The organism is Lacisediminihabitans sp. H27-G8, from assembly GCF_046156175.1.
In the GTDB taxonomy this organism is placed as follows: Bacteria; Actinomycetota; Actinomycetes; order Actinomycetales; family Microbacteriaceae; genus Lacisediminihabitans.
In genome coordinates, this window is record NZ_JAYLVL010000002.1 from 395,122 (window position 1) to 510,464 (window position 115,343).

A 115,343-nucleotide genomic window follows, 5' to 3' on the forward strand; every position below is an offset into this window, starting at 1 on the left:
GGGCAGGGCAGCGTGCTCGTCGAGGAGTTCCTCGATGGCCAGGAGGTCTCGCTCTTCCTCCTCAGCGACGGCCACAACGTGCTTCCGCTCGAACCGGCCCAGGACTACAAGCGGCTCTCCGATAACGACGAAGGCCCCAACACCGGCGGCATGGGCGCATACTCCCCGCTGCCCTGGCTGCCTGCCGGATTCGTCGATGAGGTCATCGACACCATCGCGCTCCCGACGGTGCGCACTCTCGCTGCGGAGCAGACGCCATTCATCGGGCTGCTCTACTGCGGACTCATCCTCACCGCCGCCGGCACCCGCGTCATCGAGTTCAACGCGCGCTTCGGCGACCCGGAGACCCAGGTCGTGCTCCCGCGCCTCATCACTCCGCTCAGCGGCCTCTTGTTCGCCGCGGCGAGCGGAGAACTCGGGGGGATGCCGCGCCCGCAGTTCTCCGATGACGTCGCCGTGACCGTCGTGCTCGCCAGCGAGGGCTACCCCGAGACCCCGATCACCGGCCGCATCATCACGGGCATCGACACCGCACTGGCGATCCACGGAGTGACGGTGGCACATGCCGCGACTGCCCTCTCCGGCGGCGACCTGGTCGCGACCGGCGGGAGGGTGCTCAGCGTCGTCGCGACCGGCAGCGACTTCGGGGAGGCCCGATCCCGTGCCTATCTCGCGCTCGAGGCCATCGACCTCGAGGGCGGCCAGTACCGCACCGACATCGCGCAGCGCGTCGCGGAATAGCCCGGTCCCCGGCCCCGGCCACCTGTGCCACCCGGCCACCTTTCATCATTCAGGAAGGCCTGGTGCTGGAGTGCACGGAGAAACGGATGAGGTCCCGCACGCCGTCATCCGAACCATCCGCCCCGCCCCTTCCTGAATAATGAGGGGGTGAACGCAATCGATCTGACCGCGGATGGCTGGACGCACGCCTACTCGGGCAAGGTGCGCGACCTCTACATCGAGACGGGCACGGCGGATCTCGCCAGCGCCCAGCGCGTGCTCATGGTCGCCAGCGACCGGGTGAGCGCGTTCGACCACGTGCTGTCCCCCGGCATCCCCGGCAAGGGCGAACTGCTCACCACCCTGAGCCTCTGGTGGTTCGACCGCCTCGTCGGGGCGCCGAATCATCTCGTCGCAGACCACGAACTGCGCGGTGATGCGGTGCGAGACCTGATTCCGGATGCCGTCGCCGGCCGGGCGATGCTCGCCCGCACCCTCGACATGTTCCCGATCGAATGCGTGGTGCGCGGATACCTCGTCGGCTCCGGTTGGCTGGAGTACCAGGAGAGCCAGACGGTGTGCGGCATCGCCCTGCCCGCCGGCCTCGCAAACGGGGATCGGCTGCCCGAGCCGATCTACACTCCGGCGTGGAAGGCTCCGATGGGCGAACACGACGAGAACATCCCCTTCGAGCGCACGGTCGAGCTGGTGGGAGCAGAGGTCGCGACGGCACTCCGTGATCTCAGCCTCGACGTCTTCTCGCGGGCATCCGGCATCGCGGAGTCGCGAGGGGTGATCCTCGCCGACACCAAGTTCGAGTTCGGGGCCAATCGTGACTCCGGCGTGATCACGCTGGCGGACGAAGTGCTCACCAGCGACAGCTCCCGGTACTGGGATGCCGAGGCCTACGCCGCCGGAGGACCGGGTCGGCTCGCAAGCTTCGACAAGCAGATAGTGCGCAACTGGCTGAGCGCGCACTGGGACCAGACCGGCGAGCCGCCGGCGCTGCCGCCCGAGATCGTCACGCAGACCGCCGCACGCTACCGGGAGTTGATCGAGAGGCTCACCGGCTCATGATCGTGCGTCAGGTTCCCTGGTCCGACGTGGGGGCGACGACGCTTCGCGAGGCCCAGCGGGTGGAGGTCGAGGCGCGCTACGGCACGCCCGATTCCGAACCGGGGCCCGCTCCGAGCGCCGAGGACATCACCGTGTTCTTCGTGGCCTATGACGACTCCGGTGCGCCCGTGGGGTGCGGCGGACTGCGCGAACTGCCGGGAAACGAAGCGGAAGTGAAGCGGATGTTCGTGATGCCGGCGCACCGCGGCACCGGAGTTTCGCGGGCGATTCTCCTCGAACTCGAGCTGTTCGGACGTGAACGCGGATGGTCGCGGCTCGTGCTCGAAACGGGCGACCGGCAACCGGACGCCGTGCGGTTCTATGAGCGCGAGGGATTCACCCGCATCCCGAACTTCGCCTACTACGCAGACTCGGAGCATTCGCTCTGTTACGAGAAGTCGCTGTTCGCGGTCGATCCGGCCGGCGAGATCACCTGCGAGGGCTGCCAGTGATTCGCGGCTCGATCGTCGAATCGATCGCTGGCGGCGCCGGCAGTGCTTACATTCAGTCATGACTGTTCACGCGCCCGATCGCCCACACATCGTCCCCCGCCGCCTCCTCGCGGATGGCCGGGACCATCATCCCTCCGTTCTCGCCGAGGCGAGGCGACGGGCCGGCAGCGTGCAGCTGCGGGTGGCGGATGCCATCACCGCCTTCGCCGGGTCGATGCGTTTCGTCTACGTGCACGTGGCGCTGTTCGCCCTCTGGATGCTGTTCTTCGAGAAGAGCCCATGGCCGACGCTGACGCTCGTGGTGTCGCTCGAGGCGATCTTCCTGTCGACCTTCGTGATGATCGGCCAGAACCGCCAGGCCGCGTTCCAGCAGGTGAAGGCCGACCACGACTTTAGCTCGACAGAGCAGGAGCTGCACGACAACACCACGATCACCCGCCAGATCGCGGATCTCACCGCCAAGATCGAGCAGCTGACCAGCGAGATCCACACGGAGGTGGTGGGGAAGAGGACGAGTGGATCGTGAGGCTACTCGACCGGCGGGGCCGTAGCGGAATAGTTGTCGCATCAACTAAGTTGGTATTGACATGAGCGTTACAGACCTTCTCGCCGCCGACACCTCGATGGGCACGGTGACCCTTCTCGTCGCCGACCTCGACGGGATGACCGCCTACTACCGCGACGCCGTGGCACTCAGCGTGCTCGCCTCGACCACCGACACCGTGACCCTCGGTCGCGGCACGACTCCGCTGATCATCCTGCGGGCCGCCCCCGAGCTGGTGCAGGCGAGCCCCCGCGACGCGGGACTGTTCCACACGGCCATCCTCTTCGATTCGGAAGCTGCGCTCGCGGCATCCGTCTACTCCGTCGCCACCAAGGCGCCGGGCACCTTCACCGGCAGTTCCGACCACCTGGTGAGCAAGGCCTTCTACTTCACCGACCCGGAGGGCAACGGTGTGGAGCTGTACTGGGATCGAGACCGCGCCGAATGGAGCTGGGTTCACGGCCAGGTCGAGATGTCCACGCTGTTCCTCGACCCGAACACGTTTCTGCAGGAGCACCTGACCGCCGAGGCTGTGGAGGCGCCGAACTTCGGCGAGGCCGTGGTCGGGCACGTACATCTCGCGGTCGGCGACATCGATTCGGCACGCGAGTTCTATGTGAACCGTCTCGGCTTCGAGCAGACCATCATGTACGGCGACTCCGCGCTCTTCGTGAGCGCGGGCGGCTACCACCACCACATGGCCATGAACACCTGGAACAGTGCCGGGGCCGGACGCCGCGGCCGCACCCTCGGACTCGGACAGGTCGACATCGTCGTGCCCGGCTCAGACGATCTCGGATCCCTCGGAGAGCGGATGTCGCACTACGGCATCGCGACCCGTGACGACGGGAAGACCCTCAGCTTCGACGACCCCTGGGCGAACGTGATCCACGTGACCGCGGCATCCGCGTAACCGCCTAGAGCGTGCCGCGCACGATCGAGTCTCCCGAGTGTGACGGGTTGCCGTCCGGCTTCTCGCTCGAGACATCCACGATCGGATAGTCGGCCAGCTTCACATCGGCGGGGATCGTGAATCTGCCTTCCGTGCCCACGAGAACGCCAACGCTGATCAGCTTGCTGAGGTCGCTGGAGATGAGCCAGACCTCGCGGTAGCCGGGCGCCGTGCGCGGCTCGGAGACGGTGACGACGACCTGCCGTCCGGAGCCCGTCTGCTCGACCACAGCTTCGCCGGAGGCGCCGGTCCAATCGGGAAGGGGCTCGAGACGTGCCTCGGCGAGCACGGTCGGCTTGGGCGCCTCGGACTTCGGAGCAAGCACGGTCGTCGCAACGAGAATCGCCCCGGCCGACACGACCACCGCGAGCGCGCCCGCGAGCACGGGAACGAGCATCCGGTTTCGGCGTCGATGACTGCGGCGAGCGCGCCCGGACGATCGGGAGGCGATGGGCAGAACGGGTTCCGGGTCGGAAGAAGCAGAAGTCTCCAGGGGCGCAGGCTCGGGGACCGCAGCGGTCTCGAAGACCGCGGTGGTCTGGATCGGTGCGGGCATCACGTCGGCAGCGAGGCCGAGCGTGCGGCTGATCGATCCCCAGACCGCCGGTCCCGGCGCATCGAGCGGATGCTCGAGCGGCGAGACGGAACGGGCAAGGGTCGCCACCCGCACAAGACTGTTCAGCTCCTCGAGGCACTCGGGGCACTCCTGCACGTGGAGCTCGTCGGCGAGCGGGATATCGGGCTCTCCCATGGCCATCATGGCCAGGATCTCGGGATCGCCGTGTCCGGCATCCGGAACCGTACTGTCACTCATCATCGCTCACCTCCAATCTTGTTCGTAGCCGGTCGAGACTTCGGCGGATATGACTTTTCACGGTTCCGAGCGGAAGGCCGAGCCGTTCGGCGATCTGCGTGTGGGTGAGCCGATCGTAAAACGCCAGCCTCATGATCTGCCTCGGCGTCTCCGGAAGGTCGGCGAGAGCATCCGCCACCACGAGACGCTCGGCGAGATCGTCGGGCCAGTCCGTGACCTCACGGTCGAGACTCTGGATGAGGGCCTCGCGATCGCGGCGATCGCGCGCCCGCCGTTCGTGCGCATCCGCGATCGTGTTCTTGGTGATGCCGACCAGCCAGGCCGACAGGCGCGCGCGCTCGGGATCGAAACTCGCCCGGCCGAGCCAGGCCGAGACGAATACGCGCTGGGTCACGTCCTCAGCATCGGCGACATTGGCCAGTGATCGCATCGACATCCCGTAGACCAGCCGCGCCCATCTCTCGTAGACGGTGGCGAGGGCCCGCTCATCGCCCGCCTGGAAGCTCGCGACGAGAGACGACTCGTCGTGGTTCTGGAGCAGCTCGGACACGGGCATCCTGACGCCGGCCGGCGAGGGGTGGTCGCCGGGAGGAGGGACTCTGTTGTCGTTCAACCTAGTCTCCCCCGCGCTCGGAGTGAATATCTCGGCTGGCGAACGGTCAATTGCCCGCGGGCGCCGCGGCGAGCGGGGTCGCCGTGACGATGACGTTGTCGAGGTAGTGCCCCGTCTTCGAGTTGAAGACGCCGCCGCAGGTCACCAGGGTGAGACGCGGTGCGCCGGTGGTGTCGAAGACCTCTGCCATCGGGGCGTCGATCTTTCCCACCTGTCGCAGCTCGGTCACCGTGTAGGCGAGGGTCGAACCATCTTCTCCCAGAAGGGTGATGGTGTCTCCCGCTGCCGCGTTCTTGAGCTTGCTGAACGGTCCGATTCCGTCGTGCCAGGAATCGATGTGGGCCGCAATCACGGTCGCGCCCTGGCTCGCGGCGAGTCCTGGGCTGTAGCGATACCATCCCGCATCGGCGGCGTTGGCCGGAAGGGCCATGGCCCCCTTGGCATCGACCCCCTCCGCGGTGACCGTCATGTCGATGCCCAGCCGGTCGAATCGGATGCGCACCGGCGCGACGACCGACGCGACCGAGAGGCTGCCGAGCGAGGCATCGGCCTTAGGGATGACGGGAGCCGTCGGTCGAGGGCTCGGCGTCGTCGTCGCGGTGGGTTTCGCCACGGGTGGGGGTGCTGCCGTGCAACCGGCGAGCACGGGAAGGGCCAGGCAGAGCGCCAGCAGGGCGCCGAGTCCGGCCCTTCCCGTCATTCTCACTGCAGGTTCCTCTTCAGGCGCTGCGCCGTCAGGCGCGCGACCCGACCTTCCTGCGAGCGACCACCAGCACAGCGGCGGCGGCGAGGAGCAACCCGAATGCTCCGAGACCGATCGTCGACAGGGTCTGTGCCGATTCGGCGCGTGCTGCCGCGCCGGTCTCACCGGCGGGAACGCCCGCCGGCGGGGTGTGCAGTCCGGTGATGGTCTGCACTGCGAGGGCGAGTGTGCTGTCCGCAGCACTGCCGTAGGCGTAGACGATCGTGTTCACGCCCTCCTGGATGGCGACATCCGCCGGTCCGATGAGCACGGGAGTGGTCGTGCCGGCCGCGACGACGGAGGCCGAGACCGTGGCCGGTGCGAGGTTGAGGATCTGCTCGTTGGGGTTTGTCAACCCACTGACAACGGGCGATCCGCCCGCGAGCACGTCGACGGCCGGGGCGGCGGCGACGTGGCGCACGGTGAGGCGGCCCTGGCCAGCGGCGGTCTTGGAGATGTCATTCGTGAACAGCGTGGCGGTGGGGGTGCCCGTTGCCGAGAGGTGCGCGACGGCGGTGTAGTTGCCGCCGTCCGCGAGCGGGAGGTCGACCGGGCCGATGACGACGGAGTCCGTGGCGGAGGTCGCCGTGGACGAGGTGATCGCGACCGAATAGGTGCCGGGGGCGAGGCTGAGGGGCCCGGCGAGGGTGCCGGGGGTGAAGTTGTCGAGGGTGAGGGCTCCATTCACCCAGACGTCGACGGTGACACCGGGCACGCCGTGCAACACGGAGAGCTGCGCGTTCGTTGCAGCCGAGGCCGGAAGCGGCGCCGCGAGTGCGACGAGAAGGAATGCACCGGCAGCGCCGCCGGCCATGATTCGAGTTTTCACGTGTCTGCTCCAATTCGCGAGCATGCTGATCATGCTCTTATCGGGTACTACGGGCGCAATGACCCGAACGGATGCACCCGGTCCGAAAAAAAGTCCTGGCAATTCGCCCGGTGCGCGCAGCCTAAAATCACTGGAATGATGAATCTCCGCCCGAACCTGCTGAGCCGGGCCGCCGCCATACCGCTCGCCCCGGTGCTGCTCGTGCAGGCGCGACGGGCGCGTGCGAGCATCCCACGCCTGCCGGATGCGGCGCTTCCCTGGAGTGGATCGCTGCCGGGCGCGGACCTGATCCGTCTTCTCGTGCTCGGCGACTCGACGGCGGCCGGGGTCGGCGCCGACAGCCAGAGCGAGGCGCTGCCGGGCAGTCTCGCCCACGAATTCGGTGACCGCTTCGACCGTGGAACCAGTTGGACGGCCATCGGCGAGAACGGAGCGACCTCCCGCGACATCCTCGAACGCTTCCTGGACGACGCCACGGCAGCGACCTACGACGTGGTCTTTCTCACCATCGGCGCCAATGACGCACTCGGCCTGCGCTCCCGCCGTGCCTTCGCCCGGGATGTGCGCGAGATCGTGCGACGGCTTCGCGCCGTGAACCCGGATGCCCTGCTCCTCGTCTCGCTGATGCCCCGGTTCGACCGCTTCCGCAGCCTCCAGAGCCCGCTGCGCTGGAACCTCGCCCTGCATGCGGCGAGCCTCGACGACGCGGCACGCGCGGCCGTGCGCGGCCTCGACCGGGTATTCGCCCTGCCGAAACCGCCGCCGTACACCCCGACGTTCTGGGCGACGGACCTCTTTCACCCCGGCCCCTCCGGGTACCGGGAGTGGGCGGAGTTCGTGCTCGACTCCGTGCCGCTCAGCCTGCTCGCGCCGCTCCGGCGCAACCACTCACGCCGCGGCTGAGGCCCGCTTGGCCGTGTCGACACCGGGCACCGGAGTGATGGGATCGTTCCAGCGCTTGATGATCGCCCACGCTACCGCGGCCGCGGGCACCGAGATCAGGGTGCCGAAGATTCCGCCGAGGATGGTGCCGGCGGTGAGCGCCAGCAGCACGACAAGGCCATGCAACTTGAGCGATTTTCCCATCACGAAGGGGGAGAGGAAGTTGCCTTCGATCTGCTGCACCGCGATCACGACGATCGCGACCACGATCGCGGCAGTGAGCCCGTTCGTCACGAGGGTGACGAGGGCGGCGATGATGCCCGTTGCCGTCGCACCGACCAGCGGGATGAACGCACCGATGAACACGAGGATCGCCAGCGGGATCGCCAACGGCACCTGCAGGATCAGCATGGCGACCCCGATGAACACCGAGTCGACGAGCGCGATTATCGCGGTCCCCCGCACGTAGCCCCCGAGGGTCTCGACCGCGCTGTCCCCGGCCCGGCGCAGCTTGGCATGCATCACGGGCTGGAATGGCGTGATGAGGAAGGCCCAGATCATCGGCCCATCCTTCATGAAATAGAAGAGCACGATAACCGTGAGTACGGCGCCGGTGACGAGCTCGGCCGCGGTCGAGACCCCGGCGAGCGCACCGGATCCGAACTGCGCACTCGTGACGAAATCGACCAGGGTCTTCTGCACATCGCTGATCTGCTTCGCGTCGATGTTGAGGGGTCCGTTCTGCACGAAATCGGCGACGGTGTTGATGCCGGAACTCACCGACTTCTGCAGCGTGGAGAACTGCGACTGCACTTGGAAGACCGCGATCGTGATCACCCCGCCGAACACGATCACGCCGGCAAGCAGCGAGATGATCGCGGCCAGGACCCGCGGCATGTGCTTCTCGAGCAGTCGCACCACCGGCCGGAACGCGGATGCCACGATCAGGGCGAGAAGCACCGGCACCACCACGAGCTGCAGCTGGGTCGCCGCATAGACGATGACCACCACGATCGACAGCACGAGCAGCGCCTGGCCACAACGCTGGGCGAGGCGCCCGAAGGTGTCACTCCAGACCGCTGACGAGGTGCGCAGGTTGGGCACGGGCACGGTGAGGGGCTTCTTGGTGAACATGGATCGAGCGTACCGATGGCCCGCCGATCCGGCGTGGGGCTTGCGCGGAGGGTCCCGGCATGCACTCCGGTAGACTCGGAACATCCACCCATAGGCGAACTCCTGGAGTGACTTGTGCCCGTAATCGTCGTCGAGGTCATGCCGAAGCCCGAGCTTCTCGACCCTCAGGGCAAGGCCGTCGCCGGTGCTCTTCATCGCCTCGGCACGTCTGGCATCGCTGGCGTGCGCATCGGCAAGCGTTTCGAAGTGACTGTTGATGAGGTCACGGATGAGGTGCTCGCCGAGGTCACGCGACTGGCGAACGACATGTTCTCCAACTCCGTAATCGAAGACGTCGTCTCGATCACTGTCGATTCCACCTCCGCCGCGTCATGACCAGCATCGGCGTCATCACCTTCCCCGGTTCCCTCGACGACCGGGATGCCCAGCGCGCCGTTCGACTGGCCGGAGCCACCCCGGTCGCCCTCTGGCACGGCTCCCACTCGCTCGAGGGCGTCGACGCGATCGTGTTGCCGGGTGGCTTCAGCTATGGCGACTATCTGCGCTGCGGTGCCATCGCCTCCCTCTCGCCGATCATGGCGGAGGTCATCGATGCGGCGGGCAAGGGGATGCCGGTGCTCGGTATCTGCAACGGATTCCAGATGCTCACCGAGGCGCACCTGCTCGAGGGCGGGCTGATCCGCAACGACCACGGCAGCTTCATCTGCCGCGACCAGAAGCTGCGAGTCGAGAACACCTCCACAGCCTGGACCAATGAATTCGAATCCGGCGCCGAGATCACCATCCCGTTGAAGAACGGGGAAGGCGGCTTCATCGCCGACTCCGAGACCATCGCGCGGCTCGAAGGTGAGGGGAGGGTGGTCTTCCGCTACCTTGACGTCAACCCCAACGGCTCACTCGACGACATCGCCGGCATCACTAACGCCCGCGGCAATGTCGTTGGCCTCATGCCGCATCCGGAGCACGCGACCGAAGAAGGATTCGGCCCCGATACCGCTCTCGCGATGCGCAACGGAACCGACGGACTCACCGTGTTCACGAGCGCGATCGCGGCACTCATTTCGGCCTGAGCGGTTCCCGGCGACGTCGATCCCGCCGCAGCGAGCGCCCGGCGGAGCCAGCGCCCCCGCGGCGGGCACCCGGGGCGGCTGGTCGGCCCGTCAGGTGCGATCCGGATCGATGATCGGCATCGTGCCGGTGAACTGGCTCGCCCGCTCCTTGGCCTCCCGGGTTCCGGTGAAGAGTCCGATCGGCTCGGTCGATGGGGACTTCTCCTTCGGGCGGGACGCCGGTTCGACGGACTGGATCCGCGTGCGGGGCAGTGCCGCGACATCCGTCTCGTGCAGCCACTGCACCAGCTGTTCGCGCACGTGGCAGCGGAGATCGAAGAGGGTGGGGGCGTCGACAGCCGAGACCAGGACGCGGAAGCGCACAAAGCCACCGACGGCATCGGTCACCTGAAGCACCCCGGTGCGACCGTCCCACAGTGGCGACTCGGCCAGAATCGCATCGAGCCGTTCGCGCATCTGCGACGGGCTCGCCTGCCAGTCGAGGTCGAACTCGATCGAGCCGAGGAGCTCGCTGGAGTGTCTCGTCCAGTTCTCGAACGGGGTGTTGGTGAAGTAGGTGGAAGGGAGCACGAGGCGCCGATCGTCCCAGATGTGGACGACGACATAGGTGAGCGTGATCTCCTCGATCCGCCCCCATTCGGTCTCAGCTATCACCACGTCATCCACCCTGATGGCATCGCTGAAGGCGAGCTGGATTCCGGCGAACACGTTGGCGAGAGTCGATTGCGCGGCGAGGCCGGCAACGATCGATACGACACCGGCGGAGGCGAGGACGCTCGCCCCGACCGCCTGCACCCCGGGGAAGGTGAGCAGGATCGACGCGATTCCGATGATGACGATGATGACACTCGCCAGGCGGCGCACGATGGCGATCTGGGTCTGGGCGCGACGGGCGCGCTTGTTGTCCGCGACATCCGTGCGGTACCTGCCGGTTGCGAGACCGAGTCCGAAGCTGACCAGGGCCGCCGCGAGCCAGGCCCCCGCGGCGATCGTGCCGATGAGGAATCCATGGTCGACGCTGGCGAGCGGCACCCCCGCCGGCAGGGTGAGGTGGACGGCGATCCAGAGCGCGACCACGAGCAGGAACACGCGATACGGCATCCGGGCCCGCAGGATGAGCGCTCGCGCCCAGCTCTCGCGGCGTGCGGTGAGCCGCGCGGCTAGCGAAGTGACCACCACCACCACGAGCACGGCGACGAGGGCGATGACCACGGCGATGCCGAGTCCGATCCACGATTTCCAGTCCGACATGACGCCAAGAGTAGGCGGTTTTTGCTGCACGGCTGAGGCGAGAATCACCCGCGAGTGGGGGCTGCCGCCGATGAGCCCGTGGCTTTAATGTGAGCGGATGGCAACCAGCCTCACCATCCTCCTGCGCCTCGTCACCGCTCTCAACGACCCGGAGGAGCCCTTCCGCTTCGAAGTGCGGGGCGAAACGATCATCGGAACCTGGGATGCCAGGCGCGCCGCGTTCGAGGATCTCGGCGAGGCGGGTGCTGTGGACCTGGACTATCGCGTCAGCGTCCAGCTCGATGAGAAGAAGAGCACCTACGCGTTCACCGAGCACAGCACCGCTGGCAGGGTCCCGGCGACCAGGGCCGCCGCCGCGCCGGTGTTCACCCACTCGTACCCCACCAGCCGTATCACCGATCCCCTCTTCACCTTCCTCGAGGGCAACGGCTACTCCCGAAAGAAGGCATTCCTCAGCCGGCTGCTCCCGCGCTGAATCACGAGCCTCGGCGCCGGTAGAATTGGGGCTTCCGGCACGCCCTCGATCCAGGAGTCTTAGCGCCCGTGAGCACCCCACCAGTTTCTGTCCCCGACACTGTTTCGAACGCCGCAGCCACCCCCGACAGGGAGCAGCCCTACGCGGCCCTCGGCCTCAAGCCCGACGAATACGCGAGCATTCGCGAGATCCTCGGCCGCCGGCCCACGAGCGGTGAACTCGCGATGTACTCGGTCATGTGGAGCGAGCACTGTTCCTACAAGTCCTCGAAGATGTACCTGCGTCAGTTCGGCGACAAGACGACGCCGAAGATGCGCGAGAACCTCATGGTGGGCATGGGCGAGAACGCGGGCGTCGTGGATGTCGGCCAGGGCTGGGCCGTGACCTTCAAGATCGAGAGCCACAACCATCCGTCGTACATCGAGCCGTTCCAGGGCGCGGCCACCGGCGTCGGGGGAATCGTGCGCGACATCATCTCGATGGGCGCCCGACCGGTCGCGGTGATGGATGCCCTGCGCTTCGGTGCGATCGACGACCCGGATACCGCCCGCGTCGTGCACGGTGTCGTCGCCGGCATCTCGTTCTACGGCAACTGCCTCGGGCTTCCCAACATCGGTGGCGAGACCTGGTTCGACTCCGTCTACCAGGCCAATCCTCTCGTGAACGCCCTGGCCGTCGGCGTACTGCGCCACGAAGACCTGCACCTCGCGAATGCGCGGGGCGTGGGCAACAAGGTCGTGCTGTTCGGCGCTCGCACCGGCGGCGACGGCATCGGCGGAGCATCCATCCTGGCCTCCGATTCGTTTTCTGCGGGCGGTCCGACCAAGCGTCCCGCCGTGCAGGTCGGCGACCCTTTCGCCGAGAAGGTGCTCATCGAGTGCTGCCTCGAGTTGTTCCAGCAGGAACTTGTCGAGGGCATCCAGGACCTCGGGGCCGCCGGCATCAGCTGCGCCACCTCGGAGCTCGCCTCCAACGGTGACGGCGGCATGTTCATCGAGCTCGAGAAGGTGCTGCTTCGGGATCCGACGCTGACCGCCGAGGAGATCCTCATGTCGGAGTCGCAGGAGCGCATGATGGCGATCGTGACGCCCGAGAAACTAAAAGGATTCCTCGCGGTCACCGCGAAGTGGGATGTGGAGACCTCTGTGCTCGGTGAGGTCACCGATACCGGGCGGCTCATCATCAACTGGCACGGCGAGGAGATTGTCAACGTGCTGCCACGCACGGTCGCCGTCGACGGTCCGGTGTACGAACGCCCGGTCGCCTACCCGACCTGGATCGATGCGCTTCAGGCCGATTCCGCATCCTCGCTGCCGCGCGCGGCATCCCCCACCGAGCTTCGCGAACAGGCGATCGCCCTTCTCGGCAGCGGCAACCTCGCCTCGAAGGACTGGATCACCAACCAGTACGACCGTTATGTCATGGGCAACACGGCGCTGTCGTTCCCGGATGACGGCGGCATGGTTCGCGTCGACGAGGAGAGCGGCCTCGGATTCGCCGTCGCGACCGATGCCAACGGTCGCTACGCCTACCTCGACCCCTACCGGGGCGCGCAGCTCGCCCTCGCCGAGGCCTTCCGCAACGTGGCCGTCACCGGTGCGACCCCGGTGGCCGTCTCCGACTGCCTCAACTTCGGTTCCCCCGAGAACCCCGAGGTGATGTGGCAGTTCTCGAAGGCGGTCGAGGGACTGGCCGACGGATGCCTCGAGCTCGAGATCCCCGTCACGGGAGGCAACGTCTCGTTCTACAACCAGACCGGGGACGTGCCGATCCACCCGACTCCGGTCGTGGCGGTGCTCGGCGTGATCGACGACGTCGCCGACCGCATCCCGAGCGGCTGGCAGGACGAGGGCAACAACATCTACCTGCTCGGCACCACGCGTGACGAGCTCGACGGATCGGCGTGGGCGGGAGTCATCCATTCCCACCTCGGCGGTCATCCCCCGATCGTCGATTTCGCCGCGGAGCAGGCGCTGGCCGGGCTCATCAAGTCGGGTTCGGAGCAGAACATCATCGCGTCCGCGCACGACCTCTCCGACGGGGGCCTCATCCAGGCCGTCTCCGAGTCGGTGCTGCGCTTCGGTGTCGGCGCCCGGCTGTGGATCACCGAACTCATGGAGCGCGACGGCGTCGACGCGACGGCCGCATTCTTCAGCGAGTCGGGCGCCCGGGCGATCGTCTCGGTTCCGCGCGAAGACGACGTTCGCTTCATCGGCCTCTGCGAGGGACGCGGCGTGCCCGCATTGCGCGTCGGAGTGACGGATGGCACGGGCCTCGAGGTGCAGGACCAGTTCGCCCTCACACTCGACGAGTTGCGCGCCACACACCGCGGCACCCTCGCGGAGCACTTCGGACCGGTCGTCGGGTACTGAGGTCGGGTGCCACGCTGCGCTGCAGCGGGCAGGTCCGGCCCGTGAGGTGATCTTCACGGGAGACCGGTAGCTGGGCGGCTCCCGGTGCCGCGCTTCGACCACCCGCCACAAACGGCTGAGAAGTCTCGCCCACTGAGCCGTTCGCGACGGGCGGCCGGTTCCGGGGGAACTCCCCTGTCGAACGGCCGCCCCCACCCGGCGCTAACTGCTGGATGACTGCGGCTATAAGACGGTTCGCGACGGGCGGCCGGCGGCCGGCGGCAAGTCTCCTCCTCCACCGGGAGGGGTTCCCGGCGATCGTTCCCGATATCCGTCACGCGGACGCCGGGGGGATGCTGCATGCTGCATCGTGTTCGCATGCGCCGAAACCATCCGCTTCCACCGGTCCTGGCCTCTCGACCGTTCACCGTCGAAGAGGCCGCTCGACTGGGTGTCGGAGCCGGGCGCCTTCGAGGCAGCGACCTCCGCCGCCCATTTCACGGCATCCGGATGCCCCGCAGACTCCCCGACGGCGTCGCTGACCTCGCGGCCGCCTACGCCACCCGCATGCCAGCAGTCCAGTACTTCAGTCACTGGACTGCCGCCGCACTGCTGGCGCTCCGACTGCCGGAGGCCGCCGTGCCGAAATTGCTGGATGTCTCGGTGCCATCGCCTCGCCGAGCCCCGAGAACCCGCGGTGTGCGTGGCCACGAACAGCTGTCGAGCGTGCGGACACGCCTGCTCCCGAACGGTCTCAGGGTGAGCGATCCGGTCGAGACGTGGTGTCACCTTGCCGCCGAACTCTCCGTCGATGAGCTGATCGTCATGGGCGACGGGCTCGTGTGTCGCCAGTCCCCCTTCGCGACTCTCGCGGACCTCGCGGCAGCGGTTGAGGAATGGGGCGCCAGGCGTGGGGCCCACAACCTTCGTCGAGCGTTACCCGAGATCCGCTGCCGCACGGACTCGGCCCGCGAGACCGTCCTCCGGCTCCTGATTGTGCGGGCCGGGCTGCCGGAGCCCGCGGTGAATGTGGTGATCTGCAACAGTTTCGGGGTGGTGATCGGGCTCGGCGATCTTGCGTATCCGAGGTACCGGGTGCTGCTCGAATACGACGGGGGCCAGCACCGCTCGGACGAGGGCCAGTTCCACACCGACATCGCCCGCCTCGACGCCTTCATGGAGGAAAGGTGGCGGGTGATCCGCGTCAACAAGAGCCTGATGCAGCAGCGAGCAACCCTGCTCGGCAAGGTGCGGACCGCGCTGGAAGCCGCGGGTTGGACGGCCTGAGAGGGCCGAGCCACCGGGCACGACCAGCGAACCGTCACCTACCGCTGGCGCCCGCTGGCTTGGGGACAGTTTGTGACGGATCGTGTGGACGCGAGCCTGGCCCGTGCCAGGGGCGCCCGCACGCGAACGGTCACACACTGCTGACAGCCACCCGCCAGGGGACCGTTTTCGACGGATCGCCGAACGAAAGGCGCGACCACCACCAGACCCCTCGCGCGAACCGTCAGAAACTGCCGACATTCGCCTGCCTGGCGACAGTTTGTGGCGGATCGGCCGGGGGCTGACCGACGGCTGGAGACGCTGCCGGCTGGAGACACCGCCGGCTGGAGACACCGCTGGCACCCCCATCGAGGGCACCCCACCGCCGGCACCCCCATCGAGGGCACCCCACCGCCGGCACCCCACCGCCGGCACCCCACCGCTGGCACCCCACCGCTGGCACCCCCCACCGCCTAGACCCCGAACGCCTGCCCGACGAGCTTCTCCGACGCGGACCAGAGGGCCGCCCCGAAGGCCGCGCTGCTACTGGATGCCACGGGCTTCTGGCGCACGGGAGGGCCGCTGAAACCACCACGCGGGCCCCAGTACTGGCCGCCGACGGCATCCGGATCTGTCGCCGCACGAACAGCGGACCAGGCGGCACGGTCCTTTCCGCCGCCGACGAAGGGGAAGACGCGGGCGAACAGGCGGCCGCCCGCCGAGGGATTCGTCACGCCGGCACGGTGCGGGCTGAGGCCGTCGATGCCGCTGCCCGGATGCGCCACGAGCGACGTGACGGAACCGCGCGCGGCGCGCAGCCGGCGGTCGAGCTCGAACCCGAAGGACTGGGTCGCGTGCTTGGACTGGCCATAGGCGGCGAACGGCGCAAAGGAGGAAGAGCTCTGGAGATCGGTGAGGTGCGCCTTGGTCAGACGGGTCGCACCGCTCCCCATCGTGACCACGCGGGCGCCGGGGGTCGCTGCCAGCGTGGGGTAGAGCAGTGCGGTGAGCAGGAAATGCCCGAGGTGGTTGGTGCCGAACATCACCTCGTTGCCATCCACGGTGGTTTCTCGCTTCTTGCTGGGCATGATCGAGCCGGCGTTCTCGATGATCGCGTCGATGCGTCGTCCAGTCAGTGTTGCCGCGGCGGAACGCACCGAGGCGTGGGAGGAGAGGCCGAGCGCCACGTGCTCCAGCTGCGCCTCGGGGGTGCGCGCGTGGATCGCGGCGATGGCGGCATCCGCCTTGGCAGCGCTGCGGCACGCGATGATGACGTGCCCGCCGGCTGCCGCGAGCTGTTCACTGATGAAGTAGCCGATTCCGGCGTTGCCTCCTGTCACGACGAAAGTCTTGCCAGCCTGCGAGGGGATGGACCGCGGATCCCAGCTCATTTGGAGTGGGTGGCGATCGTGCCGGTGCTGGCGATCTGCTCGTGCTGGTGGATGACCTCCGCGATGATGAAGTTGAGGAACTTCTCGCCGAACGCGGGGTCGAGGTGCGACTCGGATGCCAGCGCCTTCAGCTTGGTGATCTGCTCCAGTTCCCGGCTCGGGTCGGCCGCCGGCAGACCGCTGGATGCCTTGAGGCGCCCCACTTGCTGGGTGAACTTGAAACGCTCGGCGAGAAGGTGCACGAGGGCGGCATCGACATTGTCGATGCTCTGACGGAGGCTCAGGAGTTGGGCGGCGGAATCGAGAGAGTCGGGCATGGTTCGAGGCTACCGGGCGTGAGTCTCGATACGCGCGCTCGCGGACGCTACTCGACCAACGTCAGAGTCACCTCGATGTTGCCCCGCGTGGCATTGGAGTACGGGCAGACGCGGTGGGCGGCATCCGTGAGTTCCTGCTGGCGGTCCGCCGGCACGTGCGGGGTGTAGATGTCGAGCTCGACGGCGAGGCCGAATCCGCCTTCCCCGTTGCTGCCGATGCCGACGCTCGCCGAGACTGAGGAGTCAGAGGTGTCGAGCTTCAGCGAACGTCCCACGACGTGGAGGGCGCTGAGGAAGCAGGCGGAGAATCCCGCCGCGAAGAGCTGCTCCGGGTTGGTCCCCTCACCGCTGCCGCCGAGTTCCTTCGGGGGACGGGTGTCGAAATCGAGACGGTCATCCTCTGAACGGACGTGGCCGTCGCGGCCGCCTCCGGTGGCGTGGGCGATGGCGGTGTAAGAGATTTCCATGAGGCAACCCGACCATCCCCGTCTGGGCGTTGGCCGAGTGCGGCCCCTACGTGGTGGAGCGAGTGCGGAAGAGCACTGGCCGGTCGCCGTGGCGCTCCAGGCGCTGCTCGAGCCCGGAGCGCACGCGGGGCCAGTCATCCACGATGATCGAGAAGACCGCGCTGTCGCGCCAGCTGCCATCCGCGCGCGGAAGGTCACGGCGCACGATGCCTTCGAAGGTCGCGCCGATGCCAGCGATCGCGGCGCGGGACCGTTCGTTGAGAGCATCCGCCTGGATCTTGACGCGACCGAAGCCGTGATCGAAGGCCAGGCCGAGCAGCAGCAGCTTCGCCTCCGCGTTCACGGCAGTGCCCCAGACCCGCGGGTCGTAGGCGGTCCAGCCGATATGGGTTGCCTCACGCATGGGCTCGAAGTCGGCGAGGGTCGTGGTGCCGACGAGCTCACCGTCGTGAGGGCCGCCGACGAGGAACACCGCGTAGGGATTGCAGTCGTCCCAGCGGAAGTAGCTCTCCGCCCACTCGGTGAAACCCGCCTCGGTGTCGCGGTATCCGGCCAGACCGCCGCCGTATCCCCCGGCGAAGACAACCGGATGCCCGATCGCCAGGAACAGTGCGGGCAGATGCTCCCGGCGCAGCGGTTCGAGACGAACGAATCGTCCGCTGATCATGCTGGGCACAGGACGGGTTGCAGTCACACCACCCAGTCTGGCAGGAGGCGCCTGCCCGGCGCGGCCGTGACAGCTCCGCGTTAGTGAATAATTGCAGGCGTGACCAACACCGCGCTCTTTTTCAGTTCCGCCGACGCGTTCGTGCGTCTGCTCGGTGAGATGCGGGACGACCAGTGGTCCGCGCCCGGACTCGGAGCATGGACGGTGCGCAGCCTCGCCGGACACACCGCCCGCGCCATCCTCACGGTGGAGAACTACCTGCTCCAGGAGGAGCCGGGCGACGTGACCATTGCCACGGCCGAGGCGTATTACACCTCGGCCTACCTCACCTTCACGGATGACGCGGCCGTCGCCGCCCGGGGCGTCGAGGCCGGAGAGTGGCTGGGTGAGAATCCGGTGGCGCAGGTCTCCGCGGCGTTGGCCCGGGTCGGTGCGGCGATCGAATCCCAGCCGTCGAATCGGATCGTGTCGATCGGGGGGATGGGAATCCGCCTGCCCGAGTACCTGCGAACGCGCGTGTTCGAGCTCGTGGTCCACACGATCGACCTCTCCCGGGCATCCGGTATCCCCCATGGCCTGCCCGAGGCCGCGGTGGAGGATGCCGTGACGCTCGCGGCTGCGGTAGCCACCCGCCGCGGGTCCGGTGAGGACGTGCTCCTCGCGCTCACCGGCCGCAGTGCCCTGCCGGAGGACTTCAGCGTCGTCTGAGCGAGGAACGGAGGCGTCGGGTCGTCAGCGCAGGTGCTGTGAGGCCACGGACGCCAGGAAGCCGCCCCAGCGGCGATAGAGCCCCTGGTAGCTGAAGGCACCGTCGACGAAGTCCGATTTCTCGATCGCGGGCATGGCCACCAGGTGGGTCTTCGGCGAGCGGGCACACGCGGCTTCCGCAATGGCGGAGAACCGCACGGCATCGTCGTCGAGGATGCGGCCCACCAGGCGCCCGACCTGCACGTAGCCCGAAACCCGGGGGATTTCGGTCACCAGCACCAGGGCACGCGGCGAGGTCTTCTCGGTCAGGAAGGCGATCAGGCGCTCGAGCTCGAGACGCCACAGTCGCACCGAGGAGAAGGAGAGCACGTCCATCGTGCCCGGTGAGAGCACAATGACGTCGAAACTCCCCAGCCCGTCGAGCGCGTGGATCGCGGCCGAGGTCGAAGCGAGACGCGGCCGAGGGGTGGCGATGCTCTCCCATTCGACCCCGCGCCCGGTCGCCTTCGCGAGGTTTCTGGCGAACTGGTGCGCAACGCCCAGCTCATAGCTGCGCACGCCGACGGATGACCCGCTGAGGCCTCCGACGACGAGGATATGGAGCACGCGCGGACCTTCGATGAGCCCGTGCGAGTCATCGTCCGGCACGCCAGCGGCCATCCGGGTCGGCGCGCCGGCCACGTAGGTGAAGGCGATGAGCGGGCGAACAACACGGAGGCACGTGCGGAGCACCCGGCGGCCCAGCGGTGGCCGTTCGATCGTCCCCGCCTCGGTCACCGGTCAGCCCAGGAGGTCGTGCCGAACCACGATGGCCTCACGGTCGGGGCCGACTCCGATGGCGGAAATGCGTGCACCACTCATTTTCTCGGCCGCAAGCACATAGTCGCGCGCATTCTTCGGCAGGTCGTCGAATGTGCGGGCGCCGGTGATGTCCTCGGTCCAGCCGGGCAGTTCCTCGTAGATCGGCACCGCGTGGTGGAAGTCCGACTGCGACACCGGCACCTCGTCGACGCGCACGCCGTCGATGTCGTAGGCGACACAGACCGGGATGCGCTCGAGGCCGGTGAGCACGTCGAGCTTGGTGAGCACGAAGTCGGTAACCCCGTTGATGCGTGCCGCATACCGGGCGACGGGGGCGTCGTACCATCCACAGCGCCGCGGGCGCCCCGTGGTAGTTCCCCACTCGAAGCCCTTCGAGCGAAGAAACTCGCCGGATTCGTCATGCAGCTCGGTGGGGAACGGCCCGGAACCCACCCGCGTCGTGTAGGCCTTCACGACGGCGATGACCCGCTCCAGGCGGTTCGGCGCGACGCCGGATCCGGTGGCAGCGCCGCCGCTCGTGGCGTTGGACGAGGTGACGAAGGGGTAGGTGCCGTGATCGACGTCGAGCATGGTGGCCTGGCCGCCCTCGAACAACACGGTCTTTCCGTCATCGAGGGCCTGGTTGAGCACGAGGCTCGTGTCGGCGACCATGGGGCGCAGCCTGTCGACATAGGAGAGCAGGTCGGCGACGACCTCCTCTGCGCCGATCGCGCGCCGGTTATAGATCTTCACCAGCAGGTGGTTCTTCTGCTCGAGTGCACCCTCCACCTTCTGGCGCAGGATGTTCTCGTCGAACAGGTCCTGGATGCGGATGCCCACCCGGTTGATCTTGTCGGCGTAGGCCGGTCCGATGCCGCGCCCGGTAGTCCCGATCATCCGCTTGCCGAGGAAGCGCTCGGTGACCTTGTCGAGCGTGCGGTGGTACTGGGTGATGACGTGAGCGTTCGCCGAGACGAGGAGGCGCGAGACATCCACCCCCCGCGCGGTGAGCGCTTCGAGCTCGTGGAACAGCACCTCGATGTCGACGACGACGCCGTTGGCGATCACCGGGACGACACCGGGGCTCAGGATGCCGGAGGGAAGCAGGTGCAACGCGTACTTCTCGTCACCGACGACTACGGTGTGGCCGGCGTTGTTGCCGCCGTTGAATTTGACGACATAGTCGACACGGGGGCCGAGGAGGTCGGTGGCCTTACCCTTGCCCTCATCGCCCCACTGGGCGCCGATCAAGACAATCGCGGGCATGGCGGATCCTTACGTCAAACGGGGATGAGCCCCAAGTCTACCAATCCGTGCGATTTCAGGGATCCGTGCGGTTGCGTCGCCCGACGATCACGATCATGACACCGAGCATGAGCAACAGCAGGCCGGTGGCGACCATCGACCAGGGGTCCGCCCCGGTGTACGCGAGGCCCGTGTAGGCGAGAGGGATCTTCGCGGAATGGGTCTTGGTCGAGCCGGTGAAGGCGAGCCCGACGGACGGCGTCACCGTGATCGTGATCGCGGCGGTAGCGGTGCTGCCCGCGGCATCCGTTGTGGTGTAGCTCAGCGTTTCGAGGCCCCACCAGCCGGCATCGGGCGTGAAGGTGGCGGTGCCGTCGGCGGTGATCGCCATCGTGCCGTGCGGGGGCTTCGCGAAGGCCGTGACCGTGAGGCCGGTTCCCACGTCGTTGCCGAGCAGCGCGAAGCTCACGGCCTTGCCGGCCGGGGTCTTCGCCGCATCCGGGGCCGCGGTCGGGCGGATGGTGATGGTGGCGAGGTTGGCGGTGGTGAGGCCGGCCCAGTCGGTGGTGGTGTACTCCATGGTCGCGATTCCGGACCATCCGGCCGGTGGCGTGAAGGAGACTGTGCCGTTGCGCTGGATGCTCGCGCGACCGTTGCTCGGAATCCCGATGCTGGTCACGGCAAGGCTCCATCCGATGTCATTGCCGTTCAGGTCGATCACGAGGGGCGCGTTCGCGGATCCCGTGGCGGTGTCCGGCACCGAGATCGGCGAGACGAATACCGTGACCAGGGCGGTGCGCAGCACCCCGGCGCCGTCCTGAGCGGTGTAGCTGAAGGTGTCGGTGCCGGAGAAGCCCGTGAGGGGCACGTACCGGATGCGACCGCCGAGGACACTCGTCGTGCCGTGATCCGGCGTGCCCGGGTCGGTAATCTCGAATCCGGTACCGACGTCGTTGGCGAGCACGTCGATGTCGACCGGCTGGTCGGCGACGGTGGTCCCGACGTCACCGGCGGTGGTCGGCGAGACCGCGATGCGCACCGTGGCAGTGGAGGTGCCGCCGTCGCCGGTCATCACGTAGGTGAACACGTCGGCTCCCGAGTAGCCGTCGTTCGGCAGGTAGCTGATGCCACCGTCGACGATTGTGACCGTGCCGTGTGACGACGGGGAGGCGTTGGTGACGGTGAGGTTGGTCCCGAGGTCGTTGGCGAGAACCGGAACCACCACCGCGATGCCGGTGACTGTGCCGTCCACGTCACCGACGGCGACGGGGCCGACGGTGATCGTGACCGTGGTGGTGGCGGTATTGCCCGCGGCATCCCGCACCGTGTAGTCATAGCTGCCCGTGCCCGAGAAGCCGCCGGTCGGCACGAAGTGCACCACGCCCGAGACCAGGGTCACGGTGCCGCCGACCGGGTTTCCGACCGAGGTGATCACGAGCGTCGAACCGAGGTCGTTGGCGGTGAGAGCGGATGCGACGGTCACGAGTTCGATGCCGGCGGAGGTTGCGCGGGTGTCGGGCGTGGCGCTCGGACGCACGGTGACCGCGACCGTGGCGGTCACCGTCTGGCCGGACGCATCCGTCGCCGTGTAGGAGAAGCTCGCGTTGCCCGAGAACCCTGCGGCCGGGGTGAAGGTCACGACACCGTTCAGCAGCGCGACGGTGCCGTGGGTGGCTGACGTGACCGCCGTGACGGTGAGCGTGCTTCCCACGTCGTTGCCGGTGAGCTCGGCGCCGGAGATGGTCGCCGCGGTGCCGGCCGTCGCGGCGAGCGAGTCACCGGCGGCGATCGGTCGCACCGTGACCGTGACCGTCGCGGAAGCGGTGTTGCCGGCGGCATCCGTCACCGTGTAGTCGAAGGCGGCGGTACCCGAGAAACCGGGCGCCGGCGTGAACACCGGGTTGCCGCCACCGAGCACGACGCTACCGCCCATGGCGTTCTGCACCGCCGTCACGGTGAGGGACGAGCCCGCGTCATTGCCGACCAGGGAAGCGCGGGTCACCGTGACCGGCGCACCGGCCAGGGTCGAGGCCGCGTCCGCGGCGGCGACCGGCAGCACCGTGACGGTGACGGTCGTCGAGGTGGTGTTGCCCGAAGAATCGGTGGCCGTGTACGTGAAGGAGGCCACACCGGAGAATCCGGCGGTCGGGGTGAAGACCGGGTTGCCGGCGTTGAGCGTGACAGCTCCGTGCGAGGCGGATCCGACCGAGGTGACGACGAGCGAGCTGCCGGAGTCGTTGGCCCGCAGCGTCGCACCGGTGATGGTGATCGCCGTGTTGGCGTTGGTGGTGGCGGAGTCTGCGACGGCGAGCGGCAAAACGGTGACCGTGACGGTGGCCGTTGAGCTGTTGCCGGTGGCATCCGTGACCGTGTAGGAGAAGCTCGCGGTGCCCGAGAAGCCGGCTGACGGCGTGAACACCGGGTTGCCCGCGACATCCAGGATGACGGTGCCGTTGACCGGGTTGCCGACCGCGGTGAGCGACAGGCCGGAGCCGAGGTCGTCACCGATGAGGCTGGCGGTGGTGACGGTGAGCGGGGCGCCGCCTCGGGTGGTCACGGTGTCTGGGGTCGCGACCGGAAGCACCGTGACGGAGACGGTGGATGCCACGGTGTTGCCGCTGCCGTCGGTGGCGGTGTACACGAACGAGGCCGGGCCGGAGAAGCCTGCCGCCGGGGTGAAGCGCGGGCTGCCGCCGTTGAGCGTGACGGTGCCACCGACCGCCGCCGAGACCGCGGTGACCGTGAGAACGGTTCCCGCGTCGTTGGCGGTGAGGCCGGTCAGGGTGACCGGGGTCCCCGCGGGGGTGGAGGCCTGGTCCGGGGTGGCGGTCGGAAGCACGGTGACGGTGACGGTCGCAGTGACCTGCTGGCCCGCGGCATCCGTGGCCGTGTAGTCGAAGGTCGCGGTGCCAGAGAAACCGGCGGCCGGGGTGAACTGCGCGGCGGCCGCGGGGCCGGCGAGCAGGGCGACCGTTCCGTGGCTCGGGCTGCTCACGTTGGTGAGCTGGAGCGCCGCACCGGTGTCGTTGGCGAGAAGCGTCGCCGCGTCGAGGGAGACCGGAGCGCCCGCGGTGGTCGAGGCGCTGTCAGCGGCGGCGGTCGGCGTCACCGAGACGTGCACGGTCGCGCTGGTCACGCTGTTCGCGCCATCGGTGACGGTGTAGTCGAAGGAGGCCGCACCGGAGAATCCGGCGGCCGGGGTGAAGCGCGGGTTTCCGCCGTTCAGCGCGACCGAGCCGTTGACCGGGTTGGACACGGCGGTGATCATGAGGCCGGCGCCGGAGTCGTTGGCGAGAAGGCCGGCGGCCGGGAAGGTCACCGGGGTGGCGGCTGTCGTGCTGCCGTTGTCGTCCACGGCGCCCGGGGAGACGACTACCGTCACCATCGAGGTGGTGGTGGCGCCGGCGGCATCCGTCGCCGTGTACTGGAAGGAAGCTACGCCGGAGAAGCCTGCCGCCGGGGTGAAGCGCGGGTTGCCGCCGTTGAGAGCTACGGAGCCGTTGACCGCTGCGCCGACGGCGGTGACGGTGAGGCCGGTACCCGCGTCGTTGGCGGTGAGAGTGGTTCCCGTGATCACGAGCGGTACGTCGACGCCGGTGGCCGCGCTGTCGCCGACCGAGCTCGGAGTCACGGTGATCGATACCGTTGCGGTGGCGGTGCGGCCGGAGGCGTCGGTCACGGTGTACGTGAAGGCGGCGGGTCCCGAGTAGTTGTTGGCCGGGGTGTACACGGCGTTGCCGGCGTTGAGGCCGACGGTGCCGTGGGTCGCTCCGGAGACCGCGGTGACGGTGAGGGCGGATCCGGAGTCATTGCCCGCGAGGGTGGCACCGGGGATCGTGACCGTGGTGTTCGCCGCGGTGCTGGCGGAGTCGGCGGTTGCGGTCGGGCGCACCGTGACGGTGACGGTGGATCCGGTCGTCGAACCGGAGACGTCGGTGACGGTGTAGTCGAAGCTCGCGGTGCCGGAGAAGCCGGCGGCCGGAGTGAAGACGGGGCTGCCGCCGCCGAGGGCGACTGTTCCGTTCGTCGGGTTCGCGACGCCGGTGACGGTGAGACCGGTGCCCGCATCGTTGGCGGTGATGGCGCTGCCTGCCACGATCACGGCGGTGTTCGCAGTCGTGCTGGCAGCATCCGCTGTCGCGGTCGGAGTGACGGTGACCGTGACCGTGGCCGTGGTCGTCGCGCCGCTGGCGTCGGTGACCGTGTAGAGGTACGACGCCGGGCCGGAGAAGCCGGCGGCCGGGGTGAAGACCGGGTTGCCCGCGTTCAGCGCGACGGTGCCGTGGGAGGGGCTGCCGACCGCGGTGACGGTGAGGCCGGAACCCGCGTCGTTGCCGAGTAGGGATGCCCCGGATGCGGTCACTGCCGTGTTGGCGGTCGTGGTGACGGAGTCGGCCGCGGCCGTCGGACGCACCGTGATCGCCACAGTGCTCGAGACTGTTGCGCCACTGGCGTCGATGGCCGTGTAGGAGAAGCCGGCAGCGCCGGAGAAGTTGCTCGCCGGGGTGAAGATCGGGCTGCCCGCGTTCAGCACGACGGTGCCGTTGGTGGCGGAGCCGACGGCGGTGACCGTGAGGACCGAACCGGCGTCGTTGGCCGTGAGGGTCGCCAGGGTGACCGGGATGTTCGCGTTCGTGCTGACCGCATCGGGCGCGGCGACCGGGAGGACGGTGACGGTGACGGTCGCCGATGTGGTCTTGCCCGCGGCATCCGTCGCCGTGTAAGCGTAGGACGCCTGGCCGGAGAAGCCCGCGGCCGGGGTGAAGATCGGGTTGCCCGCGTTCAGCACGACGGTGCCGTTGGTGGCGGAGCCGACGGCGGTGACGGTGAGGCCGGAGCCCGCGTCGTTACCGACCAGTGCGCTGCTCGTCACGGGGGTGTTCGCCGTCGTGGTGGCCGTGTCGGCCGCGGCGACCGGAAGCACCGTGACGGTGACCGTGGCGACCGCCGTGGAGCCGGATGAGTCTGTGGCCGTGTAGGCGAAGCTCGCGCTGCCCGAGAATCCGGCCGCGGGAACGAAGGTGGCGGTTCCCGAGGCGAAGGAGACGGTTCCATGCGTCGGCGCAGACACCGCGGTCACCTGCAGGCCGGACCCGAGGTCGTTGCCGACCAGGTCCGTTGCGGCGATGTCGACGGCGGTGTTCGCGCCGGTCGTGGCCGAGTCGTCGACGGCGACCGGGCGCACGGTGACCGTGACGGTCGCGCTGGCGGTCTTGCCGGAGGCATCCGTGGCCGTGTACTGGTAGCTGGCGGGCCCGGAGTAGCCGGCCGTCGGCGTGAAGCGCGGGTTGCCGGAGTTCAGGGCGACGGTGCCGTGTGTGCCGTTCGCGACGGCGACGACGGTCAATCCAGTGCCGAGGTCGTTGGAGGTGAGATCCGTGCCGAGGGTGGTGACCGACGTGTTCGTCAGAGTCGCGGTCGCATCTGCGGTCGCGGTCGGGAGCACGCTGACGGAGACGGTCGCGGTGGAGGTCGCACCCGCGGCATCCGTCACCGTGTAGCCGAAGGAGGCAGGGCCGGAGTAGCCGGAGGTGGGGGTGAAGACCGGGTTGCCGGCCGTCAGGAAGACGGTGCCGTGGCTGGCGCCGCTGACCGCCGTGACTGTGAGGCCGGTACCACGGTCGTTGGTGGTGAGGGCGGATGCTGCGACGGTGAGCGCGGTGTTGGCGGTGGTGGTCGCGACGTCTCCGGTGGCCTTCGGCAGCACCGTCACGGCGACGGTCGCACGCGTCGTGGAACCGAGGGAGTCGGTGGCGGTGTATTGGAAGGATGCCGCGCCGGAGTAGTTCGCGTTCGGCACGAAGACGGCGTTGCCGCTCGCGTTGAGGGACACCGTGCCGTTGACCGGGGCGCCGACCGCGGTCACCGTGAGCCCGGTTCCGGAATCGTTGGCGAGGAGGTCGGTCGCAGGCACGACGACGGTGATGTCGACGGTCGTGCTGGCGGTGTCATCGACCGCGCCCGGGGTGACTATGACGGTGACCGTCGCCGTTGTGGTCGCGCCCGCGGAGTCGGTGGTGGTGTAGGAGAAGGCGGCGGTGCCGGAGTAGCCGGGGGTCGGGGTGAAGACCGGGTTGCCGGAGTTCAGTGCGATGGTGCCGTTGCTCACGGAGCCGACGGCGGTGACGGTCAGGCCGGTGCCGGCATCATTGCCGACGAGGGAGGCTCCGGAGATGGTGACGGGGGTGTTGGCCGGGGTGGTGGCGGCATCGGGGGTGGCGGTCGGAAGCACGGTGATCGTGACTGTCGCGTTGACAGCCTGGCCGGAAGAATCCTTCGCCGTGTAACCGAAGGTCGCGGTGCCGGAGAAACCCGTCGCGGGGGTGAAGATCGGGCTGCCGCCGTTGAGGACGACGGTGCCGTTGCTGGCCGAGCCGACCGCGGTGACGGTCAGGCCGGTCCCGGCATCGTTGCCGGTGAGAGTCGAGAGGGTGACCGGGGTGTTGGCGGTGGTGGTCTTCGCATCGGCGACCGCGACGGGAAGCACGGTGACCGTGACCGTGGCAGAGCTCGTCTTGCCGCTGCTGTCGGTGGCGGTGTAGCCGTAGCTGGCCGTGCCGGAGAAGCCGGTCGTCGGGGTGAAGATCGGGCTGCCCCCGTTCAGGACGACCGTGCCATTGCTGGCCGCGCCGACCGCGGTGACGGTCAGGGCGGTGCCGGCATCATTCCCGGTGAGGGTCGAGAGCGTCACCGCAGTGTTCGCCGTGGTGGTGGCGGCATCCGCGGTCGCGACCGGGAGAACGGTGATGGTGACGGTGGCGGAGGTGGTCTTGCCGCTCGCATCGGTGGCCGTGTAAACGTAGGAGCCGGTGCCGGAGAAACCGGTCGCCGGGGTGAAGATCGGGCTGCCCCCGTTCAGGACGACAGCGCCATTCACCGGCGAGCCGACCGCAGTGACGGTCAGTCCGGTGCCGGCATCGTTGGCGGTGAGGGTCGAGGAGGTGACCGCAGTGTTCGCCGTGGTGCTGGCGGCATCCGCGGCCGCGACCGGCAGCACGGTGACGGTGACGGTGGCGGAGGTGGCCTTGCCACTGCTGTCAGTGGCCGTGTAGGAGTAGGAGGCGGTGCCGGAGAAACCCGTCGCCGGGGTGAAGATCGGGCTGCCGCCGTTCAGGGCGACGGTGCCGTTGGTGGCCGAACCGACGGCGGTGACGGTGAGGCCGGTGCCGGCGTCGTTCGCGGTGAGGGTCGAGTTGGTGATCGCCGTGTTCGCGTTCGTCGTGGCCGAGTCGCCGGCGGCGACCGGGAACACTGTGACCGTGACCGTCGTGCTGCTGGAAGAACCGTTGCCATCGGTGATCGTGTAGCCGTAGGTAGCCTGGCCCGAGAAGTTCGCGGCCGGGGTGAAGACCGGGTTACCGGAGACCAGGGCGACCGTGCCGTTCGTACCGTTCGCCACGGCGGTCACGGTGAGACCGGTGCCGCGGTCGTTGCCGAGGAGGGCGGATGCCGCGGAGGTGAGAGCCGTGTTCGCCGTTGTGGTGGCCGTGTCCGGGAGCGCCCTCGGCACGACGGTGATGGTCACCGTCGCCGTCGTGGTGTGGCTCGCGGAATCGGTGGCCGAGTACTGGAAACTCGCGATTCCGGAGAAGTTGGGGGTGGGGATGAAGACGGGGTTGCCGCTGGCGTCGAGGGTGATCGTGCCGTTTTCCGGGGTGGAGACACCGGTGAGGGTCAGGCCGGAGCCGGAGTCGTTCGCCAGCAGGGTCGCGGCCGGGATGGTGAGCGTCAGGTCGACGACGGTGCTGGCGGTGTCGTTGACCGCACCCGGGGTGACGGTGACCGTGACCGTCGCTGTGGCGGTCTTCCCGACAGCATCGGTGGCGGTGTAGCCGAAGCTCGCGGTGCCGGAGAAGCCAAGCACCGGGGTGAAGATCGGGTTTCCGCCGTTCAGGGCGACAGTTCCGTTCACCGGGCTACCGACCGCGGTGACCGTGAGGCCGGTGCCGGCATCGTTACCGACCAGGGTCATGCCGAGGATCGTGACCGGCACGTTCACCCCGGTCGCCGCCGCATCCGCCGTCGCCGTCGGTAGCACCGTGACCAGGGCGGTGGCGGTAGTGGTCTTCCCGGCGGTGTCGGTGGCGGTGTAGCCGAAGGATGCGGTGCCGGAGAAGTTGTTCGCCGGGGTGAAGACCGGGCTGCCCGCGTTCAGGGCGACCGTGCCATTCACCGGGCTGCCCACGGCGGTGACGGTGAGGCCGGTGCCGGCATCATTGCCGGTGAGGGTAGAGAAAGTCACCGGGGTGTTTGCGTTCGTCGTCCCGGCATCGCCGGACGCGACCGGCAGAACGGTGATCGTGACCGTCGCGGTGGCCGTCTTACCGGCGGCATCGGTGGCCGTGTAGCCGAAGCTCGCGGTGCCGGAGAAGTTCGCCGTCGGGGTGAAGATCGGGCTGCCACCGTTGAGTGCGACGGTGCCGTTGACCGCGGATCCGACCGCGGTGACGGTGAGGACCGTGCCGGCATCGTTCGCGGTGAGAGTCGAGACGGTGACGGCGGTGTTCGCGTTCGTCGTCTTCGCATCAGCGACCGCGACCGGCAGGACCGTGATCGTGACCGTGGCGGAGCTGGTCTTGCCGTTGCCGTCGGTGGCGGTGTAGCCGTAGCTGGCCGTGCCGGAGAAGTTGCTGGTCGGGGTGAAGACCGGGCTGCCACTATTCAGGGCAACGGTGCCGTTCGCCGGGGTGCCGACAGCGGTGACCGTGAGGCCGGTGCCCGCATCGTTCGCGGTGAGGTCGGAGCTGGTGATCGCGGTATTCGCGTTCATGGTGCGGGCATCGGCGGCGGCCACCGGAAGCACGGTGATGGTGACGGTGGCGGAGGACGCCTGGCCGGAGCCATCCGTCGCGGTGTACAGGTAGCTGGCGGTGCCGGAGAAGTTCGCCGTCGGGGTGAAGATCGGGCTGCCGCCGTTCAGCACGACGGTGCCGTTCACCGGGGTCGAGACGCCGGTGACGGAGAGGTCGGTGCCGGCGTCGTTCGCGGCCAGGTCGGAGCTCATGAGCGCGGTGTTCGCGTTCGTGGTGCGGGCATCCGCGACCGCAACCGGGAGCACGGTGACGGTGACCGTCGTGCTGCTGGAGGAACCGTTGCCATCGGTGATCGTGTAGCGGTAGGTGGCCTGGCCCGAGAAGTTCGCCGTCGGGGTGAAGACCGGGTTGCCGGAGACGATCGCGACGGTGCCGTTCGTGCCGGTGGCCACCGCGGTGATGCTGAGCCCGGTTCCACGGTCGTTGGCGAGCAGGACGGATGCAGCGGTGGTCACCGCCGTGTTCGCGTTCGTGGACGCGACGTCGGCGACGGCCTTCGGCACCACGGTCACGGCGACGGTCGCCGTCGAGAGGGTGCCGGCGGAGTCGGCCGCCGTGTACTGGAAGCTCGCGGCGCCCGAGAAGTCGGGGGTCGGCACGAAGACCGGGTTGCCGCTGGCGTTGAGGGTGACGGTGCCGTTCACGGGGGCGGAGACGGCGGTGATGTGCAGGCCGGATCCGCTGTCATTGGCCAGCAGGTCGGAGGCCAGGAGGGTGGTGGTGACGTCGACCGTGGTGGTCGCGGTGTCGTTGCCGGCACCCGGGGTGACGGTGACCGTGACCGTGGCGGAGCTGGTGGCCCCGGCGGAGTCGGTGGCCGTGTAGACGAAGCTCGCGATACCGGAGAATCCGAGGGCCGGCGTGAACCGGGGGCTGCCGCCGTTGAGCACGACGGTGCCGTTCACCGCAGAGGAGACGGCGGTAACAGCGAGGCTCGAGCCCGCATCGTTGCCAAGCAGGGTGAGCGCCAGGATGGTGACCGGCACGTTCACGCCGGTGGTCGCGGAGTCGGCGCCGGTGACCGGCAGCACCGTGACGGTGACGGTCGCGGTGGTGGTCCTCCCGGCGGTGTCGGTGGCGGTGTAGCCGAAGGATGCGGTGCCGGAGAAGTTGTTCGCCGGGGTGAAGACCGGGCTACCCGCGTTCAGGGCGACCGCGCCATTCACCGGGCTGCTGACCGCGGTGACGGTGAGCGCCGAGCCGGCGTCGTTCGCCGTGAGGGTGGTGAAAGTGACCGGGGTGTTTGCGTTCGTCGTCCCGGAGTCGCCGGTAGCGGTCGGCAGCACGGTGATGGTGACCGTGGCGCTGGTGGACTGGCCGGACGAGTCCTTGGCGGTGTACACGAAGGATGCCGCACCGGAGAAGCCGGCGGTCGGGGTGAAGATCGGGCTGCCACCGTTGAGTGCGACGGTGCCGTTGACCGGGGCGGAGACCGCGGTCACGGTGAGCGACGCGCCGGCATCGTTCGCCGTGAGGGTGGTGAAAGTGACGGGGGTGTTCGCGTTCGTCGTCTTCCCATCCGAGACCGCGACCGGGAGGACCGTGATCGTGACCGTGGCGGAGCTGGTCTTGCCGTTGCCGTCGGTGGCGGTGTAGCCGTAGCTGGCCGTGCCGGAGAAGTTGTTGGCCGGGGTGAAGACCGGGCTGCCACTATTCAGGGCAACGGTGCCGTTCACCGGAGTGCCGACCGCCGTGACCGTGAGACCGGTGCCCGCATCGTTCGCGGTGAGGTCGGAGCTCGTGATCGCGGCGTTCGCGTTCGTGGTGCGGGCATCGGCGGAAGCGACCGGAACCACGGTGATGGTGACGGTGGCCGAGGACGCCTGGCCGGAGCCATCCGTCGCGGTGTACAGGTAGCTGGCCGTGCCGGAGAAGTTCGCCGTCGGGGTGAAGATCGGGCTGCCGCCGTTCAGCACGACCGTGCCGTTCACCGGGGTCGAGACGCCGGTGACGGAGAGGCCGGCACCGAGGTCGTTGGCGGTGAGGTCGGGGATGGTGACGGCGACGTTCGCGTTGGTGGTGCGGGAATCCGCGACGGCGCCCGGACGCACCGTGACCGTGACGGTGGCCGAGCTGGTGCGGTTGTTGCCGTCGGTGGCCGTGTACACGAAGGAGGCGGTGCCGGAGAAGCCGGCTGTCGGGGTGAAGGTCGGGTTGCCGCCGGTCAACGACACGGTGCCGTTGGTGGCGCTCGAGACGGCGGTGACGGTGAGGCCGGTGCCCGCGTCGTTGCCGACCAGGGTCGAGCCGGGCACGGTCACCGCGGTGTTCGCCGTGGTGCTGGCGGAGTCGGCGGCGGCGACCGGCAGCACCGTGACGGTGACAGTGGCGCTGGTAGTGCGGTTGGCGGCATCCGTGGCCGTGTAGGAGTACGAGCCGACACCCGAGAACCCGGCGGCCGGGGTGAAGATCGGCGCGCCACCGTTCAGGGCGACCGTGCCGTTCACCGGCGCGGAAACGGCGGTGACGGTGAGGCCGGTACCCGCGTCGTTCGCGGCGAGAGCGGACGAGGTCACCGGGGTGTTCGCGGTCGTGGTGGCCGTGTCAGCGGCGGCGACCGGAAGCACGGTGACGGTGACGGTGGAGGAGGCGCTCTGGCCCGCGGCATCCGTCACGGTGTAGCCGAACGATGCGGTGCCGGAGAAGTTGTTCGCCGGAGTGAAGACCGGGCTACCGCTCGTGAGCACCACGGTGCCGTTGACCGGGGCCGAGACCGCGGTGACGGAGAGCGAGGTTCCGGCGTCATTGGCGATGACCGTCGAGACGGTGACCGGGGTGTTTGCGTTCGTGGTGGACGTGTCCGGTGCCGCGATCGGGCGCACGGTGACGGTCACGGTCGCGGAGGTGGTGCCGCCGGAGGAGTCGGTGGCGGTGTAGAGGTAGGCGGCGGGGCCGGAGTAGTTGGTGTCCGGGGTGAAGACGGCTTTGCCCGCGGTGAGAACGACGGTGCCGTGGTTCGGCGATGAGACCGCGGTGACGGTGAGGCCGGATCCGGCGTCGTTTGCGACGAGAGCCGAACCGGCGGTCGAGACCGGCGAGTTCGCGTTCGTGGCGACGGCATCGGCCGCGGCGACCGGGACCACGGTGATGCTGACGGTCGCGGAGGTGGACCTGCCGGATCCATCCGTCGCCGTGTAGACGAAGCTGGCCGGGCCAGAGAAGTTGGTCGTCGGGGTGAAGATGGGCGAGCCGGCGTTCAGCGCGACGGAGCCGTTGCTTGCGGTGCCGACCGCGGTGACGGTGAGGCCGGTGCCCGCGTCATTCGCGACGAGGTTCGACAGCGTGATCGCAGTGTTCGCGGTCGTGGAGCGGGCGTCCCCGGCCGCGATCGGGAGGACGGTGATCGTCACCGTGGCTGTGGTCGACGCCCCGGTGCCGTCTTTCGCCGTGTAGGGGAAGGATCCGGTGCCCGAGAAGCCGGGGCTCGGGGTGAAGATCGGGCTGCCGGCGTTCAGGACGACTGTGCCGTTGGTGGCGGCGCCGACCGCGGTGACCGTGAGGCCGCTGCCCGCGTCATTGCCGGTGAGGCCGGAGAGGGTGATCGCGGTGTTCGCATTGGTGGTCGCCGCGTCGTTGACCGCGGTCGGCAGCACGGTGACCGTGACGGTGGATGTCGCGACCTGGCCGGACGCGTCCGTCACCGTGTACCCGAACGAGGCGGCGCCCGAGAAGCCCGCCGCCGGGGTGAAGACGGGGTTGCCGCCGGCGTTCAGGACCACGGAGCCGTTGACCGGGACGCCCACCGCGGTAACGGTGAGGGTGGTGCCGACGTCATTGGTGGTGAGGGATGCCGCGGGGATGGTGACGGCGGTGTTCGCGGTCGTGGTCTTGGCATCCGGCGCGGCGGTCGGGGTCACCGAGACAGTGACGGTGGCGGAGACGATCGCCCCGCTGGCGTCGGTGGTGGTGTAGGAGAAGGCGGCGGTGCCGGAGTAGCCGGGGGTCGGGGTGAAGACCGGGTTGCCGGAGTTCAGTGCGATGGTGCCGTTGCTCACGGAGCCGACGGCGGTGACGGTCAGGCCGGTGCCGGCATCATTGGCGACGAGCGACGCTCCGGGGATAGTGATGGGGGTGTTGGCCGGGGTGGTGGCGGTGTCTCCGGTCGCGGTCGGAAGAACGGTGATCGTGACCGTCGCGTTGGCAGCCTGGCCGGAAGAATCCTTCGCCGTGTAACCGAAGGTCGCGGTGCCGGAGAAACCCGTCGCGGGGGTGAAGATCGGGCTGCCGCCGTTGAGTGCGACGGTGCCGTTGGTGGCCGAGCCGACCGCGGTGACGGTCAGGCCGGTGCCGGCATCGTTGCCGGTGAGAGTCGAGAGGGTGACCGAGGTGTTGGCGGTGGTGGTCTTCGCATCGGCGACCGCGACCGGGAGGACGGTGACCGTGACCGTGGCGGAGCTGGTCTTGCCGCTGCTGTCGGTGGCGGTGTAGCCGTAGCTGGCCGTGCCGGAGAAGCCGGTCGCCGGGGTAAAGATCGGGCTGCCGCCGTTCAGGACGACCGTGCCGTTGGTGGCCGCGCCGACCGTGGTGACGGTCAGGGCGGTGCCGGCATCGTTGCCGGTGAGGGTCGAGAGCGTCACCGCAGTGTTCGCCGTCGTGGTGGCGGCATCCGCGGCCGCGACCGGGAGGACGGTGATGGTGACGGTGGCGGAGGTGGTCTTGCCGCTCGCATCGGTGGCCGTGTAGGAGTAGCTGGCGGTGCCGGAGAAACCGGTCGTCGGGGTGAAGATCGGGCTGCCGCCGTTCAGGACGACCGTGCCATTCACCGGGGAGGCGACCGCGGTGACGGTCAGGCCGGTGCCGGCATCGTTGGCGGTGAGGGTCGAGGAGGTGACCGGAGTGTTCGCTGTGGTGGTGGCGGCATCCGCGCTCGCGACCGGGAGGACGGTGACGGTGACGGTCGCGGAGGTGGTCTTGCCGCTGCTGTCAGTGGCCGTGTAGGAGTAGGAGGCGGTGCCGGAGAAACCCGTCGCCGGGGTGAAGATCGGGCTGCCGCCGTTCAACACGACAGCGCCATTCACCGGGGAGGAGACCGCGGTGACGGCCATTCCGGTGCCGAGGTCGTTGCCGGTGAGGTCGGAGGAGGTCACCGGAGTGTTCGCGTTCGTGGTGCGGGCGTCCGAGACAGCGGTCGGCAGCACGGTCACGGTGACCGTGGTGGTGGAGCTTGCGCCCGCGGCATCCGTGACCGTGTAATCGAAGGTTGCGGTGCCGGAGAAGTTGTTCGCCGGGGAGAAGACCGGGGCGCCGGAGACCAGGGCGATCGTGCCGTGGGTGGCGTTGGAGACAGCGGTGATGCCAAGCCCGGTGCCACGGTCATTGGCCAAAAGAGCGGATGCCGCGATGGTGAGCGGAGTGTTCGCGTTCGTGGTCGCGACGTCGGCAACAGCCCTCGGCACCACAATCACAGCGACCGTCGCCGTGCTGGTGCGGTTGGACGAATCAGTCGCCGTGTAGACGAAGGACGCCGCTCCGGAGAAGTTCGCACTCGGCACGAACACCGGGTTTCCGCTCACGTTGAGGGACACGGTGCCGTTCAGCGGAGAGGAGACCGCAGTGAGGGTGAGACCCGATCCGGAGTCATTCGCCAGCAACGTCGCCGCCGGGATCGTGACGGTCACATCGACGACAGTGCTCGCAGTGTCGTTGACCGCCCCCGGGGTGACCGTCACGGTCACCGTCGCGCTGGTCGCCCGAGCGGCACTGTCGGTCGCGGTATAGCCGTAAGAGGCGGTGCCCGAGAAACCAAGCGCCGGAGTGAAGATCGGGTTGCCACCGTTGAAGGTGACAGAGCCGTTGACCGCGGAACCGACCCCGGTCACCGTCAAACCGGTGCCGGCATCGTTACCCACCAGGGTCATGCCGAGGCTCGTGACCGGGACGTTCACACCGGTCGCAGCAGCATCAGCGGCCGCGACCGGAAGAACCGTCACCGTCACCATCGCGGAACTCGTCTTGCCGCTGCCATCGGTCGCCGTGTAGGAGAAGGATGCGGTGCCGGAGAAGTTGTTCGCCGGAGTGAAGACCGGAGCTCCCCCGTTCAGAGCGACGGTGCCATTCACCGCACCGCCGACCGTGGTGACCGTCAACGCCGTGCCCGCATCGTTACCGGTCAGAGCCGAGAACGTCACCGGGGTGTTCGCGTTCGTCGAGCCCGCATCCGCGGCCGCGATCGGGAGGACCGTGACCGTGACGGTCGCCGTGGTCGTGCGGTTCGAAGAATCGGTGGCCGTGTAACTGAACGATCCGGTGCCGGAGAAATTCGCGGTCGGGGTGAAGACCGGCGAACTGCCGTTGAGGGCGACAGTGCCGTTCGCCGGAGCGGAAACCGCCGTGACCGTGAGGGACGAGCCCGCATCGTTCGCCGCCAGGTTCGCGATCGTGAGCGGGGTGTTCGCGTTCGTGCTGCGAGCATCCGCAACCGCCACCGGCACCACCGTGACGGTGACCGAGGAGGAGGCGGTCCTGCCCGCCGCATCAGTGACCGTGTAGCCATAGGAGGCCGTCCCGGAGAAGCCTGCCGTCGGCGTGAAGATCGGCGCGCCGGAGTTCAGCGCGATGGTGCCGTTGACCGGGGAGGAGACCGCGGTGACCACGAGACCCGTTCCCGCATCGTTGGCGGCGAGCGAGGAGCTGGTCACCGGGGTATTGGCGTTCGTGGTGACAACGTCGGCGACGGTGGTCGGAAGCACCGTGACCGTGACAGAGGCCGGGGTGGTCTTGCCCGAGGCATCCGTCGCGATGTAGCCGTACGAAGCGGTGCCGGAGAAGTTGTTCGCGGGGGTGAAGATCGGCGAGCCGCCGTTCAGGGCGACGGTGCCGTTGACCGGGCTGGAGACCCCGGTCACCGTCAGACCCGAGCCCGCGTCATTGCCGGTGAGGGTCGCCACCGTGACCGCGGTGTTCGCGTTGGTCGTCACCGAGTCGTTCGCCGCGACGGGCAGCACGGTGACGGTCACCGTCGCGGTGGAGTTCTTTCCGGCCCCGTCGATCACCGTGTAGGCGAAGGATGCGGTGCCGGAGAAGTTGTTCGCGGGAGTGAAGGTCGGCGAACCGCCGTTCACCACGACTGTGCCGTTCACCGGGGAAGAGACCGCGGTCACAGTGAGGCCGGTTCCGGCGTCGTTCGCGCGGAGGGTCGAGAGGGTGATCGCGGTGTTCGCGTTCGTGGTCGCGGTGTCGGCGGCCGCGACCGGCAGCACGGTCACCGTCACAGTGGCGGAGGTGGTCTTGCCGCTGCCGTCCGTTGCGGTGTAGCTGTAGGAGGCCTGACCCGAGAAGCCCGCGGAGGGGGTGAAGACGGGGTTGCCGCCGCCCAGGACGACGGTGCCGTTCACCGGCGCGGAGACGGCGGTCACGGTGAGGCCGGTGCCGGCGTCGTTGGCGGTGAGGTTCGACGACGTGACCGCGGTGTTCGCGGTGGTGGTCGCGGTATCGGCCGAAGCGACCGGCAGCACCGTGATGGTGACGATGGCCGACGAGGTCTTGCCCGCCGAGTCCGTGGCGTTGTACTGGTAGCTGCCGGTGCCCGAGAACCCGGTGGCCGGCGTGAAGCTCGGGTTTCCCCCGTTGAAGGCGATGGTGCCGTTGACCGCCGCGCTCACCGAGGTGACCGTGAGGCCGGATCCGCCGTCATTCGCGACGAGGGTGGCGCCGGGGATGGTGATCGCGGTGTTCGCGTTGGTCGTGCCGCTGTCGTCGACCGCCTTCGGCGTGACCGAGATGGTGAGGATGCTCGAGGAGCTGCCGCCCGCCGCGGTGAGGGTGTAGCTCACCGAATCGGGACCGGAGTAGCCGGCCGTCGGGGTGTAGGTGTACGCGCCGGTGGAGGCGGTGAGCGTGAGGGTTCCATGGCTCGGACCGGATGTCACGGCCACGGACTTGCCGGTGCCCAGGTCGTTCGTGAGCAGGTTGCCGGCGGCCGCGGTGTTCACCGGGGTCGCGAGCGTGTCGGCGACGGCCACCGGGGTGACCGTGATCGTGACAGTGGCGACCGCGGTTCCGCCGTCGCCGGTGAGCGTGTACGTGAAGGAGTCGGTGCCGGAGAAGCCGGCGTTCGGGGTGTAGGTGCCCGTGCCATCCGCCGCGAGTACGACGGTGCCGTTGCTCGGGTTGGTGAGCTTCGCGGCGGACTTGTTGGTGCCCTTGTCATTCGCGAGCACGGAGAGCGCGGCCGGGGCGCCGGCGGCCGTCGTGTAGGTGTCGTTGACGGCGAGCGGCGTGACCGTGATGGTCGCGGTCGCGGTGGAGGTGCCCCCGTCGGCCGTGAGCGTGTAGGTGAAGGAGTCGGTGCCGGTGAAGTTCGCGTTCGGCGTGTAGGTGTACGCACCGGTGGCGGAGAGGGTGAGCGTGCCGTTGGTCACGGTGGTGCCGAGCGCGACGGTCTTGTTCGAGCCGTTGTCATTGGAGGTGACGTTGCCAGAGACAGCGGTGTTCACTCCGGTGGTGATGGTGTCGTTGACCGCGGTGGGCTTGACCGCGATCGACACGGTGGCCGTGGCGGTGCCGCCATCGGCGGTGAGCGTGTAGGTGAAGACATCCGCGCCGGAGAAGGTGCCGGTGGGCGTGTAGGTGTAGGCCCCGGTCGTGGGGTCCAGCACGACGGAGCCGTGGGCGGGAGCGGTGGTCACCGCCACCGAACGGTTCGTTCCGTGGTCGTTGCTGAGCACGTTTCCGGAGACGGCCACCGTTGATGTGGTGGTTGCCGAGTCATTCGCTGCCGTCGGCGTGACGAGGATGCTGACCGTGGCGGTGGCCGATCCGCCGGTGCCGCTCAGCGTGTAGGTGAAGGTGTCGGTGCCGGTGAATTCCGCGTTCGGCACATAGGTGCCCGTGCCATTGCTGGCGATCGTTACCGTGCCGTGGGCCGGATCGGTGAGCTTCGTCGCCGTGATGCTCGTGCCCTTGTCGTTGGCCAGCACGCTCACCGGCACGGGGGTATTGACCGTGGCCGTGTACGAGTCGTTAACGGCGAGCGGGGTGACGGTGATGTTTACGGTCGCGGTTGAGGTGCCGCCGGTGGCCGTCTGCGTGTAGGTGAAGGAGTCGGTGCCGGAGTATCCGCTCGCCGGCGTGTAGGTGACCGTGCCGTTGGGCGCGAAGCTGAGCGTGCCGTGGGTCGGGTTCGTGGCGACCGCGGCGGTCTCGCTCGCCCCCGGGTCGTTGGCGAGCACGTTGATGGTCGCGGGGGTGTTGGTGGATGTCGCGATCGTGTCGTTGTACGCCTTCGGGGGCACGGTGACGGTGACCGTTGCCGTGGCGACCTGGCCGTACTGGTCCGTCACGGTGTAGGTGAAGCTGTCGGTGCCGGAGAAGTTGGCCGCCGGGGAGTAGGTCACCGTGTTACCGACACCGCTGCCGGTGATGACCGCGATGCCGTTGGCCGGGGTGGACACCGCGGTCACGCTGAGCCCCGTGCCGGTGTCGTTCGTGAGCACGCCGATGTTCACCGGTGTCGCGGTGGTGGTGACCGCGGCCGGGTAGGTGGTGGAGGCGGTGTCGTTGACGGCTTTGATAGCGGTCGGAGCGACGGTGGTCGTGACGCTCGCGGTGTTGTTCGAGAGGTCGGTGTCGGCTTCGTTGCCGGTGACCTTCGCGGTGTTCTTGAGGGTGGCGAATCCGTTGGGAGCCGTGGCCTTCACGGTGATGACGACGCTCGCTCCTACGGCGAGCGCCCCGCTCGTACAGTCGAGGTTCGATCCCGCGATGGTGCAGTTCGCGTTCGTGGAGGTAGCCGTCACCGCGGAGATGCCGCTCGGCAGGGCGTCCTGCACGACGAAGCCGGAGCTGAGCCCGGGGCCGGCGTTGTTGACGGTGATGGTCCAGGTGACCTGCGTCGCGACGAGCACGGCGGCCGGCCCGGTCTTCGTGATCGAGAGGTTGGCGGGAAGGCTCAGGCAGTTCGTCGCGTCACTCCGCGCGTTCGCCGGGGTGGTGATCGCCGTTCCGACGAGGGCAAGAGTCGGTGCCGCGGAGGTGGAGTTGGTCACCGCGACCTGGTACATCGTCGCGGCCGTCGAGATGAAGGCGAGGTTGCCGTTGTTCATCGCGAACACCGATCCGTACCCGTTCACGGGGATGATCGTCGACGTGATCGTCGTGACGTTTCCAGAGAAGTCGATGCGGTAGAAGTTGCTGTTGGTGTTGTAGTCGTGAGCCCAGAGGTAGCCGTCCTTGACCGCGAGGTCTGCGAAGCGGATGTTCGGGATCGTGATCGTCGTGCGGGTGAGGTTGGCGCCAGTAGCGAGGTTCGCGATCTTGTAGATGGTGGTTGTGCCCGCGTTGCCGTTGGCCACGTAGTAGTTGCCCGCGTTGTCGAAGGTGCCGCTGTCCCACAGCGCGTTCGGCGCGGTGCCGAGCGCCGGGTTGGCGGCGAAGGTGGCGACGATGTTGCCGGTGCTGTCGATCCGCACGATCGAGCCGTTGATCAGGGTGCCGTAGAGGAAGTTGTCCGCAGGGTTGAAGGCGAGGGCGTTGTAGTTGGTGGTGGTGGTGGCCTGGTTCGGGCCGAAGGCGGTGAAGGTGGAGCTGCCATCGGAGTTGTAGGTGCCCTTGTAGAGCTGGGTGCTCGTGCCGGAGCTGGGGCCGTACTGGGCGAAGAAGGTGGGAACGACGCAGTCGAACTTGAGTCCGGCGCCGTCGGCGACCGCAGCCTGCGGCGTGGCGACGACCTCGGAGACGACCGTTATGCCGAAGACGGCGATGCTGAGCGCAAGGGTCGCCGCAAGAAAGCGGGTGAGGAGCGCTGAACTTCGGGTCGCGATAGTCACTTGACTATGCCTTTCGGGTATTCCCCGACGCGGGTGAGGCGTCGAGCAGAATCCACCTCCCTGGGCGGGGAAACGGACAATTCGGGTGTGCTGCAGGCAGAGCGCGGCAGAGAGTCGGCCGACGTCACCGTCGGCCAGATAGCCCCCAACCACCTACGAGCCTATTGACGGCGCCGCGCGGCGACACTCCCCAATGCGGGTGTCGTCAAATAACTTGCACACTGTTGTGCAAGTTATTACACTGGAGCCATGTCCACCCCTTCTCCGCTGCGCGCACCGCGCCGCGATGCCGCCGAGAATCGCGAGTCCCTCCTCGCCGCGGCACGTGTCGTCTTCAACCACGATCCCTCCGCCTCGCTCGAGGCAGTGGCCGCGCAGGCGGGTCTCAGCCGACGGTCGGTCTACGGGCATTTCGCCAATCGCGAGGAGCTGCTGCTGGAGCTCGTGACTACCGGCGCGCGCCGGGTGGCCACCGCGCTGGAGTCGGTGACCCATCCCGATCCCCTCGTGCGCCTCGCCCTGATCGCCTCGAACCTCTGGCGCGAGGTGGAGAGCGTTCGCGCGATGGCGCTGGTCGCCGTTCGTGGCCCACTCGCGGCCCACACCGCCGCGACGCTGGGGGCGATCCGGGCGAACGTGCGCGCCGCGATCGCCGAGGGGCAGGCGGATGACTCGATGCGAACAGACCTTGCGGTCGAGCGCCTCGCCCGGCTGGTGGAAGACACCGCGCTCGTCGTGCTCGAAGACTCGACGGAGCATCCGCTCGGCGCGCAGGAGGGCGACCGCCTCGCCATGCTGATGACCCTTGCCGTCGTCGGCCTCGGCTGGCGCGAAGCCGGCACCTTCATCGACGGGCGGCCGGAGCTCGCCTGGCCCGCAGCCACCGAACTAGAAACCGAATCCGATCGAGAAACAGAGACGGTGCCAGAGTGATGCGCGTAGAACTCCAACAGGCCGCCATCGGGCGCGGTCTCGGTGCTTCGGTGCCCGCTCTCGACGTGATCGTCGACGGACCGGTTCCCATCGTCATTGCCGTCCAGACCGATGAACGCCCGATGCTGGTGTCGATGCTCCTTGCCGGCCGGGTGCGGTGCGACTCCGGGCGAGTGCTCGTCGACGGAAAGGAGGATGCCGACCAGCTTCGTCGCCGGACGGCCCTCGTCGACACTCCGATCGTCGCCGAGCCGAGCGCCGGCATCGCCCTCACGACCATCGTCGCCGAGGATTTCTCCTTCGCCGGTTTGCGCACCTCCGGGCGGGCAGTGCGCAGCTTTCTCACCGACCACGGGATGGCCGACTTCGCCTCTCTCCCGGTGCGCGCGCTGCCCCCGGCCGACCGCATCCGCCTTTTCAGCGAACTGGCCGTGCTGCGTGCGGGAGTCGACGGCATCATCGTCACCTCACCGGAGCGTCACGGCGGCGCACCCGCCGAGTGGTTCGGGCACCTGGTGGCCCTTGCCGAGCGTGGCGTGACCGTGACCATCGTCACCGACTACGCCACGGCCGAGATCCTCATCGGCCTCGGGGCACGGGACGGCGCAGCGCCGGAAGCCCCACCCGAACAAGAAACAGAAGAAGCGGAAGCAGAGCCCTTCCTGCCCTCCCCCACGGATTCCCCGGAAAGCGACCTGTCGTGAAGATCTCCCCTCTCATCCGCGCCGAATTCGCGCGCCTCACCTCGAGCCGCATCGGAATCGCATCCCTGATCGCCCTCATGACGGTGCCGCTCGTCTACGGCGGCCTCTACCTCTGGGGCAACCAGGACCCGTATTCGAGCCTCGACAAGGTGCCCGCCGCGCTCGTCGTGCAGGATATCGGAACCACTGTCGACGGCACGGCGACCAACTACGGCGAGAAGGCCGCGAAGTCCCTGCTGAAAGACGAGAGGTTCGGCTGGGTCGAGGCGACCGCCGCGCAGGCGGCTGCGGGCGTGAAGAACGGCACCTATGACTTCGGCATCACCTTCCCGTCGGACTTCTCCGCCCGGCTCTCCTCCGGATCCGGTGACAGCCCACGGTCCGCCGAATTGAAGGTCACCACCGATGACACGAACAGCTACCTCTCCACGACCATCGCCAAGCAGGCCGCCGAGGCCGTGCGGGTGGAGATCGCCAAGGAGGTCGGCGCAGAGGCTTCCCTCACCCTGCTCGCCGCGGTGGGCGACCTCCGTGACGGGCTGGTGAAAGCCGACGAGGGAGCGAAAACGCTGGCGGATGGCGCGGCCTCGGCCGCGACCGGGGCGGCGTCTCTCAGCTCCGGCAGCTCGACCCTCGCCGGCGGAGCGGCGTCCCTCTCGAGCGGAATCGCCCGGCTCGACGCGAAGGCCTCGAGCCTGCCGTCCTCGGCCACACAGCTCAGCAGCGGCGCGTCGAGCGTGTCGTCAGGGGCGGCGGCGGCATCCTCCGGCAGCACGACGCTCGCCGGCAAGGCGTCCCAGGTGGCTACCCTCGCCGCCGGAACCCGATCCCAGGTGGCCGTCGAGCTCGCCGACGCGGGAGTTGACCCGACCGTCGCCGCGACGGTGGACGCCCAGCTTGCCGCGGTCTCCGGCGCGACCGCCCAGATCGGCGCGGGAACCTCGTCACTCTCCACGAGTCTCGGCACTCTCGCCGCCGGTGCGGCGCAGGTCTCGGCTGGTGCCGCGACCCTGAAGGCCTCAGCCCCGGCCCTCTCTTCCGCGGTGCATTCGGCCGCGACCGGGGCCGCGAGTCTCTCGAGCGGAGCCGCCGAGCTGGCGAGCGGGGCATCCGCTCTCGGCAGTGGCACGGCCGAGCTGGCGAGCGGATCGGCGACGCTCGAGAGCTCGCTCTCCGACGCCGTCACCCAGGTTCCCGTCACCACGGCCGCCGGTCGCCAGGCGACAGCGGATCTCATCGCCAACCCGCTCGCAGTGAAACAGAGCGCGATCACGCAGGCGGCCAACTACGGAGCCGGTCTCGCACCCTTCTTCCTCGCCCTGGCGTCGTGGATCGGCATCTACGCGCTCTTCCTGCTGGTGCGACCGCTCTCGCGCCGGGCCCTGACGGCGGTGCGCCGCCCGATCCGCACCACTCTTGCCGGCTGGCTCACGCCCGCCATGCTCGGGGTCGTGCAGATGGTCGCGCTCTTCGCGTTGGTGACCCTCGCCCTGCACCTGCCCGTGGCGGACCCGGTGGGCCTCATCGCCTTCATGGCCTTCGTCGCGATGACCTTCGCCGCGATCGTGCTCGCCCTCAACGTGCTGCTCGGAAGCGTCGGGCAGTTTCTCGCGTTGGTCTTCATGGTGGTGCAACTGGTGACCGCCGGCGGAACCTTCCCGTGGCAGACCCTTCCCGGTCCGCTCGCCGCGCTGCACCAGGCGCTGCCGATGAGTCATGCGGTGGATGGCATCCGCCAACTCATGTACGGCGGGCTGAGCTCGAGCGTCTGGTCATCCATCCTGCCGCTCGTGCTCTGGCTGGTCGGCTCGCTCGTGGTCTCTGTGCTCGGCGCGATGCGTCAGGGGCGGTTCCGCATCCTGCGGGAGCTTCGACAGTCACCGATCGGGGCGTGAGCCGACACGGGCGGAATTGCCACCCGGGCCGGGCAGCCTGAGGCCGGACAGGCTCAGAATTTGGCGTGCTGCGTGATCCAGGCGTGCATAGCCACGGCGGCCGCAGCGGAGGCGTTGAGGCTGCGGGTGGATCCGAACTGGCTGATCTCCACGATGTGCGACGCGGCGGCGATCGCTTCAGCGCTGAGGCCCGGACCCTCCTGCCCGAACAGCAGGATGCAGGCCGGCGCGAAGGAGAAGGTCTCGATGATTACCGAGCCGGGCACGTTGTCGATGGCGATGATCGGGAGTGCGGCGTCCGCGGCCCAGCCGGCGAAGCCCGCGACATCCGGGTGGTAGAGCACGTGCTGGTAGCGGTCGGTCACCATGGCGCCGCGCTTGTTCCAACGTTTGCGGCCGATGATGTGCACGGTGTCGGCCCCGAACGCGTTCGCGCTGCGCACGATCGAGCCGATGTTCATGTCGTGCTGCCAGTTCTCGATCGCCACATGGAACGGATGCCGCGACTCGTCGAGATCCGCGACGATCGCCTCCATCGTCCAATAGCGGTAGCGATCGACGACGTTGCGTGAGTCGCCCTTCTCGAGCAGCTCGGGATCGTAGCGGGAGTCATCCGGAAGCTCGCCCATCCAGGGACCGACGCCGTTTGTAGTGAGCTCGACGCTGGGGTTGGGCTCTGGGGACGTCACTCCGTCAGGGTAGCCGGGATCCTTCGCCGCGATTGTTGTTGGGGAGGTGTTGGTCGGGGCAATGCGACTCGGCGTGCCACTCGTTGGTGCATGCGCGGTCGATGGTGCCGCACCCGGTTCTCCGCACTCGGTTGTCTGCACCCCCGCGGTCCACCGGCTCGTGCGTGCCGGGTGCTCACCCGGCTCGTTCGCGCCCGGTTCCCCGAGCCCGCGGATCGAGGCGCAGGGCAGGGCGGCACGAAGCCCGGCGGGGGATGTGGTGATCGGCGATATTGCCCGCGAGGCTGTGAGCGAGGTGCTCGAGTTGTTGCGCGCGACCGGCGTGGAGTCGAGTGGCGCGATCGCGCTCGACGAGGTCGCGCTGTCGCTCTCCCCCGACAACGTGCCCTCGGGAGCCGTGCGGAGAGGGCTGCTGCTGACAAGCTGACGAAAGGACTTCGGCCAACGGCCGGGGTCCTTTCTCGCGCTGCAGTCCACAGCAACTCTCCTGACAGACGATGGATGATGGGGGCGATGTTTACTCCCACCCGAGCCGCGGGACTTGAAGTCCTCGCCGATTTCGTCCCCCGTGCCGGGCACGATTATGCGCGCGACCGTAACCACGACAGCGGGCCCTCCCGCACCAACGTTTCTGGTCTCTCCCCCTACCTCCGCCACAGGCTCGTGACCGAGCGCGAGGTGGTGGCGGCCGTGCTCCAGCGGCATCCGCTCGGCTCGTGCGAGAAATTCGTGCAGGAGGTCTTCTGGCGCAGCTACTGGAAGGGATGGCTCGAACAACGTCCCGAGGTGTGGCGGTGGTATCGCCGTGACCTGGCAGAACTCGAGCTCTCCGGCGACTACCCGTCCGCCGACTACGAAGCGGCCATCGCCGGGCGCACCGGCATCGACGCGATGGATGCCTGGGTGCACGAACTCATCGACACCGGGTACCTGCACAACCACACCCGCATGTGGTTCGCGAGCATCTGGATCTTCACCCTTGGCCTGCCCTGGCAGCTCGGCGCGGACTTCTTCTATCGACACCTTCTCGACGGGGATGCCGCGTCGAACACGCTCTCCTGGCGCTGGGTCGCCGGGCTCCAGACCGCGGGCAAGACCTATCTCGCGACGGCGTCGAACATCGCTCGCTACACCGACGGGCGGTTCTCGCCCCTGGGGCTTGCGACATCTGCCCGGGCGCTCGTGGAGGATCCGCTTCCGTCTCCACAGGGCATCGCGCCGGTGGAGTCCGCTGCGGTCGAAGGGCGCGTCGGGCTGCTCCTGCATGAGGAGGATCTTGACGCGGTGAGCCTCCTCGACGAGCACCCGGGACTCGCCCCACAACGGCTCGTAGCGGTCGCCGGATACGCGGATCCGGATGCTCGATCGCCACTGGGCGCATCGCATGCTGTTCGTCGATTCACGGCGTCCGCGCTCGAGGACGGGGTCAGGCGGGCGTCCAGTCTCTTCGGACAACCCGGTCGGGTTCTGCAGGACGCCTTCTCGTCGACGGTGCTCGAGTGGGCGGCATCCGAAGGCCTCGATGCCGTTGTCGTGCCGTACGCTCCGGTGGGCCCGGTGCAGGAACGGATGCTGATGCTGAAGGCCGCGCTCGCGTCAGAGGCCGTGGCGCTCACGTCGGTCCGGCGACGCTGGGATACCCTCGCCTGGCCGCATGCGGCGCGGGGCTTCTTCCCCTTTCGCGAGCAGATTCCCGGGCTGTTGCGCCAGCAGGGTCTGTAGACCCGCGGCTGCGGATGGCGGGCCCCACCGGGAGATTGTTGCCCGTCACCCCAGCAGAGCCGCCACCACCACCAGCACCGGGATCGATCCGATCGTCGTGATGAGCACCGTGTCGCGGGCGATGATCTCCCCCCGGCTGTACCGCGAGGCGTAGTTGAACACGTTCTGGGCGGCGGGAAGCGCGGCGAGCGCCACCACCACGAACAGCGGATGCCCGTGCACGCCGAACACGAAACGCCCGAGTATCCAGGCCGCCACGGGCATCCCGACCAGCTTGATCGCGGATGCCACCAGCACGTCCCGCCGCCCGCTGCCCGCCTGAAGCAACTTCTGCCCGTGCAGCGACATCCCGAACGCGAGAAGCACGACCGGCACCGCAGCGCCGCCGAGTAACTCGAAAGGCTTGAGCACCGCGTCCGGCGGATGCCATCCCGTGACCGCCAGCACCACCCCGAGCACGGATCCGATGATGAGCGGATTGCTGATCGGCTTCAGCAGCACCCGCCAGACCGACACCCGCCCGGTGGTGGTCACATCGAGGATCGTCAGCGCGACGGGCGCGAAGATGAGAAGTTGAAGCAGCACGACCGGGGCGGAATAGGCGGCGCTGCCCAGCACGTACACGGCCACCGGGATGCCGATGTTGTTGGCGTTCACGTACCCGGCACCCAGCGCCCCGACGACCATCTCCGGCACGTCGCGATGCCAGACGAAGCGCGCTATCGCCGTGTACGCGGCAAAAGCAAAGAGTGCCGCGACGAGCGACACCACCAGCAGGGAGGAGAACAAGACCGAGACCTTCGCCGACTCAAGCACCGTGAAGAGCAGGCAGGGCGAGAGTACGAAGAACACGATCCGGTTGAGCACAAAACCGGCGTTCGGGCCGAGGATCCCCAATCGGCCGACCAGGTAGCCGACCGCGATGATGAACCCGATGATGGCGAAACCGACGAGTACTCCGGTCATCATCAACTCCTGTCGGCCGCTCGAGCGGCAGACAGCCGCGCCACGTGAAGGTTATCTGTGCTGGGTACTATGGGCGCATGACAGACCGAGGCGACATCGAGTGCTGGCTCACTGACATGGATGGTGTGCTCGTCCATGAGAATCATCCCGTACCCGGAGCATCCGCTCTGCTCGAGCAGTGGCGCGACCAGGGCAAGCCCTATCTCGTTCTCACCAACAACTCCATCTTCACCCCGCGGGACCTGAGTGCCCGGCTGAAGGCATCCGGCCTCGACGTTCCCGAGGACCGAATCTGGACCTCCGCCCTCGCCACCGCTGATTTCCTCGCGTCGCAGGCGCCCGGCGGTTCGGCCTTCGTCATCGGCGAAGCGGGAATCACCACGGCGCTGCACGAGGCCGGCTTCATCATGACCGAGACCTCACCCGACTACGTGGTGATCGGCGAGACCCGCAACTACTCCTTCGAGGCGATCACCAAAGCCATCCGTCTCATCGTGGCCGGGTCCCGCTTCATCGTGACGAATCCGGATGCCACGGGCCCGAGCGCCGACGGACCCTTGCCTGCCACCGGAGCCGTCGCCGCTCTCATCACCAAGGCCACCGGCAAGGAGCCGTACGTGGTCGGCAAGCCGAACCCGATGATGTTCCGCTCGGCGATGAACAAGATCGGCGCGCATTCCGAGAACACGGGCATGATCGGCGACCGCATGGACACCGATATCGTCGCCGGCATCGAGGCCGGGCTGCACACCATCCTCGTGCTCACCGGCATCAGCGATCAGAACGAGATCGACAAGTACCCGTTCAGGCCCGACGAGATCCTCAACAGCGTGGCGGACCTGCTCGAGCCGGGCCCCATCGAGTCCGACGAGATCTGACTCGCGGCTCGGGCTGCTACTTGGCGGGGGTGCCCGCGACGCTGCCGGTGATGGGCTCTCCGCCGGAACGGTTGACGAAGCAGAAGTAGTCGTGCTGCCCCTTCGTCCACTCCGCCGCGGTCGCCGCATACGAGGCCTGGAACTGGATGTCGCTGTACGCCCCCGCTGTCGCGAGGTCGATCACACCCGGAGCCGTGCAGAGCAGGTTGATCTGCGACTGCAGCGAATCGAGCCCGGGGTAGGCCACCGTCGCTTCCCCGGGGAAGGTACCGCGGAACACCATCTGGGCCGGATGCGGAGCCGCGCAGTCCACGACGGTGAAGCGCAGATCGAAGGGGGTGGAGTAGGGGTCGACGCACTCGCCTCCGCGCAAGTCGCTCCATAGGTGCACTCCCACTGCCGCCGCGCCGCCCGTCGCCGCGATCGCGCCGGGAGATGTCGACGGCGAAGCCTTCGGCGCCGCGCTTCTCGTGGCGGCGACCGGCTCTGGAGCCGGCGCGATCTTCGTGCCGATCACGAAGAGGAGCGCGAGCACGAGAAGGGCGATCACTGCCCCCGCGATCCAGAACAGTAGCTTCTGGTTGCGGGAGAAGGGGGCGCGCGACTCGCGCGACGCGGATCGGCTCGGCAGACCCCCACCCTCGGCGAGCGGACCTTCGGTGGATGCCGAGGACCCGAAGCCGACAAACGGGCCGGCGGCGGAGGGCGATGCTGCGAAGGGCGATGCTGCGGAGGGCGACGCTATGGAGGGCGACGCGGCGAAGGGCGACGCGGCGAAGGGATTGAGCCTCCCCGGTATCGCACCGATGAGAGGCTCCCCCTCGTAGTCCTTGAACTGCGTCTCGCCGAACAGGGAGTCGATCGGCGTTGTCGGGTCGACGTCGTCGTCGGAGTCCGAGCTGAAGTACGGTTCCGCGGGACGGGACGACGCGGATGCCGCCGACACGGGTTCGGCCGGAATCAGTTCGGTGACCGGCTCGGCAGGCGAGAGCACGGGCGGCGCTGCTGGGATTGGCGCGGCGGGCGCGGCCGTGTGAGGCACCGGCCGGATTGGCGCGGCGGGCGCTGGCGAGTCAGGCACCGACGCCGGCCTACCGGGCGTGGCATCCGGCACACTCGCGCTGCCGAGACCCCAATCGAAGGGGGAGGTGATCGGGTGTGGTCCCGTATTCTTCCCGGTGCCCTCTCCGGTGTCGTCGCCAGCGGCCATCGTGCGATTCGCTACTTCGAGAGTCCGAGGTCGGCGAGGCCGATCGCAGCGAAATAGGGATACCCGGCGGCCTCGATGACCTCACGGGCACCCGTGTCGCGGTCGACGACGACGGCTACACCGGCGATCTCCGCTCCCACCTTCTTGAGCGCCTCGATGGCGGCGAGGGGGGATCCGCCGGTCGTCGAGGTGTCTTCGAGCACGATCACGCGCTTACCCGCGAGGTCAGGTCCCTCCACCTGGCGGCCGCGTCCATGATCCTTGGGCTCTTTGCGCACGACGAAGGCGTCGTAGGAGAGCCCGCGGGCAGCTCCCTGGTGCAACACCGCGGCGGCGATCGGGTCCGCCCCCATCGTCATGCCGCCGACGGCGGAGACCTCCGCGACAGCCGCGATCAGGTCGAGCATGACCTGGCCGATCAGGGGCGCGACGCGGTGGTCGAGGCTCACCTTGCGCAGATCCACGTAGTAGGTGGCTTTCTTGCCGCTCGTGAGCGTGAAATCGCCGTGGAACACGGCTCCCTCGGAGATGTAGTCGATGAGCTGCTGTCTGGCGTCGGTCACGGCCCCGATTCTACTGGGCAGTTTCCGATGGGGCCCCTTTCCGGGTCCGAGCGGCACACGTCCCAACGATTAAAGTGGGTCCATGCGTGTTGCCACCTGGAACGTGAACTCCATCCGTACGCGAGCCGCCCGAGTGGTCGACTGGCTGGGGCGTGAAGACATCGACGTGCTCGGTATGCAGGAGATCAAGTGCAAGGAGAGCCAGTTTCCGTTCGAGCTCTTCGAGGAGGCGGGCTACGAGGTACAGCTGCACGGGCTCAACCAGTGGAATGGTGTCGCCTTCGCCAGCCGGCTACCCATGGACGATGTGCAGATCGGATTCCCTTCCGCTCCCGGCTTCAGCAAGACCGAGGTCGAGGGCGCGCCGCCGCTGGAAGCCAGAGCCATGGCCGTGACCGTGGAGGGCGTGCGCCTCTGGAGTCTCTACGTGCCCAACGGACGAAGCCTCGACGACCCCCATCTCGCCTACAAGCTGGACTGGCTGGCGAAACTCGCCTCCGACACGACGGCTTGGCTCGCGGAGCATCCGGACACTCCGCTCGCACTCATGGGTGACTGGAACATCGCCCCGCTCGACTCCGATGTCTGGCCGACCTGGGACTTCGCCACCAGCACCCACACCTCGGCCCCCGAGCGTGCCGCCTTCGCCGAATTCGAGACGATCGGACTCTCGGATGTCGTTCGCCCTCGTGTGCCGGGGGGCTTCACGTACTGGGACTACCAGCAGCTGCGCTTTCCCCGCAACGAGGGAATGCGCATCGACTTCATCATGGGTTCCGCCCCCTTCGCCCAATTGGTGACGGCGGCGAGCATTCATCGCGACGAGCGCAAGGGCGACGGCCCGAGCGACCATGTGCCGGTGGTCGTCGACCTCGACATCGCCGTCGAGGACGACGAGGATCGGCCGATGATCTTCTGAGTCCCGGGTTGTTACCCGATCCGGAACGACGGGGCCGGTAGGGTCGGAGAGTGAGTGACATCCGCACCTCCAAAGCCGCCGACGGCGCAGACAAGTCGTCCTTCGCGACAAGCCCGGTGGTCAACCTCGTGTTCGACCGGGTACTGACGTCGGTGCACGAGGGCCGCCTGTTGCCCGGTCAGCGCATCAGCGATTCGGAGCTCGCTGAGCAGCTCGGGGTGTCGCGAACCCCGGTGCGCGAAGCACTCCAGCGCCTTCGCGATATCGGGATCATCGAGGCCTCCGCCAGCCGGTTCACCCGTGTCGCGCTCGTGACCCCGAAGCAGACCGCGGATGCCATGGTCGTCTGGGTCGCGCTCTACAGCGCCCTGGTCAACGAGGTCATCCCTCTCGTGACGCCAGAGCTGGTGGCCGCCATGCGCGCCGACCACACGCTCTTCCTCGAGCACGTGAGCTGGGCTCTCGACCCGAAGCGGATGGCCGAACTCCGGGCGAATCCGCAACTCGTGCACGAGCACATCGCCGAGCTCGTGCCGCAGAAGATCGCCATGGCCAACGCCAAGTTCTTCAATCACCTGGTGGGACTCTCACAGAATCCCTCACTCGTGCGCGGCATCAACTCCGTGGTGCACCTCATCCAGCTCGGCAGCCTCTATCTGCCCGACTATCTCGACTTCCGAGCTCTCAGCGAGTCCCAGCAACTGCTCATCGCCGCTGCGAGGGACCACGACCGCGCCGCGGCCCAGGGGGCACTGCGGATGCTCGGGCTGATCAGCGTGCCGACAGCGGCGCTCGAGGCCGAAGCCGAAGCCGAGCTCTGACGCGGTCCCCGAACGGGGGGTTCTGTCCTCCTTTCGGAGGACCAATATACTGCTAACGTATACCTACGCATGAAAGTGCGGAATTGGTTTCGGCGCCTGGAATTTCCACTCGATGTATTACCCGAATCGAGTGATGACGCCGAAATTCTAGCCACGTCGCCCCTTACCCAGGCGATCCAGCGGACTGGTCGCCCGAATGACCAGTCCGCTGACGTGCATCCAGGGGCCGCCGTCGCCACGCACGCCTCGTGCGTCACCCCGCCCCCCTTGTGCAACTATTCCGCGCCGATGACAACCAAACGGCGCGATTGTGCAGATACCCTCGAGGGAGGCGCATTCGCGTCATCTTGTCGTTTCTTTCGGGATCGGAGGTCGAACCATGTCATACGCCACTTCAGCAGCACAGAGCGCAATCGTCGGGGAGCCTGAGGTCCTCGAAGACGGCTCCGTCGAAACGAGCGCGGCGTGGCTCGAGCTCAAGGTCGCGGTCTCCGCGCTCCGACCGCTGCAGGTGCAGGACGGCAGTATCCCGAACAGCGCACATCACGCGGATGCCCGCGCCCTGGTCACCACCATCGCCGGCACGCTTCGCGCCTTTGTGCCGGTTTTCCCGCACGACGAGGAATACCTGCGTGCCGCCGCGGTGGACTTCGAACAGTGGGAGGCGCGCGGATTCGGCGTGCCCGACTTCTTCGACTCCCTCGCCGCATTCCAGCCGCAGCTCCACCGGATCGATGGGCTGCGTCACCTCGTCGTCTTCCCCATGTATACCCAGAACGGCAGCACCGACCGCCTGGTCGAAGCCGTGATCGTCGAGGTGATCTGGCCTGAATTCGTGGCCGCCCTCGAGGCCGGGGAGTACTCGAACGCGCTGTTCGTTCCCATTCGTTTCATCGACTTCACCGAGGGCTACGACACGAACTCCGCGGTGCTGTTCCCCGAGACGATCGCCATGCGCACGGTGCCGACCTTCACCTGGGGAGCGATCTTCGCCGACCGGGAGGCCGCGCGATTCCGCAGGGTCGTGCGTGAGGCATCCGCCATCACGAAGCTCGACCTGCCGGCGGATGCGCTGCGGCTGCTCGACGACCAGCACCTGGCCGAAGAGACCTTCGTCATGTGGGACCTCATCCACGACCGCACCCACATGCGTGGAGACCTGCCCTTCGATCCGTTCATGATCAAGCAGCGCATGCCGTACTTCCTCTATTCGCTCGAGGAACTGCGCTGCGACCTCACCGCCTACCGCGAGGCGGTGCGCCTCGAGCGTGCCGAGGACACGGATGACGTGACCCGCGACCACGCGAAACTCGTGCAGTACGCCGTGCTCTTCGACCGGATCTTCCGGTTCGCGATCACCGGCACCCGCGTGCGCAATTACGACGGGGTCGGCGGGCAGCTGCTGTTCGCCTGGCTCCACCAGCACCACGTGCTGCACTGGACCGACACGCGCCTCACCATCGATTGGGCGGACGTACCGGAGGTCGTCATCGCACTCGGGCGGGAGATCGAGGAGCTGTACTGGCGCTCGATCGACCGGCCGAAGACCGCGCACTGGCTGGCGGCCTACGAACTGGTCTCTGGCACACTCACGCCGCATCCGGCATCGAACTGGGCGAAGCGGGAGCTGCCGCTGGATGGACCGCCCAAGGGGTTCACGGATGCCGTGCTGCCCGACGAGTTCCCGCTGTCGATGTTCTACGAGGCCCTCTCCAAGAAGATGGCCGACGTGATCGAGTCGACCGCCGGCCTGACCGGCCGCAGCTAGCGTTTCGCTGGGCGGCGGCTGACCCTGCGCATCGGGGAGGTTCGCCGCCCCACCGTTCGAGCAGGAGCACCGGCGAGGTGTCGGGACCCACTAGTCCAAAGGGTCTCGACCACCTCGCCCTCGCTCGCCGCTCGACCGACCGGGCGCTAAAAGGCCAGGGTGCCGGCGGAGTCGATCAGCGGATCCCAGTTCGACTCCGTGTATTCCTTGCCGGTGGTCACGTCCTGCAGGCTGACCTCGTTGGACGCCGCGACACGCAAACCCTTTTGGGCGCTCGAGAGGTAGTTCACCGTCGACGCGCGATTGCCCGAGATCGTGGTGCGCACCGCGGCAACCGACACGGTGAGCGTCGGGGCATCCGGGAAGTCGCCCCGCACCACGAACATCCCGCCGCCTTTGGCATGCAGCGCCCGAGGGAGCGCGCCCCGACCCGGGCCGAATCCGGCGCCGTTCGCTCCGATGGTGCAACCCGGCCCGATCGTGACCGCCACCGACCGCACAGCGAAGGCTTCGACCAGGATCGAACTCCAGAGGTCGGGGATGCCCGACATCGCGCCCTCGGATGATGCCTCGAACGCCAGGCCGCCTCCCGGGGCATCCCCGGTGAGGTTGGATGCCGTGCCGGGCACGGTCGCACCGACACCGGCCGAGCCGAACGTCGAGGTGGTGATGGCGAGGTCGACGTTGCGCGCGGCGAGACCGCCCCCCTTGTCGAGTGGCCCGGTCGCGCCCGCGCCACCGGTCGAACCGGCGCCTGCGCGATTGCCGGTCACAGTGCATCCGCTCATCGTCGTGCCTGACCCCATGGTCAGGCGGATCCCTCCGCCCATGTTCTCTGCGATGTTGTCGGCCACCGTCACGCCCGACAGCGTCAGTCGGGAGAGCACGGATGCGTACAGCCCTCCGCCGTCGTCGAAGCCGTGGTTGCCGCTGATCGTCGTCTCCGTGATGCGGATCGCGCTCTTCCGGGCGGCATCGAGCTCGGTGCGCTCCCACGCGTCCCCGGCGGCGAGGCTCAGCGCGGAGGTCACGAAGTAGTACAGCAGATGGTCGGTGAGGTGCCCCCAGTTGCGCGTGACGGCATCCAGAATCAGCGTTCGCACACCGCGGAAGACCGGATGGGACGTGCTGGGGCTCACCGTCGCCAGCGCCGCATCGATGACGTCGGAGAGGCTGATCGACGACAGCGGGGAGCCGATCACCGCGCGGGCCGCGGCCAGTTTGCCCACGAGGAAACGCACCATCCCCGTCTCGAAGAGATCGCGCCCGAGCTTGCTCGGTACCGCGACCTCGCATCCGATGCCCCCGCCGTCGCAGCGACCGCCGGCCAGTGTCGTGTTCTTGCGCACCGAGCACCCGGAGATCGTGGGCCAGCCGTAGCCGGTGACCGCGATCCCGCCTCCCCGCCCGTTCGCCGTGTTCGCTTCGAACGCGCAGCGAGAAACGGTGGGGCTGGCCCAGACGGTGGCGAGACCCCCACCGAAGGCCTGCCCGGTAATCGCATGGTTCGGGCGCCCCGCACCGATCTTGCCGTCGAATTCGCGCCCGACCTGGGCGAGGATGACCGTTCGGTCGATCGGAGCGATCACCGTGCCGGGTCTCAGGTAGCCGAGCGCCAGGTTCGCCGCACCGATGAGGGTGTTGAGCGCAGTTTCCACCGTCGTGCTGAAGATGTCGCCCAGCAGGTCGAGGATCGCCTGGCGGAGGGCGACGCGATCCGCTTCCGGCCAGGGAAGCACTGCTGAGGCGCGGGTGCGATTGCCGCGGAAGAAGCAGCGATCGATCGTGACCTGGTCCGCATCGACCACCACGATGCCGCCGCCGCATCCGATCCCTGGCTCCTGCGGAGCATGCACCGCCACTCCTTTGCTGATGCGCACCCCGGACACGACGACCGGGCCGAAGGATGCCCGGGTTGCGGGCGTTCCCTGGATGCGCATCACCCGATGATCGCCGTCCGACGCGATCGTGGGCAGCACCGCCTCCACGAACTTCGCCGCTGTCGGATCGATCGTCGGATGAGCCACGAGGTAGCTGCTAGTGATCGTGATCGCCTTGTCGATCACGAGCTCGGCGCCCGCGTACGTTGCGGCATCCATGATCTCGATGGTGTCGCCGGGCGACGCGGCCTTCAACGCCAGGGCGACGCTCTTTGCCGGGGACGACTTCGACGTGAAGGCCCCGGTCGTGCCCCCGGTGGCCTTCACGTACCTCGTCGTCGCCATGACCCGCTCCGTCGCTCGCCGATCAGACTTGCCGCCCGGTCTTCGGATCGTAGGTGACGCTCACGGCCACCACCTGGTCGGTGGGGAGGATCTCCAGCCACTGGTCGAAGATCTCATAGTCCACCGGGTCGGGGGCTTTGAATCCCGAGGCGAGCGGATCGAACCCGGCCTCGTAGACCTTGTCGAGAGGTGTCGCCCGCACCGTGTTCGAATCGTCGATCGGGTCGGCGAAGTCCTTGGGCTTGTCACCCTCGTCGTGCTTCTGCTTCACCCGGTCGGCGAGCAGGTTGAGCACGTCGAACATCTTCTTGCCAGCCCACTCGGGTTCCGGGCCGAGGTAGGTGTCGTCGGGACCGATGGTGCCCATCCCCTCGACGTGCTGCAGCCAGCTGAGAGCCGCCCGCTCCTTCCCTGGGCGGATCGGGAGCACCGCTTTCACCCAGGGCGCGTTGAGAAAGGCGTTCCGCAGGTCGTCGCCATCGAGTTGCAACAGCCAGCCGAGCGAACTGCCCTCCCTAGCCGGACGCGAATCCTCGGTGATGTAGTAACTGTCGACGCGCGTGTCCGCCTCTCCCCAGGCACCGATGTTCTGGCTCGGGATGATCGGACTCACGCTCACCACCTCGCCGGTCACCGGGTCGGGCGCCGACGGCAGGCCGCCGAGCTGCTGGTGTGATTCGTGCAGGCGCGGACGCCACCACTCTGGGGCCACGAAGTAGAGCATCTTGTCCACGTCGAAGATCGAGTTGAGCAGTTCCGCGACCACGTGCTGGGTCTGGCGATCCGGCTGGGGTACCAGCGCGCTCGGGGTGAGCATGCCCTGGATGAGGTTGCGGTAGACCACGATGCGTTCCTCGTCGCGCAGGTCACCGAACGGACGGCTCGCCACGTTCGAGGCCGCATTGATCCGAGCGCGGGCCGCATCCACGAAGGCCTGGTTGTAGAGCGACTGCTCCTGCGCCGTGAAGTAGTCCTGCCGCTTCTTGTTCTCTGCGTCGATGGCCACCTGGTCGACGATCGGCGACCAGTTGAGGGTCGCCTTCACCGGAAGGGAGTTCTGCGACTGGAAGTTGACGTGGTCGAGGTGCACGGTGAATGAGAAGCTGCCGGTTCCGTCATCCACGATCGTGCTCTTGGCTACCGACATGGACGCATCCGCTCCCTGGGTATCGATGGAGACCCCCGCAAGGGTGAAGCCGGGCTGCGAGCACCGCACTTCGGTCTGGGGGATGTCGGCGACGATGTGATTGGTGGAGTCGAGGAATCCGAGGCTCGTCTCCGACCCGTTGTCGAAGGTGTCGTCGTTGGACGCGTCGTCGGCGTCGATGAACGGGATCGTGAGGGTGAGCGAGTCGGTGAACGGCGCCGGCGGCACCACCTTCTGAGGCTGCGGGATTCTCGACAGGTCCGGCGGAGCGCCGACATGCACGAGCTTCGCGAGTCCGAGCTGACTACCCGGGTCGTCGACGTAGGTCTGCCAGCACAGGTAACTTCCGACATCCTGTACCTGCACCACCAGCTGCCGCATCTTGCGCCGCAACTCGTAGTTGATGAGATCCGGGGAGTTGTTGGTGAGTACGTAGCGCTTCGTCGACGTGTCGGTGGTCTCGGTGACGGTGCGGAACGTGCTCTTGAAGTTCTCGGTGATCTCACTCGTGAGCTTCTTGCTCTGGCTGCGCATCGATTTGCTGACGTTCTCGCGAGCCTTCCCCTCGGAGGTCTCCAAGTTGAAGCTGCCGGTCTCGGTAGCACTTCCCCAGCCCCAGTTCTCGTTCGCGGTCGCCGAGACGCCGAACTTCGAGCCGGTGCGGTTGTCGTCCTTGACTGCCAACGAGAGGTCGTCCTGGGAGGTCGAGGAGTCCTCGCTGCGCTGCATCGTCTGCACCGAGGTCTCGAGCACCTGTTCCTGGTACACGCGGCGCGTGTGGATCTCCGCCATCTCCACTGTGGATCCCGGCGCCACCCAGACGTGGCCGGCGGGGGTGCCGAGGAAGGTGTCGAGCTCGAAGAAGTACTCCCGGAACAGGTGGGCGAGCCCGATCGGCGAGAGACCGACACGATCGAGTTGGCGCGTCGGGTCGATCGAGTCGAAGGGATCTGTCGAGGCGGCGGCCTGTGCGAGAAGCCCGAGGTCGGCGACGGAGGGGTAGAACACCTGCTTGAGCAGATCCGTCATCTTCAGGTTGTGGAGATCAGCGAGGATGCCTGCGATCTTCGACTCCCCGGAGATGAACGATCGCACCCGTGCCTCTGGAGTCGTCCTTTGCGCACTGCGCAGGTAGACCTGCCTGCCGTCGGCCGGGCCGAGGCTGAGGTCGCGGAACAGCTGGGTCGCCCGCTCGGGCACCACCTCATTCAGGATGCCGGTAAGGGAATCCGGGGACAGGATGTCGTCCCAGATCTCCGGGCGATACTTGCTCTCCGGAGGCAGCTTGGCCTTGATCGCGCCGATGATGGCGCTGTCCGGCGACGAAGTGCCGAGCAGACCGGGGGCGAGTCCGGTGACTCGGACCGGCACATCGCCCGGGCCGAACACCGCGGTATAGGCCGGGCGCACCCGGTCAAACAGCGATCCAAGAATGGCCGACTGGCGGGAACGACCACCCTCCTGGATCCTGCCATCCTGCCGCGCGGACTTCCACCCGAGCAGTGGCTGGTACACCCCGAACAACTCGCTGTCATAGGGGAGGACCCCCTTGTAGTTCGTGTAGTCGGTGATCCGTTGCGACATGGTCGCCTCCTCGTCGAGAGCGAGCCGCCACTGGCCGGCTGCCCGGCGGATCTGCTTACTCGTTCAGGAGGCGCGAACGCCCACGGTGATACCTCGGAGCCGCCGCGACTACCGGGTCACCACCGCGAATCCGCCGGCCCGCAGCAGGATCGTCGACGATCCAGAGATCACCCGAGTCTGCAGGAGTCGCCCGCCGGAGTCGTAGGTACGCACCGTCGCACGCTCCCCCGCCGCACCCACCCGGGCGGGCAGCGGCAAAGCGGATGTCGAGTGCACGAGTTCGGTCGAGGCGTTCGCTCCGCCGAGCGCGAGCCGCGAGACGAGCGGCCGCACGATCACGGCATCGAGCTGCACCGTTCCAGAGGTGGCGCGAACGGTGACGGTCGTCGCCCCGGCACCGATCGGCAGCGTGAGAGTCTGCGGCAGCAGCGCCCCGGGCACCGCGGTGATTCCCTGTGCGCCGACGCCGTCTCGGATGATGCCGAGCGGCACCCGGCCCGCCGTCCACACCGAAGATGCCGAACCCGGGTTCGGCTCAAAGGTCACCGGCTCGAGGTGCCGGGCACCCGATCCGGCCGGTATCGCCAGGGTCGCGGTCGACTTCGACGGCAAAGAAAGGTAGGCACCTCCCCCGAACTGCGACTCACCGGTCCAGGCCGAGTCAGGAGTCACCACGGTGCCTGTCGTCTCGGCCGTCGACTCCGCCTGCAAGACCGTGAGGCCGTCGTGCGAGACGGTGACCGGTGTCGCGACGGCACGCGCCGCGACATCCGGATTCGCATCGAGCGCGAGCATGGAGAGCAGTCCATGAATCGTGCTCTCCGCCCCGGAATTGGGGTTCACCGTGCCGTCCGGTTGCACTCCGTCGAAGGTGACTCCCGTGGCGCGATCGTAGGTCGGCTTCCCCGACGGATTCGCACCGAAGAACCACGACCCGGCGATACCCGCCAGCTGCCGGATGCCCGGCCGATTGCCCGCGGCGGCAACGGCGAGCAGGGACTGCAACCGCGAATCGGCCCCGTAGGCGATCTGGGTGGTGTCCACCGGCGTCGGGTACCAGCCGTTGTCGGGACCTGCGGCCGCGAGCAGCTCGGTCGTGAACCCGACCGAATCAGCGACGGCGGGCTCGAGCAGCTCCGGCTTCTTCAGCACGGTGGATGCCACGGCGAGCGCCGCCGGCATCTGCGACGCGTAGGCATGCCACATCGACCGGGACTCCGCCCACGGGAGGATGGCGCCATAGGGCCACTGGGTGGATGATCCGGCGCCCATCTTCGAGATGCCGTCCGCGAGCTGCGCGAGCGCGGTGCGGGAGGCGGTGTCGCCAGGGGCGGCTGCCGAATACGCGCTGAGGCCGAGGACGGCCTCGGCAGAGGCATCCGCCCCATTGATGATCAGCCAGGCCGGTACTCTCACACCGTCCGCGATGGCGTAGGTGCCGTACTTGTTGAGCACCTCCCGGTCGAGCGCGGCGACGCCGAGTTGTAGACGCTGCTGGAGGAAGCTCGCGAAGGCCGGATCGGTGTCTATGAAGTCGGCATACCCCTCTCCGAAGGCCCAGAGGCTGCGGGCGAGCCAGTAGCTCGGACCGCTGTCGGAGGGATCGGGCAGCTCTACCGGCACCGGCGACCTGTTGAAGGTGCCGTCGGACTGCATCCAGAGCACGACGTTTCCCGCGTTCGGTCCACTCGAGGTCTGGAAGTAGGCGACGGATCTCAGCAGCTCGTAGGCCTTTGTGCGGCTCACGGCGGAACCGCTCTGCCTCCAGTCCCGCAGGTACACGACGGCGGCCCGGGTGATGTCATCGGCGTTGTAGGCGCCCTGGCCGTAGTGGCCGGTCGCGGGGTCGAGCGGTCCGCCACCGACGCGCGCGAAGGTGCCGCCCGGTCGGGAGTCCGCGTAGGTCCACGGCATGGTGATGGCCGGCTCCTCCGCGAGGCGATAGGTGCTGTGGCCGTCGACGGCACCGGGCGACGCGGTATCGAGCAGGAAGTCGAGGTGCGCGAGGTTGGTGAGGCGGGGCGCCGCGCCCACACTCGTGGGGCTTGCGACCGCGGGGCTGGCGACCGCGGGGCTTGCGACCGCCGCCACACCGACCAGCGCAGTGGCTGCCAGTGCGGCAAGCCAGCGCCGGGAGAGGGAGTTCGTCATCGAACGTGTCCTTTTCTGTGGGTTGTTTGCTTTCAGAATTCAGGAGGATGTGGTGCTGATGTGGTGGATGGTGCAGGTGTCGACCTCAGGAGGGCTCGGCAGCCCCGTCCGTGCCGCACCTTCCTGAATGATGAGAGCGGCAGGGTGGGGCAGCGCTACTGGCGGTCGATGCGCGCGACCCCGATCTTGGAGTCGGCCATGCCGTAGAAGACGAAGAGCCGGCCGTCGATGCGCTCGATCGCGGTGGGGAAGACCACGTTGGGCACGATGCCGCTGCGCTCGTCCTCGGTCTCGGCCGCCAGCAAGGGCTCCGTCGTGCGGGCGAGGATCTTCGTGGGGTCCGCGGCATCCAGAATCATCCCGCCCGCGGAGTAGTTCACCTTCTGCTGCTGCGTGAACGCGTTGTCGATCTCCCCGGTGACCCCGTGATAGAGAACCAGCCAGCCTTCGTCGACGAGCACCGGCGGCGGGCCGCCCCCGATCTTCAGCTGCTCGAACGGGGATTCGGGGGCGGCGAGCATCCGGTGCCCGCGCCACAGCACGATCGAGCGGATGTCCTCCATCACCTCGGTCACGGGCACGTAGCTGATCCAGATGCTCTGCCGCTCGTCGGCGATGCCGGCCGGGATCGTGAGCCGCTCCCCCGGCTTGACCTCTCCGAGGTCCCACATCGGACGGTGGAGCACCGCGAAACTCTCCACCCCGTCGGGGGCGGTCACTGGCTCGGGGAAGAACACCGTGTCTTTGTTGTGGAAGAGGTTCAGGTCGATGTCGAGGGCGTCATCGAACTCGAAGAGCGCCGGGCCGAGTCGCGTCCATTCGCGCAGGTCGGTGGATGTCGCGATCGCGGTGCGCGGACCCAGCGGCCCGAAGGCCACATAGGTCATCACATGGAGGCCGAGCCGCGGGATGAAGGTGACCCGCGGATCCTCGGTGCCCGAGTTCTTCGCCCCGCGCTCCCATGACCGCTCCGGCTGCAACACGACGCCCTCGCGTTCGACCCCGACCGGCACACCGTCCTCGATCACCACTCGGGCGAGCCCCACCCGGCTCACGTTTCCGGTGGCCACCATGCGAGGGAGGAGGTAGAGCGTGCCGTCATCCGAATGTCCGGTGGCCGGATTCAGCACCCCCTCTGCCTCCAGTTCGTCCCCGGGAAGCGGGGACATGATCACTCCGGCGCGGGTGAGGGAAAAGGGGAAGGGGAACATGGTCAACCTTTCACGCCCGAACCGATGTTGGTCGAGACGAAGTACCTCTGGAACACGATGAACAGCACGACGACGGGCGCCGCAAGAACGACAGCGCCCGCGAGGGTCGCGCCGAACGGATTGGACGCGGATGCCGCGACATTGGAGATGTAGTTGGCGAGGGAGACGGCCAGCGGTTGCAGGCTCGCCTCCTTCGTCACGAGGAACGGCCAGAGGAATTCGTTCCACGGGCCGATGAATGTGAGCAGCACCACCGTGATGATCGCGGGCCGCACGAGCGGGATCGCGATGCGCCAGAGCAGTACGAGCTCACTCGCCCCGTCGATCCTCGCCGCCTCGAACAGCTCTTTGGGCAGCTGCAGGAAGTACTGCCGGAAGATCACCACCGCCGTCGAATTGATGAAGAACGGCAGGATCATGCCGAGGTAGTTGTCGGCGAGCCCGTAGTCGCGCGCGATGAGCACGTACAGGGGGATCATCAGCAACTGGAACGGGATCACCTGCACCAGCAGGGCCAGAGCGAACGTCACTCCCCGGCCGCGCCACTGCAGCACGGCGAGTGCGTAGCCGGCCAAGAGTCCGAACACCATCGTGCCGAGGAGCACGCCGCCGGTGAAGATGCCCGAATTGAGCAGCCCCTGGAAGAGGTTGATGCGGTCGTTGATCTGCACATAGTTCTCCCCCGTGATGTTGGCGACGCTGGGGAAGGCTCCGGAGACCGAGGGATCGGGCTTGGCCTGCAGCGATCCGATCACCATGTAGTAGAACGGGAACAGGAAGACCAGGGCGCCGATGCCGAGCACCACTCCCCGTAGAATGCGCTGGGGGCGTGACATCCGGGTGTGCGCAAAGTGGTCGGTGCGCTGTTTGGTGCCCATCAGTCGTTCCCTCCCGCGAATCGGTTCTGCAACCAGGCGATGACGAGCACCACGAGAACCAGCACGACCCCGATGGCCGCGGCGGTATCCGGATGCCCCTGCTGCAACCCGTCCTGGTACATGATCAGAACCGGTGAAGCGGATGCGCCGTTGGGGCCGCCGCCGCCCGTGAGCAGGTATGGCTCGGTGAACAGGTTCGCTCCGGTGACCGTCGAGACCAGCAGCACGAGCACGGTGGCCGGTCGCACGCCCGGCACGGTCACCGAGAAGAAGCTGCGCACGGCACCCGCGCCATCGGTGGAGGCCGACTCGTAGAGCTCCTTCGGCACCGCCTGGAGGGCCGCAAGGTAGAGCAGGATGTAGAAGCCGAGTTGCTTCCACGTGACGAACAGGGCAATGGTCGGCATCGCCCAATGCGTGTTGACGAGCCAGGATGGGCTCGGCGCGAGCGGGCCGAGCACCTGGTTGACGATGCCGTTTCCGTTGAAGAGAAACAGCCACACGGCCACGACCGCCACGCTCGCTGCGAGGTAGGGCACGTAGAAGCTCACCCGCAGGAAGGCCTTGAACCGGGTCACCTTGTTGAGCGCACTCGCCAGGAGCAGCGACAGCACGACGGTCAGCGGCACGTTGATCAACAGGAAGATGCCGACATTTCCGAAGGAACGGATGACCGCCGGGTCGGAGAACGCCGTGATGTAGTTCTGCAGCCCGACGAATGGACGATCGACCTGCGCGCCCGGGGCCGCGAAGAAGAAGTCGTGAAACGAGATCCAGACCGAATAGATCAGCGGATAGGCGAACACCAGGATCACGAACGCCAGATACGGTGCGCTAAACAGCAGCCCGAGCGGATGCTTGCCGAGGATGCCGCCCCGCTTGCGTTTCCGCGTCGGCGAGGCACCCGGCTCCGGTGGCCGCGAGGCCACCGGAGACGTCAGGGTGGTGGTCATGACTACTTCTGCTTCGCGATCGTGTCGATCTTCGACGCGGCATCCGTGAGGGCGCTCTTCACATCCCCGGTGCCGGTGACCACCGTCTTGGTCCAGGCGTCACGGAAGGTCTGAAGCATCTCGACGGTGTTCGGCCCCGGGGGAACCTCCACGGTGCGGGAGGCCTGGTCACCGAAGGCCTGATACGCCGGGTTCTTGGCGAAGTAGTCGGCGTAGGTGGTCTGCAGGTCGCTGCGGAGCGGCATCTGTCCCGTGATTTCGAGCAGCTTCTTGTCTTGCGCCTTGCTCGTCGAGAACTTGAGGACATCCCATGCTGTGCCCTGGTTCTTGCAGGCGGAGTAGAGGCCGATGTTCTTCGCGTCGCTGAAGGTCCACGTCTTGTCAGCCGCGATGCCGTCCTTGGTCGGAACCGGCACGGAGCCCCAGTTCACGTCCTTGTAGACCGAGACGGCCCACGGGCCGACGATGGCCATGGCCGAGTTGCCTGAGGCGAACGAGTCTCCCGTGTACTGCTCCGGACTCGACAGCTTGTCTGCGTACATCGTCTGCCAGAAGTCGGCCACGTCGACGCCGTCCTGGGTAGCGAAGGTCGCCTTGTTGTCCGCGACGATCTGCTTCCCGCCCGTGGCTGCGGCGTAGAGCGGATAGAAGTCGAACTGGCTCTGGAAGAACTCGCTGGTGGGGGCCGGCTGGATCGCGACCTTGGAGACTCCCGCTGCGACGAGCTTCTTCGAGGTATCGATGAAGTCGGCGTAGGTCGAGAGCTTCGGGTTCTCGGGGTCGAGGCCCGCCTTGGCGAACATGTCCTTGTTGTAGAAGATCACGACGGGGTTCGACTTCCACGGCATCTGGAAGTAGTCACCGGAGCTGTTCTTGTACTGGTCGGCGACTTTGCCGCTACGAGCCTCGATGTAGGACGCGCCATCCGAGATCTTGGAGATGTCGACGAGGCCGCCCTGCTTCTCGAACTGGCCGACGGCGGAGGGGGCAGTGTTGTAGATCAGGCAAGGAGTGTTTCCGGCCGCGATGGCGGCACCGATCACCTCTTCGCTGCTCTTTCCGGCCGGGATCTCCTGGCCCTTGACCTGTTCTTTCGGGTGGTCAGCGTTCCAGGCGACGACCATCTGCTTGCCCCAGGCGACCTCCTGCTCGTTGTTCGAGTACCAGATCGTGATGGGGCCCTTGGCCGTGGTCGAGGTGGTTCCGGCGCCACTGCTGCAGGCCGTGAGGGCGAGCGCGCCGGCGAGCACGGTGGCGGCGATAACTGTTCTTCTTTGCACAGTCTTTCCTTTTCTTCGTGCGGCTAGGGAGCCGCGGTGGGGGGTGGTGTGATCGGAGCGACAGCGCTGGATTCGCGGATGAGGAGGCGCGCCGGCGGAAGTTCTATATCGTCGACCGTCTCGCCGGCGATCACTCGCAGCAGCAGTCCGGCGGCGTGGCGACCCCATTCCTGAACGGCAGTGGTCACCGTGGTGAGTGAGGGGAAGAGGTGTGCGCCGATGTCGCTCCCATCGAATCCGGTGATGGAGAGGTCACGGGGAACGGAGAGACCCGCCCGCGCGGCTATACCGAGCCCGGCGATCGCCATCACATCGTTCGAATAGACAATCGCCGTCGGCCGGTCGGCGAGCGCGACGAGCAGCTGGGTTGCGCGGGCCCCGCCGGCAGCGGTGAAGTCCGTCTCGATGATGAGCCCGCCGTCCAGGCCGTGCGAGTGCATGGTCTCCGTGAACGACAGGCTCCGACGCACCCCATGGAGCATGCGAGAGGGTCCGGCGACATGCGCGATTCGGCGGTGTCCGAGAGCGACGAGATGCTCCACCGCGGCGACGATGCCCGGGGTGTCTTCGACGTTCACCGAGGGGAGATCGGACGGGACGTCCGGACGACCGATAGTGATTGCCGCGAGGCCGAGGCGCGCGACGAGCGCGATGCGCGAGTCGTCACGCCGGAGGTCGGTGAGGATCACGCCATCGACACGGTCGTGATCGGCGAGTTGGCGGTAGCTGGCTTCCTCGTCGGCCTCGCTGCCGACCACGCTCAGAACGAGGGCCTGTCCCGCCGGCGCCAGAGCGGATTCGATGCCCGAGATGAAGGCCGGGAAGAACGGATCGCCCGACATCACCTCCGGGTCACGCGCGATCACCAGTCCGAGCGCGAAGGACCGATCGGTGCTGAGCGAGCGCGCCCGCACGCTCGGGCGCCATCCGAGCTCATCGGCGACCTGGAGGATGCGGTCACGGGTCTCCGGTGAGACTCCGGGACGATCGTTGAGCGCGAAGGAGACCAGCCCTTTGCTCACACCGGCGGCACGGGCGACATCCGTGATCGTCGCGCGCTGTTTCGCCATGATTACTCCACCCTGAGTGTTCGTGTTGCCGGCAGTGTTCTGAACCGGTGTCGTTCCGCGCCAGTCGATGCTGGCCGCGCTGGGGCCGCCGGCAGTCGTCTGAACCGGTGGCGCTTCGATCTGGGTCGTGCGTGTCATGCGTGTTCATGCAGAGGTGCGGATCGAATCCCACCTCCCGGCAGGTTTCTGAACCGGTTTAGTCAACGTAAGCCCGATCGACGGAGAAAGCAACCCCTTCCCCGCGAATCGGGTGGCCCGCGGATCCAGCCGAGTCCGCGCTGCCGAGTGACACGCGTGCCCGAAAGTTCGCGCGCGGGTGTCACTCGGCAGCGCGAGGACTCCCCCTCGCGGGGGATTCCGCTCCGCGCGGCGCGGACTAGCGTTGTGGGGGTGACTGAATCGTCGAGCGCGCGCCGCTGGCGCGAAACCCCCGGCGACACGGACCGGGAGTGGGTGCGACGCGAGCCCGAACGCCGGGAATACGCGCGGGATGTGGTGCTCGCGGCGATCCTGCTAGGAGCCACCGCCCTGAGCGTGCTGCTCTCCCAGAGCGCGGGCTTCTACGAGCATCCGGCCCCGATCTGGATCAGCGCGCTTTACGTCGTCGTGTGCACAGCCCCGTTGGCGTTGCGGCGGCGCTGGCCGGAGGCGGTCGCCGTCGTGGTGGGTGTCGTCTTCGCGCTCGCGCAGATCCTCTCTGTTTCAGAGACGCTCTTCGCCAACATCTCCCTCTTCATCGCCCTGTACTCGGTGGGGGCCTGGGGTCGCCATCGTGCGCGCGCCACGATCGTGCGGGTGGTGATCGTCATCGGGATGTTCGTCTGGCTCTTCGCCGCGCTCGTCGCGCATACCTCCGATCCCGGCTCCTTCGCGAACATCCCCCGCGACGGTGCGATCTCCCCGATCGTCGCCATCGGTCTCCTGCAGATCGTGACCAACCTGCTCTACTTCGGTGGCGCCTTCTACTTCGGTGATCGAGCCTGGGCCGCGGCGCGCGAACGCTCGGCCCTCGTTGCCCGCACAGCGGAGCTCGCCGCCGAAAGGGAGATCAATGCGCAGCGGGCGGTGTCGCTCGAACGCGTGCGGATCGCCAGGGACCTGCACGACATCGTCGCCCACCACGTGTCCGTGATGGGCGTGCAGGCGGGGGCGGCCCGGCGGGTCGTCGATTCCGATCCGGAGGGAGCCGCGGCATCCCTCCGCTCCATCGAATCGAGCGCCCGTACCGCCGTCGCGGAGCTCCATCGGATGCTCACGACGCTGCGGGACGATGAGCACCCGGGCGGAGACGCCCCGAGCACCCGCGGTCTCGAGCAGCTCTCCACCCTCGTCGGCGATACCCGCGAGGCGGGCGTCACGATCCTCTCGCGCACGATCGGCACCGAGCGTCCGGTGCCGCCCACCGTGGGAGCGACGCTCTACCGGATCGCGCAGGAAGCCATCACGAACACCATCAAGCATGCCGGGCCCGGCGCCGAGATCGACCTCCGATTGCGGTATCTCGACGATGCCGTCGAGCTCGAACTCGGGGATACCGGCACCGGCTCGGCCGTCGCCGCGCCTGGCATCGGCACGGGCGAGGGCCACGGCCACCTCGGGATGCGAGAGCGGGTGGATGCCGTCGGCGGCACCATCCAGATCGGCCCGCGCGCCCGGGGCGGCTACCTCGTGCGCGCGCGCATTCCGACCGGGGAGGCGGAGTGATGGCCGACCTTCGCGTGCTCATCGTCGACGACCAGGATCTGGTGCGCGCGGGGTTCTCGGTGATCCTGCAGAGCGAACCGGGCATCACGGTCGTCGGCGAGGCCAGGAACGGTGAAGAAGCCGTCGCACGGGTTCTGGAACTGCGCCCCGACGTGGTCTGCATGGACGTGCAGATGCCCGTCATGGACGGCCTCGAAGCCGCTCGCCGGATCGCCGTTCAGGCCCCGGGCACCGGCGTGCTCATCCTCACCACCTTCGATCGGGACGATTACCTCTTCGATGCGCTCACCGCCGGAGCGAGCGGTTTCCTGCTGAAGAATTCGACGCCGGAGAAGCTCATCGAAGCGGTGCAGATCATCGGCCGCGGCGACGCTCTCCTGGCTCCGGATGTCACGCGGCGGGTGATCGAGCGCTGCGCCGGCCGGTCCGCGATCCCGTCGACGGCGAGCCCGGCCCTTGACGACCTGAGCGGGCGGGAGCGCGAAGTCCTCGGCCTGCTCGCGCGGGGCATGAGTAACTCCGAGATCGCACACACGCTCTACGTCGGAGAGGCGACGGTCAAGTCCCATGTCTCGAAGGTGCTGCAGAAGCTCGGCCTGCGGGATCGGGTGCACGCCGTGGTCTTCGCCTACGAGAACGGCATCGTGGCGCGCAACTGAGCCTCCCCCGTGAGGCGGAGCGGGAATCCCCCCGCGAGGCGGATGCCGCGTGCCGCGCCACCTCCTACGGTTGAGACCAGACATGAGGGAGCACGATGCTACAGGTAGACAGGGTGACCAAAACGTATGGCGGTCGAGCCGCGCTCACCGACGTGAGTTTCACCGTCGGTGACGGCCGCATCACCGGATTCGTCGGGGGAAACGGCGCCGGCAAGACGACGACGATGCGGATCATCCTCGGCGTGCTGTCGGCCGATTCCGGCTCGGTGAGCCTGGGCGGGTCGACGCTCAGCGGCGATGACCGGCGAATCTTCGGGTACATGCCGGAAGAGCGTGGGCTCTACCCGAAGATGAAAGTGGCCGAGCAGATCACCTACTTCGGTCGACTGCACGGCATGACCGCTCGTGATGCAGCGGCAAGCACGACCCGACTGCTCGACCGGCTAGAGCTCGGCGCGAGGGCGAACGACACCGTCGATGCCCTGTCCCTCGGCAACCAGCAGCGGGCACAGATCGCCGCCGCCCTGGTTCATCAGCCGGAAGTGCTCATTCTCGACGAGCCGTTCTCCGGCCTCGACCCCATGGGCGTCGACTCCGTGCTCGGGGTGCTGCGGGATGCCGCCTCCGACGGTGCCCCCGTGCTGTTCTCCAGCCACCAACTCGACCTCGTCGAACGCCTGTGCGACGATCTGGTGATCATCGCCAACGGCGAGATCCGGGCGAGCGGTTCGCGGGAGCAGTTGCAACGCGAGCACGGTCACGACCGCTACGAGCTCGATGTCGACGGGGATCTCGGCTGGCTGCGCGAGGTGCCCGGCATCACCGTCGTCGACTTCGACGGTGGTCATGCCCTCTTCGAGGCAGCGGATGCCGCAGCCGCCCAGTCCGTGCTGAAGCGCGCGGTCGCGGATGACTCAGTGCAGCGATTCGCCCCACAACATCCGTCCCTCGCCCAGATCTTCCGGGAGGTCATCCAGTGAGCACCATCGCCCCCTCATTCCTGCAGAGCACTCTTCTCGTGTCGAACCGCGAGATCACGATGCGACTGCGCAGCAAGGCCTTCCTCATCTCGACGGGCATCCTGCTGCTCGCGGTACTCGCCTCGATCGTGATCGGCAGCATCGTCAGCGCGAACGCCGAGCCGACCAAGATCGCCGTTCAGCGCTCGGTGGTCAACGCGCTGCCCGACCTCCCCCAGTTCGCGGTGACGGATGTCGACACTCGTGCCCAGGCGCAGAAACTGGTGCGCTCGGGGGCCGTCGAGGCGGCGATCGTGTCGAACTCCACGGTCTCCCAGCTCGGCATCACCGTGATCGGGCTCGATTCGCCGCCGACCGCGGTGATCGCGGCCGTTAGTGTGGCGCCGGACGTGAAGATCCTCGACACCTCGAAGAAGAATCCGCTGCTCATCTACTTCGTCGCCCTCGGCTTCGGGCTGGTGTTCTTCATGTCGGCCGTGACCTTCGGATCCACCATCGCGCAGAGCGTCGTGGAGGAGAAGGCGACGCGAGTGGTGGAGATCCTCATGTCGACGATCCCAGTGCGCACCCTGCTCGCCGGCAAGGTGCTCGGCAACAGCATCCTCGCCTTCGGCCAGATCGCGCTCATTGCGATCCTCGCCGGCGTGGGGCTGCTCGTGACCGGGCAATCCACCCTGCTGGGCACACTCGGCCCGTCGATCATCTGGTTCGTGGTGTTCTTCGCCTTCGGGTTCGTCTTGCTCGCGGCGCTCTTCGCCGCCGCCGCATCCCTCGTCTCCCGCCAGGAGGACATGGCTTCGGTCACCACCCCCGTCACGATGCTCGTGATGGTGCCCTACCTGCTCGTGATCGTCTTCAACGACAATCCGATCGTGCTGGGCATCATGTCCTACGTGCCCTTCTCCGCGCCGGTCGGCATGCCCATGCGCATCTTCCTCGGTACTGCCGAGTGGTGGGAGCCGCTGCTGTCCTTGACGATCCTGCTGGTCTCGACCGCATTCGTCATCGCGATCGGCTCGCGCATCTACGAGAACTCGCTGCTGCGCATGGGCGGCCGGGTGAAGCTGCGCGAGGCGCTGGCTCGCTGAGCGCGGTAGGCGGGTGAGCGAATCCGGGCGTATGCGGACACTCCGGGCTGGCCCGCCGGCCCGGGATGTCCGCCGACGCCCGCCTGCGAGCCGGAGCGTCGCCCCGCCCCGCACGCCCAACTCGCAATGGCAGACTGGTCCCATGACCACGCTTCATGACACGAACTACCGCGGATTCGCCTCTGACAACTACGCGGGAGCCCACCCCGAAGTGCTCGCCGCTATCGCCGACGCCAATGGCGGCCACCAGATCGCGTACGGCGAAGACGTCTACACGGCCCGCCTCCAGGAGGTCATCAAGGAACACTTCGGTGACCAGGCCGAAGCCTTCCCGGTCTTCAACGGTACCGGCGCGAATGTCACGGCCCTGACCTCCGTGCTGCCTCGATGGGGAGCCGTGATCGCCACCTCGACCGCGCATATCCACACGGATGAGAATGGCGCCCCGGAACGCATCAGCGGCCTCAAGCTGCTCACGGTTCCGACTCCCGACGGCAAGCTCACCCCGGAGCTCATCGATCGCGAGGCCTGGGGCTGGGGTGACGAGCACCGCGCGCAGCCGCTCGCGGTGAGCATCACCCAGACCACCGAACTCGGCACGCTGTACTCCGTGGCTGAGGTGCGGGCTATCGCCGAGCACGTCCACTCAAAGGGAATGGTGCTGCACATGGACGGTGCGCGCATCTCGAATGCGGCGGCAGCCCTCGAGGTGCCGCTGCGGGAGTTCACGACGGATGCCGGCGTCGACATCCTGAGCTTCGGCGGCACCAAGAACGGGCTGCTCTACGGTGAGGCGATCGTGGTGCTGAACCCGGATGTCTCGGACGGGCTCATCTTCCTCCGAAAGCTCAACATGCAGCTCGCGTCCAAGATGCGTTTCGTCTCCGCGCAACTGATCGCCCTGCTCAGCGACGACCTCTACCGCCGCTCGGCGAGACACGCCAATGTGATGGCCGCCCACCTGCGTCGCTCTCTCGAGGACGCGATCGCCGACGGCCGCGTGAGCAACCTCTCGTTCAGCCAGGAGACGACCGCCAACGCGGTATTCGCGGTGCTTCCGAACGAATCATCCGACCGGCTGAAGCAGAAGTTCCGCTTCTACGACTGGGATCGGGCCGCGAACGAGGTGCGCTGGATGACCGCATTCGACACGACGGAAGCGGATGTCGACGCCTTCGTCGCCGCGATCGTGGAGGAGCTCGGCGCCTAGCCCGCCGGTCGAGTAGCGCCCTCAAGGGCGCGTATCGAGACCACTCGCCGGTCTCGATACCCTCGCTAGCGCTCGCTACTCGACCACCGAGTGCGGACTACGGGCGCAGCAGCACCTTCACCGCGCGACGGTCATCCATGGCGTCGTAGGCCTCGGCGACCTCGCCGAGCGGCAGTTCGAGGTCGAAGACACGTCCGGGGGCGATCGCTCCGGAGAGCACCTCCGGCAGCAGCTCCTCGATGTAGTTGCGCACCGGAGCTACTCCGCCGGCGACGCCGATGTTCGCGCCGAAGAGCGAGCGGATCGGCAGCTCGGATCCGCCGTTCGGCACGCCGACGTAGCCGACCTTGCCTCCGGGGCGGGCAGAGCGGATCGCCTGGTCCATCGATTCCTTGGTGCCGACGCATTCGAGAACGCGGTCGGCCCCGATGCCGCCGAGCAGCTCCTTGACGCGAGCGACCCCCTCGTCGCCACGTTCCTCGACGATGTCGGTGGCGCCGAACTCGGTCGCGAGCGCCTGCCGGTCGGCATGGCGCGACATAGCGATGATGCGGGTTGCGCCGAGTCGCTTGGCCGCGATGATCGCGCAGAGGCCGACCGCGCCGTCTCCCACCACCACGACGGAGTCACCCGCCGCGACACCGGCGGAGAAGGCCGCGTGATGTCCCGTGCCCATGACGTCGGCGAGGGTGAGGAGTCCGGGGATCTGCTCGGGGCTGGGCTGCTCAGGCGTGGCGACGAGCGTGCCGTCCGCGTTCGGCACCCGCACGAACTCGCCCTGGGCTCCATCGACGAAGTCTCCGTTGCGGTCATCCGCGCCCCACCAGCCGCCGGCGAGACAGGAGGTGCTCACCCCGTTGAGGCAGTTCACGCAGGTCATGTCGCAGTGGTAGAACGGGGCGATCACGAAGTCGCCGACACGGATCTTCGACACGCCCTCGCCGATCTCCGTGACGACTCCGACGAACTCGTGTCCGATGCGGTGAGGATGCTTGGTGGGGGTGACCCCCCGGTAGGGCCAGAGGTCGGAGCCGCAGACGCAGGCCGCGACGACCTTGACGATCGCGTCGGTACCGGTGATGAGCTGGGGGTCGGCCACGTCTTCGAGTCGGATGTCCCGCTCGCCGTGGATCAGTGTTGCACGCATGCCTCCAGCTTATTTGGATGGCTGGGTGTTCGATGACGCTCGGGGTCGGACACCCGGCGGGCCGGCTACTCGGCCGGCGCTTCCCCCTTGCGGATACTGAGCGTGTCGTTGTCGGAGTCGAGGTCCACGATCACGATGTCGCCATCGCGGATCTCCCCACTGAGCAGCGCGGTGGCGAGCTTGTCGTCGATCTCGTGCTGCATCAACCGGCGAAGCGGTCGTGCGCCGTAGATCGGGTCGTACCCGCGCTCGGCGAGCCAGCTGCGCGCATCCGGAGTCACCGCGAGGTCGAGTCGGCGATCCTGCAGGCGCCGGGTCAACCGGTCGATGTAGAGCTCCACGATCTGGGCGAGGTCGTCCTTCGACAGCGCGCTGAAGATCACGATGTCGTCGAGACGGTTGAGGAACTCGGGCTTGAAGGCCTGGCGCACCATCGCGTTGACGGCGTCCTCCTTCGCGTCAGCACTGAGCGTGGGGTCGACCAGGTATTGGCTTCCCAGGTTGGAGGTGAGGATGAGGATCACGTTGCGGAAATCCACCGTGCGGCCCTGGCCGTCGGTGAGCCGGCCGTCGTCGAGCACCTGGAGCAGCACATCGAACACTCCGCTGTGCGCCTTCTCCACCTCGTCGAGCAGCACCACCGAGTAGGGGCGCCGGCGCACAGCTTCGGTGAGCTGGCCGCCCTGTTCGTAGCCGATGTACCCGGGAGGGGCACCGAGGAGGCGCGCGACGGAGTGTCGCTCGCTGTACTCGCTCATGTCGATGCGCACCATCGCCTTTTCGTCATCGAAGAGGAACTCTGCGAGCGCCTTGGCGAGCTCGGTCTTGCCGACGCCGGTGGGACCGAGGAACAGGAAAGAGCCGGTCGGCCGATCCGTGTCGGCGATTCCCGCGCGTGATCGTCGCACCGCGTCCGCCACCGCGCGGACCGCGGGCTTCTGGCCGACCAGCCGCTTGCCCAGTTCATTCTCGAGATTGAGCAGTTTGTCCGTCTCGCCCTGCATGAGGCGGCCGACCGGGATGCCGGTCCAGGCTGCGACGACGGCTGCGATGTCTTCCTCGGTCACCTGCTCGTTCACCATGCGCGGCCCGGTGGTCTCCATGGATTCGGCCGCGGCGATGTCGCGCTCGATCTTCTTGATCACTTCGTAGTCGAGGCGTGAGGCGTCTTCGTAGCGGCCCTCGCGCATGGCACGGTCGAGTTCGATACGCGCATCGTTGAGACGCATCCTCAGGTCACCGACGCCCTGGAGCGAAGCCTTCTCCGCGGTCCAGCGCGCGTTGAGCCCGTCGAGCTTCTTCTGCATCTCGGCCATCTCGTCGCGGAGTTTCTGCAGGCGCGCCTTCGAGGCGGCATCCTTCTCCTTCTTGAGAGCGAGTTCTTCGAGCTTCATGCGATCGATGGCCCTCTTGAGTTGATCGATCTCCACCGGGGAGGAGTCGATCTCCATCTTGAGCCGGCTGGCCGCCTCATCCACGAGGTCGATTGCCTTGTCAGGAAGCTGACGTCCGCTGATGTAGCGATTGCTGAGGGATGCCGCGGCCACGAGGGCGGTGTCGGCGATGGCCACCTTGTGGTGCGCCTCATAGCGTTCCTTGAGCCCGCGCAGGATGGCGATGGTGTCTTCGACCGAGGGCTCGCCCACGAACACCTGCTGGAAACGGCGCTCGAGCGCGGCATCCTTCTCGATGTACTCGCGGTATTCGTCGAGGGTGGTGGCACCGATGAGGCGCAGTTCACCGCGCGCGAGCATCGGCTTCAGCATGTTGGAGGCCGCGACGGACCCCTCTCCGCCTCCCGCTCCCATGAGCGTGTGCAGTTCGTCGACGAAGGTGATGATCTCGCCATCGGCGTCGTTGATCTCCTTGAGCACGGCCTTGAGCCGTTCCTCGAACTCGCCGCGGTACTTGGCCCCGGCCACGAGGGCGGCGAGGTCGAGCGAGACGAGCTTCTTGCCCTTGAGCGAATCGGCGACGTCGCCGGCCACAATGCGCTGGGCGAGCCCCTCGACCACCGCGGTCTTGCCCACGCCCGGTTCGCCGATCAGAACCGGGTTGTTCTTGGTGCGGCGGGTGAGTACCTGGCTTACGCGGCGGATCTCGGCATCCCGACCGATCACCGGATCGAGCTTGCCGGTGCGCGCGATCGCCGTGAGGTCGACACCGTACTTCTCGAGAGCGGTCTGCTGCTCTTCGTCGGTGGCGGGAGCGCCCTGGAGGTTGGCCATTCGCGTTACCTTTCTGTGCGCGGGTCGGAGCGACCCGCGCTGTTTTCAGCGGACACGGTCACGCGTCGCCGGGACGACGTGACCGTGAACTTGGTGTTGCGCACCACCTCACGGGTGGAACCGATCACCGACTCGAGGGTCGGCCGGTAGGCGAGGTGCGAGTTGTAGACCGTCCAGAGCTCTCCGCCGGGGCGGAGCACGCGCGCGGCGTCCCGGAACAGGCGGTCGGCGAGGCCGGTATGCACGGTCGCGCCCACATGGAACGGCGGGTTGAGCACGATGAGATCGGCGCTCGCGTCGGGCTGCGATTTCAGGCCGTCATCGCGCAGCACGGTGACACGGTCGGCGAGCTCGTTCGCCTGCACGGTGGCCAGAGAGGATGCCACTGCCGCTGCGGACTGGTCGGTGGCGATCACGGAGAGGGAGGGTCGCGATTTCGCGAGCATCGCCGCAAGGATTCCGGTGCCGCTGCCGAGATCGATGGCGGTGGTCGCATCCGCGAGCGCTCCGTCGAGCACGGAGAGGAGCAACCGCGTGCCGAGGTCGAGTTTCGGGCCGGCGAAGACAGCGCCGTGAGCGCACACCCAGAGGCCGAGCTCGTCGTTGTACTCCCGCACCGGGAATTCGCTCGACGCGGCGAGAGGCTCCCTGGCGATGAGCACCCGTGACTTCTGGCGCGCGAGGGAGACATCCAGCCTGCCGAAGTGTTTCGTGAGCACCGCGTTCATCGTCAGCGAGAGGTGTTTGATGCGACCGCCGGCGAAGACGATGACGGAGGGATCCGCCCAGCGCGCGATCTCTCCGGCGATCTCATCGAGTTCGGCGAGCGAGCGCGGCACCTGCAGCAGCACCACCGTCGCACCCGAGAGCAACTCACGCCCGAGCGGCAGGCTGCTGAGCTCCTCGGTGACCCCCCGCGCATTGGCGGCAAGGGCTGCCTCTCCCACGAGGGCATCCTGGAACACCCGCACCGCGGTGGCTCCCAGGTTCGCTGCGGCGCCGATGGCGAGCGCACCGTAGTGGTCGTTGATCACCACAACGGTGCCGCCGGGTGCCGCGGCGATGGCGTCGGATGCCTCGTCGAGAATCAGCCGGTCGCTGGCGTCCACTGCGAACAGGTTGGGAGCCTCGACGTCCGGCCAGCGGCGCAGGCTCTCCAGGTCGACGTCAGGCATGAGAACCCGTCACAGCGGCACCGGGGATGGCGGCGGCGGGACGCATCGCGTGCGCCATCCACCACCAGCTCAACCAGCCGACCACGGCGTTGAGCGCCACGGAGAGTATGCCCGAGACCGCCAGTACGGTCACCAGCGAGGATCCGGCCGACGACGAGTTCCAGTCGAGACCGCCGAGACCGACCCTCGTGAAGATCCCGCCGATCCCCGAGACGACCCAGGATGCCACGATCCCGACGCCGACGCCGGCCCAGGTGACCGCCCAGGGTCGCCGCACCTGGTGCGCCGAGAGCACGCGACCGCTCACCACGATCGCCACCACCATCAGCACGACACCCAGGATGCCGACGAGAATGAGCGGCACGACGAACGGGCGGAGATCCAGCCCGGCGAGCACTCGGACGAGGCCGGAGTACCACTCGGTCGTCGACGAGCGCGCCGCGCGCACGATCAGCCCGATGAAGACCGCCAACAGGGCGATCCCGAGGCAGAGCGCGACCAGCGCGTAGCCGATGCTGAGCACGACGAAGCCCACGGCTCCCGCGAGGGCGGCGCCGCGTTTCGCGCGGGGGGTCAGGGGCGGTCGCACCGCGCGAGGCGCGGGGGGCTGAGCGGCGTAGCCGGGCGGTGGCGAGACAGTCATCGTCGGATTCTCAATCGTGGTCGAGTGGTCGCCAGACCACGAGTTGGGTGTTGCGCTGCGCGCGGGTTCCCGCCCGCAGCGAGACGACTTCACCGGTTCCCCCACCCGCGAAGACCCGGCTGCCCGGGCGCGAGAGGAGTTCGTCGGCGAGCGCATGCTCGAGTTCGCGAACGCGATCCGAGAGGGCCGCGACCTGGTTCTCGAGCTGCAGGATCCGCTTGATGCCCTCGAGACTCACTCCCTCGGTTCCGAGGCGCGCGATCTCGCGCAGCTGCATGACGTCCCGCATCGAATAACGGCGCGACTGCCCTGAGGTGCGCTGGGGGATCACGAGCTCGAGACGGTCGTACTGGCGCAGCGTCTGCGGGTGCATCCCCGCGAGTTCGGCCGCGATCGCGATCGCGAAGACGGGATCGGTCGCTTCCATTGCTGTGCCTCTCCGCTCAGACCCGCGACTTGGCGATCAGGTCGGCGCGGGGGTTCTCGTCGGGCTGCAGGGAGGCGAATTTCTCGAGAGCCTCGCGGGCATCCGTGGTCAGGTGAGATGGCACGGCCACCTGCACGGTCGCCAGCAGATCGCCGACGCCCTTGTCGGTGGCGACTCCGCGCCCCTTGACGCGAAGCACGCGCCCGGATGGTGTTCCCGCCGCTACCCGTAGTTTGACCGGGTCGCCGCCGAGAGTCGGCACTTCGATGGTCGCACCGAGGGTCGCCTCGGTGAAGGTGACGGGCACATCGACCCGCAGGTTGAGTCCGTCGCGTTCGAAGACGGGATGCCGCCGCACGGTCACCGTCAGGGTCAGGTCACCCGCGGGCCCGCCGTCGTAGCTCGGCTCGCCCTTGCCCTTGAGGCGGATCTTCTGCCCGTCGCTCACGCCGGCCGGGATCTTGACGCTGATCGGCTTGCCCTCTGCGGGCTGAAGCTTCACCGTGTCGCCATTGATGGCGGTGAGGAAGTCGAGAGTGGTGCCCGCGGTCTGGTCGCGGCCCTTCGTCGGACCGCCGGCTCCGCGGAAACCGCCGGAGGACTGGCCGAAGCCACCCTGGCCGAACATGCCGCTGAAGATGTCGTCGAACCCGCCGGAGCCGCCGGACCGCTGGCCGCCGCCCTGGCCGAACATGCCGCCGAAGACGTCCTCGAAGCCCGCACTCTGGCCGGGCGCCCCGGAGGTGAAGCGCGCGCGACCGGGGCCCATGGCCCGCATCTGGTCGTATTCCTTGCGTTGTTCAGCATCGGAGAGCACCGAGTTGGCCTCGCTGATCTCCTTGAACTTCGACTCGGCCGCGGCGTTCCCCGGGTTGGAGTCCGGGTGGTACTTGCGGGCGAGCTTGCGGTAGGCCTTCTTGAGGTCAGCCGCGGTGACATCTTTGGAGACGCCGAGAACGGCGTAGAAGTCCTTGTCGAACCAATCCTGGCTGGCCACAGGCGCCTCCTTTCATACGGGGTTGCTGGTTGAGTAGGCCGCCCGCGGCCGTGTCGAAACCCGGTGGATCTCGACACGGTCGCTGGAGCTCCCTACTCGATCAGCAGGGGTTGTGGTTCTATTCTGCGGGAACCGCGACTGCCACCTTTGCGGGGCGCAGCAGGCGGTCGCCGAGCTTGTAGCCCGGCGCGATCACGTCGGCGACGGTGTTGACCGTCACTCCCGGAGTCGGCAACTGCACGAGCGCCTCGTGCTGGTGAGGATCGAACACGTCGCCCTTCTCGCCGACCACGGTGAGCCCGAACTTCTCGAGGCTCGCCCGCAACTTGGCCACGATCACCACCATCGGCCCCTCGGCGAGGTCGCCGTGCGCTTCCGCGAGCGACAGGTCGTCGAACACGGGGAGCAGCGACTTCACCACTTCGGCGATGTTCGCCTCCCGGTTCGCTTCCCGGTCACGCTCGACGCGCTTGCGGTAGTTGGCGAATTCGGCCTGCACGCGCTTGAGATCGTCCAGGATCTCGGCGGCCGGGTCCTTTTCACTACCCTGCGCCGCGGCACCCTTCGCACCGGCGTCGGTGTCTCCGGACAGGAAGGCGAGATCGTCGTCGGTGAACGAGGTCTCGACATCCGGTCCCTCGAAGCCCTCGGAGGCGCCGCTGTCCGGCTCCTCCGGATCGCCCTTGCCCTTGCCGGGCTTCGGATTCTTGTTGGCTGCCATCAGCGCTACTTCTTGCCCTTGGGCTTGGAGGAGTCCGGCTTGTCGGCGTCGGGCTCGTCTTCGACGACCTCGGCATCCACAATGTCCTCGTCGTCAGCGGCCGGTGCCTGCTCGCCCTCCGCGGCTCCTTCCGCCGAGGCGGCGGCCTGCTCCTGGGAGTAGATCGCCTCGCCCAGCTTCTGCTGGCTCTCGCTGAGCTTGTCGAAGGCGGTCTTCACGGCCGTCTCGTCTTCTCCGGCGAGGGCGCTCTTGAGGGCGTCGACATCGGCCTGCACGTCTGACTTGACGTCATCCGGAAGCTTGTCGGCGTTGTCTTTGATGAGCTTGTCGGTGGAGTACGCGAGCTGCTCGGCGGTGTTACGGGTCTCGGCGGTCGCGCGGCGTTCCTTGTCCTCCGCGGCGTGCTCCTCGGCCTCGCGCACCATGCGCTCGATGTCGTCCTTCGACAGCGAGGAGCCACCGGTGATCGTCATCGACTGCTCCTTGCCGGTGCCCTTGTCCTTTGCGGACACGTGCACGATGCCGTTGGCGTCGATGTCGAAAGTCACCTCGACCTGCGGGATACCGCGGGGCGCCGGTGCGATGCCCTGCAGCTCGAAGGTTCCGAGGTTCTTGTTGTCGCGGGTGAACTCGCGCTCGCCCTGGAACACCTGGATCGCTACGGACGGCTGGTTGTCGTCGGCGGTGGTGAAGGTCTCACTGCGCTTGGTGGGGATGGCCGTGTTGCGCTCGATGAGCTTGGTCATGATGCCACCCTTGGTCTCGATACCGAGGCTCAGGGGGGTGACGTCGATGAGAAGCACGTCCTTGCGCTCACCCTTCAGCACGCCGGCCTGGAGGGCGGCGCCGACGGCGACCACCTCATCCGGGTTGACGCCCTTGTTCGGGTCCTTGCCACCGGTGAGCTTCTTGACGAGCTCGACGACGGCGGGCATGCGGGTCGATCCACCGACGAGCACGACGTGCGCGACATCCGCGACCTTGATCCCGGCCTCTTTGATGACGTCGGTGAAGGGCTTGCGGGTGCGCTCGAGCAGGTCTGCGGTCAGCTCCTCGAACTTGGCGCGGGTGAGCGTCTCGTCGAGGTTGGCCGGGCCGTTCTCGGTGAGGGAGAGGTAGGGCAGCTGGATGCTCGTGCTCATGGAGCTCGAGAGTTCCTTCTTCGCCTGCTCCGAGGCCTCCTTGAGGCGCTGCTTGGCGATCTTGTCGCCGGAGACATCGACACCGGTCGAGTCCTTGAAGCGCTTGATCAGGTAGTCGACGACGCGCTGGTCCCAGTCGTCTCCACCGAGGCGGTTGTCACCGGAGGTGGAGCGCACCTGGATGGTAGAGAAGTCGTCGTCCTTGCCCACTTCGAGCAGCGAGACGTCGAAGGTTCCGCCTCCGAGGTCGAAGACCAGGATGAGCTCGTCTTCCTTGCCCTTGTCGAGGCCGTAGGCGAGGGCGGCCGCGGTGGGCTCGTTGATGATGCGCAGCACGTTGAGTCCGGCGATCTCACCGGCCTCCTTGGTGGCCTGGCGCTCGGCGTCGTTGAAGTAGGCGGGCACGGTCACGACGGCGTCGGTCACGGCCTCTCCCAGGTACTGCTCGGCGTCGCGCTTGAGCTTGGCGAGGATGCGCGCGGAGATCTCCTGCGGGGTGTACTTCTTGCCATCGATGTCGACGGTCCAGTCGGTGCCCATGTGGCGCTTGACCGACGAGATGGTGCGGTCGACGTTGGTGACGTTCTGGCGCTTCGCGGTCTCACCGACGAGCACCTCGCCATCCTTGGTGAATGCGACGACGGACGGCGTCGTACGGAATCCTTCGGCGTTCGTGATGACGGTGGGTTCTCCACCTTCGAGAACCGAGACGACGGAGTTCGTGGTTCCGAGGTCGATACCTACTGCTCGAGCCATATGCTCTTTCTCCTTGTGTGTGCGGTGCTTCTTGAGGTCTACTTCTAGATCTGGGGCGAGACTTGAGTCCCACGTACTCAAGTTTGAAACCTGTGGATAACTTTGTCAAGTCGAATCTGCAAAACTTGAGTCGATCCGGCTCAACTGTCAGTTTCGAGCGATCTGCGCCAAGCTGGCACCCTGCTTTCCGCGCACGAGAGCCGAGAGGAGGAACCGCCATGACCACGGTCACCGTGCCCTGCCCCGTTCCCCCTTCCCTCGAGGCCTCCGCCTAAACAGCCCGGCTGAGTGGCCTCCATCTTCAGGAGTTCTCTCGTGTCATCCGAATCACCGTCTTTTTCTGTCCCGTCTTTCTCCGAACTCGAACCGGGTGAGGGCCAACGTTGGTCCACCTGGTTCTCAACCGTCCCCAGCCAACGCGGCCCCCGGCCGTTTCCGGAGTGGGTCGTCGTCGAGACCGGCGCCTTCGAAACCGAGCTTGGCATCGTCAAGAGCGGCAAGGAGGCCGACGTCTTCCTCATCGAGCGTGCAGTGCCGGGCTCCGACCGCTCGAGCATCCTCGCCGCCAAGCGGTATCGCGGCCCCGAGACGAGCGACTTCCACCGCTCTTCGCAATACCGGGAGGGGAGAGGGATGCGGCGTTCCCGCGACACCCGCGCGGTCGCCCGCGGCTCCACGTATGGGCGGTCGGTCGCTGCGGGAGCTTGGGTGAATGCCGAGTTCGAGGCGCTCTGCACCATGTACGAGCGCGGAGTCGCCGTGCCCTACCCGGTACAGGTGCTCGGCACGGAGCTACTGATGGAGTTCGTGGGCGATGGCACGCAGGCGGCCCCCCGGTTGGCGCAGGTACGGGCATCCGCCGACCATATCGCAGACTATTTCGCGCAGGTGCGGCAGATCCTGCTCGGCTTCGCCCGCGCCGGCAGTGCGCACGGTGACCTGTCGCCGTACAACCTGCTCGTGCACCATGGGCGGGTCATCGCAATCGACCTTCCACAACTCGTGGAGGTGGTGAGCAACCCCAATGGGATGGTCCTGTTGCTGCGAGACTGCGTCAACGTGTGTGACTGGTTCGCACGCCATGGCCTCGATTGCGATGCCGAGGTGTTGTATGCGGAGGCCGTCGCGGAGCTCTACTGAAGCCCCGTGGCGGCCCTCCTCTGGCTCCCCCTCTTCAGGCTTGCCGCCGACGGATGCGCGCGATGGTCAGCGCGAGTGCGCCGCCCAGAAGCAGAAGGAGTGCCAGCACACCCGCCACCACGGGTGCGCCGCCAGTGGCCGCGAGCGATTGGGTGGTGAGGCCGTTGACCACGGTCCGCACACCGAAGGGCGGAAGGTTCACCGACGAGGTCGTGGTGGTGGTCGGGCGGAAGCCCGGCGGGAACGTCGCCGGATCAAGCGTCACGGTGTAGTCGCCCGACGGAAGCGACGGCAGCTGCCAATTGCCGTTCGCGTCCGTGGTCACTCGCACCGTGACGTCCCCTGCAGATCCACTCCAGACGATGACGACGCCGACGCCCGAGATGCCCGGCTCGCCTCCGCTGCGAGTTCCGTTGCCGTTCTGATCGTTGAAGACGGTGCCACCGAGTGTTGCGCTGCCGATCACGACGAAGTCGACGTCGAGGCGCGTCGCCCCGGCTGTGAGGGTGGCCACTGTGCTGAAGGCATCAGCGCCATCGAGGTCGGATGATGGCACGTAGCCGAGCGGGAGTTCCGTTGGGTCATAGGAGACCCGCACATCGCCCGCCGGGAGCCCCGCGACGAGGTAGGTGCCTGCGGCATCCGTTCGCTGCTTGACGACGATGTCGTCGGCGGTGTCGAAGACGCCATCCGCGCCCGCCGAACGCACGGTGATGAGAATGCCCGGGATGCCGGGCTCATTCCCGTCTCGGATCCCGTCATGGTTGACGTCCAGCCACAGCAGGTCGCCGACCCCCGCATCGCCGACGTAGCCGAAGTCCTGCTCGAGGTTGCTCGTGCCGCCGACGAGCGTCAGCTGCGAACTGCTGTCGGCCCCTCCGTCTGGATCAGCGGTGGGGGTGAGTCCGGCAGGCAGGTTCGACAAGGTCACGGTGAAGATTCCACCGGGCAGTCGGTCGAATCGATAGTGCCCGGCCGAGTCCGTCGTGGTGGTCGAGATCACGTCGTCGGCGTTGCCGAGCACGCCGTCCGGTCCCGCCCAGCGAAGCGTGGCGACGACCCCGGCGAGTCCGGGTTCCCCGGCATCCTTCGCGCCGTCGCCGTTCTGGTCGAGCCACACCGTGTCGCCGATCGAAGCGGAGCCGATGAATCCGAAGTCTGCCGTGGAGAAAGCCGTCGCCGCGGGAAGCGTGACCCGGGTTGTCGAGTCCGTGCCCCCATCGAGGTCATAGGTGGGCACGAGTCCCGGGCTGGAAGAGGGTGCGGTCACGGAGACCGCGAACTCTCCGGCCGGCAGACCCGGGAACAGGTAATTGCCGACCGCGTCGGTCGTCGTGGTGAAGGTGACATCATCGCCGCCTCCTCGCACCCCGTCCGGCCCGAACCAGACGAGCGTCGCCGTGAAGCCGGGCAGGCCGGGCTCATTCGCGTCCTGCACGCCATCGCCGTTGAGATCGAGCCACACCGTGTCACCGATGCTGCCGGTGCCGGCATAGCCGAAGTCCTGGTTCAGGTCACTGCCGACGAGGGTGAGTGCCGAGGTCTGGTCGGGCGAGGTTGTGCCGCTGTCCGCGTCGAAGGTCGGCGAGAAGCCCGCCGGGACGCCGCTGATCACCGACACGATGAACTTGCCATCCGGAATCTGAGTGACGCTCCAGGCGCCGGTCGAGTCGGTGGCCGTGGTGAAGACCAGGTCGTCACCGCCGCCCGGCACTCCATCTGGGCCGAGGTAGGTCACGCGGATGCCCACGCCAGGAATGCCCGGTTCTGTCGGGTCCTGCACGCCGTCGCGGTTGACATCCCACCACACCCGATCCCCGATGATGGAGGTCGCGTTGTAGCCGAAATCGACGCCGAGGTCGGCCTGGCCGGCGGCAAGCGTGACGGGAGTGACCGAATTCTTATTGCCGTCACGGTCGTAGGAGTTCGCAGCGGCAAGAGGCAGTCCGCCGGTCACCGCGACCGAGTATTCGCCGGGAAGCAAACCGGTGAAGAGGTACTTGCCTGTGGCATCTGTCGTCGCAGTGAAGGTCGCGTCATCGCCACCGCCCGCAACGCCATCGACGCCGAACCAGGTCAGCGAGACCCCGGCACCGACGATGCCGGGCTCGGAGGCATCCTGCACCCCGTCGTTATTGCGGTCGAGCCAGATGAAGTCACCGATCGACCCCGCGCCATTGAGGCCGAAATCCTGCACCAGGTTGTTATGGCCCGCGGCGAGCGTGAGCGTGCTCGAATTGCTCGCCCCACCCACCGGGTCGGCGTCGACCGCGTAGCCGCTCGGCAGCGTTCCCAGCGTCACCGAGTACGGCCCCGGGGGCAGTTTGGAGACGAGGTAAGAGCCGTTTGCGCCGGTTGTCGTCGGGTAGGAGACATTGTCGGAAGTGGTCGACAGGTCACCGTCCGGGCCGCCCCAGACCACAGTCACCGGGATACCGGGAAGTCCGGGCTCACCCGGGTTCTGTGCCGTGTCGCCATTCTGGTCGAACCAGACGCGGTCGCCGATGGAGCCGGTGCCCGTGAAGCCGAAGTTCACATCGGTCTTCGCGGCATTCTCGGCCAGTGCGCCCTGCCAGACTCCGTTCGGGGTGGCGGTTCCGCCGTCGAGATCGTAGCTCGGGGTCATCCCCACCGGCGTTGCCGCCGTCACCCGGTAGAGGCCCCCGGGCAGTTGGTCCACCAGATAGTCGCCATTGGCGTCGGTGGTGGTGCTGTGCGACTCGTCGTCAGGGGTGCCGAAAACCCCGTCGGCACCGGCGTACAGCACAGTGATGGCCACTGCGGGGAGCGAGGGTTCGCCGGCGTTCTGAGTGCCGTCACCATTGGCGTCGAACCAGACGTGCTTGGCGATCGATGCGAGGTCTAGTTCGACGCTCACGACATCCGCGGTGACGTTGTTGTAGTCGAGGTAGGTGATGCCGGGCTGCTGGAGGGCCGGATCCACACCGGCGTAGGAAGGGATGTCCGCCGTGTTCACGATCTCGGGACCCGCCACGACCTCGTCGGCCGCGGTGAGAGCCGGCATCGTCACGGAATAGGTGATGGTCACGGTCGCATTGACCGCGATCGGCCCGGCGATGGTCCAGCCGAGTGTGCCGTCGGAGGGGTCGGTATCTGTCGCAACCACCCCGGCCGGAGGTGTCGAGGTGAAGCCGGTGACCCGGCTGTCCGGGGTGTCGGTGACCTTCACGGCAAAGGCGGGCGACGTGCCGGTGTTGCGCACGGCTACGGTGTAGGTGAGGGTCTGGCCGGGCTTCGCGCGACGGGTGTCGGTGTCGGCGACCTGGCCGACGACTCGCTTGTCGATAGTCAGTGTCGGCTCGACGACCCCGATGCTCGCGGTCTTTGCGACACCCGAGGCATCGAACGTGACGGCCGCCGGCACGGTGGTGGGCGTGCCGGTGATCTTGTCCGTGCGGTTGTAGAACGGCGCGGCCGAGTTGGTGAGCGTGTTCCCCGATACCGCGCCCGGGGTGACGATGCCGGTGTAGACCAGGCGAACGACGCGCTGGGCGGTGGATGCCGGGCTCAGGTCACCGAGGAAGAATCCGATGGTCCTGTCGCTGGCCGTCGGCGCACCGATCACGGCCGCGGTGATGTCAGGGCTGCAGGTTCCGGCCGGGAGACAGGTCGAGCTCACGAGTTGGCCGAAACGAATTCGATTCGGCAACGTGTCGATGACCGTGGTGTCGAATGCGACGACGGAGGCGGGGATCGTGACGTCGACCGTGTAGGTCACGACCTCGCCGATGGTGCGTGTGGCTGGACTCGCGGACTTGGTGAGGCCGATCGCCGGAGCTGCGAGCGTGACGGAGGAGGAGGCCTGGTAACCCGATCCGGCACCCCCCGCCGCGGAGGTGGAGGTGCGCTCGGTGGGATCCGTGCCCGCCAGCGAGGTCGCGGTCGCGGTCACCGTGTTGACGATCGATGACGCGCTCACCAGGGGGTCATGCACCTTCGCCTGGTAGCTGCGCGGGTCGGTGGCCCCGGGCGCGAGAGAACTGCGGGTGAAGGTGATCGTGCGTGCGGCCGAGTCCCAGACGCCGCCGCCCGGGAGGGTTCCGCTCGCGGCGGGATTGCCTCCGGCATCCAGCGGATCGATGTCCACGGGCACGGTGTCGACGACCACGAGGTCATGGGCGGTCGAGACGTTGGCTGCCCCGCTGTTGGTGAGGGTGAGGGTGTAGGTGACGACCTGCCCCGCGACGACCTGACCGGCCACCGCGTTGCTCGACTTGGGAATCGTAATGAGCGGTTCCACGATGGGGGTCTGGGTGATATTACTGGCCACGGTGCGAGCAGTGCCGACCGCGTTGGCCCATCCGAGGCTGGCGGAGTTCGGAATCTGGTTGCCCCGCACGGGGCCGCCGGAGTCCTTCACGCGTGCCGTGAAGGTGAGCACCACAAGATCGTCGCCGCTGCCGGGCGCGTTGACGTAGGTGGTCGGGATGTCGGCGGTTATGGTGGCGCCGGAGACCGTCGCGTTCTGCGCCGTTCCGCCCGCAATCGTGTAGGTGGGATTGCCGACGATCTGGAGTCGGCTATCTACGACATCCGTGACCGAAGCAGTGCCGTACAGGCTCGTTCCCTGGGGGATCGCGGCCTGCACCGTGTAGGTGATGATCTCACCGATGGTCGCCTGGCTGGCACTGTTGCCGGCCTCGGTGACACCGGCGGTCCCCGACTTGACGATGGTCGGCAGCACGACATTCGCCTGCGCCGTGTCCTTTGCGGGATCGGCGTTGGCCTGGGGCTCGAGCGTCGGGTCGATGTTGCTCGAGGGCACGTAGGTGAAGGGGGTACCCGTATTCGTGATGCCCTCAAAGGTACGCACCCCGGCGGTGTTGGGGTAGGCATCGCCGGGCGCCGCGGTGGACGGCGTGGTGACGACATAGGTGACAGTCGCACTTCCGCCGGCAGGCACCGTGGGGATGGTCCAGTCGATGCGGTTGTTTCCGCTGTCGCAGGTGCCGCCGCCGGAGATCGTCGACACTGCCGCGCACGTGACGAGGGGCGGCAGGATGTCGCGCACCGCTGCGCTTGTAGCATCCTGCTGGCCGCTGTTGGTCACGGTCACCGCGTAGGTGACCGCGTCGCCGCCCTGCACGGTGAGGGTGTGCACGGGCGCTCCGGGCACCGCGGTGCCATTGAGCGCAGTGATGCCCTTGGCCAGCGCGAGAAGCGGCTTGGTGGTCGTGATGTCGGCGAGGTCCCGCAACTGGAACACGGAACCGGCGGTGTTCTTGTAGGTCACCTTCATCAGGTTGGAGGCGATATCGCCGTTCGTGACCGCGGCGGCATCGGTGATCTGGGCCGTGACGATGACCTGGAACTTCGTGGCGGTGCTCGCGTCAGGGAAGGTCCAGGTGACGAGGTTGTCGCCGGCCGCTCCGGCGACCGTCACACTGGCCGGAGGCACGAGGTTTGCGGGTCCGTAGGCGAACGACTCGTAGGTCATGCCGGCGGGCAGCAGATCGCTGATCGAGTTGCCGAGAGTGTTGAGGGTGCCGGAGTAGTCGACGGTCAGCCGGTAACAGACCCGGTCTCCCGGGTGGAACGGACCCTGATTCGTGGTCTGGAACGAATACGCGGATCCGTCGCCGCAGTCCACCGCGACCGCTGCCGGTGCTGCCACATCCTTGGCGATGCTGATGCCCCCGGCCGCTTGATCGGCCGAGCTCGCATCGGTGAGAGCGAGAGCGCTCGTCGAACCGTCGTTTGCTGTGATGACCGTGCCCGTGGTGGTGAGGCTCGCGGTGTTCGTCCACGCGTCGTTGTGGCTCACGGGCCCGCCACCGTTGCGATACGTGCTTCGCGTGGTGGTGGTGAGGGTGAAGCTGTTGGTGCTCGAGGGGGAGGTGAATGCCGGAAGGGTCCAGGTGACCGTGACCGTGCCGTCGGCATGGGTGACCACCGAATCTGTCGGCAGCGAACTCGAGGTGAAGTCCAGGCCGTCGGGCAGCGTGTCCACGACCGTGATCGGTGTTGTCGCCAGGGCGTATTCCGAGGACTTGACTGCGAGGGTCCAGACGCTGGTCGCACCTTGCGAGATCGTGGCGGTATCGACGCTCTTCTGCAGCGCGACATCCTCCGCGGTGACCGTGTCGGTCGTCGACGCCGAGGCGGTGGCACCGTTGGAGGTGCCGGAGCCGACCGCCAGGTTGGTGAGACTCTGTTCGTCGGCCGTCAGACCGCCGGTGTTGTTCTCGAGATTGGCAGTGGATGTTCCGGCGAACGCGACATTCTGGCGCAGGGGCACCGCGGCGGCGTAGTCGAAGCTCAACGAGCCCCCGGCGGCGAGGTCGCCGAGCCCGGTCCAGTCCACGCGGGTGTAGACGGCAGAAGGCAGCGCGCCCGCGCCATCCGGATCCGTCGTCACCGTGGCGACCGTGGCCGGCGTGATGCACGGGTTGGTGAATGGCGGGGCGGGAGTGTCCGAGATCCGCCCGGCGCCGGGGTATTCGACCGCCGTCAGCGGGGCGGTGTTGTCGACGGTGCCACAGCCGAGGAATTCGAGACCGGCCGGCAGGTAGTCCACCATCGACAGGTTCGTCGTCGGCTTGACGAGGTTGTTGCGGATCTTGAGCGTGTAGGCGGTCTTGTGGTCGTGCACGCCCCGCAGCAGCTCACCCTCGGTGCTGGGCTCCGTCTTCTCCACGATGAAGGGAACGAGCGTCGTGGACGACGTGGCCGTGCCCGATCCGGTGAAACTGGTCGCGATCGGCGCCCCGGTCGTTGCCAGGAACCGCGGCACCCGCCGGGGGTTCGTGTTCACGTAGGCGGCGGCCGTGCCCGTGAGCACAGCGCCGATGTCGTAGGTCACAGTGGAGTAGGCGAGAGCGTAATTGAACGAGACGAGCGCGCCGGTCGCCAGGTCGGCGACATCCGACCAGATGACAACCGTCGTGCCGTCGGGCTGGGGGATGAGTTTGCTGGGCGGAAAGTCAGAAGACGCGATGGTGGCGCCCACCGGCAGGATGTCGGTGAACGACAGGTTGTAGGCCTGCGGGCCGGTAGTCTGCTTCGCCGTGAGCGTGACTTTGGCATCCGTCCCGTAGAGGGTCGAGGCAGCGACAGTTCGGGTCACCTGAACATCCGGGGTGCCGGCCGCCGCCGCCGATGTTGCGGGCACGACGAGGCCGAGGGCCACGAGCACTGCGACAGTAAGGGATGCGAAAGCGCGCTTCATTGGGTCTATCTCCGTCGATCGACGCGACGATCCCGACGCGTGGCAACCGTCCGCCTCCCCCGGGAAACGGCCGCAGTCGCGCAACCCGATCGCGCAACCCTGTGAATACGGTACCCGATAGCTTGAGGATTGACCTACTTAAGCATCAGACTACTGAGCGGTGTTTCCTGCGGGCGACTCACCCCGGTGACCTCTGCCCCGCCGCGAAGCGACGCCAGCATCCATTGAATTGGCGCCAGGACGTCGCCCGACGGCTGGTGCGAGCCAGTGTCGAATGGAGGAGATTACGGTGGTCAAGCCGCCGGCCGAGCCGCCGGCCGAGCCGCTGGCAGCGCGACCGGCGGACCCTCCCGATCAGGTCCGGGCGCTGAGAAGCGCTCGCCTCGACACGCTGCCGGCACGATGGGGCTGATTCACGATAGTTCCTATCCTTGGTGCGGTGCGTCGACCGCGCAGGTCACCGACGGCGCCCGGCTGAACTGATCGACCGCACTCCCTCTGATGTTCTCCCTCGACCACTAACCTGTGCACATGACGGACAGCGCTCCTCTCCCTCCGACGGTTCCGAAGCCCGCCCGCACCGGCGCGATCGCCGTGGCCGGCCTCGACCTGCAGGAGGGCAAGCAGATCCCCCGCGGCTGGGTCGTCGCCTGGGCATTCTGGGACTGGGGAGGCGCTGCGTTCAACGCCGTCATCACGACCTTCGTCTTCACGGTCTACCTCACCTCCAGCTACTTCGTGGATCCGGCGATCGTCGCCGCCCGAGACGCCGAGAGCTCGCCCGGCGGCGCCGCCCATCGCGCGTTCACCGCGGCGGAGGCATCCCTCACCTCGAGCCTGGGCTTCGGACTGGCCATCGCGGGCGTCATCGTCGCCCTCATCGCGCCGGTACTCGGGCAGCGGACGGATGTCTCGGGCCGACGCAAGCTCTGGCTCGCCATCAACACCGGGGTGGTCGTGGTGATGACCGCCCTCATGTTCTTCGTCGAGGGAAAGCCCGCGTTCTTCCTGCTCGGGGTGGGTCTCGTCTCGGTGGGAACGATCTTCTACGAGATCGCCACCGTCAACTACAACGCCATGCTCATCCAGGTCTCCACGCCAAGGACCGTCGGCAAGGTCTCGGGCCTCGGCTGGGGCGCGGGCTACCTCGGCGGCATCGTGCTGCTGCTGTTCGTACTCCTCGGTCTGGTGGGGTTGACCGCCGACTCCGGCGGGTTCTTGGGCATCTCGCACGACGACGGCCTCAACATCCGTCTCATCGCAGTGATCGCGGCCCTCTGGACGCTCGCCTTCTCCCTGCCGATCCTCTTCACCGTTCCCGAGATCAGCCGCGAGAATCGTCGCGACAAGGTCGGGTTCTTCGAGTCCTATGTCGTGCTGTTCCGCGACGTCGCGAACCTCTGGCGCGAGAGCCGCAACACTGTGCTGTTCCTCATCTCGAGCGCGCTGTTCCGCGACGGCCTCGTCGGCGTGTTCACTTTCGGCGGCATCCTGGCGCAGGGCACCTTCGGGTTCTCCAGCAGCCAGGTGATCATCTTCGCCATCGCGGCCAATGTCGTCGCCGGGGTGAGCACCTTCATCTCCGGCCTCTTCGACGACAGGTTCGGCGCGAAGCCGGTGATCGTCGTTTCCCTCGTAGGGCTGATCCTCGCCGGGCTCGGTGTCTTCCTGGCCCACGACGGCGGCCAGGGTGCATTCTGGATCGGCGGACTGCTTCTCTGCCTCTTCGTCGGGCCGGCCCAGTCTGCGAGCCGCACCTTCCTCGCCCGGGTCACTCCCGCCGGCCGTGAGGGCGAGGTATTCGGCCTCTATGCAACCACCGGTCGTGCGGTGAGCTTCCTCGCTCCCCTCCTGTTCTCCACCTTCGTCGCTGTCGCCGGGGCACAGTACTGGGGCATCCTCGGCATCGTGATCGTGCTGCTCGTTGGGCTGATCCTGCTGATCCCGGTGAAGGCGCGCTCCAACTAGGTTCCCTGCCGCTCGATCTGCCCCCGCGCGCATGGCAGGGTGGACCCATGACCTCCACTGCCGACAAGGCCGCACTCCTCAGCTCACTCCACCGCCCCGGCGAGCCGCTCATCGTCACCAACATCTGGGATGCCGTCACGGCTCGCACCGTCGCCGGCGCCAAGGGCGTCAAGGCTCTCGCGACCGCCAGCCACGCCGTCAGCTTCGCCCACGGTGTGCCGGATAATGAGGGCCTCACTGTGGAGCAGGCCCTCGAAGCCGCGCGGATCATCGCCGGGGCCGTGACGATCCCGGTCTCGGTGGACTTCGAGAAGGGCTACGCGGCGGATGCGGCGGGCGTTCGCGACAACGTGGCGCGGTTGATCGAGGCAGGGGCCGCGGGCCTCAACATCGAGGACTCGCTGGAGGCGGCATCCGGTCCTCTGCGCGATCTCGAGAACTCGGTCGCCCGGGTCGCCGCGGCCCGGATCGCCGCCGATGAGGCCGGCGTTCCGCTCGCGATAAATGCGCGCGTCGATTCGTTGGTGAGCAATCCGGCCGACTGGGCTGGAGCCATGGAGCGCGCCAACCGCTACCTGGATGCCGGCGCCACCAGCATCTTCATGCTTCGCCTTCCCACCGAGGGACTGGTCGAGCGGGCCGTCCGCGACATCGGCGGTCCGGTCTCGGTAATCTCCAATCCCACCTCGGTGTCGCTCAAGAAGCTCGCCGAACTCGGCGTCGCGCGGGTCAGCTTCGGACCGGGCGTGCTCGGCCTCACCCTCGCGCACCTGCAGAAGGCCGCGTCGACGCTCACCGCGCTCGGCGACTATCCCGAGGAACTCGGCTTCGAGTATTAAGGGACCCGCGCCCGTCGAGAGGGTGCTCGCGCCGGTCGAGTCGGGCGTTCCAGCGCCCGTTTCGAAACCATGCCGACCCCCGGCCGAGCCGCCGAGATTTCACTGCGAGCTGCGCCCCGCATCACCGAGCGCGGCGGGACTCCCATTACCCTGTGCTCATGACCGATCAGCGCCCCCTCGGATTCTGGCTCAAGCTCGTCGACCGCCTGATCGACGATCGTTTCGCGGATACCCTCGAGGAGCACGGCGTCACCCGCCGCCAGTGGCAGCTGCTCAACGTGCTCTCGCGTGGACCGGCCACCGGCGCGGAGTTGGATGCCGCGCTTGCGCCGTTCCTGTCCGCGGTCGATGGCGAGACCGTTGCGGAGCATCTCGCCGAGCTCGTGGACAGCGGATGGGTCGCCCTCTCGCCGTCGGGATACTCCCTCGCCGACCCCGGCCGAATCGCTCTCACGGCGCTCGCCTCGACCGTCGCCAAGACCCGTGCGCTCACTGCCGACGGCATCTCCGAGCAGCGGTACGCCGAGGCTCTCGAGACACTCGAGCGGATGGCGCGAAACCTCGGGTGGACGGATCCGGTCCCCACTCCTCCGGCCGAGTAGCCCCGGCTCAGGAGAGAGTTCAGCGACAGATAGCGTTGATGTAGGTATTTACATATATAAGACTTGTCCTATATTCTTCTCCCATGACCCTCCGCCACGCCATCCTCGGCTTCCTCTCCATCGCCCCGAGCACCGGCTACGACCTCAAGTCGTATTTCGACGGCAGCGTCCGCCAATTCTGGACCGCCGACCAGGCGCAGATCTACCGGGTTCTGGCACAGCTGGCACAGGACGAACTCGTCTCTATCGAGGTGATCCCCCAATCGGACCGCCCCGATCGCAAGCTGCACCACCTCACTCCCGCCGGCACCCAGGAGCTCGATCACTGGCTCTCGTCACCGCTCGAGAGCCACACCGTGCGGGAGCCGTTCCTGCTGCGCCTCTTCTTCGCCGGTCGGCTCGGCCCGGCCGGAGTATCTGACCTCATCGATGCCCGAACCGCCGCGGCAGAACACCAGCTCGCCGTATTGAGCGCCATCCGCTCCGCCAGCGGACCACCCGGCCCGGACATCGAAGGGATGCTGCGCCTCGCGACGCTGGACAACGGCATCCGCCACACCCAGACCGAAATCGACTGGCTGGCCGACCTGGGCCGGTCGGTCACCACGCTCAACGACCGAGAGGACCGACATGTTTGAGACAGCCACCCGCACCGCCGCGGGGGTCGCAGCCATCGGCCTCGCGGGTACCGCCCTGTTCCAGCTCGCGCTCGCGAGCGGAGTTCCGTGGGGAGCGGCGGCGTGGGGAGGACTGTACGAGCAACTGCTCCCGACGCTGCGGGTGAGCAGCGCGATCTCCGCCGTCGTGCTGGTTGCCGCCGCCGCGCTGGTGTTGCGCCGGGCGGGATTCTGGGGCACCACCTCGACGCCGGTTCGGGTGCTCACCTGGCTTCTCGTGCCGCTTCTCGCGCTGAGCGCGCTCGGCAACTTCGCCTCCGCGAGCCGGTGGGAGAACCTGCTTCTGGGTCCGCTGGCGTTGCTGCTCTCGGTGCTGTGCGTGGTGGTGGCGCGGTCGCGGATCGTCGCGGCCGAGGCGTGACCGCGCGGGCTACACCGCGTTAGCCCGGGCCACCCGGCCGTACCACTCCGCGCTCGGCTTGGGCGTGCGGGCGAAGCTCCGCTTGTCCCAGCCGATGAGACCGAAGGTCGGCGCGAAGCCCGAGAGAGCACCCCGTGTATCGGCGACGCGCGCCAGTCATCCGCCATGATTACACCGGTTCGAACTCACCCCTGACGGATCAGCGCCCGCTAGCTGTACAGCTAGCCGAACCAGTCACCGGCAGGCGACGAAGTCGCGCGCGGGACCCATCTCGGACTGTCCCACTCGCAGCGGCTCAGACGATCCCGAATAGTGGACGGTCGTGCCCGCGCACCCGACGGTGAGGATGCCGTACCAGATGAGCAGCATCGTCACGAGGAATCCGGCCGCGAAGTTGATGGTGAGAAAGCGCCTCCAGCCGCGGTTCGCGGTCTCGGCGTCGGCATCCGTGATGTTCCAGTACGGCAGGACGGTGAGCGCATACGGCAGCACGAGCACCGCCGCGAACGGCCCGGGAAACCGGGTGAACAGCAGCAGGATGCCCGCGAGCAGGTAGGCGCAGAAGGCCAGTCGCACGGTGGCCCGCCCGCCGATCACGGTGGCGATCGACGCGATGCCACCCTCGCGGTCGGCCACGATGTCCTGCACCGCGCCGAACGCGTGCGACGCGATCCCCCACAGGAAGAACGCCGCGAGAACAGCCCAGAGCGCCGGGGTGAACACGGTGGCGGCGAGCACGAAACCGTACACGGCCGGGGAGACGAAGTGAGTGCTCGAGGTGAGCGAGTCGATGAACGGCCGCTCCTTGAAACGCAGGCCGGGAGCCGAGTAGGCGATCACCGCGAAGACGCTGATGGCGAGCACCAGCCACGACAGCGGACTGCCCACCGCGACGAGGAACACGAGGAACGGCACGTTGAGCACGATCGCCGCACACAGGGTAAGGCGGTGCACGCTCGGGTCGAGCAACGCACCCTCGACGCCGCCCTTGCGCGGGTTTCGCAGATCGGACTCGTAGTCGAAGACGTCGTTGATGCCATACATCGCGAGGTTGTACGGGATGAGGAAGTAGATCGTGCCCACGATGAACACCACGTCGATCTGACGAGTCGACATGAAGTAGGCCGCCGCAAAGGGGAACGCGGTGTTCACCCAGCTGAGCGGCCGGGACGACACGAACAGGCTCTTAAGATTCTTCACGGGACCTCCCGGGCAGCAGCAGCCACACCGATGGCAGAAGCACCGCGGCGGCCACCGCATACGCGAAGTCCTCGAGCGGCGCGATGCCGATGAAGGCGCCGCTGATCTTGGCGGCGTCGTAGCCGACGAGTCCGATGCCGATCATCACATTGTCGAAGACCGCGGTCACCAGCAGCAGGATGCCGAGGGTGCCGAGAATCGGCAGCACGGGCATCACACGACGGGATTTCACGAGCGCGAGGCATCCGAGCATCGCAACCGCGGCGAGGAAGATGGCGTTGAGTTGCCAGTAGTTCATCGAGAATCCGCCCCCTCACTGGGTCTCGCCACGGCCGCGGACGGCCTGCTCGACCGACGGGAGAGGAAACCGAACAGGTTCATCGTGAGGTAGCAGAGCAGGGTGAGGAAGAAGAGCTCCTCGAGCGGGAACTCCGGCGCCACGACCAGTCCGGTCATGAAGGAGGTCTCGCCGCGGAAGAAGATCCCCAGGCCGATTCCGGAGAGATCCCAGGCGACGAAGAAGACTAGCCCTGCCGCCAGCACGATCGCCGCCCGTCTGGCATCCCGCCAGAAGAAGAGCGTGAAGCGTCGATCGAGCATCACCATGCCGGTGAGCGCGACCGCGAGCGCCGCCAGGTACAGGATCGCCATCAGGCCAGGGTGCGCTGCAGCGGCTCGGCGAGAGGTTCAGTCGAGCGGTCACCGCGGATGCGCTTGAGCACGACCTCGGCGCTGATGAGGCACATGGGAAGGCCGATTCCGGGGATCGTGGATCCCCCGGCATAGAACAGTCCCTCGACTTTGCGGCTCTTGTTGCCCGACCGGAACATCGCGCTCTGCCCCAGCGTGTGAGCCGGCCCGAGAGCGGTGCCCCGCCAGGCGTTGAGATCGCTCACGAAATCCCCCGGGCCGAGCGTACGGCGAAGGGTGATGCGTGAGGCGAGGTCGGGGATGCCCGCCCAGACCGAGATCTGGGAGATGACCCGATCGGCAAGGGTCTCGATGCGGGTATCGCCATCGCCGTCGACATCGCCCTTGCCGATGGTCGGATCGGCGGGGATGGGCACGAGCACGAAGAGGTTCTCGTAGCCGTCCGGTGCGGTGGAGCGATCGATGCCGCTCGGCTTGCAGACATAGATCGATGCCGGATCGGGAATAGACGAATTCTCTCCGAAGATCTTCTCGAATCCCGCCTTCCAGTCACGCGCGAAGAACAGCGTGTGGTGCTCGAGTTGCGGCAGCTCCCCCTTGACGCCCAGGTAGATCAGAAGCGCGCTCGGCCCTGGCACCTTCTTGTCCCAGTACTCCTGGGGGAAGGTCTGCAACTCGACAGGCAGCAACGCGGTCTCACTGTGGTGCAGATCGGCGGCGGAGACCACGATGTCGGCGACCAGCGTGCGGGTGGCGCCGGTGGCATCCGTGTAATCCACCCCGGTGACCACGGCATCGCGGGTGTTGATCGCGGTGACCGGGGATCCGGTGAGGATGGTGACACCCTGGGCCTCGGCGAGAGCCTCGATGCGCCCGATGAGCTGGGTGAATCCCCCCATCGGATACATCACGCCACCCTCGAGGTCGAGGTGGCTCATCAGGTGATACATGCTCGGGGCGATATACGGCGAGGAGCCGAGGAAGACGGCGGGGTAGCCGAGAATCTGCTGGAGGCGGGCATCCTTCACCGTGCGTCGCACCAGGGTGGCCAGCGGGGTGAGCAGCAGGGAGACGAGCGTGCCCGTGCGCGAGAGCACGTCTCGACGCAGCAGCGGGCGGATGTCCGCGAAGCTCGAGTAGAGGAAGCGCTTCTTGGCGATCTCGTAGACGTCGCGCGCGGAGTCGAGGTACTTCACCATCTTGCGTCTGGTGCCCGGCTCGATGCGCTCGAACAGCTCGAGATTCTCCTCCCGGCTCGCGGTGATGTCGATCGGTTCGGCGACCCCCTCGAACAGCACCCGGTAACCGGGATCAAGGGTTACCAGTTGAAGCTGCTCGTCAGCCGTGGTGCCGAGCAGGCGGAAGAAGTGGTCGAAGACCTCTGGCATGAGGTACCAGCTGGGTCCGGTGTCGAAGCGGAAGCCGTCGCGCTCCCAGGATCCGGCGCGGCCGCCGACGCTCGGTCGACCTTCGAGCAGGGTCACCTCGTGACCGTCCTTCGCGAGGAGGGCGGCGGACGCCAATCCGGCGATTCCCCCGCCGATGACGACGATGCTGCTCATGATGCTGCTTTCGGTCTGGTCGTGTGGGAGGAGAGGGTGGTTCGGGGCGTGCGGCCGGCCAAGGCGCCGGCGGCGATGCGGAGCTTCACCGGGTTGGGCACGCGAACCCGGGAGGTCACCAGCCGGTCGGCCGGGGTCGCCCGCAAGCGCACGGCCAGTTCGGTGAAGAGACCCTGGGCGAGCGCGACGGCGCGACGAGAGCTGGCGGGAAGCAACGGGACGACGGCTGCGGAATCACGAAGGTCGGAGTCGATGTCTTCGAGAAGGCGGGCCTTGTCCGCCTCGCTGAAGGATTCGACGCTCACCCCGGGGAAGTAACTGCGGCCGAGCGTCTGGAAGTCGGCGGAGAGGTCGCGAAGGAAGTTGACCTTCTGGAACGCTGCGCCGAGCTTGCGCGCGCCGTGTTCCAGCCGCGCGAGTTCGGCAGGGGAGACGGTGCTGCCCTGCAGAAAGGTTGCGAGGCACATGAGGCCGACGACCTCCGCAGACCCATAGACGTAGGCCTCGAAGCTCTCGGCATCGTGCTCGGTCTGCACCAGGTCCATGCGCATGGACTCGAAGAACGGCTGTGTGAGCTCGCGACCGAAGCCGGTGGCCCGCGCCGTGCGGGCGAAGGCGTGGATAACCAGATTGGTGCTGTAGCCGGAGTCGAGCGCGGCCTCGGTGTCGCGCTCGAAGTCGTTGAGCACTCGCGCGGCGGCGAGCGGGTCGAGTCCGGCATCCGCTGCTCCCCCATCCACGACCTCATCGGCCACCCGCACGAGGGCGTAGATGTTCTCGACGTGACGGCGGACCTGCGGCGCGAGCAGGCGGGAGGCCAAGCCGAACGAGGTGGAGTAGCGCCGGATGACCACGCTCGCGGTCTCTTCCGCAACCAGGTCGTACAGGTTCGGTCCCGAGTTTCGCGGCGGGCCCGGATGGTTGCTGTCGTCGCTCATCGCGCAGTCCTGTCCCGTGCAGCGGCGGTTAGGCTGGAGCGACGCTTCAGCACGGTTTCGACCAGGAAATCGCTTCCCCTCGAGGGAACTTTCAGGTCAGGGCCGGTCACAACTTCAGGGTAACGGACACACATGGAAACCAGCACAGGGCTTGTGCAGAGTGGTACAGAGTTTGTAGTACTTCTGGATGACTCGGGCGCGCCCATCGGCGAGGCCGACAAGTTCTCGGTTCACGGGCCTTCCACGCCCCTTCACCTCGCCTTCTCTTGCCACGTCTACGACCCGGCCGGGCGGGTGCTGGTCACTCGCCGCGCGCTCTCGAAGCTCACCTGGCCGGGCGTCTGGACCAACTCGTTCTGCGGGCACCCCTCCCCCGGTGAGAGCCAGGAAGAGGCCATCGCGCGCCGCGCTTCGTTCGAACTCGGCATCACGGTCACCGACCCCGAGGTCGTGCTTCCCGATTTCCGCTACCGTGCGGTCGACGCGTCAGGCATCGTGGAGAACGAGGTCTGCCCGGTCTATCGAGCGGTGACCACGGATGTCGTGAAACCCAACCCTGCGGAGGTCTCCGAGTTCGCCTGGCTCGAGCCGCACCTTCTTTTCGGTGCGGTCACTGCGGCACCCTTCGCCTTCAGCCCGTGGCTCGGCTGGCAGTTGGAGCAACTCGGCGCCTAGCCGCGACCCGCTGGTCGAGTGGCGCGGTCTGCCGCGCGTATCGAGACCCGCTGGTCGAGTGGCGCGGTCTGCCGCGCGTATCGAGACCCGCTGGTCGAGTAGCGCGGTCTGCCGCGCGTATCGAGACCCGGCCTCAGTCGAGCCGGCTCTCATCCCGCGAGATATCCGTGCGGTGAAAATTCTGGTACGAGCGCGAGGCCGTCGGGCCCCGCTGGCCCTGGTACCGCGACGAGTACTCGGCCGACCCGTAGGGCTTCTCGGCCGGAGACGTGAGCCGGATGAAGCAGAGCTGCCCGATCTTCATCCCGGGCCAGAGCTTGATCGGCAGGGTCGCAACGTTCGACAGTTCGAGCGTGACATGACCGCTGAAGCCGGGGTCGACGAATCCTGCGGTGGAATGGGTGAGAAGGCCGAGCCGGCCAAGCGAACTCTTGCCCTCCAGGCGCGCCGCCACATCATCCGGAAGCGTGACGAGCTCGTAGGTGGAGCCGAGCACGAATTCGCCGGGGTGCAGGATGAACGGCTGGTCGGGTGCCGCTTCCACGAGCCGGGTGAGGTCGGGCTGGTCTTCGGCCGGGTCGATGAAGGGGTATTTGTGGTTGTCGAAGAGCCGGAAGAAGCGGTCGAGCCGCACGTCGATGCTCGACGGCTGGATCATCGAAGGCTCGTAGGGCTGCAGCCCGATGCGTCCGGAGTCGAGTTCGAGCTTGATATCGCGGTCCGAGAGCAGCATGCACAGAGCCTACCGAACCCGTCGTTGCTAGTATTCATGAGTGCCACAGTCCGGTTTCGGATGCGGTCGTGCGAGCGTAGTTCAATGGCAGAACTCCTGCTTCCCAAGCAGGTAGTGCGGGTTCGATTCCCGTCGCTCGCTCCAGTGTGTTGGTGTCTGTCAGTTCTCAAGCAAATCGAGACTTGTCTCAAGCAGATCGAGACTTTCGCCCTTAGTCCGGCCAGGAAGGCCTTGGATCTGTTGCGCTGGAAGGTGACATCTGAGAGGACGCAACGGCGGGCACCTGAAGCGCCCCGGGCCGGACGATCCGCGGGCGGCATCCTTATCCATCACGGGAGCAGCCTCGAGGCCAATTTTCGACCAGAGAGGCGGCCCGTAGGCGGAACGTTGAAAACGACATATCTCGAGTCGATCGTCTCTCGGTAGCTTCTCACGCCGACGGTCCCACGCTCACGACCCAGAAAATACGCAGACGGCCTCGCATGTGACCGCCGTGACGGGCACTTCTTCATTGGTGGTTCGCGGAACTGTCACTCGATACCGCGCTCCGTGCGCATTAACGAGCCGAGGTAGAACAGGGGCAGCACGCCAAGAATCGCCAGCGCGAGAAGAGGACTGATGAACGCAAGCGCGAACGCGGCAATTGGCGGGAAGACAGCGAATAGCTGCACTTTGCGTGAACGGGCCAGCGCCGGCACCTCAGACGGATCGATAAGCAGTTCTGGTGTCTCCTCCACATACCAAGAGAGCCAATACCAACTGAGCGACAACGCAATGGAAATTAGGGCGAATAGTGCAACTGCGACCACCTGATCGCTCCGCTCTCCCATCCGCTGCGAATCCGAGACAACTCCGGCGGCGAAGGGTACGAGAGAGGCCAGCAGCAGTTGAAGAAGATTCTGGGCGATGAGCCGCGCATTGACGCGAGCAATACGCGTGAACAGGGCATGGTGTGTCATCCACACCACACCGATTACCAGAAACGCTGCCAGGTAGGCGACGTAGGTTTGCCATTGGGCAAGAAGTTCGCTCAAGAATTCGCCTTTGCCCTCTGGTGCGTGCAACTCGAGCACAAGCAGGGTGATGGCGACGGCGAAAACTCCGTCACTGAACGCTTCCACGCGGGTGGACTCGGCAAGACGCCGGTTCGTGGTTACCAAGGTGGGCCTTTCTGGCTGGATAGGGGACCAGGATTGATGCGCGGAAGTCGGGTAACACAGATGGGGGTTGTGCCTCCCTTACCTACACTAATTAAAGTGCGATTTTGCTAGATCTTTCAATCGAGCGTGGACGCCGACGTCCAAGGGGTGTGACGCCGGGCGCCAGGTGTACGCGAGCAAAGATGATCGACGCACATTCTGTGATCATCTCGAAGACGTCGAGTGGTGCCGACCCGTGCCCTCATCGAATGAATGGCGAACGGGTCTGCTGCGTTGGAAGGTGACGGCTCAGATAACGTCAACCACGGGCGCCTTTATAGTGCCCGCGGGCCTCACGCTCAGAGGGCCCTTTCTCTTACGGTCGCCAGGGCTGCCTCAACACCGTGTTGCGACCACGTTGGGTGCCTGCCGCGGAACAGCAGGTGCACATCAACTTGGGGTCCGAAGACGTCCAGGGAATCGTCAACGCCGGTCACCGATGGGGCGAGACCAGCGCATCGCGAAGTAGGTTGGCGCGATTTGCAGCTCATTGGCGTTCGCTTTTCGGTAGGCCGAAGGAGATAGGCCGACGATCTCCAAGAAGGTGCGGCTGAATGTCCCGAGACTGCTGAAACCCACAGACATGCACATCTTGGTCACGTTCGCGTCATTGTGGCGCAGTAGGACCATTGCTCGCTCTACTCGGCGGCGTTGCAGGTAGTGGTACGGAGTCTCGGCGAATACTCGTTTGAATTCTCGGATGAAGTGGGCTCGCGTCACGTAAACGAGTGCGGCGAGTTGTTCGACGTCTAGTGGCTCGGCGTACCGGTGATCCATGTGGTTGCGGGCGCGAACTCGTCATTCGACGGACGACCAGCGGGCCGTAATTGGTAGCGCTCCCCGCGACCGACTTGAGGGCGATTGCTGACTTGAACGGGTGCCCGCCACAGCAGACGAAGAGTCCGACGCCGTCATCGTCGGCAGCCGGGTGCGCCGCTCACTGATCCGCAGCTAGGCCCCCGATCACTTCGAGGTATTCGAAAGAGGCTTCGGGGACAGAGATCCTGCTGCCTGCCAAGGAAAATATCCCGGGCCTGTAGCTTTGGAAGAGGACTTCAATGCGCCGAGCGTAGATCGGGCCAAACGCTGGACGGCAGCAGCCCCCTCTCCCGATTGGACTGTGCCTTCGGCGTCTTCCGGGTATATGTCTGCATTGATCTCCTGAACATCTTTGGCCCATTGTTGGTGAAAGGTGGACTTGTCATCGATGAAGCGGGTGTCGAAACATTCGATCTGCGATCGGGCGCCGTTAGCAACGAAGTCCACTCTCGTCGAATTATTTGGGGCCGATGTTGTGACTTCCAACTCAACGAGACTGTGGATGAGGTCGGTTAGAGCGTCCACGCATGACTGTCGTTTAGCGTCGAACTGAGCCTGGGCCGTTGAGCCGTTGAAGATCAGAAGGAAACTGATCATTAGCGAGAACGCCGCAAGCACCAAAGAGAACACTGACAGGATGCGGTCAGATAGTCCTCCGCGCTGAGATTCAGTCATGGCTCATTTTGCTCGCGGCCCGCCAAGTCCGCTAGGTCGAATCGGGTGCCGGCACCAAGCTTGTCGGCGCGTCGATTGCGTTAACAACAACTCTCCACGCGTCGCCGTGGACGCTGGTAACTGCCGCCCCGCCTCCAGAGCCAATACCTGTATGAGAAGTTTGACTCCGATTTCGATGCGAGAATCTCCTGCAGGATTTCGAAGAGGCGATTAGCTTGCTCTTCGGGCGAGGTAATCACAGCTGAGAGCGTCATCAGAATCTGCCGAGATGACCGAGCTGACTCGGGCGACGACACGGGACGGAGTTGCACGAGCAGCACGGCATCCGGGCCAACGCGGTCGCGCCGGGCGGCACGCTGACCGGCATACGCCCGGGCAAGACCAGCGAGTTCGGCCAGAAGCGGCGCGACAGCCAAGTCGCTGATGTGCCGATCGCGCTCCCCGAGGCGCTCACCGCGTCGATCACCCTCCTGCTCAGCAACGTTGGCGTGAATATCAACGGCGCCGTGCTGCCCTCCGACGGAGTCGATGTTCTAGTCGGCGCTAACCGGCGAGGCGAGACTCGTAGTCGGACTGAGACTCCGCGACGCCGCCGTAATGGTCAACGGACCAACGCTCGAGTGCCCTGAGAGGTTCTATGAGCGTTCGACCCGCCGGGCTGAGCCGATATTCAACTTTGACCGGCACTTCCGCCGTCACGGTGCGAACCACAAGCCCGTCGCGTTCCAGCGCCCGCAATGTCTGCGTCAGCATCTTTTGCGAGATCCCCTCGACGCGGCGCATGAGTTGGGAGAACCGCATGGAGCCGTCGCTGAGCGCACCGACGATGAGGACGGTCCAGCGACCGCCGATCAGATCCAGGATGCGACGAGTGGGGCATCCTTCCTGATACGGATCAAGTTCGACCATCGAATACTCCGCTCGGTTACCAGAAAGTGCCTACTTACCGATAGTAACCAGTTTCGGTAAAATGGATTCACCGCCCCACTCTCGATGTAAAGGAGCTCCATGTCTCGCATCACCATCCTCGGAGGCACCGGTTACACCGGTTCGAACATCGCCCGAGAAGCAGTCGCTCGCGGACACGAGGTCATCTCGTTCAGTCGTCACGCGCCCGAATCCGCCATCGAGGGCGTGCGCTACCGCACGGGCTCGATGAGCGCCGAACTGCCCGACCTCGTCTCGAGCGCAGACGTGGTCATCGGTGCGCTCGCGCCCCGAGCCGAACTCGCCACCGGACTAACGGACGTCTACGCGACCCTCGCGAAACTAGCTGCCCAAGCTGCGACCCGAATCGGTATCGTCGGCGGATTCAGCGCACTTCGTCCTGCTCCCGATGCACCGCGCATGGCCTACGGGGACGACGTGCCCCCGCAGTTCGCGACGGAGGCCCGCGTGATGGCCGAGGTGATCGATGAGCTATCGGCGTCGGCCCCAACCGGATTGGACTGGTTCTACGCGAGCCCCGCCGCGACCTACGGTTCCTACGCCCCCGGCGAGGACCGGGGCACCTACCGCACCGGCGGAGAAGTTGCAATCTTCGACGCCAGCGGGTCGTCGGCGATTTCCGGAGTGGATTTCGCCAGAGCGATCCTTGATGAGATCGAGGCTCCGTCTCACACGCGCTCGCAGTTTGGCGTTGCCTATTAGGCGCTCGGGGCACCGCCGACCTCGAGCTCGGTGACGCTGCGGTCGTCCTTGCGGGTGGTGTTGCTGCCCGGCGATGACGATCGCCCGGCCTGTGAGATCTCGACTTCCACCAGCTGACCGATTGACGCGGCCAAGTGGCCAGGGGGTCGAGCGCGAAGCTGCCGCTGGAGTCGTAGTCGTCCGTCCTCAGATCCTCCGGGCGGAGCTGCCGACGGTCCTGCCACTGCGGATGTGGTGCGGCTCGCCGAGGTTGGGGATCACAGTGCCGGCGGGGTCGAAGACCTAGACCAGGCCGTTGGCGCCGTCGTGCCCGATGATCGTGAAGCCGTGGATGTTGGACTCAGTGAGGTACTGCGCGTGGTTGTCGGTGTTGACAAGCCGTGGGGCGCGTCAACACGTCCACTAGTTCACTATGTCGACGCACATAGCGTCCGGGTTCCGACTCGGTTCACCGACCAAGCGAGGCTCGACGAACTCGAGAACCGATCATCGACGACTCACGATGGCTCTCGCTCTGACCTCTCCTGCAGACGGACTTCCTGCGGACGCATCCTGAGCGCAAGAGGATGACGGAACAAAGCCTGAGGTGCGAGCAGGTAGACGACGCCCCGTCCCCGCGGTCGCGAGGGAGCTCGTGGGAGTCGAGGGCTCAGAATGTTGAAGGTGATGAACAGAACCAAGGCAGCCGTGAAAGGAAAGCCGCCGGATTGTCGTGGGAGAACTGCCAACGCACTCTTTAGCATTGCTCACGGTAGGCATCAAGTCGGTCACCGGGAGTACCGTGCCTTGCCGTCCGTTCCAAGTCCGGCTTACGGGCAACAGTCGAACCTGGTTCGGAGACGACGGCGACGCAGCATTGACGCCACCCCGATCGGGATGGATTTCGATCAAGCGCCGATTTGTCGGACTTCGATGGGCGCAAAACGGCTTTCGTAAAGCTCGGCGGCTATGGCGGACGCGCGTTCGATATCGGCGCAGTCGAGCAGGTAATAGCCCGATGCGAAGTTCTCCCCACCGTGAAGCGGGCCGTCGGAATTCGACGTGACTCCGTTTTCGGTGCGGACGATTCGAGCACCCGCCGGAGTGACGTTGAGCTCGCCGCATTCGATGAACTCGCCGGTTTGCTTCACCTGGGCGATGAGGGCACCATGCGCCCTCTCATTGGCTGACCAATCCGCAGGCCCCAATTTGGCCCACGCTTCTTGACTGCCACCGACCAACAGAAGGAACTTCATGAAGAGATCTCCGTAGGTTGCAGGGCGCCGGAGGCCGTCCACTACAACACCCGTGGTTCGGCCCGAGGTTGGTACCTGATTGCTCCCCTGTCTGGCGGTTGCCGGCTGGGACGATTGTTGCTCAGCGTAATACTCTTCCTCGACCAGCCCGTGGTGAGGCTACTCGAAATGAGATGTGGATCGGGGTCTCTCCGAGAGGCTCATCCATGCCAACACCCTGCCCGGCCGTGTTCACGGCGTGGGCACTCGCGAACAGAAGACGCGCCTCCGGGCTGAGCCACTTTTTCGGAACGATCGGCGATTGCTGCGAGAACTCGATAAGGGAGTCGTTCTCAGCAAGGCCGAGTTAGGGGTTGCAGTAGTCGCACCATGCAGGTTCCGCGCGGAGGTGCGTTCGCGGAATTCGCGTTCGGTGGGAGCATTCGCAGCATCCGTGGAGGTCGGCGGCAATGACCTGGGTGGCCGCACCACAGTCCGAGCAGGGCAGACCGTGTTCCACGTCGACTCTCCCGAACCCGGGGGCATGGCAGTTGGGGCATTCGGTGGCGAGGCGTTTGGCCATCTGATTGCAGAGGGTACGGATGATATCGGCTCGGGAGGGCGCGCGGTGAGCCCGGTAGTCGGGCTGCACGATCACGGCCGATCCGCTCGCAAGCAGTGCTTCGGCGGTTGCCTGGAGCTCGTCGAGTTGGGTGAAGTCCTTGTGGGCGATCATGTGTCCGTCTTGCGCGCTGTGCAGGACGACCCCTTGGGAGGGGAAGCCCAGAGCTCGAGCAAACTCGCGCGCGCGGACGGGGGTGGTGATGGTGCATCCCCCGGGGAGAGGGGATGTGGTGAGGGTCCCTTCGATGAGTTCCAGTCCGAGGTCGTCATCGATGAACAGCAGAATCTCCCTCTGTTCGACCAGTGGTCCGGAGCTTCCGCTAAAGCTTCCCTCCGACGCGAGCCCGTATGGTGACCTGGCGATCTGCATGCCGAGGCGCGCTTTTGCATGGGCTGCATCTCGCGGGGTGAGGATGCGGGGGATATCGCCGGCTAGGGTGCCGAACTGGTCCGTGTCGAGGCCGGGTGGGGCGGCGACGGTTGCACCGAGAATGCGCCGGAATGCGCCGCGGGCAAGCTGTTCTTTGCCGTGCATGGTCGCGAAGGTGATGTTGCGTCCGGTGTAGTGGGTCAGGGCTCGGGTCATTGGAAGTATTCAGGCCGTGAGACGTAGGTGTCGGCGACGAACATCACTCCGCTGGAGGTGCCGAGAAGTTCGCGAATTGCGTCGATCAACTCGGTGGCTTTGTCGGGGGGTAGGACGGTGATGATCATGGTGAGGGTGTCGTATTCGTTGAACAGAAGCGCGCCGGAGTGCTGGCCGTGATGACCGATGCCAGACACTCCCGAGACAGCCGTATAGCCGGTGGCGCCGGAGGTGGTGATCAGTTCGCGGATGTCGGGTGCCTCGCGGGCGGGGATCACCACTTCCAGTCGGGTCATCAGTGTCATGTTGTCCATGTTGATTGTCCTTTCATCGGTTCGGTGGTCGTTACCCACCCATAGGAGGTGTAGCGGCGCCAGGGGGCATGGGCGTGGGCGCGAGCGGTGAGGGTGATCCAGTCGTTGTCGAGCAGGTGTCTGAGTACTTGGTTGCGGGAGATGATGTCGCCGACCCGGTCGAGCGGGGCTTGGATGATGACCGTCAACCGCATCGGTTCATGGAAGAGTTTCGTGCCGAGACCGACGGACTGCCACGGCAGTCCGCGGCGGAGGTCTCCGGCGTGGCCGGCGAGCACTCCGATGGTGCCGACGGCGTTGTGGATCGTTTTTGTTCCAGCACCGAGGGTGTCGGGGTTGAGGGCGGAAAAGTAGTACTGGTGGTTTATCCACTGCGCGACCACGAGGGGGGCCGTCATGATCGTCTCCAGCGCGGTTCCGTCGAGGTCGAGGGCGGTGTCGTAGGAATGCAGGAAGACGCGCCGGCTGAGGTCGACACCGCGAGTGAGAGCGCGGGGGCCGATGATCATGGCTGCGTTTCCGGCGAGCCCGAGCTCGGGGTAGACCTCCGCCCAGTCATCCGCCCTGGCTTGCAGGCGCGATGCTGACTGCCGTTTAGTGGCTCCGGGGAGATCCGACGCGCGCTCGTGTAGCAGCCTTCTCCCGGCAGCACGATGCAGGCCCTCAAACTCGGCGATCAGGCTGCGGTGGCTATCGGGGATGAGGTGACGGTCGAGCACGGTGAGGGTGTCGCGGGTGGTGTTGTGGTCGGCTGCGACAAACACCGTCCCATCCGGGATGTGAATTCCGCGGAGAAGAAGCATCGCCCGCACACCGGCGTCGTTGAAGATCGCCGCAGCGGCACGCGCGTTCGCTGTTCCGGGGTTTCCTCCGCACGCACCGCAATCCAGAGCGGATTGATAAAGGTTGTTAGCGGATTCTGAGAAATGCCCGGCCAGTACCACCAGCGGTGCGAAGTCAGAAAGGCCCATCATTCTCACCGCGGTCTCGGCGATCCCGGCCCGCTCTTCGAGCGTGAACGAGTCCGCCATCGTCACAGAACCACGCAGCGGATCAGGGCGGGCGAGAGTGCGGCGCAGGCGCTGGTAAAGCGTGGGCGTGAAGGTGCGCAGGAGGCTGGTTGCGCCGTAGAACCAGCCGGTGGTCTCCGCGAGTGCGAACGGGGTCCCGGTGCTGGAGTCGGCCGTATGGGCCGCGTGACGCAGGGCATCCCTGGCGCGACCCCGTGCGAGATGCGCCTGAGCCTGAAGGGGCAACGCCGGCCGTTCTGTGAGGCTGTGGCGTGGCGTGAGCAGGGCCGGGAGAGAGTCGACGCTTCCCCGCGCGCCATAGCGGGCAAAGCGAACCGGCACTCCGAAGAACCCCGCGAAACCAAGAGTCTCCACCGTTTCCGATGTTTCCAGGTGGCGTCTCATGCCTTCTGACCGGGGGTCGATGCACATCACCACCTGAAACTGGGGCCGCGCTGTGCTCGGCGGGGTTGTGGAACTCAGGGAAGGAAGTAGGGAGTTGCGGTAGTTCAGTTCGTAGGCTTTCTGCCAGGTGAACCGGTGCTCGTCTGGCCGGTGATGGGCCAGCACGGCCGCGACGGCCGCGACGTCCTGACGAGTGTGCCGCTCACTGAGATATCCGGTGACCTGTTCGGCGCGCCGCCATAGCAGGACTCGTTCGTCGGCCGGGGAAGGGAGTGGTCGCGGTGTCAGGGGGATGGCGAGGAGTGCACGCAGCACGAAACGGACGGCCAGGTAGGAGGTCAGGTCGATGTCGCCGTGTTTCTCTGCACGCCACTTGATGTAGCCGACCCAGCCGGGAAGGTACTCGAGTTCTTGGGCGAGAGCGGTGCGGATCAGTTCGGGCGTAACCGCCAGTCGCCCCAGGGCCCACTCCAGCGCGGCGTCCGCCGACTCCGACACTCCCCGAAGGGCGCGCCGTGCCGCCCGCGGCAAGGAAAGGTCCCGGCTTGCCAGCCATCGCCACGCTCCAAATAGCCCCTCCCGTCTGTGCGGCATCGGCCAGAGAGGATCGGGGTTGAGATACGCAGGTAGCCATGCGGCCAGATACTCGTCAAGCCACAGCATCGACCGAGAGGCCGGTGCGGGCTCGGCCGTCCCGGTCGGGCTCTCCTGTGCAGAGGTCATGTCGAGGACTGCGACCCGAACGGCCGCCACCGCCTTGCCGGCCACGTTGATCGTGGCTCGAGCGAGTTCCGGCACTCGTTCGCTGATCGCCTGCTCCAGGTCAGCGTCGGCGATGCGACCCTCCCGCAGATCAGCCAGATACCCGCGATGTTCGCGGGTGAGCGCAACCTTTCGCGCAAGGACACGGTGGAAGGGAACGGGTTCGTACCCCGCCAGAGGGTTCACCGCGATGAACGACTGCAGCGGCCACGCGGGCACGATGTTTTGCGCCGCTGAGGCGATTTGCGCGCGAAGAATCAGACTCATGACAAGACTCCAGTGACAGCCGGCGGACGAGATACGGTCGCGGTCAGCGATCGGACATAAAGCAGATCGCGGATGCCCGCGAGCCACCGTGTGCTGGCGAGCAACTGCAGCCCCAGCAGTCCGAGTGCGGGCAGTAGCAGCAGCCAGGCGGGGGCAGCGGAGATCGGGAACGCGGGTTGAATGGCGGAGGTGAAGGTGTGCAAGAACACCACATAACCGGCCGCGAGAAGCACGGTCGCGCCGATGCCACCGACAAAGGTTCGCACGGTGAAGTTCGTCATCAGCGCGAAGGCCAGCGCGACGGAGGCCGTGAGGGATACGAATGCGAGCAATCCGAGCGTCGCCGCTGAGGTGGAGGGGAAGAGAATCAGAGTTACGGCCAGCAGAGTTGCGGTCGGCACCACGACCCCGACCACTATCGATACACCGAGAGATGCACGCGTGTGGGGTGTGACAGGTGGCAGATCCCGGTCGATGGCGTGCTCGCTCACGCCCATCCCGGCGCCCAGAAACAATGCGGACTTGAAGAGCGAGTGAGCGATCAGGTGGAAGATCGCCGCGGCGAACAAGCCGAGGCCGCACGCCATGATCATGAATCCCATCTGCCCCATGGTCGAGAACACCAATCGGCCCTTCACGTCCGCCCGGACCAACCGGACGGCGGCGGCATAGGTGAGTGTCGCGGCTCCTGCCAGAAACACCACCGTCATGACTGAGGTGTGCAGCGCGATAATGGGAGCGAATCGGAACAGCAGGATCGCTCCCGCATTGACGACGCCCGCGTGCATCAGCGCGGATACGGGGGTGGGTGCCGCCAAGGTGAAAGGCAACCAGCCCTGGAACGGGACCTGGCTGGAGCGCGCCAACGCGCCCGTCACGAGCAGTGCCGCGACGATCAGTTGACCCGGTAGGGGAAGGGCCGCACACACGGCGGCCAGCTGCCCCCAGGACACGTCCCCTCCGGAGGCCGCCAGCAGCACGATCACAGCCAGCACGAACGCAGCGTCGGCGATGATGAATCTCACGGCGGTGGACCGCACCCCTCGCCGAGCCTGAGCCAACGGCCAATACGTGCCCAGTAGCAGCAGCAGAGCGAGCCCAGCGCCCATCCACCCGACCGCGAACACCGCCACCGAGCCTGCACACAGCATCAGCACGGTGAATCCCGTCAGGAGGGTGCACGAGGCCACAAACCACAGCTGGCGAGTGTCGCCGCGAAGGTACCGGAGCGCGAAAGCCTGGATCAGGGTGCTCAGCCCCAGCACCAACGCCGACAACACCACCGCGAGACCATCCCATCGAAGCGTCGTCTGACCTACCCCCACCGGCACAGGGGAAGACGAGAAGACAGGAGGAATCGCAGCGACCGCGATGACGAATCCGACACCGATCATCGTCGCCACGAGGCGGGCGACGACCTCGGCCACACCGCCCGATCGAGTGTTGTTCATACCCGCCTCTCAAAACGCGTTAATCAAAACACGAAAAACATAGCACGTATTAAATTGCGGGTATCGGGAAAGCGGGGAATCAATGTGGTGGGGGAGAATGGGCGGATGGCGCACTGGACGTTTCTGACGAATCACGCCCACGTGCTGCTGTGCGTAGCGGATAACCCGAACGCCCGACTTCGGGACGTGGCTGAACAGGTCGGCATCACCGAGCGGGCAGCGCAACGCATCGTCACCGAGCTGGAAGAAGCCGGCTACCTCGAGCGGGAGCGCGACGGCCGACGCACCATCTACCGGCTCAACACGGCCATGCCGTTGCGGCATCCACTGGACCGCGACCACCGCATCGGAGAACTTCTTGCGACGTTCGCCAACTCCGCAACCCGCACGGATAGCCCCTCGATATGACGATGGTGACCCATCGATGGTGGCGGTAGGACCGACTTCCGTGGCTTGAGACCCTCGATGGCCCGGCCCAACGCCTGTCGCCGCTAACGTGGGTGGATGGCGGAACTTTCCACAGCTGAGATGCGTGTCCTCGAGTGCATTGATGACGAGGCTCTCGTGGGCGATCTGGTGGAGTTGATTCGCGTGCCCAGCGTGACGGGCTCCGATGCGGAGTCTGATCTCCAGCATCGCGGTGCCGATACGCTACGCGAGCTTGGTTTCGAGGTGGACACCTGGAAGTTCGATCTCGATGAGTTGTTCGCGCATCCGGATTTTCCTGGCATCGAAGCAGAGCGGCGCGAAGGCTACGGGGTGGTTGGCACTCTGGGCGGTTCGACGGTTGGAAACCCAGCGTTGGTGCTGCAGGGCCACGTCGATGTGGTGCCGACGGGCGATCTGGACAAGTGGATCGACCGCGATCCCTGGAGCGGCGCAGTCCGAGGCGGGCTACTCCTCGGGCGCGGTGCCTGCGACATGAAGGCCGGAGTTGCCGCCAACATGGCTGTAGCGCGAGCACTCGCAGTGTCGGGAGTGATCCTCGAGCGGGGGTTCGGATTGCATTCGGTCGTGAGCGAGGAAGATGGGGGGTTGGGAGCGTTCGCGACAATGCTGCGCGGCCACCGCGCGGAAGCGGCCGTCTTGTCGGAGCCCACGAGCGGCCGACTTGTAGTGGCGAACGCCGGCGCGCTCACGTTCGAGCTGCGGGTTGCGGGCCGCGCGGCGCACGGCAGTATGCGGCTGGAAGGTCAGAGCGCGTTCGATGCGTTCCTGCCGGTGCATGCAGCGCTTCTCGAGCTCGAGCGAGAGCGCAATGCCGAGTCTGATCCGCTCTTCAGCACGACCTCCCTTCCATACCCGATCTCTGTTGGGACCGTGCGTGCCGGCGACTGGGCAAGTAGCGTTCCCGACTTGCTGATCGCACAGGGGCGTCTTGGGGTGCGTCTCGACGAAGCGCCTGCGGATGCTCGAGCGGCCCTTGAGACAGCTATTGCTCGTGTATCGCTGAATGATCCGTGGTTGCGCGACCACCCTGTTGAGGTGGATTGGCGGGGTGGACAATTCGCCAGCGGCCGCATCGATGGCGCGCATCCCTTTATTGATGAGGTCGCCGCCGCGATCTCTGCCGTCGAAGGGCGCGAAACAGAACGGGCGGCCGCGCCGTATGGCAGCGACCTTCGACTCTATGCCGGCATAGGTGGCATCCCGACCCTGCACTACGGACCCGGGGACGTGCGCTTTGCCCATGCCCCTCGCGAGCAAGTGGAGATCGAAGAGCTTTTGAGGGTGACCCGCTCACTCGCGGTCTTGGCAGCCCGCACCTGTGGAGCCCATCTCTAAGTGATTGCGGTTTCCCGGTTTCCCAGATCGTCTCGTTGCGACGACCCTGCCGCAGCGATAGGGGCCGCTCAAGTCGAACGTCGTCTGGCGTGATGGCCCTCACGACATCGACGCGTGGAGTCTCCTCCCCCATCGCCGATCCCCCCGTCGCCGATCCCCGATTCATCCGCCATTCACCGTCGAGACCTACACTCTCGTCATGGTGAACCCGGATTCAGCGGAGATCGAGCGCAAGTACGACGTCACGTCGTCGACCGCAGTACCGGACCTGCCGTCGATCGACGGGGTCTCCCGGGTGGAGGGGTCCCAGGTCTTCGTCCTCGACGCCGTGTACTTCGACACCGCGGACTTCGTTCTCGCCGCGCATCACATCACCCTGCGGCGGCGCACCGGCGGGGATGACGCGGGATGGCACCTGAAACTGCCGGTGTCGGACGACGAACGCTCCGAACTTCATGAGCCTCTCGGCACGGACCCGCAATCCGTACCTCGCCGACTGCGCGAGCAGGTGGCGGTGCTCGTGCGTGCAGGCGAACTCGCTCCCATCGTGCACCTCACCACCCGCCGCACCGTGCACCGGCTGCGCGGACCACACGACGAGCTTCTCGCCCTGTTCTGCGACGACGAGGTGACAACGCAACGGCTGGCCGGCGATCCGCTCGAGCAACACTGGCGGGAGTGGGAGCTCGAGCTTGTCGACGGGCACATCCCCCTTCTCGACGCGGCCGAACGGCTGTTCTCCGCCTCTCGCGTCTCACGTTCCGACTCCCGTTCGAAGCTCGCTCGCGCTCTCGGAGACAGCGTGCCGGAACATCCGCAACCGGCTGCGCTCGGTCGTGATACGGCCGGCGCGCTGCTGGTCACGGCCCTGCGGGAATACCGCGACGAACTCGCGCGAACCGATCCCCTCGTGCGGGAAGACCGGCCGGAGTCGATCCATGACATGCGTGTCGCGACCGCCAAATTCCGCGCCGCCGTAGGCACTTTCCACAGCCTCCTCGCCGATGACGAGGCGACCACGCTCCGCACGGAACTGGGATGGATCGGGCACATCCTGGGCGCCGCGCGCGACCTCGACGTGATCGCCGCCCGTCTCGCCGGTCGGCTGCGCACCGAGTCGCAGCCCCAGATCATCGGACCGATCGGCGAGCGGATGTCCCACCAGCTCTCCGAAGACACCTCAGCCGCGAAGGCGGTGCTGCTCGAGTCCCTGGACTCGGCTCGCTACTTCCGGCTTCTCGACCTGATCGATGCCTTCGTCGCCGACCCGCCGCTGCGGGAGAGCGCCAACGGTGCGGCCGCCGCTGTGCTTCCCGGCATCGTCGATCACCGCATCCGCGCACTGTTCACGGCGATGCACGATGCAGACCAGACGATCGATCGCTCCCGTCACGACCTCGCGCTTCACGAGGTGCGGAAAGCGGCGAAAGAGGTGCGTTACGGCGCCGAGGTGCTGCTGCCGATCCGGCCGAATCGGGCGCGTCGACTCGCGAAGATCGCCAAGCTGGTGCAGGACACGCTCGGCGAGCAGCACGACAGTGTCGTCGCGCGCCAGACCCTCGAGCGGCTGGCTGCCGCCTCCTACCTGCTCGGAGACAACGGCTTCACGTACGGACGACTCCACCACACCGAACAGGACCTCGGAGAAGACGCGGAGGCGCGCTACGAGAAGTTGCTGCGCCGCATCCCCAGGAGCATCCGACAGGCCTGAACGCCGTCGCCCCACACACCAACGGCGCGCTCCCTCGGTGAGGAAGCGCGCCGTCGTCCGTGCCGCTTGCAGGAGCGGCGGTGGTGACCGTGTCTGCTACTTGCGGATAACAGGCACGTCGTCGTGAGCGGACTCTACTGCCGCGAATTCAGGGTTCTCCTCGTAAGACTTCGCCTTGGCGACTCCGAAGATGATCAGGGCATAGACGGCTTTGGCCACGATGTCTGCGATCGAGTAGCCGACCTGCTTCGAGACCCAGGCATCCGCACCGCCGATATTGAGAAGCGGGAGCAGGTACGCGATCGGGTAGACGCCCCAGCTGAGCAGGAGAAGGAAGCGAAGCCGACCGAGGGTCTTGCGAACCGAGGGCGGCTGCGTGTTGAGCGACTTGCTGAGCTGCACGAAGAGCACGTAGAGGATATACGCGAAGGGGATGGTGGAGAGGAGGCCGAAGAGACCGCGCAGGCCGTTGTCGCCGCTGATCTCACCCGGGTAGCCGAGCGCGATCATGAGCGCCGCGGCCGGGACCAGTCGCATGAGCAGGCCGGACTGCACCTTGCGTGCGAGCGCGAGCACCGCGACCAGTTCGACGAGCAGCAGGGGTACCGTCAGCAGCCAGTCGACATAGCGATAGCCCTCGTTGAACGACACCCCGACGGCCTGGCTGTAGTTGCCGTTGCCGCCGACCGCCTTGGAGACGAAGGCTTCCTTGAACGAGTCGAAGATGCGGAAGTAGTGATACGCCGCAATGCCGCACACAATGATCGCAACCGTGATCGCTTGCCGGTAGCGCGGCAGAATCCGTGGAAGGGAGATCAGCAGAAACACTGCAGTGAACAACTGCGACGCGATGACGAGCGACAGGAAGTTGTAAACGGTGGCGTATTGCCCCTGCGACAGAATGTCGGGAATCACTGGGTCCTCCTTGGACGTGTGTGAAAGTGATTGAATTATCTAATTAAAACGATAAGTTAGTAAGAAAGTCAAATGGTTGACTTCGGTCTGCGACCTGACTATGTTCCGCTCCCCTAAACTGGCTTATTCGGTAAGAGACAGGAGGTCTCATGAGTACAGAGACTGGTCAGTCTCACACCCTCGACGGATTCCCCGCCGCGGCCGTGGAGTTCGTGAACGTGATGCAGCGCAACCGCGAGCGAATCGGAGAGGATGCCGGGCTCTCACCGAGCGAACTCCGCGCCCTGTTCCGCGTGGCTGCCGAGGTCAGCGTCACGCCGAAGCAGCTTGCCGGCTACCTGGACATGACCACCGCGGCGGTCACTTTCATCTCGCGCCGGCTCGTCGAGTCGGGGCTGATGCACCGGGTCGATCACCCGAACGATCGCCGGAGCCTCTACCTCGAACTCACTCCACTCGCGCACCAGATGATGCTCGATGTGCATCGCGGATTCGTCGAGCTGCTCGAAGCTGCGACGAGTGAGCTCAGCCCGGCAGAGCTCGCGACCTTCTCGGGAACCCTGCAGTCGGTGGCGCGCTCGATGGTGCGTC

General features: G+C 67.0%; 89 protein-coding genes and 1 tRNA gene (2 of these 90 only partly in view). 39 read left to right on the forward strand and 51 right to left on the reverse strand.

What is annotated here, in order from left to right; translation table 11 throughout:
• The 5 genes from purD to VLI63_RS06700 all read left to right on the forward strand — a co-directional run.
• On the forward strand, window positions 1-741 hold the 3' portion of the coding sequence (gene purD / locus VLI63_RS06680) for a phosphoribosylamine--glycine ligase (RefSeq protein WP_409156085.1). The gene continues 510 nt to the left of window position 1, outside the view; 741 of the gene's 1,251 nt are visible here — the last part of the coding sequence; its start codon lies beyond the left edge, outside the window; the stop codon is at window positions 739-741.
• Between the two features lie 147 nt (window positions 742-888).
• Window positions 889-1,797 carry a phosphoribosylaminoimidazolesuccinocarboxamide synthase gene (locus VLI63_RS06685; RefSeq protein ID WP_409156086.1) on the forward strand — a complete coding sequence of 303 codons (909 nt, stop codon included), beginning with the start codon at window positions 889-891 and terminating at the stop codon, window positions 1,795-1,797.
• Entirely contained in the window at window positions 1,794-2,288 is a 495-nt protein-coding gene (locus tag VLI63_RS06690; protein ID WP_409156087.1) for a GNAT family N-acetyltransferase, read from the forward strand. The genes VLI63_RS06685 and VLI63_RS06690 overlap by 4 nt, the downstream gene beginning before the upstream one ends.
• A gap of 58 nt (window positions 2,289-2,346) precedes the next feature.
• A complete protein-coding gene (locus tag VLI63_RS06695; RefSeq protein ID WP_409156088.1) occupies window positions 2,347-2,814 on the forward strand; it encodes a DUF1003 domain-containing protein in 468 nt (155 codons plus the stop codon).
• A gap of 61 nt (window positions 2,815-2,875) precedes the next feature.
• On the forward strand, window positions 2,876-3,745 hold the full coding sequence (locus tag VLI63_RS06700) for a VOC family protein (protein ID WP_409156089.1): 870 nt from the start codon (window positions 2,876-2,878) through the stop codon (window positions 3,743-3,745).
• A 4-nt stretch (window positions 3,746-3,749) separates the two neighbouring features.
• On the opposite strand, the gene VLI63_RS06705 is transcribed toward VLI63_RS06700, so the two are convergent.
• The 4 genes from VLI63_RS06705 to VLI63_RS06720 form a co-directional block, all read right to left on the reverse strand.
• Window positions 3,750-4,601 carry an anti-sigma factor domain-containing protein gene (locus VLI63_RS06705; RefSeq protein ID WP_409156090.1) on the reverse strand — a complete coding sequence of 284 codons (852 nt, stop codon included), beginning with the start codon at window positions 4,599-4,601 and terminating at the stop codon, window positions 3,750-3,752.
• A complete protein-coding gene (locus VLI63_RS06710; protein ID WP_409156591.1) occupies window positions 4,591-5,154 on the reverse strand; it encodes a sigma-70 family RNA polymerase sigma factor in 564 nt (187 codons plus the stop codon). Before VLI63_RS06710 ends, VLI63_RS06705 begins: the two co-directional genes overlap by 11 nt.
• Before the next feature lie 103 nt (window positions 5,155-5,257).
• The gene (locus VLI63_RS06715; RefSeq protein WP_409156592.1) at window positions 5,258-5,911 is read right to left on the reverse strand and encodes a class F sortase; all 654 of its coding nucleotides are present in this window, start codon (window positions 5,909-5,911) and stop codon (window positions 5,258-5,260) included.
• A gap of 34 nt (window positions 5,912-5,945) precedes the next feature.
• Window positions 5,946-6,782, reverse strand: coding sequence for a DUF4397 domain-containing protein (locus VLI63_RS06720; protein WP_409156091.1), 837 nt, complete (start codon window positions 6,780-6,782; stop codon window positions 5,946-5,948).
• Window positions 6,783-6,917: 135 nt separating this feature from the next.
• Here VLI63_RS06720 and VLI63_RS06725 point away from each other — a divergent pair, with 135 nt between their 5' ends.
• Complete coding sequence (locus VLI63_RS06725) at window positions 6,918-7,685, forward strand: SGNH/GDSL hydrolase family protein (RefSeq protein ID WP_409156092.1); 768 nt, start codon at window positions 6,918-6,920, stop codon at window positions 7,683-7,685.
• Here VLI63_RS06725 and VLI63_RS06730 read toward each other — a convergent pair.
• Window positions 7,671-8,798, reverse strand: a complete 1,128-nt coding sequence (locus tag VLI63_RS06730; protein ID WP_409156093.1) for an AI-2E family transporter — start codon at window positions 8,796-8,798, stop codon at window positions 7,671-7,673. The two genes, VLI63_RS06725 and VLI63_RS06730, sit on opposite strands and share 15 nt — an antisense overlap.
• Window positions 8,799-8,912: 114 nt before the next feature.
• Between VLI63_RS06730 and purS the strand changes: the two genes are divergently transcribed.
• Complete coding sequence (gene purS, locus VLI63_RS06735; protein ID WP_409156094.1) at window positions 8,913-9,173, forward strand: phosphoribosylformylglycinamidine synthase subunit PurS; 261 nt, start codon at window positions 8,913-8,915, stop codon at window positions 9,171-9,173.
• A complete protein-coding gene (gene purQ / locus VLI63_RS06740; RefSeq protein ID WP_409156095.1) occupies window positions 9,170-9,868 on the forward strand; it encodes a phosphoribosylformylglycinamidine synthase subunit PurQ in 699 nt (232 codons plus the stop codon). Before purS ends, purQ begins: the two co-directional genes overlap by 4 nt.
• Before the next feature lie 90 nt (window positions 9,869-9,958).
• Here purQ and VLI63_RS06745 read toward each other — a convergent pair whose 3' ends face one another.
• Window positions 9,959-11,119, reverse strand: a complete 1,161-nt coding sequence (locus VLI63_RS06745; RefSeq protein ID WP_409156096.1) for a mechanosensitive ion channel family protein — start codon at window positions 11,117-11,119, stop codon at window positions 9,959-9,961.
• Window positions 11,120-11,216: 97 nt separating this feature from the next.
• On the opposite strand from VLI63_RS06745, the gene VLI63_RS06750 reads away from it, so the two are divergent.
• The 3 genes from VLI63_RS06750 to VLI63_RS06760 all read left to right on the forward strand — a co-directional run bounded on the left by VLI63_RS06750 (window position 11,217) and on the right by VLI63_RS06760 (window position 15,232).
• Window positions 11,217-11,594 (forward strand): hypothetical protein, encoded by a 378-nt coding sequence (locus tag VLI63_RS06750; protein ID WP_409156097.1) that lies wholly within the window; start codon window positions 11,217-11,219, stop codon window positions 11,592-11,594.
• A 68-nt stretch (window positions 11,595-11,662) separates the two neighbouring features.
• Window positions 11,663-13,966 carry a phosphoribosylformylglycinamidine synthase subunit PurL gene (gene purL / locus VLI63_RS06755; RefSeq protein WP_409156098.1) on the forward strand — a complete coding sequence of 768 codons (2,304 nt, stop codon included), beginning with the start codon at window positions 11,663-11,665 and terminating at the stop codon, window positions 13,964-13,966.
• A 357-nt stretch (window positions 13,967-14,323) separates the two neighbouring features.
• Entirely contained in the window at window positions 14,324-15,232 is a 909-nt protein-coding gene (locus VLI63_RS06760; protein ID WP_409156099.1) for a hypothetical protein, read from the forward strand.
• Between the two features lie 452 nt (window positions 15,233-15,684).
• Here the strand turns inward: VLI63_RS06760 and VLI63_RS06765 are convergent, their stop codons facing one another.
• Genes VLI63_RS06765 through VLI63_RS06780 form a run of 4 tightly spaced genes read right to left on the reverse strand, consistent with a single transcriptional unit; the run spans window position 15,685 to window position 18,080 of the window.
• Window positions 15,685-16,602, reverse strand: a complete 918-nt coding sequence (locus tag VLI63_RS06765) for an SDR family NAD(P)-dependent oxidoreductase (RefSeq protein ID WP_409156100.1) — start codon at window positions 16,600-16,602, stop codon at window positions 15,685-15,687.
• Window positions 16,599-16,919, reverse strand: a complete 321-nt coding sequence (locus VLI63_RS06770) for a chorismate mutase (RefSeq protein WP_409156101.1) — start codon at window positions 16,917-16,919, stop codon at window positions 16,599-16,601. Before VLI63_RS06770 ends, VLI63_RS06765 begins: the two co-directional genes overlap by 4 nt.
• 47 nt (window positions 16,920-16,966) lie before the next feature.
• Window positions 16,967-17,386 carry an organic hydroperoxide resistance protein gene (locus VLI63_RS06775; RefSeq protein WP_409156102.1) on the reverse strand — a complete coding sequence of 140 codons (420 nt, stop codon included), beginning with the start codon at window positions 17,384-17,386 and terminating at the stop codon, window positions 16,967-16,969.
• Window positions 17,387-17,432: 46 nt separating this feature from the next.
• Window positions 17,433-18,080, reverse strand: coding sequence for a GNAT family N-acetyltransferase (locus VLI63_RS06780; RefSeq protein ID WP_409156103.1), 648 nt, complete (start codon window positions 18,078-18,080; stop codon window positions 17,433-17,435).
• A 72-nt stretch (window positions 18,081-18,152) separates the two neighbouring features.
• Here VLI63_RS06780 and VLI63_RS06785 point away from each other — a divergent pair, with 72 nt between their 5' ends.
• On the forward strand, window positions 18,153-18,761 hold the full coding sequence (locus tag VLI63_RS06785) for a maleylpyruvate isomerase family mycothiol-dependent enzyme (RefSeq protein ID WP_409156104.1): 609 nt from the start codon (window positions 18,153-18,155) through the stop codon (window positions 18,759-18,761).
• A 24-nt stretch (window positions 18,762-18,785) separates the two neighbouring features.
• Here the strand turns inward: VLI63_RS06785 and VLI63_RS06790 are convergent, their stop codons facing one another.
• The 3 genes from VLI63_RS06790 to VLI63_RS06800 are packed head-to-tail and all read right to left on the reverse strand — an operon-like array spanning window position 18,786 to window position 40,386.
• Window positions 18,786-19,538 (reverse strand): hypothetical protein, encoded by a 753-nt coding sequence (locus tag VLI63_RS06790; protein WP_409156105.1) that lies wholly within the window; start codon window positions 19,536-19,538, stop codon window positions 18,786-18,788.
• A gap of 3 nt (window positions 19,539-19,541) precedes the next feature.
• Window positions 19,542-20,828, reverse strand: coding sequence for an adenylosuccinate synthase (locus VLI63_RS06795; protein WP_409156106.1), 1,287 nt, complete (start codon window positions 20,826-20,828; stop codon window positions 19,542-19,544).
• Window positions 20,829-20,883: 55 nt separating this feature from the next.
• Complete coding sequence (locus VLI63_RS06800; protein WP_409156107.1) at window positions 20,884-40,386, reverse strand: Ig-like domain-containing protein; 19,503 nt, start codon at window positions 40,384-40,386, stop codon at window positions 20,884-20,886.
• A gap of 249 nt (window positions 40,387-40,635) precedes the next feature.
• Here VLI63_RS06800 and VLI63_RS06805 point away from each other — a divergent pair, with 249 nt between their 5' ends.
• The 3 genes from VLI63_RS06805 to VLI63_RS06815 are packed head-to-tail and all read left to right on the forward strand — an operon-like array spanning window position 40,636 to window position 43,918.
• Window positions 40,636-41,319 (forward strand): TetR/AcrR family transcriptional regulator, encoded by a 684-nt coding sequence (locus VLI63_RS06805; RefSeq protein WP_409156108.1) that lies wholly within the window; start codon window positions 40,636-40,638, stop codon window positions 41,317-41,319.
• Window positions 41,319-42,023, forward strand: a complete 705-nt coding sequence (locus tag VLI63_RS06810; RefSeq protein ID WP_409156109.1) for a hypothetical protein — start codon at window positions 41,319-41,321, stop codon at window positions 42,021-42,023. Before VLI63_RS06805 ends, VLI63_RS06810 begins: the two co-directional genes overlap by 1 nt.
• On the forward strand, window positions 42,020-43,918 hold the full coding sequence (locus VLI63_RS06815; RefSeq protein ID WP_409156110.1) for a YhgE/Pip family protein: 1,899 nt from the start codon (window positions 42,020-42,022) through the stop codon (window positions 43,916-43,918). The genes VLI63_RS06810 and VLI63_RS06815 overlap by 4 nt, the downstream gene beginning before the upstream one ends.
• Window positions 43,919-43,971: 53 nt before the next feature.
• On the opposite strand, the gene VLI63_RS06820 is transcribed toward VLI63_RS06815, so the two are convergent.
• A complete protein-coding gene (locus tag VLI63_RS06820; RefSeq protein WP_409156593.1) occupies window positions 43,972-44,547 on the reverse strand; it encodes a TrmH family RNA methyltransferase in 576 nt (191 codons plus the stop codon).
• A gap of 319 nt (window positions 44,548-44,866) precedes the next feature.
• Between VLI63_RS06820 and VLI63_RS06825 the strand changes: the two genes are divergently transcribed.
• Window positions 44,867-45,034 carry a hypothetical protein gene (locus VLI63_RS06825; RefSeq protein ID WP_409156111.1) on the forward strand — a complete coding sequence of 56 codons (168 nt, stop codon included), beginning with the start codon at window positions 44,867-44,869 and terminating at the stop codon, window positions 45,032-45,034.
• 86 nt (window positions 45,035-45,120) lie between these two features.
• Complete coding sequence (locus tag VLI63_RS06830) at window positions 45,121-46,329, forward strand: FAD-binding domain-containing protein (RefSeq protein WP_409156112.1); 1,209 nt, start codon at window positions 45,121-45,123, stop codon at window positions 46,327-46,329.
• Between the two features lie 45 nt (window positions 46,330-46,374).
• On the opposite strand, the gene VLI63_RS06835 is transcribed toward VLI63_RS06830, so the two are convergent.
• Entirely contained in the window at window positions 46,375-47,295 is a 921-nt protein-coding gene (locus VLI63_RS06835; RefSeq protein ID WP_409156113.1) for an AEC family transporter, read from the reverse strand.
• Between the two features lie 77 nt (window positions 47,296-47,372).
• Between VLI63_RS06835 and VLI63_RS06840 the strand changes: the two genes are divergently transcribed.
• A complete protein-coding gene (locus tag VLI63_RS06840) occupies window positions 47,373-48,173 on the forward strand; it encodes an HAD-IIA family hydrolase (protein ID WP_354574615.1) in 801 nt (266 codons plus the stop codon).
• 16 nt (window positions 48,174-48,189) lie between these two features.
• Here the strand turns inward: VLI63_RS06840 and VLI63_RS06845 are convergent, their stop codons facing one another.
• Together VLI63_RS06845 and pyrE are read right to left on the reverse strand one after the other, a co-directional pair.
• Window positions 48,190-49,167 carry a hypothetical protein gene (locus tag VLI63_RS06845; RefSeq protein WP_409156114.1) on the reverse strand — a complete coding sequence of 326 codons (978 nt, stop codon included), beginning with the start codon at window positions 49,165-49,167 and terminating at the stop codon, window positions 48,190-48,192.
• 227 nt (window positions 49,168-49,394) lie between these two features.
• Window positions 49,395-49,946, reverse strand: a complete 552-nt coding sequence (gene pyrE / locus VLI63_RS06850) for an orotate phosphoribosyltransferase (RefSeq protein WP_409156115.1) — start codon at window positions 49,944-49,946, stop codon at window positions 49,395-49,397.
• An 82-nt stretch (window positions 49,947-50,028) separates the two neighbouring features.
• Between pyrE and VLI63_RS06855 the strand changes: the two genes are divergently transcribed.
• The 3 genes from VLI63_RS06855 to VLI63_RS06865 all read left to right on the forward strand — a co-directional run bounded on the left by VLI63_RS06855 (window position 50,029) and on the right by VLI63_RS06865 (window position 53,454).
• Window positions 50,029-50,865, forward strand: a complete 837-nt coding sequence (locus VLI63_RS06855; RefSeq protein ID WP_409156116.1) for an exodeoxyribonuclease III — start codon at window positions 50,029-50,031, stop codon at window positions 50,863-50,865.
• A 50-nt stretch (window positions 50,866-50,915) separates the two neighbouring features.
• Window positions 50,916-51,686, forward strand: a complete 771-nt coding sequence (locus VLI63_RS06860) for a GntR family transcriptional regulator (protein ID WP_409156117.1) — start codon at window positions 50,916-50,918, stop codon at window positions 51,684-51,686.
• A 379-nt stretch (window positions 51,687-52,065) separates the two neighbouring features.
• Complete coding sequence (locus tag VLI63_RS06865) at window positions 52,066-53,454, forward strand: DUF6421 family protein (protein ID WP_409156118.1); 1,389 nt, start codon at window positions 52,066-52,068, stop codon at window positions 53,452-53,454.
• A 146-nt stretch (window positions 53,455-53,600) separates the two neighbouring features.
• On the opposite strand, the gene VLI63_RS06870 is transcribed toward VLI63_RS06865, so the two are convergent.
• From VLI63_RS06870 to VLI63_RS06905, 8 genes are all read right to left on the reverse strand, one after another.
• Entirely contained in the window at window positions 53,601-55,679 is a 2,079-nt protein-coding gene (locus tag VLI63_RS06870; protein ID WP_409156119.1) for a hypothetical protein, read from the reverse strand.
• Between the two features lie 22 nt (window positions 55,680-55,701).
• Window positions 55,702-58,410: a hypothetical protein gene (locus VLI63_RS06875; protein ID WP_409156120.1), complete on the reverse strand. Its 2,709-nt coding sequence runs from the start codon at window positions 58,408-58,410 to the stop codon at window positions 55,702-55,704.
• A gap of 108 nt (window positions 58,411-58,518) precedes the next feature.
• The gene (locus VLI63_RS06880) at window positions 58,519-60,561 is read right to left on the reverse strand and encodes a hypothetical protein (RefSeq protein ID WP_409156121.1); all 2,043 of its coding nucleotides are present in this window, start codon (window positions 60,559-60,561) and stop codon (window positions 58,519-58,521) included.
• A gap of 155 nt (window positions 60,562-60,716) precedes the next feature.
• Window positions 60,717-61,772, reverse strand: a complete 1,056-nt coding sequence (locus tag VLI63_RS06885; protein ID WP_409156122.1) for a glycosidase — start codon at window positions 61,770-61,772, stop codon at window positions 60,717-60,719.
• Window positions 61,773-61,774: 2 nt separating this feature from the next.
• Complete coding sequence (locus tag VLI63_RS06890; RefSeq protein WP_409156594.1) at window positions 61,775-62,608, reverse strand: carbohydrate ABC transporter permease; 834 nt, start codon at window positions 62,606-62,608, stop codon at window positions 61,775-61,777.
• 41 nt (window positions 62,609-62,649) lie between these two features.
• The gene (locus VLI63_RS06895) at window positions 62,650-63,603 is read right to left on the reverse strand and encodes a carbohydrate ABC transporter permease (protein ID WP_409156123.1); all 954 of its coding nucleotides are present in this window, start codon (window positions 63,601-63,603) and stop codon (window positions 62,650-62,652) included.
• A 2-nt stretch (window positions 63,604-63,605) separates the two neighbouring features.
• The gene (locus VLI63_RS06900; RefSeq protein WP_409156124.1) at window positions 63,606-64,883 is read right to left on the reverse strand and encodes an extracellular solute-binding protein; all 1,278 of its coding nucleotides are present in this window, start codon (window positions 64,881-64,883) and stop codon (window positions 63,606-63,608) included.
• A 23-nt stretch (window positions 64,884-64,906) separates the two neighbouring features.
• Window positions 64,907-66,091, reverse strand: a complete 1,185-nt coding sequence (locus VLI63_RS06905) for a LacI family DNA-binding transcriptional regulator (RefSeq protein ID WP_409156125.1) — start codon at window positions 66,089-66,091, stop codon at window positions 64,907-64,909.
• 252 nt (window positions 66,092-66,343) lie between these two features.
• On the opposite strand from VLI63_RS06905, the gene VLI63_RS06910 reads away from it, so the two are divergent.
• From VLI63_RS06910 to VLI63_RS06930, 5 genes are all read left to right on the forward strand, one after another.
• The gene (locus VLI63_RS06910) at window positions 66,344-67,657 is read left to right on the forward strand and encodes a sensor histidine kinase (RefSeq protein ID WP_409156126.1); all 1,314 of its coding nucleotides are present in this window, start codon (window positions 66,344-66,346) and stop codon (window positions 67,655-67,657) included.
• On the forward strand, window positions 67,657-68,316 hold the full coding sequence (locus tag VLI63_RS06915; protein WP_409156127.1) for a response regulator: 660 nt from the start codon (window positions 67,657-67,659) through the stop codon (window positions 68,314-68,316). The genes VLI63_RS06910 and VLI63_RS06915 overlap by 1 nt, the downstream gene beginning before the upstream one ends.
• A 95-nt stretch (window positions 68,317-68,411) precedes the next feature.
• The gene (locus VLI63_RS06920) at window positions 68,412-69,296 is read left to right on the forward strand and encodes an ABC transporter ATP-binding protein (RefSeq protein ID WP_409156128.1); all 885 of its coding nucleotides are present in this window, start codon (window positions 68,412-68,414) and stop codon (window positions 69,294-69,296) included.
• Window positions 69,293-70,384 carry an ABC transporter permease gene (locus VLI63_RS06925; protein WP_409156129.1) on the forward strand — a complete coding sequence of 364 codons (1,092 nt, stop codon included), beginning with the start codon at window positions 69,293-69,295 and terminating at the stop codon, window positions 70,382-70,384. The genes VLI63_RS06920 and VLI63_RS06925 overlap by 4 nt, the downstream gene beginning before the upstream one ends.
• A 142-nt stretch (window positions 70,385-70,526) precedes the next feature.
• On the forward strand, window positions 70,527-71,594 hold the full coding sequence (locus tag VLI63_RS06930) for a threonine aldolase family protein (protein WP_409156130.1): 1,068 nt from the start codon (window positions 70,527-70,529) through the stop codon (window positions 71,592-71,594).
• Between the two features lie 97 nt (window positions 71,595-71,691).
• Here VLI63_RS06930 and VLI63_RS06935 read toward each other — a convergent pair whose 3' ends face one another.
• The 8 genes from VLI63_RS06935 to dnaK all read right to left on the reverse strand — a co-directional run bounded on the left by VLI63_RS06935 (window position 71,692) and on the right by dnaK (window position 80,830).
• On the reverse strand, window positions 71,692-72,741 hold the full coding sequence (locus VLI63_RS06935; RefSeq protein ID WP_409156131.1) for a zinc-dependent alcohol dehydrogenase family protein: 1,050 nt from the start codon (window positions 72,739-72,741) through the stop codon (window positions 71,692-71,694).
• Window positions 72,742-72,806: 65 nt separating this feature from the next.
• A complete protein-coding gene (locus VLI63_RS06940; RefSeq protein WP_409156132.1) occupies window positions 72,807-74,969 on the reverse strand; it encodes an ATP-dependent Clp protease ATP-binding subunit in 2,163 nt (720 codons plus the stop codon).
• A 5-nt stretch (window positions 74,970-74,974) separates the two neighbouring features.
• Entirely contained in the window at window positions 74,975-76,144 is a 1,170-nt protein-coding gene (locus VLI63_RS06945) for a class I SAM-dependent methyltransferase (protein ID WP_409156133.1), read from the reverse strand.
• Window positions 76,137-76,787: a hypothetical protein gene (locus VLI63_RS06950; RefSeq protein WP_409156134.1), complete on the reverse strand. Its 651-nt coding sequence runs from the start codon at window positions 76,785-76,787 to the stop codon at window positions 76,137-76,139. The genes VLI63_RS06945 and VLI63_RS06950 overlap by 8 nt, the downstream gene beginning before the upstream one ends.
• A gap of 10 nt (window positions 76,788-76,797) precedes the next feature.
• The gene (locus VLI63_RS06955; protein WP_409156135.1) at window positions 76,798-77,214 is read right to left on the reverse strand and encodes a heat shock protein transcriptional repressor HspR; all 417 of its coding nucleotides are present in this window, start codon (window positions 77,212-77,214) and stop codon (window positions 76,798-76,800) included.
• Window positions 77,215-77,230: 16 nt separating this feature from the next.
• Window positions 77,231-78,211 (reverse strand): DnaJ C-terminal domain-containing protein, encoded by a 981-nt coding sequence (locus VLI63_RS06960; protein ID WP_409156136.1) that lies wholly within the window; start codon window positions 78,209-78,211, stop codon window positions 77,231-77,233.
• 118 nt (window positions 78,212-78,329) lie between these two features.
• Complete coding sequence (locus tag VLI63_RS06965) at window positions 78,330-78,932, reverse strand: nucleotide exchange factor GrpE (protein WP_409156137.1); 603 nt, start codon at window positions 78,930-78,932, stop codon at window positions 78,330-78,332.
• A gap of 5 nt (window positions 78,933-78,937) precedes the next feature.
• Entirely contained in the window at window positions 78,938-80,830 is a 1,893-nt protein-coding gene (dnaK, locus tag VLI63_RS06970) for a molecular chaperone DnaK (protein WP_409156138.1), read from the reverse strand.
• 315 nt (window positions 80,831-81,145) lie between these two features.
• Here dnaK and VLI63_RS06975 point away from each other — a divergent pair, with 315 nt between their 5' ends.
• Window positions 81,146-81,970, forward strand: a complete 825-nt coding sequence (locus tag VLI63_RS06975; RefSeq protein ID WP_409156139.1) for a serine protein kinase RIO — start codon at window positions 81,146-81,148, stop codon at window positions 81,968-81,970.
• A 34-nt stretch (window positions 81,971-82,004) separates the two neighbouring features.
• On the opposite strand, the gene VLI63_RS06980 is transcribed toward VLI63_RS06975, so the two are convergent.
• Entirely contained in the window at window positions 82,005-89,159 is a 7,155-nt protein-coding gene (locus VLI63_RS06980) for an SdrD B-like domain-containing protein (RefSeq protein ID WP_409156140.1), read from the reverse strand.
• A gap of 531 nt (window positions 89,160-89,690) precedes the next feature.
• Between VLI63_RS06980 and VLI63_RS06985 the strand changes: the two genes are divergently transcribed.
• The 5 genes from VLI63_RS06985 (at window position 89,691) to VLI63_RS07005 (ending at window position 93,606) form a co-directional block, all read left to right on the forward strand.
• Window positions 89,691-91,127, forward strand: a complete 1,437-nt coding sequence (locus VLI63_RS06985) for an MFS transporter (RefSeq protein WP_409156141.1) — start codon at window positions 89,691-89,693, stop codon at window positions 91,125-91,127.
• A 47-nt stretch (window positions 91,128-91,174) separates the two neighbouring features.
• Window positions 91,175-91,966, forward strand: coding sequence for an isocitrate lyase/phosphoenolpyruvate mutase family protein (locus VLI63_RS06990; protein ID WP_409156142.1), 792 nt, complete (start codon window positions 91,175-91,177; stop codon window positions 91,964-91,966).
• A gap of 158 nt (window positions 91,967-92,124) precedes the next feature.
• Window positions 92,125-92,568 (forward strand): MarR family winged helix-turn-helix transcriptional regulator, encoded by a 444-nt coding sequence (locus VLI63_RS06995; protein WP_409156143.1) that lies wholly within the window; start codon window positions 92,125-92,127, stop codon window positions 92,566-92,568.
• A gap of 83 nt (window positions 92,569-92,651) precedes the next feature.
• Window positions 92,652-93,206 (forward strand): PadR family transcriptional regulator, encoded by a 555-nt coding sequence (locus tag VLI63_RS07000; protein ID WP_409156144.1) that lies wholly within the window; start codon window positions 92,652-92,654, stop codon window positions 93,204-93,206.
• The gene (locus VLI63_RS07005; protein WP_409156145.1) at window positions 93,199-93,606 is read left to right on the forward strand and encodes a hypothetical protein; all 408 of its coding nucleotides are present in this window, start codon (window positions 93,199-93,201) and stop codon (window positions 93,604-93,606) included. Before VLI63_RS07000 ends, VLI63_RS07005 begins: the two co-directional genes overlap by 8 nt.
• A 234-nt stretch (window positions 93,607-93,840) precedes the next feature.
• Here the strand turns inward: VLI63_RS07005 and VLI63_RS07010 are convergent, their stop codons facing one another.
• Genes VLI63_RS07010 through VLI63_RS07030 form a run of 5 tightly spaced genes read right to left on the reverse strand, consistent with a single transcriptional unit; the run spans window position 93,841 to window position 97,957 of the window.
• Entirely contained in the window at window positions 93,841-94,866 is a 1,026-nt protein-coding gene (locus tag VLI63_RS07010) for a prenyltransferase (RefSeq protein ID WP_409156146.1), read from the reverse strand.
• Window positions 94,793-95,104: a lycopene cyclase domain-containing protein gene (locus VLI63_RS07015; RefSeq protein WP_409156147.1), complete on the reverse strand. Its 312-nt coding sequence runs from the start codon at window positions 95,102-95,104 to the stop codon at window positions 94,793-94,795. Before VLI63_RS07015 ends, VLI63_RS07010 begins: the two co-directional genes overlap by 74 nt.
• Complete coding sequence (locus tag VLI63_RS07020; protein WP_409156148.1) at window positions 95,101-95,457, reverse strand: lycopene cyclase domain-containing protein; 357 nt, start codon at window positions 95,455-95,457, stop codon at window positions 95,101-95,103. The genes VLI63_RS07015 and VLI63_RS07020 overlap by 4 nt, the downstream gene beginning before the upstream one ends.
• Window positions 95,457-97,019 (reverse strand): phytoene desaturase family protein, encoded by a 1,563-nt coding sequence (gene crtI / locus VLI63_RS07025; protein WP_409156149.1) that lies wholly within the window; start codon window positions 97,017-97,019, stop codon window positions 95,457-95,459. The genes VLI63_RS07020 and crtI overlap by 1 nt, the downstream gene beginning before the upstream one ends.
• Window positions 97,016-97,957 (reverse strand): phytoene/squalene synthase family protein, encoded by a 942-nt coding sequence (locus VLI63_RS07030; RefSeq protein WP_409156150.1) that lies wholly within the window; start codon window positions 97,955-97,957, stop codon window positions 97,016-97,018. The genes crtI and VLI63_RS07030 overlap by 4 nt, the downstream gene beginning before the upstream one ends.
• A gap of 132 nt (window positions 97,958-98,089) precedes the next feature.
• Here VLI63_RS07030 and idi point away from each other — a divergent pair, with 132 nt between their 5' ends.
• A complete protein-coding gene (gene idi / locus VLI63_RS07035; protein WP_409156151.1) occupies window positions 98,090-98,632 on the forward strand; it encodes an isopentenyl-diphosphate Delta-isomerase in 543 nt (180 codons plus the stop codon).
• 133 nt (window positions 98,633-98,765) lie between these two features.
• On the opposite strand, the gene dcd is transcribed toward idi, so the two are convergent.
• Entirely contained in the window at window positions 98,766-99,365 is a 600-nt protein-coding gene (gene dcd / locus VLI63_RS07040; RefSeq protein WP_409156152.1) for a dCTP deaminase, read from the reverse strand.
• Window positions 99,366-99,435: 70 nt separating this feature from the next.
• Here dcd and VLI63_RS07045 point away from each other — a divergent pair.
• Window positions 99,436-99,509: transfer RNA gene (locus VLI63_RS07045), tRNA-Gly, on the forward strand.
• Window positions 99,510-99,895: 386 nt separating this feature from the next.
• Here VLI63_RS07045 and VLI63_RS07050 read toward each other — a convergent pair.
• The 4 genes from VLI63_RS07050 to VLI63_RS07065 form a co-directional block, all read right to left on the reverse strand.
• Window positions 99,896-100,525, reverse strand: a complete 630-nt coding sequence (locus VLI63_RS07050) for a TMEM175 family protein (RefSeq protein WP_409156153.1) — start codon at window positions 100,523-100,525, stop codon at window positions 99,896-99,898.
• A 462-nt stretch (window positions 100,526-100,987) separates the two neighbouring features.
• A complete protein-coding gene (locus VLI63_RS07055; protein ID WP_409156154.1) occupies window positions 100,988-101,341 on the reverse strand; it encodes a helix-turn-helix transcriptional regulator in 354 nt (117 codons plus the stop codon).
• Window positions 101,342-101,527: 186 nt separating this feature from the next.
• On the reverse strand, window positions 101,528-102,058 hold the full coding sequence (locus tag VLI63_RS07060; protein WP_409156155.1) for a hypothetical protein: 531 nt from the start codon (window positions 102,056-102,058) through the stop codon (window positions 101,528-101,530).
• 543 nt (window positions 102,059-102,601) lie between these two features.
• Window positions 102,602-102,967, reverse strand: a complete 366-nt coding sequence (locus VLI63_RS07065) for a winged helix-turn-helix transcriptional regulator (protein WP_409156156.1) — start codon at window positions 102,965-102,967, stop codon at window positions 102,602-102,604.
• Window positions 102,968-103,066: 99 nt separating this feature from the next.
• On the opposite strand from VLI63_RS07065, the gene VLI63_RS07070 reads away from it, so the two are divergent.
• On the forward strand, window positions 103,067-103,708 hold the full coding sequence (locus VLI63_RS07070; RefSeq protein WP_409156157.1) for an NAD(P)-dependent oxidoreductase: 642 nt from the start codon (window positions 103,067-103,069) through the stop codon (window positions 103,706-103,708).
• Here VLI63_RS07070 and VLI63_RS07075 read toward each other — a convergent pair.
• The 6 genes from VLI63_RS07075 to VLI63_RS07100 form a co-directional block, all read right to left on the reverse strand.
• Complete coding sequence (locus VLI63_RS07075; RefSeq protein ID WP_409156158.1) at window positions 103,705-103,842, reverse strand: hypothetical protein; 138 nt, start codon at window positions 103,840-103,842, stop codon at window positions 103,705-103,707. The two genes, VLI63_RS07070 and VLI63_RS07075, sit on opposite strands and share 4 nt — an antisense overlap.
• A gap of 753 nt (window positions 103,843-104,595) precedes the next feature.
• On the reverse strand, window positions 104,596-104,943 hold the full coding sequence (locus tag VLI63_RS07080; protein WP_409156159.1) for a YciI family protein: 348 nt from the start codon (window positions 104,941-104,943) through the stop codon (window positions 104,596-104,598).
• A gap of 346 nt (window positions 104,944-105,289) precedes the next feature.
• A complete protein-coding gene (locus VLI63_RS07085; protein ID WP_409156160.1) occupies window positions 105,290-106,132 on the reverse strand; it encodes a DUF6671 family protein in 843 nt (280 codons plus the stop codon).
• A complete protein-coding gene (locus VLI63_RS07090) occupies window positions 106,129-106,446 on the reverse strand; it encodes a DUF190 domain-containing protein (protein ID WP_409156161.1) in 318 nt (105 codons plus the stop codon). The genes VLI63_RS07085 and VLI63_RS07090 overlap by 4 nt, the downstream gene beginning before the upstream one ends.
• Window positions 106,434-108,890 carry a DUF2309 domain-containing protein gene (locus VLI63_RS07095; RefSeq protein WP_409156162.1) on the reverse strand — a complete coding sequence of 819 codons (2,457 nt, stop codon included), beginning with the start codon at window positions 108,888-108,890 and terminating at the stop codon, window positions 106,434-106,436. Before VLI63_RS07095 ends, VLI63_RS07090 begins: the two co-directional genes overlap by 13 nt.
• A complete protein-coding gene (locus tag VLI63_RS07100; RefSeq protein WP_409156163.1) occupies window positions 108,887-110,341 on the reverse strand; it encodes a proton-conducting transporter membrane subunit in 1,455 nt (484 codons plus the stop codon). The genes VLI63_RS07095 and VLI63_RS07100 overlap by 4 nt, the downstream gene beginning before the upstream one ends.
• Window positions 110,342-110,446: 105 nt before the next feature.
• Here VLI63_RS07100 and VLI63_RS07105 point away from each other — a divergent pair, with 105 nt between their 5' ends.
• From VLI63_RS07105 to VLI63_RS07115, 3 genes are all read left to right on the forward strand, one after another.
• On the forward strand, window positions 110,447-110,749 hold the full coding sequence (locus tag VLI63_RS07105) for a helix-turn-helix transcriptional regulator (protein WP_409156164.1): 303 nt from the start codon (window positions 110,447-110,449) through the stop codon (window positions 110,747-110,749).
• A 96-nt stretch (window positions 110,750-110,845) separates the two neighbouring features.
• Window positions 110,846-112,126 (forward strand): ArgE/DapE family deacylase, encoded by a 1,281-nt coding sequence (locus VLI63_RS07110; RefSeq protein WP_409156165.1) that lies wholly within the window; start codon window positions 110,846-110,848, stop codon window positions 112,124-112,126.
• 199 nt (window positions 112,127-112,325) lie between these two features.
• The gene (locus VLI63_RS07115; RefSeq protein ID WP_409156166.1) at window positions 112,326-113,837 is read left to right on the forward strand and encodes a CHAD domain-containing protein; all 1,512 of its coding nucleotides are present in this window, start codon (window positions 112,326-112,328) and stop codon (window positions 113,835-113,837) included.
• Window positions 113,838-113,933: 96 nt separating this feature from the next.
• On the opposite strand, the gene VLI63_RS07120 is transcribed toward VLI63_RS07115, so the two are convergent.
• The gene (locus VLI63_RS07120) at window positions 113,934-114,752 is read right to left on the reverse strand and encodes a bacteriorhodopsin (protein WP_409156167.1); all 819 of its coding nucleotides are present in this window, start codon (window positions 114,750-114,752) and stop codon (window positions 113,934-113,936) included.
• 149 nt (window positions 114,753-114,901) lie between these two features.
• Between VLI63_RS07120 and VLI63_RS07125 the strand changes: the two genes are divergently transcribed.
• Window positions 114,902-115,343 carry the 5' portion of a MarR family winged helix-turn-helix transcriptional regulator gene (locus VLI63_RS07125; RefSeq protein ID WP_409156168.1) on the forward strand. 77 nt of this gene lie beyond the right edge of the window, so the window shows 442 of its 519 coding nt (coding positions 1-442); it begins with the start codon at window positions 114,902-114,904; its stop codon lies beyond the right edge, outside the window.

What these genes read in the sequence shown, in the direction of transcription:
- VLI63_RS06690 (WP_409156087.1), top strand. Translation starts at nt 1,794, where the DNA reads ATGATCGTGCGTCAGGTTCCCTGGTCCGACGTGGGGGCGACGACGCTT.
- VLI63_RS06695 (WP_409156088.1), top strand. Translation starts at nt 2,347, where the DNA reads ATGACTGTTCACGCGCCCGATCGCCCACACATCGTCCCCCGCCGCCTC.
- VLI63_RS06700 (WP_409156089.1), top strand. Translation starts at nt 2,876, where the DNA reads ATGAGCGTTACAGACCTTCTCGCCGCCGACACCTCGATGGGCACGGTG.
- VLI63_RS06705 (WP_409156090.1), bottom strand. Translation starts at nt 4,601, where the DNA reads ATGATGAGTGACAGTACGGTTCCGGATGCCGGACACGGCGATCCCGAG.
- VLI63_RS06710 (WP_409156591.1), bottom strand. Translation starts at nt 5,154, where the DNA reads ATGCCCGTGTCCGAGCTGCTCCAGAACCACGACGAGTCGTCTCTCGTC.
- VLI63_RS06715 (WP_409156592.1), bottom strand. Translation starts at nt 5,911, where the DNA reads ATGACGGGAAGGGCCGGACTCGGCGCCCTGCTGGCGCTCTGCCTGGCC.
- VLI63_RS06725 (WP_409156092.1), top strand. Translation starts at nt 6,918, where the DNA reads ATGATGAATCTCCGCCCGAACCTGCTGAGCCGGGCCGCCGCCATACCG.
- VLI63_RS06730 (WP_409156093.1), bottom strand. Translation starts at nt 8,798, where the DNA reads ATGTTCACCAAGAAGCCCCTCACCGTGCCCGTGCCCAACCTGCGCACC.
- purQ (WP_409156095.1), top strand. Translation starts at nt 9,170, where the DNA reads ATGACCAGCATCGGCGTCATCACCTTCCCCGGTTCCCTCGACGACCGG.
- VLI63_RS06745 (WP_409156096.1), bottom strand. Translation starts at nt 11,119, where the DNA reads ATGTCGGACTGGAAATCGTGGATCGGACTCGGCATCGCCGTGGTCATC.
- VLI63_RS06750 (WP_409156097.1), top strand. Translation starts at nt 11,217, where the DNA reads ATGGCAACCAGCCTCACCATCCTCCTGCGCCTCGTCACCGCTCTCAAC.
- VLI63_RS06760 (WP_409156099.1), top strand. Translation starts at nt 14,324, where the DNA reads ATGCGCCGAAACCATCCGCTTCCACCGGTCCTGGCCTCTCGACCGTTC.
- VLI63_RS06765 (WP_409156100.1), bottom strand. Translation starts at nt 16,602, where the DNA reads ATGAGCTGGGATCCGCGGTCCATCCCCTCGCAGGCTGGCAAGACTTTC.
- VLI63_RS06770 (WP_409156101.1), bottom strand. Translation starts at nt 16,919, where the DNA reads ATGCCCGACTCTCTCGATTCCGCCGCCCAACTCCTGAGCCTCCGTCAG.
- VLI63_RS06775 (WP_409156102.1), bottom strand. Translation starts at nt 17,386, where the DNA reads ATGGAAATCTCTTACACCGCCATCGCCCACGCCACCGGAGGCGGCCGC.
- VLI63_RS06795 (WP_409156106.1), bottom strand. Translation starts at nt 20,828, where the DNA reads ATGCCCGCGATTGTCTTGATCGGCGCCCAGTGGGGCGATGAGGGCAAG.
- VLI63_RS06805 (WP_409156108.1), top strand. Translation starts at nt 40,636, where the DNA reads ATGTCCACCCCTTCTCCGCTGCGCGCACCGCGCCGCGATGCCGCCGAG.
- VLI63_RS06810 (WP_409156109.1), top strand. Translation starts at nt 41,319, where the DNA reads ATGCGCGTAGAACTCCAACAGGCCGCCATCGGGCGCGGTCTCGGTGCT.
- VLI63_RS06820 (WP_409156593.1), bottom strand. Translation starts at nt 44,547, where the DNA reads ATGGGCGAGCTTCCGGATGACTCCCGCTACGATCCCGAGCTGCTCGAG.
- VLI63_RS06830 (WP_409156112.1), top strand. Translation starts at nt 45,121, where the DNA reads ATGTTTACTCCCACCCGAGCCGCGGGACTTGAAGTCCTCGCCGATTTC.
- VLI63_RS06835 (WP_409156113.1), bottom strand. Translation starts at nt 47,295, where the DNA reads ATGACCGGAGTACTCGTCGGTTTCGCCATCATCGGGTTCATCATCGCG.
- VLI63_RS06840 (WP_354574615.1), top strand. Translation starts at nt 47,373, where the DNA reads ATGACAGACCGAGGCGACATCGAGTGCTGGCTCACTGACATGGATGGT.
- VLI63_RS06855 (WP_409156116.1), top strand. Translation starts at nt 50,029, where the DNA reads ATGCGTGTTGCCACCTGGAACGTGAACTCCATCCGTACGCGAGCCGCC.
- VLI63_RS06865 (WP_409156118.1), top strand. Translation starts at nt 52,066, where the DNA reads ATGTCATACGCCACTTCAGCAGCACAGAGCGCAATCGTCGGGGAGCCT.
- VLI63_RS06870 (WP_409156119.1), bottom strand. Translation starts at nt 55,679, where the DNA reads ATGGCGACGACGAGGTACGTGAAGGCCACCGGGGGCACGACCGGGGCC.
- VLI63_RS06875 (WP_409156120.1), bottom strand. Translation starts at nt 58,410, where the DNA reads ATGTCGCAACGGATCACCGACTACACGAACTACAAGGGGGTCCTCCCC.
- VLI63_RS06880 (WP_409156121.1), bottom strand. Translation starts at nt 60,561, where the DNA reads ATGACGAACTCCCTCTCCCGGCGCTGGCTTGCCGCACTGGCAGCCACT.
- VLI63_RS06885 (WP_409156122.1), bottom strand. Translation starts at nt 61,772, where the DNA reads ATGTTCCCCTTCCCCTTTTCCCTCACCCGCGCCGGAGTGATCATGTCC.
- VLI63_RS06890 (WP_409156594.1), bottom strand. Translation starts at nt 62,608, where the DNA reads ATGTCACGCCCCCAGCGCATTCTACGGGGAGTGGTGCTCGGCATCGGC.
- VLI63_RS06895 (WP_409156123.1), bottom strand. Translation starts at nt 63,603, where the DNA reads ATGACCACCACCCTGACGTCTCCGGTGGCCTCGCGGCCACCGGAGCCG.
- VLI63_RS06905 (WP_409156125.1), bottom strand. Translation starts at nt 66,091, where the DNA reads ATGACACGCACGACCCAGATCGAAGCGCCACCGGTTCAGACGACTGCC.
- VLI63_RS06915 (WP_409156127.1), top strand. Translation starts at nt 67,657, where the DNA reads ATGGCCGACCTTCGCGTGCTCATCGTCGACGACCAGGATCTGGTGCGC.
- VLI63_RS06920 (WP_409156128.1), top strand. Translation starts at nt 68,412, where the DNA reads ATGCTACAGGTAGACAGGGTGACCAAAACGTATGGCGGTCGAGCCGCG.
- VLI63_RS06930 (WP_409156130.1), top strand. Translation starts at nt 70,527, where the DNA reads ATGACCACGCTTCATGACACGAACTACCGCGGATTCGCCTCTGACAAC.
- VLI63_RS06935 (WP_409156131.1), bottom strand. Translation starts at nt 72,741, where the DNA reads ATGCGTGCAACACTGATCCACGGCGAGCGGGACATCCGACTCGAAGAC.
- VLI63_RS06940 (WP_409156132.1), bottom strand. Translation starts at nt 74,969, where the DNA reads ATGGCCAACCTCCAGGGCGCTCCCGCCACCGACGAAGAGCAGCAGACC.
- VLI63_RS06945 (WP_409156133.1), bottom strand. Translation starts at nt 76,144, where the DNA reads ATGCCTGACGTCGACCTGGAGAGCCTGCGCCGCTGGCCGGACGTCGAG.
- VLI63_RS06950 (WP_409156134.1), bottom strand. Translation starts at nt 76,787, where the DNA reads ATGACTGTCTCGCCACCGCCCGGCTACGCCGCTCAGCCCCCCGCGCCT.
- VLI63_RS06955 (WP_409156135.1), bottom strand. Translation starts at nt 77,214, where the DNA reads ATGGAAGCGACCGATCCCGTCTTCGCGATCGCGATCGCGGCCGAACTC.
- VLI63_RS06965 (WP_409156137.1), bottom strand. Translation starts at nt 78,932, where the DNA reads ATGGCAGCCAACAAGAATCCGAAGCCCGGCAAGGGCAAGGGCGATCCG.
- dnaK (WP_409156138.1), bottom strand. Translation starts at nt 80,830, where the DNA reads ATGGCTCGAGCAGTAGGTATCGACCTCGGAACCACGAACTCCGTCGTC.
- VLI63_RS06980 (WP_409156140.1), bottom strand. Translation starts at nt 89,159, where the DNA reads ATGAAGCGCGCTTTCGCATCCCTTACTGTCGCAGTGCTCGTGGCCCTC.
- VLI63_RS06985 (WP_409156141.1), top strand. Translation starts at nt 89,691, where the DNA reads ATGACGGACAGCGCTCCTCTCCCTCCGACGGTTCCGAAGCCCGCCCGC.
- VLI63_RS06990 (WP_409156142.1), top strand. Translation starts at nt 91,175, where the DNA reads ATGACCTCCACTGCCGACAAGGCCGCACTCCTCAGCTCACTCCACCGC.
- VLI63_RS06995 (WP_409156143.1), top strand. Translation starts at nt 92,125, where the DNA reads ATGACCGATCAGCGCCCCCTCGGATTCTGGCTCAAGCTCGTCGACCGC.
- VLI63_RS07000 (WP_409156144.1), top strand. Translation starts at nt 92,652, where the DNA reads ATGACCCTCCGCCACGCCATCCTCGGCTTCCTCTCCATCGCCCCGAGC.
- VLI63_RS07005 (WP_409156145.1), top strand. Translation starts at nt 93,199, where the DNA reads ATGTTTGAGACAGCCACCCGCACCGCCGCGGGGGTCGCAGCCATCGGC.
- VLI63_RS07010 (WP_409156146.1), bottom strand. Translation starts at nt 94,866, where the DNA reads ATGCGGTGGCCGCCGCGGTGCTTCTGCCATCGGTGTGGCTGCTGCTGC.
- VLI63_RS07015 (WP_409156147.1), bottom strand. Translation starts at nt 95,104, where the DNA reads ATGAACTACTGGCAACTCAACGCCATCTTCCTCGCCGCGGTTGCGATG.
- VLI63_RS07020 (WP_409156148.1), bottom strand. Translation starts at nt 95,457, where the DNA reads ATGGCGATCCTGTACCTGGCGGCGCTCGCGGTCGCGCTCACCGGCATG.
- crtI (WP_409156149.1), bottom strand. Translation starts at nt 97,019, where the DNA reads ATGAGCAGCATCGTCGTCATCGGCGGGGGAATCGCCGGATTGGCGTCC.
- VLI63_RS07030 (WP_409156150.1), bottom strand. Translation starts at nt 97,957, where the DNA reads ATGAGCGACGACAGCAACCATCCGGGCCCGCCGCGAAACTCGGGACCG.
- idi (WP_409156151.1), top strand. Translation starts at nt 98,090, where the DNA reads ATGGAAACCAGCACAGGGCTTGTGCAGAGTGGTACAGAGTTTGTAGTA.
- dcd (WP_409156152.1), bottom strand. Translation starts at nt 99,365, where the DNA reads ATGCTGCTCTCGGACCGCGATATCAAGCTCGAACTCGACTCCGGACGC.
- VLI63_RS07055 (WP_409156154.1), bottom strand. Translation starts at nt 101,341, where the DNA reads ATGGATCACCGGTACGCCGAGCCACTAGACGTCGAACAACTCGCCGCA.
- VLI63_RS07060 (WP_409156155.1), bottom strand. Translation starts at nt 102,058, where the DNA reads ATGACTGAATCTCAGCGCGGAGGACTATCTGACCGCATCCTGTCAGTG.
- VLI63_RS07065 (WP_409156156.1), bottom strand. Translation starts at nt 102,967, where the DNA reads ATGGTCGAACTTGATCCGTATCAGGAAGGATGCCCCACTCGTCGCATC.
- VLI63_RS07070 (WP_409156157.1), top strand. Translation starts at nt 103,067, where the DNA reads ATGTCTCGCATCACCATCCTCGGAGGCACCGGTTACACCGGTTCGAAC.
- VLI63_RS07080 (WP_409156159.1), bottom strand. Translation starts at nt 104,943, where the DNA reads ATGAAGTTCCTTCTGTTGGTCGGTGGCAGTCAAGAAGCGTGGGCCAAA.
- VLI63_RS07085 (WP_409156160.1), bottom strand. Translation starts at nt 106,132, where the DNA reads ATGACCCGAGCCCTGACCCACTACACCGGACGCAACATCACCTTCGCG.
- VLI63_RS07090 (WP_409156161.1), bottom strand. Translation starts at nt 106,446, where the DNA reads ATGGACAACATGACACTGATGACCCGACTGGAAGTGGTGATCCCCGCC.
- VLI63_RS07095 (WP_409156162.1), bottom strand. Translation starts at nt 108,890, where the DNA reads ATGAGTCTGATTCTTCGCGCGCAAATCGCCTCAGCGGCGCAAAACATC.
- VLI63_RS07100 (WP_409156163.1), bottom strand. Translation starts at nt 110,341, where the DNA reads ATGAACAACACTCGATCGGGCGGTGTGGCCGAGGTCGTCGCCCGCCTC.
- VLI63_RS07105 (WP_409156164.1), top strand. Translation starts at nt 110,447, where the DNA reads ATGGCGCACTGGACGTTTCTGACGAATCACGCCCACGTGCTGCTGTGC.
- VLI63_RS07110 (WP_409156165.1), top strand. Translation starts at nt 110,846, where the DNA reads ATGGCGGAACTTTCCACAGCTGAGATGCGTGTCCTCGAGTGCATTGAT.
- VLI63_RS07115 (WP_409156166.1), top strand. Translation starts at nt 112,326, where the DNA reads ATGGTGAACCCGGATTCAGCGGAGATCGAGCGCAAGTACGACGTCACG.